The 115,343-nt window shown below is 64.7% G+C and carries 98 protein-coding genes and 2 pseudogenes (2 of these 100 cut by a window edge); 45 read left to right on the top strand and 55 right to left on the bottom strand.

Going from position 1 to position 115,343, the window contains the following annotated elements; translation table 11 throughout:
* Together ACOZ9V_RS02020 and ACOZ9V_RS02015 are read left to right on the top strand one after the other, a co-directional pair.
* Positions 1–859 carry the 3' portion of a LysR family transcriptional regulator gene (locus tag ACOZ9V_RS02020; protein WP_434593169.1) on the top strand. It extends 44 nt beyond the left edge of the window, so the window shows 859 of its 903 coding nt (coding positions 45–903); its start codon lies off the left edge, out of view; it ends in the stop codon at positions 857–859.
* Between the two features lie 399 nt (positions 860–1,258).
* Positions 1,259–2,752: an MFS transporter gene (locus ACOZ9V_RS02015; protein WP_434593166.1), complete on the top strand. Its 1,494-nt coding sequence runs from the start codon at positions 1,259–1,261 to the stop codon at positions 2,750–2,752.
* Here ACOZ9V_RS02015 and ACOZ9V_RS02010 read toward each other — a convergent pair.
* The 3 genes from ACOZ9V_RS02010 to ACOZ9V_RS02000 all read right to left on the bottom strand — a co-directional run bounded on the left by ACOZ9V_RS02010 (position 2,749) and on the right by ACOZ9V_RS02000 (position 5,777).
* On the bottom strand, positions 2,749–3,750 hold the full coding sequence (locus tag ACOZ9V_RS02010; RefSeq protein WP_434590937.1) for an IS481 family transposase: 1,002 nt from the start codon (positions 3,748–3,750) through the stop codon (positions 2,749–2,751). The genes ACOZ9V_RS02015 and ACOZ9V_RS02010 overlap by 4 nt on opposite strands.
* 303 nt (positions 3,751–4,053) lie before the next feature.
* A complete protein-coding gene (locus ACOZ9V_RS02005; protein ID WP_434593163.1) occupies positions 4,054–4,836 on the bottom strand; it encodes a CoA-transferase subunit beta in 783 nt (260 codons plus the stop codon).
* Positions 4,833–5,777 carry a CoA transferase subunit A gene (locus ACOZ9V_RS02000; RefSeq protein WP_181271316.1) on the bottom strand — a complete coding sequence of 315 codons (945 nt, stop codon included), beginning with the start codon at positions 5,775–5,777 and terminating at the stop codon, positions 4,833–4,835. Before ACOZ9V_RS02000 ends, ACOZ9V_RS02005 begins: the two co-directional genes overlap by 4 nt.
* A 110-nt stretch (positions 5,778–5,887) precedes the next feature.
* Here ACOZ9V_RS02000 and ACOZ9V_RS01995 point away from each other — a divergent pair, with 110 nt between their 5' ends.
* From ACOZ9V_RS01995 to ACOZ9V_RS01965, 7 genes are all read left to right on the top strand, one after another.
* Complete coding sequence (locus tag ACOZ9V_RS01995; protein ID WP_434593160.1) at positions 5,888–6,781, top strand: LysR family transcriptional regulator; 894 nt, start codon at positions 5,888–5,890, stop codon at positions 6,779–6,781.
* 275 nt (positions 6,782–7,056) lie between these two features.
* Positions 7,057–8,280 carry an acetyl-CoA C-acetyltransferase gene (locus ACOZ9V_RS01990; protein WP_434593157.1) on the top strand — a complete coding sequence of 408 codons (1,224 nt, stop codon included), beginning with the start codon at positions 7,057–7,059 and terminating at the stop codon, positions 8,278–8,280.
* A gap of 218 nt (positions 8,281–8,498) precedes the next feature.
* Positions 8,499–9,641 (top strand): CaiB/BaiF CoA transferase family protein, encoded by a 1,143-nt coding sequence (locus ACOZ9V_RS01985; RefSeq protein ID WP_434593154.1) that lies wholly within the window; start codon positions 8,499–8,501, stop codon positions 9,639–9,641.
* A gap of 141 nt (positions 9,642–9,782) precedes the next feature.
* Entirely contained in the window at positions 9,783–10,922 is a 1,140-nt protein-coding gene (locus ACOZ9V_RS01980; RefSeq protein ID WP_434593151.1) for an acyl-CoA dehydrogenase family protein, read from the top strand.
* Positions 10,923–11,163: 241 nt separating this feature from the next.
* Positions 11,164–12,594: a purine-cytosine permease family protein gene (locus ACOZ9V_RS01975; protein WP_181271320.1), complete on the top strand. Its 1,431-nt coding sequence runs from the start codon at positions 11,164–11,166 to the stop codon at positions 12,592–12,594.
* A gap of 444 nt (positions 12,595–13,038) precedes the next feature.
* A complete protein-coding gene (locus tag ACOZ9V_RS01970; RefSeq protein ID WP_259358306.1) occupies positions 13,039–14,472 on the top strand; it encodes an Nramp family divalent metal transporter in 1,434 nt (477 codons plus the stop codon).
* Entirely contained in the window at positions 14,472–15,416 is a 945-nt protein-coding gene (locus ACOZ9V_RS01965) for a phosphoglycerate dehydrogenase (RefSeq protein ID WP_434593147.1), read from the top strand. Before ACOZ9V_RS01970 ends, ACOZ9V_RS01965 begins: the two co-directional genes overlap by 1 nt.
* Before the next feature lie 70 nt (positions 15,417–15,486).
* Here ACOZ9V_RS01965 and ACOZ9V_RS01960 read toward each other — a convergent pair whose 3' ends face one another.
* The 3 genes from ACOZ9V_RS01960 to ACOZ9V_RS01950 form a co-directional block, all read right to left on the bottom strand.
* A complete protein-coding gene (locus ACOZ9V_RS01960) occupies positions 15,487–16,710 on the bottom strand; it encodes an ATP-binding protein (protein ID WP_434593144.1) in 1,224 nt (407 codons plus the stop codon).
* Positions 16,711–16,854: 144 nt separating this feature from the next.
* Positions 16,855–17,748, bottom strand: a complete 894-nt coding sequence (locus ACOZ9V_RS01955; RefSeq protein ID WP_139469458.1) for a dihydrodipicolinate synthase family protein — start codon at positions 17,746–17,748, stop codon at positions 16,855–16,857.
* 104 nt (positions 17,749–17,852) lie between these two features.
* Positions 17,853–18,833 (bottom strand): aldo/keto reductase, encoded by a 981-nt coding sequence (locus tag ACOZ9V_RS01950; RefSeq protein WP_219922297.1) that lies wholly within the window; start codon positions 18,831–18,833, stop codon positions 17,853–17,855.
* A gap of 140 nt (positions 18,834–18,973) precedes the next feature.
* Here ACOZ9V_RS01950 and pdxA point away from each other — a divergent pair, with 140 nt between their 5' ends.
* Both pdxA and ACOZ9V_RS01940 read left to right on the top strand, forming a co-directional pair.
* Positions 18,974–21,472: a 4-hydroxythreonine-4-phosphate dehydrogenase PdxA gene (gene pdxA, locus ACOZ9V_RS01945; protein WP_434593140.1), complete on the top strand. Its 2,499-nt coding sequence runs from the start codon at positions 18,974–18,976 to the stop codon at positions 21,470–21,472.
* Between the two features lie 166 nt (positions 21,473–21,638).
* On the top strand, positions 21,639–22,424 hold the full coding sequence (locus ACOZ9V_RS01940; protein ID WP_434593137.1) for a DeoR/GlpR family DNA-binding transcription regulator: 786 nt from the start codon (positions 21,639–21,641) through the stop codon (positions 22,422–22,424).
* 31 nt (positions 22,425–22,455) lie between these two features.
* On the opposite strand, the gene ACOZ9V_RS01935 is transcribed toward ACOZ9V_RS01940, so the two are convergent.
* The gene (locus tag ACOZ9V_RS01935; RefSeq protein WP_434593134.1) at positions 22,456–23,625 is read right to left on the bottom strand and encodes a sialidase family protein; all 1,170 of its coding nucleotides are present in this window, start codon (positions 23,623–23,625) and stop codon (positions 22,456–22,458) included.
* Between the two features lie 128 nt (positions 23,626–23,753).
* The gene (locus ACOZ9V_RS01930) at positions 23,754–25,106 is read right to left on the bottom strand and encodes an Nramp family divalent metal transporter (RefSeq protein ID WP_434593131.1); all 1,353 of its coding nucleotides are present in this window, start codon (positions 25,104–25,106) and stop codon (positions 23,754–23,756) included.
* Positions 25,107–25,418: 312 nt separating this feature from the next.
* On the opposite strand from ACOZ9V_RS01930, the gene ACOZ9V_RS01925 reads away from it, so the two are divergent.
* Positions 25,419–26,147 carry a sulfite exporter TauE/SafE family protein gene (locus ACOZ9V_RS01925; RefSeq protein ID WP_434593128.1) on the top strand — a complete coding sequence of 243 codons (729 nt, stop codon included), beginning with the start codon at positions 25,419–25,421 and terminating at the stop codon, positions 26,145–26,147.
* Positions 26,148–26,431: 284 nt separating this feature from the next.
* Entirely contained in the window at positions 26,432–27,889 is a 1,458-nt protein-coding gene (locus tag ACOZ9V_RS01920; protein ID WP_434593125.1) for a lipase family protein, read from the top strand.
* Positions 27,890–28,009: 120 nt separating this feature from the next.
* Here ACOZ9V_RS01920 and ACOZ9V_RS01915 read toward each other — a convergent pair whose 3' ends face one another.
* The 6 genes from ACOZ9V_RS01915 to ACOZ9V_RS01890 form a co-directional block, all read right to left on the bottom strand.
* Positions 28,010–28,753 carry a DUF1345 domain-containing protein gene (locus ACOZ9V_RS01915; RefSeq protein WP_259358295.1) on the bottom strand — a complete coding sequence of 248 codons (744 nt, stop codon included), beginning with the start codon at positions 28,751–28,753 and terminating at the stop codon, positions 28,010–28,012.
* Between the two features lie 163 nt (positions 28,754–28,916).
* Positions 28,917–30,134: an amidase gene (locus tag ACOZ9V_RS01910; RefSeq protein ID WP_434593122.1), complete on the bottom strand. Its 1,218-nt coding sequence runs from the start codon at positions 30,132–30,134 to the stop codon at positions 28,917–28,919.
* A complete protein-coding gene (locus ACOZ9V_RS01905) occupies positions 30,127–31,689 on the bottom strand; it encodes an amidase (protein WP_434593120.1) in 1,563 nt (520 codons plus the stop codon). Before ACOZ9V_RS01905 ends, ACOZ9V_RS01910 begins: the two co-directional genes overlap by 8 nt.
* On the bottom strand, positions 31,686–32,993 hold the full coding sequence (locus ACOZ9V_RS01900; RefSeq protein ID WP_434593117.1) for a M20 family metallo-hydrolase: 1,308 nt from the start codon (positions 32,991–32,993) through the stop codon (positions 31,686–31,688). Before ACOZ9V_RS01900 ends, ACOZ9V_RS01905 begins: the two co-directional genes overlap by 4 nt.
* A gap of 63 nt (positions 32,994–33,056) precedes the next feature.
* Positions 33,057–34,382: an MFS transporter gene (locus ACOZ9V_RS01895; protein WP_259358291.1), complete on the bottom strand. Its 1,326-nt coding sequence runs from the start codon at positions 34,380–34,382 to the stop codon at positions 33,057–33,059.
* Positions 34,383–34,580: 198 nt separating this feature from the next.
* Complete coding sequence (locus ACOZ9V_RS01890; RefSeq protein WP_434593114.1) at positions 34,581–35,501, bottom strand: LysR substrate-binding domain-containing protein; 921 nt, start codon at positions 35,499–35,501, stop codon at positions 34,581–34,583.
* Positions 35,502–36,013: 512 nt separating this feature from the next.
* Between ACOZ9V_RS01890 and ACOZ9V_RS01885 the strand changes: the two genes are divergently transcribed.
* The 3 genes from ACOZ9V_RS01885 (at position 36,014) to ACOZ9V_RS01875 (ending at position 40,057) form a co-directional block, all read left to right on the top strand.
* Positions 36,014–38,230 (top strand): DUF222 domain-containing protein, encoded by a 2,217-nt coding sequence (locus ACOZ9V_RS01885; protein WP_434593111.1) that lies wholly within the window; start codon positions 36,014–36,016, stop codon positions 38,228–38,230.
* 210 nt (positions 38,231–38,440) lie between these two features.
* Positions 38,441–39,361 (top strand): prolipoprotein diacylglyceryl transferase, encoded by a 921-nt coding sequence (gene lgt / locus ACOZ9V_RS01880; RefSeq protein WP_172172571.1) that lies wholly within the window; start codon positions 38,441–38,443, stop codon positions 39,359–39,361.
* A 153-nt stretch (positions 39,362–39,514) separates the two neighbouring features.
* Positions 39,515–40,057: an acyl-CoA thioesterase gene (locus ACOZ9V_RS01875; protein ID WP_434593108.1), complete on the top strand. Its 543-nt coding sequence runs from the start codon at positions 39,515–39,517 to the stop codon at positions 40,055–40,057.
* Between the two features lie 147 nt (positions 40,058–40,204).
* On the opposite strand, the gene ACOZ9V_RS01870 is transcribed toward ACOZ9V_RS01875, so the two are convergent.
* From ACOZ9V_RS01870 to ACOZ9V_RS01860, 3 genes are all read right to left on the bottom strand, one after another.
* Positions 40,205–41,404 carry a pyridoxal phosphate-dependent aminotransferase gene (locus ACOZ9V_RS01870; protein WP_434593105.1) on the bottom strand — a complete coding sequence of 400 codons (1,200 nt, stop codon included), beginning with the start codon at positions 41,402–41,404 and terminating at the stop codon, positions 40,205–40,207.
* A 169-nt stretch (positions 41,405–41,573) separates the two neighbouring features.
* Positions 41,574–42,131: a hypothetical protein gene (locus ACOZ9V_RS01865; protein WP_434593102.1), complete on the bottom strand. Its 558-nt coding sequence runs from the start codon at positions 42,129–42,131 to the stop codon at positions 41,574–41,576.
* A 137-nt stretch (positions 42,132–42,268) separates the two neighbouring features.
* Positions 42,269–42,748 (bottom strand): cupin domain-containing protein, encoded by a 480-nt coding sequence (locus ACOZ9V_RS01860; RefSeq protein WP_434593100.1) that lies wholly within the window; start codon positions 42,746–42,748, stop codon positions 42,269–42,271.
* A 179-nt stretch (positions 42,749–42,927) separates the two neighbouring features.
* Between ACOZ9V_RS01860 and ACOZ9V_RS01855 the strand changes: the two genes are divergently transcribed.
* Together ACOZ9V_RS01855 and ACOZ9V_RS01850 are read left to right on the top strand one after the other, a co-directional pair.
* Complete coding sequence (locus tag ACOZ9V_RS01855) at positions 42,928–44,382, top strand: NAD(P)/FAD-dependent oxidoreductase (protein WP_434593097.1); 1,455 nt, start codon at positions 42,928–42,930, stop codon at positions 44,380–44,382.
* A 171-nt stretch (positions 44,383–44,553) separates the two neighbouring features.
* Positions 44,554–45,744 carry a pyridoxal phosphate-dependent aminotransferase gene (locus ACOZ9V_RS01850; protein WP_434593094.1) on the top strand — a complete coding sequence of 397 codons (1,191 nt, stop codon included), beginning with the start codon at positions 44,554–44,556 and terminating at the stop codon, positions 45,742–45,744.
* 100 nt (positions 45,745–45,844) lie between these two features.
* Here the strand turns inward: ACOZ9V_RS01850 and ACOZ9V_RS01845 are convergent, their stop codons facing one another.
* The gene (locus tag ACOZ9V_RS01845; RefSeq protein ID WP_434593091.1) at positions 45,845–46,495 is read right to left on the bottom strand and encodes a homing endonuclease associated repeat-containing protein; all 651 of its coding nucleotides are present in this window, start codon (positions 46,493–46,495) and stop codon (positions 45,845–45,847) included.
* 160 nt (positions 46,496–46,655) lie between these two features.
* On the opposite strand from ACOZ9V_RS01845, the gene ACOZ9V_RS01840 reads away from it, so the two are divergent.
* The gene (locus tag ACOZ9V_RS01840) at positions 46,656–46,907 is read left to right on the top strand and encodes a hypothetical protein (protein WP_139469476.1); all 252 of its coding nucleotides are present in this window, start codon (positions 46,656–46,658) and stop codon (positions 46,905–46,907) included.
* On the opposite strand, the gene ACOZ9V_RS01835 is transcribed toward ACOZ9V_RS01840, so the two are convergent.
* From ACOZ9V_RS01835 to ACOZ9V_RS01825, 3 genes are all read right to left on the bottom strand, one after another.
* The gene (locus ACOZ9V_RS01835; protein ID WP_434593088.1) at positions 46,891–47,313 is read right to left on the bottom strand and encodes a hypothetical protein; all 423 of its coding nucleotides are present in this window, start codon (positions 47,311–47,313) and stop codon (positions 46,891–46,893) included. The two genes, ACOZ9V_RS01840 and ACOZ9V_RS01835, sit on opposite strands and share 17 nt — an antisense overlap.
* 87 nt (positions 47,314–47,400) lie before the next feature.
* Complete coding sequence (locus ACOZ9V_RS01830; RefSeq protein ID WP_181271354.1) at positions 47,401–48,063, bottom strand: small multidrug efflux protein; 663 nt, start codon at positions 48,061–48,063, stop codon at positions 47,401–47,403.
* 209 nt (positions 48,064–48,272) lie between these two features.
* Entirely contained in the window at positions 48,273–49,058 is a 786-nt protein-coding gene (locus ACOZ9V_RS01825) for a MerR family transcriptional regulator (protein WP_434593085.1), read from the bottom strand.
* Positions 49,059–49,206: 148 nt separating this feature from the next.
* On the opposite strand from ACOZ9V_RS01825, the gene ACOZ9V_RS01820 reads away from it, so the two are divergent.
* Entirely contained in the window at positions 49,207–49,929 is a 723-nt protein-coding gene (locus ACOZ9V_RS01820) for a haloacid dehalogenase type II (protein WP_218973659.1), read from the top strand.
* Between the two features lie 54 nt (positions 49,930–49,983).
* Here ACOZ9V_RS01820 and ACOZ9V_RS01815 read toward each other — a convergent pair whose 3' ends face one another.
* Positions 49,984–51,264, bottom strand: a complete 1,281-nt coding sequence (locus ACOZ9V_RS01815) for an ArgE/DapE family deacylase (RefSeq protein WP_181271356.1) — start codon at positions 51,262–51,264, stop codon at positions 49,984–49,986.
* A gap of 237 nt (positions 51,265–51,501) precedes the next feature.
* On the opposite strand from ACOZ9V_RS01815, the gene ACOZ9V_RS01810 reads away from it, so the two are divergent.
* Positions 51,502–51,966 (top strand): SRPBCC family protein, encoded by a 465-nt coding sequence (locus ACOZ9V_RS01810; protein WP_139469482.1) that lies wholly within the window; start codon positions 51,502–51,504, stop codon positions 51,964–51,966.
* Positions 51,967–52,033: 67 nt separating this feature from the next.
* On the opposite strand, the gene ACOZ9V_RS01805 is transcribed toward ACOZ9V_RS01810, so the two are convergent.
* From ACOZ9V_RS01805 to ACOZ9V_RS01780, 6 genes are all read right to left on the bottom strand, one after another.
* Positions 52,034–52,333, bottom strand: a complete 300-nt coding sequence (locus tag ACOZ9V_RS01805) for a biopolymer transporter Tol (protein ID WP_139469483.1) — start codon at positions 52,331–52,333, stop codon at positions 52,034–52,036.
* Positions 52,330–52,779: a VOC family protein gene (locus ACOZ9V_RS01800; protein WP_181271357.1), complete on the bottom strand. Its 450-nt coding sequence runs from the start codon at positions 52,777–52,779 to the stop codon at positions 52,330–52,332. The genes ACOZ9V_RS01805 and ACOZ9V_RS01800 overlap by 4 nt, the downstream gene beginning before the upstream one ends.
* Entirely contained in the window at positions 52,776–53,144 is a 369-nt protein-coding gene (locus ACOZ9V_RS01795) for a DUF4440 domain-containing protein (RefSeq protein ID WP_181271358.1), read from the bottom strand. The genes ACOZ9V_RS01800 and ACOZ9V_RS01795 overlap by 4 nt, the downstream gene beginning before the upstream one ends.
* A 127-nt stretch (positions 53,145–53,271) precedes the next feature.
* Entirely contained in the window at positions 53,272–53,469 is a 198-nt protein-coding gene (locus ACOZ9V_RS01790) for a hypothetical protein (protein WP_434593078.1), read from the bottom strand.
* Positions 53,426–53,869: a zinc-binding dehydrogenase gene (locus ACOZ9V_RS01785; RefSeq protein WP_434593075.1), complete on the bottom strand. Its 444-nt coding sequence runs from the start codon at positions 53,867–53,869 to the stop codon at positions 53,426–53,428. The genes ACOZ9V_RS01790 and ACOZ9V_RS01785 overlap by 44 nt, the downstream gene beginning before the upstream one ends.
* 22 nt (positions 53,870–53,891) lie before the next feature.
* The gene (locus tag ACOZ9V_RS01780; protein WP_434595461.1) at positions 53,892–54,344 is read right to left on the bottom strand and encodes an alcohol dehydrogenase catalytic domain-containing protein; all 453 of its coding nucleotides are present in this window, start codon (positions 54,342–54,344) and stop codon (positions 53,892–53,894) included.
* A gap of 208 nt (positions 54,345–54,552) precedes the next feature.
* Here ACOZ9V_RS01780 and ACOZ9V_RS01775 point away from each other — a divergent pair, with 208 nt between their 5' ends.
* Positions 54,553–57,651: a DEAD/DEAH box helicase gene (locus ACOZ9V_RS01775; protein ID WP_434593072.1), complete on the top strand. Its 3,099-nt coding sequence runs from the start codon at positions 54,553–54,555 to the stop codon at positions 57,649–57,651.
* An 80-nt stretch (positions 57,652–57,731) separates the two neighbouring features.
* On the opposite strand, the gene ACOZ9V_RS01770 is transcribed toward ACOZ9V_RS01775, so the two are convergent.
* Entirely contained in the window at positions 57,732–58,829 is a 1,098-nt protein-coding gene (locus ACOZ9V_RS01770; RefSeq protein WP_181271360.1) for a type I restriction endonuclease, read from the bottom strand.
* 272 nt (positions 58,830–59,101) lie between these two features.
* Positions 59,102–60,580 carry an SLC13 family permease gene (locus ACOZ9V_RS01765; protein ID WP_434593068.1) on the bottom strand — a complete coding sequence of 493 codons (1,479 nt, stop codon included), beginning with the start codon at positions 60,578–60,580 and terminating at the stop codon, positions 59,102–59,104.
* Positions 60,581–60,987: 407 nt separating this feature from the next.
* Here ACOZ9V_RS01765 and ACOZ9V_RS01760 point away from each other — a divergent pair, with 407 nt between their 5' ends.
* From ACOZ9V_RS01760 to ACOZ9V_RS01745, 4 genes are read left to right on the top strand one after another with little or no spacing between them, the layout of a single operon-like run.
* Positions 60,988–62,151, top strand: a complete 1,164-nt coding sequence (locus tag ACOZ9V_RS01760) for a pyridoxal-phosphate-dependent aminotransferase family protein (RefSeq protein ID WP_181271362.1) — start codon at positions 60,988–60,990, stop codon at positions 62,149–62,151.
* A gap of 7 nt (positions 62,152–62,158) precedes the next feature.
* On the top strand, positions 62,159–65,113 hold the full coding sequence (locus ACOZ9V_RS01755; RefSeq protein WP_434593065.1) for an FAD-binding and (Fe-S)-binding domain-containing protein: 2,955 nt from the start codon (positions 62,159–62,161) through the stop codon (positions 65,111–65,113).
* Between the two features lie 31 nt (positions 65,114–65,144).
* Positions 65,145–66,374, top strand: coding sequence for a CaiB/BaiF CoA transferase family protein (locus tag ACOZ9V_RS01750; protein WP_434593062.1), 1,230 nt, complete (start codon positions 65,145–65,147; stop codon positions 66,372–66,374).
* On the top strand, positions 66,371–67,135 hold the full coding sequence (locus ACOZ9V_RS01745; protein ID WP_181271365.1) for an enoyl-CoA hydratase: 765 nt from the start codon (positions 66,371–66,373) through the stop codon (positions 67,133–67,135). Before ACOZ9V_RS01750 ends, ACOZ9V_RS01745 begins: the two co-directional genes overlap by 4 nt.
* A 6-nt stretch (positions 67,136–67,141) precedes the next feature.
* Here ACOZ9V_RS01745 and ACOZ9V_RS01740 read toward each other — a convergent pair whose 3' ends face one another.
* From ACOZ9V_RS01740 to ACOZ9V_RS01720, 5 genes are all read right to left on the bottom strand, one after another.
* A complete protein-coding gene (locus ACOZ9V_RS01740; RefSeq protein WP_229664056.1) occupies positions 67,142–67,744 on the bottom strand; it encodes a YdeI/OmpD-associated family protein in 603 nt (200 codons plus the stop codon).
* Positions 67,745–67,761: 17 nt separating this feature from the next.
* Positions 67,762–68,178: a VOC family protein gene (locus ACOZ9V_RS01735; protein ID WP_181271367.1), complete on the bottom strand. Its 417-nt coding sequence runs from the start codon at positions 68,176–68,178 to the stop codon at positions 67,762–67,764.
* A gap of 181 nt (positions 68,179–68,359) precedes the next feature.
* Complete coding sequence (locus ACOZ9V_RS01730) at positions 68,360–69,916, bottom strand: aspartate ammonia-lyase (RefSeq protein WP_434593057.1); 1,557 nt, start codon at positions 69,914–69,916, stop codon at positions 68,360–68,362.
* Positions 69,917–70,004: 88 nt separating this feature from the next.
* Complete coding sequence (locus ACOZ9V_RS01725) at positions 70,005–71,297, bottom strand: flavin-containing monooxygenase (RefSeq protein ID WP_181271369.1); 1,293 nt, start codon at positions 71,295–71,297, stop codon at positions 70,005–70,007.
* Between the two features lie 199 nt (positions 71,298–71,496).
* Complete coding sequence (locus ACOZ9V_RS01720; protein ID WP_181271370.1) at positions 71,497–72,423, bottom strand: LysR substrate-binding domain-containing protein; 927 nt, start codon at positions 72,421–72,423, stop codon at positions 71,497–71,499.
* A 130-nt stretch (positions 72,424–72,553) separates the two neighbouring features.
* Here ACOZ9V_RS01720 and ACOZ9V_RS01715 point away from each other — a divergent pair, with 130 nt between their 5' ends.
* The 5 genes from ACOZ9V_RS01715 to ACOZ9V_RS01695 are packed head-to-tail and all read left to right on the top strand — an operon-like array spanning position 72,554 to position 77,878.
* On the top strand, positions 72,554–73,024 hold the full coding sequence (locus ACOZ9V_RS01715) for a RidA family protein (RefSeq protein WP_172172623.1): 471 nt from the start codon (positions 72,554–72,556) through the stop codon (positions 73,022–73,024).
* Entirely contained in the window at positions 73,021–73,704 is a 684-nt protein-coding gene (locus tag ACOZ9V_RS01710; protein WP_181271371.1) for a DUF1028 domain-containing protein, read from the top strand. Before ACOZ9V_RS01715 ends, ACOZ9V_RS01710 begins: the two co-directional genes overlap by 4 nt.
* The gene (locus ACOZ9V_RS01705) at positions 73,701–74,843 is read left to right on the top strand and encodes a M20 family metallopeptidase (protein ID WP_181271372.1); all 1,143 of its coding nucleotides are present in this window, start codon (positions 73,701–73,703) and stop codon (positions 74,841–74,843) included. The genes ACOZ9V_RS01710 and ACOZ9V_RS01705 overlap by 4 nt, the downstream gene beginning before the upstream one ends.
* 59 nt (positions 74,844–74,902) lie before the next feature.
* Entirely contained in the window at positions 74,903–76,306 is a 1,404-nt protein-coding gene (locus ACOZ9V_RS01700; protein ID WP_181271373.1) for an MFS transporter, read from the top strand.
* A gap of 51 nt (positions 76,307–76,357) precedes the next feature.
* Positions 76,358–77,878, top strand: coding sequence for an aldehyde dehydrogenase family protein (locus ACOZ9V_RS01695; protein ID WP_434593050.1), 1,521 nt, complete (start codon positions 76,358–76,360; stop codon positions 77,876–77,878).
* Between the two features lie 90 nt (positions 77,879–77,968).
* On the opposite strand, the gene ACOZ9V_RS01690 is transcribed toward ACOZ9V_RS01695, so the two are convergent.
* Positions 77,969–78,586, bottom strand: a complete 618-nt coding sequence (locus ACOZ9V_RS01690) for a TetR/AcrR family transcriptional regulator (RefSeq protein ID WP_181271375.1) — start codon at positions 78,584–78,586, stop codon at positions 77,969–77,971.
* 137 nt (positions 78,587–78,723) lie between these two features.
* Here ACOZ9V_RS01690 and ACOZ9V_RS01685 point away from each other — a divergent pair, with 137 nt between their 5' ends.
* The 3 genes from ACOZ9V_RS01685 to ACOZ9V_RS01675 are packed head-to-tail and all read left to right on the top strand — an operon-like array spanning position 78,724 to position 82,904.
* Positions 78,724–80,280: an APC family permease gene (locus ACOZ9V_RS01685; RefSeq protein WP_181271376.1), complete on the top strand. Its 1,557-nt coding sequence runs from the start codon at positions 78,724–78,726 to the stop codon at positions 80,278–80,280.
* Between the two features lie 5 nt (positions 80,281–80,285).
* Positions 80,286–82,247, top strand: a complete 1,962-nt coding sequence (locus tag ACOZ9V_RS01680) for a primary-amine oxidase (protein WP_181271377.1) — start codon at positions 80,286–80,288, stop codon at positions 82,245–82,247.
* Between the two features lie 12 nt (positions 82,248–82,259).
* Positions 82,260–82,904 (top strand): hypothetical protein, encoded by a 645-nt coding sequence (locus ACOZ9V_RS01675; RefSeq protein ID WP_181271378.1) that lies wholly within the window; start codon positions 82,260–82,262, stop codon positions 82,902–82,904.
* 12 nt (positions 82,905–82,916) lie between these two features.
* Here the strand turns inward: ACOZ9V_RS01675 and ACOZ9V_RS01670 are convergent, their stop codons facing one another.
* Positions 82,917–83,240, bottom strand: a complete 324-nt coding sequence (locus ACOZ9V_RS01670) for a CHY zinc finger protein (protein WP_181271379.1) — start codon at positions 83,238–83,240, stop codon at positions 82,917–82,919.
* Between the two features lie 150 nt (positions 83,241–83,390).
* Between ACOZ9V_RS01670 and ACOZ9V_RS01665 the strand changes: the two genes are divergently transcribed.
* The 3 genes from ACOZ9V_RS01665 (at position 83,391) to ACOZ9V_RS01655 (ending at position 85,877) form a co-directional block, all read left to right on the top strand.
* Complete coding sequence (locus ACOZ9V_RS01665) at positions 83,391–84,437, top strand: DUF2891 family protein (RefSeq protein ID WP_434593044.1); 1,047 nt, start codon at positions 83,391–83,393, stop codon at positions 84,435–84,437.
* A gap of 77 nt (positions 84,438–84,514) precedes the next feature.
* Positions 84,515–84,955, top strand: a complete 441-nt coding sequence (locus ACOZ9V_RS01660) for a (deoxy)nucleoside triphosphate pyrophosphohydrolase (RefSeq protein WP_434593041.1) — start codon at positions 84,515–84,517, stop codon at positions 84,953–84,955.
* On the top strand, positions 84,942–85,877 hold the full coding sequence (locus tag ACOZ9V_RS01655; protein WP_181271382.1) for an HNH endonuclease: 936 nt from the start codon (positions 84,942–84,944) through the stop codon (positions 85,875–85,877). Before ACOZ9V_RS01660 ends, ACOZ9V_RS01655 begins: the two co-directional genes overlap by 14 nt.
* 92 nt (positions 85,878–85,969) lie before the next feature.
* Here the strand turns inward: ACOZ9V_RS01655 and ACOZ9V_RS01650 are convergent.
* The 7 genes and pseudogenes from ACOZ9V_RS01650 to ACOZ9V_RS01620 form a co-directional block, all read right to left on the bottom strand.
* Positions 85,970–87,172 (bottom strand): annotated as a pseudogene (locus tag ACOZ9V_RS01650) (IS110 family transposase).
* A 490-nt stretch (positions 87,173–87,662) separates the two neighbouring features.
* A complete protein-coding gene (locus ACOZ9V_RS01645; protein ID WP_434593038.1) occupies positions 87,663–89,363 on the bottom strand; it encodes a PucR family transcriptional regulator in 1,701 nt (566 codons plus the stop codon).
* 111 nt (positions 89,364–89,474) lie between these two features.
* Positions 89,475–89,741 (bottom strand): alpha/beta fold hydrolase, encoded by a 267-nt coding sequence (locus ACOZ9V_RS01640; protein WP_181271384.1) that lies wholly within the window; start codon positions 89,739–89,741, stop codon positions 89,475–89,477.
* A gap of 47 nt (positions 89,742–89,788) precedes the next feature.
* Positions 89,789–90,250 carry an alpha/beta fold hydrolase gene (locus ACOZ9V_RS01635; protein ID WP_181271385.1) on the bottom strand — a complete coding sequence of 154 codons (462 nt, stop codon included), beginning with the start codon at positions 90,248–90,250 and terminating at the stop codon, positions 89,789–89,791.
* Positions 90,251–90,375: 125 nt separating this feature from the next.
* A pseudogene (locus ACOZ9V_RS01630) lies at positions 90,376–91,284 on the bottom strand (amidase family protein).
* Positions 91,179–91,841: an amidase family protein gene (locus tag ACOZ9V_RS01625; protein WP_434593034.1), complete on the bottom strand. Its 663-nt coding sequence runs from the start codon at positions 91,839–91,841 to the stop codon at positions 91,179–91,181. Before ACOZ9V_RS01625 ends, ACOZ9V_RS01630 begins: the two are co-directional and overlap by 106 nt.
* Positions 91,838–92,410 (bottom strand): TetR/AcrR family transcriptional regulator, encoded by a 573-nt coding sequence (locus ACOZ9V_RS01620; protein WP_181271388.1) that lies wholly within the window; start codon positions 92,408–92,410, stop codon positions 91,838–91,840. Before ACOZ9V_RS01620 ends, ACOZ9V_RS01625 begins: the two co-directional genes overlap by 4 nt.
* Before the next feature lie 296 nt (positions 92,411–92,706).
* Between ACOZ9V_RS01620 and ACOZ9V_RS01615 the strand changes: the two genes are divergently transcribed.
* The 3 genes from ACOZ9V_RS01615 to ACOZ9V_RS01605 are packed head-to-tail and all read left to right on the top strand — an operon-like array spanning position 92,707 to position 96,385.
* On the top strand, positions 92,707–93,729 hold the full coding sequence (locus ACOZ9V_RS01615) for an ABC transporter permease (protein ID WP_219922299.1): 1,023 nt from the start codon (positions 92,707–92,709) through the stop codon (positions 93,727–93,729).
* Positions 93,726–95,609 carry a dipeptide/oligopeptide/nickel ABC transporter permease/ATP-binding protein gene (locus tag ACOZ9V_RS01610; protein ID WP_181271390.1) on the top strand — a complete coding sequence of 628 codons (1,884 nt, stop codon included), beginning with the start codon at positions 93,726–93,728 and terminating at the stop codon, positions 95,607–95,609. Before ACOZ9V_RS01615 ends, ACOZ9V_RS01610 begins: the two co-directional genes overlap by 4 nt.
* A complete protein-coding gene (locus ACOZ9V_RS01605; RefSeq protein ID WP_181271391.1) occupies positions 95,606–96,385 on the top strand; it encodes an ABC transporter ATP-binding protein in 780 nt (259 codons plus the stop codon). Before ACOZ9V_RS01610 ends, ACOZ9V_RS01605 begins: the two co-directional genes overlap by 4 nt.
* Before the next feature lie 58 nt (positions 96,386–96,443).
* Here the strand turns inward: ACOZ9V_RS01605 and ACOZ9V_RS01600 are convergent, their stop codons facing one another.
* From ACOZ9V_RS01600 to ACOZ9V_RS01590, 3 genes are read right to left on the bottom strand one after another with little or no spacing between them, the layout of a single operon-like run.
* Positions 96,444–98,381, bottom strand: a complete 1,938-nt coding sequence (locus ACOZ9V_RS01600) for a S9 family peptidase (protein WP_181271392.1) — start codon at positions 98,379–98,381, stop codon at positions 96,444–96,446.
* A complete protein-coding gene (menC, locus tag ACOZ9V_RS01595) occupies positions 98,378–99,505 on the bottom strand; it encodes an o-succinylbenzoate synthase (protein WP_181271393.1) in 1,128 nt (375 codons plus the stop codon). The genes ACOZ9V_RS01600 and menC overlap by 4 nt, the downstream gene beginning before the upstream one ends.
* A gap of 37 nt (positions 99,506–99,542) precedes the next feature.
* On the bottom strand, positions 99,543–100,391 hold the full coding sequence (locus ACOZ9V_RS01590) for a GNAT family N-acetyltransferase (RefSeq protein WP_434593026.1): 849 nt from the start codon (positions 100,389–100,391) through the stop codon (positions 99,543–99,545).
* A gap of 220 nt (positions 100,392–100,611) precedes the next feature.
* Here ACOZ9V_RS01590 and ACOZ9V_RS01585 point away from each other — a divergent pair, with 220 nt between their 5' ends.
* Genes ACOZ9V_RS01585 through ACOZ9V_RS01570 form a run of 4 tightly spaced genes read left to right on the top strand, consistent with a single transcriptional unit; the run spans position 100,612 to position 106,124 of the window.
* The gene (locus tag ACOZ9V_RS01585) at positions 100,612–101,526 is read left to right on the top strand and encodes a serine hydrolase (RefSeq protein ID WP_434593023.1); all 915 of its coding nucleotides are present in this window, start codon (positions 100,612–100,614) and stop codon (positions 101,524–101,526) included.
* A 10-nt stretch (positions 101,527–101,536) separates the two neighbouring features.
* Entirely contained in the window at positions 101,537–103,183 is a 1,647-nt protein-coding gene (locus tag ACOZ9V_RS01580; protein WP_434593020.1) for an ABC transporter substrate-binding protein, read from the top strand.
* Positions 103,180–104,649, top strand: coding sequence for a serine hydrolase domain-containing protein (locus ACOZ9V_RS01575; RefSeq protein WP_181271397.1), 1,470 nt, complete (start codon positions 103,180–103,182; stop codon positions 104,647–104,649). The genes ACOZ9V_RS01580 and ACOZ9V_RS01575 overlap by 4 nt, the downstream gene beginning before the upstream one ends.
* On the top strand, positions 104,646–106,124 hold the full coding sequence (locus ACOZ9V_RS01570; protein WP_181271398.1) for an amidohydrolase family protein: 1,479 nt from the start codon (positions 104,646–104,648) through the stop codon (positions 106,122–106,124). Before ACOZ9V_RS01575 ends, ACOZ9V_RS01570 begins: the two co-directional genes overlap by 4 nt.
* Positions 106,125–106,247: 123 nt before the next feature.
* Here ACOZ9V_RS01570 and ACOZ9V_RS01565 read toward each other — a convergent pair whose 3' ends face one another.
* The 6 genes from ACOZ9V_RS01565 to ACOZ9V_RS01540 form a co-directional block, all read right to left on the bottom strand.
* Positions 106,248–107,408, bottom strand: coding sequence for a CoA transferase (locus ACOZ9V_RS01565; RefSeq protein ID WP_181271399.1), 1,161 nt, complete (start codon positions 107,406–107,408; stop codon positions 106,248–106,250).
* Between the two features lie 11 nt (positions 107,409–107,419).
* Positions 107,420–108,277, bottom strand: coding sequence for an FAS1-like dehydratase domain-containing protein (locus ACOZ9V_RS01560; RefSeq protein ID WP_181271400.1), 858 nt, complete (start codon positions 108,275–108,277; stop codon positions 107,420–107,422).
* A 114-nt stretch (positions 108,278–108,391) separates the two neighbouring features.
* Entirely contained in the window at positions 108,392–109,567 is a 1,176-nt protein-coding gene (locus ACOZ9V_RS01555) for an acyl-CoA dehydrogenase family protein (RefSeq protein ID WP_181271401.1), read from the bottom strand.
* Between the two features lie 42 nt (positions 109,568–109,609).
* A complete protein-coding gene (locus tag ACOZ9V_RS01550) occupies positions 109,610–111,322 on the bottom strand; it encodes an AMP-binding protein (protein WP_181271402.1) in 1,713 nt (570 codons plus the stop codon).
* Positions 111,319–112,251, bottom strand: coding sequence for an alpha/beta fold hydrolase (locus tag ACOZ9V_RS01545; RefSeq protein ID WP_229664057.1), 933 nt, complete (start codon positions 112,249–112,251; stop codon positions 111,319–111,321). Before ACOZ9V_RS01545 ends, ACOZ9V_RS01550 begins: the two co-directional genes overlap by 4 nt.
* Position 112,252: 1 nt before the next feature.
* A complete protein-coding gene (locus ACOZ9V_RS01540) occupies positions 112,253–113,017 on the bottom strand; it encodes a hypothetical protein (RefSeq protein ID WP_181271404.1) in 765 nt (254 codons plus the stop codon).
* Positions 113,018–113,076: 59 nt separating this feature from the next.
* Here ACOZ9V_RS01540 and ACOZ9V_RS01535 point away from each other — a divergent pair, with 59 nt between their 5' ends.
* Entirely contained in the window at positions 113,077–113,715 is a 639-nt protein-coding gene (locus ACOZ9V_RS01535) for a TetR/AcrR family transcriptional regulator (protein ID WP_181271405.1), read from the top strand.
* Positions 113,716–113,717: 2 nt separating this feature from the next.
* Here ACOZ9V_RS01535 and ACOZ9V_RS01530 read toward each other — a convergent pair whose 3' ends face one another.
* Both ACOZ9V_RS01530 and ACOZ9V_RS01525 read right to left on the bottom strand, forming a co-directional pair.
* The gene (locus ACOZ9V_RS01530; RefSeq protein WP_181271406.1) at positions 113,718–114,227 is read right to left on the bottom strand and encodes a nuclear transport factor 2 family protein; all 510 of its coding nucleotides are present in this window, start codon (positions 114,225–114,227) and stop codon (positions 113,718–113,720) included.
* A protein-coding gene (locus ACOZ9V_RS01525) for an MFS transporter (RefSeq protein WP_219922300.1) crosses the window boundary here: on the bottom strand, positions 114,220–115,343 show its 3' portion. The gene runs 340 nt beyond the window's last position; 1,124 of the gene's 1,464 nt are visible here — the last part of the coding sequence; its start codon lies off the right edge, out of view; it ends in the stop codon at positions 114,220–114,222. The genes ACOZ9V_RS01530 and ACOZ9V_RS01525 overlap by 8 nt, the downstream gene beginning before the upstream one ends.

Genomic DNA, 115,343 nt, shown 5'->3' with positions numbered 1-115,343 from the left:
GGCAGAGCACGGCAAGTTCCAGCTCGCCGCCGACGCGGTGAACATCTCACAGCCGGCGCTGAGCGCCGAACTCAAGAGACTCGAGGACTTCGTCGGCAAACCGCTGTTCAACCGCAGTCCCGTGACGAAGCTGACCGCCGCCGGAGAGGCGCTGCTGCCCTATGCGAAGTCCGCCGTCGGAGCCGCCCACCGTTTCGACGAATATGCGGCGGCCGTGAACACGGGGGCGCCGACGTCGATCTCGATCGGCACAGTGGCCACCTTCCTCCATCGCGGCCTGCCGCAGACGATCACGGACTTCTCCGCAGCGCACCCGGACATCCTCGTCACCACCGAGGAGGCCACCTCGGCGGCGCAGTCGGACATGCTGCTCGGCCACGACATCGACATCGCCTGCGGACACATGCCCCTCCAACATCCCGGCGTCGTCTGCACTCCGGCTGCCCGGGAATCGTTCTGGCTGTGCGCTCCAGCGGGCTCACCGATCACCACCATCGCCGAGGCGGTCGATTCCCCGTTCGTCATCTTCCGCAAGAGCGCGTCCCCGATCTATCACGACACCGTCGTCGGCATCTGCCGCACGCACGGCTTCGAACCGCAGATCCACCATCGGACAGCCAGCTGGTCGGCCGCCGTCGAGATGGTCGCCCACGGACTCGGCGTCTCGCTTGTCCCCTCACCGGTGGCCCGCAGCTACCACGGCGATGAGCGACTGATCTTCACTCGGGTCGGCACTCGCCCGAATGCCCCGCAGGCATGGATCACCGTCCGCCGGGAGGATCAGTCGACACTCATCGGCGACCTCGCCCTCGACCTCGTCATCGCCTCGGAATCACTCGCCGACCCGGTCGCCGACTGAGGAACCGAGCCCCGCCGCACGGACACTCCGGCCCGGCTGGAACCGGGCGGCCCCACCCCGCCCGGCACCGCAACGGCGAGCGAGCGCATCCGCTTCGCTTCACGCGTGGGCACAGCCGCCTCGGCGAGGGTATGGCCGCACTCTGATACACATCGCGCAACAATCCGCTACTCGACTACCGGTGCCAGTATCAGCAGAAATTCTCTCCTCGCGTCTTACGGCCCGGTAAGCCGCAGAACATAAGGGAACTCAGCTATAGCATCACTCTAGGTTATGACGACATAACCAAAAAGTGTTTGCGTGGCCCACTAGGGCAACTTACGGTGAACGAGCACCCATGCCACGTCAGAGACCCCTGGCATCGGTCGGCGCAATGACGCTCCACCTGAGAGGAATCGCATGTCTGATTCGGTCAACACCGCGAAACGTGCCCGCAAAGCCGGAATCGCATCATTCATCGGAACCACCATCGAGTGGTACGACTTCTACATCTACGGCACCGCCTCGGCGCTGGTCTTCGGGCATGTCTTCTTCCCCGACACCCTGCCTGCCGGCGTCGGCACTCTGCTCTCCTTCGTCACACTGTGGGCGGGCTTCCTCGCTCGTCCGCTCGGCGGCATCATCTTCGGTCACTTCGGTGACAAGTACGGCCGGAAGAAGACCCTCGTCGTCACGCTCGTGCTGATGGGCGCGGCATCGTTCCTCGTCGGACTGCTGCCCGGATATGCGACCATCGGCATCGCCGCTCCGATCATCCTCACCTGCCTGCGCATCCTGCAGGGCATCGCGGTCGGCGGCGAATGGGGCGGATCCGTGCTCATCGCCAGCGAGAACGCCCCGAAGGGCAAGGGAGTCCTCTACTCGGCCTTCGCCCAGCAGGGATCACCGGCAGGAAATCTCATCTCCTCGGGCATGTTCTTCCTCCTCGCGCTGCTGCCGACTCCGCAGTTCCTCCTCTACGGCTGGAGGATCGCGTTCCTCGCCTCGATCTTCCTCATCGTCATCGGCCTCGTCATCCGCCTCAAGCTCGAAGAGCCGGAGAACATGAAGGTCGTGAAGAAGAAGGACGCCGTCGCCAAGGTTCCCGCCTTCGAGGCGATCAGGAAGCACTGGGTGCTCATCCTCCTCGGCGCCGGTGCGCTGCCGCTCATCCAGGTCACCTACCTCAAGACGACGTTCGCCACGGCCTGGGCCACGGACACCTCTCACTCTTGGGCGTACAGCTCGTCGACGTTCCTCGCCGTCGTCACGCTCGCGCTCGTCGTGCAGTTCATCGTCCAGCCCTTCGGCGCGATCATCCTCGATCGGGTCAAGGACATGCGCAAGGCGATCTTCTGGATCATCCTGCCGGAGTTCGTCCTCATGCCGCTCATGTTCTTCGCGATCGAACTGGGCCATCCCGGCATCGCGCTGGCAGCCATGGCCGCTGCGACCGTTCTGCACTCGCTGTTCTACGCCGGCATCGGCGGCATCATCGCCCGGGCGTTCCCCACGCGGGTCCGGTACACGGGCATCTCGCTGGCCTACCAGCTGTGTTCGATGACCGTCGGAGGCGGCACCGCTGCGGCCGCACAGTGGATGTACACGAGCTCCGGATCCATCGTTCCGGTGGCGATCCTCAGCGCCGGCTATGCCCTCGTCTCCCTCGTCTGCACGCTCATCCTGCTCAACAAGACCGGCTGGACGGCCAGCGAGAACTCGAAGGCCGAGGCCGCCGACGAGGAGGAGTTCGCCGCAGCTCTCGCCGCCGAGAAGGTCGAGCGCGACGCCGACTCGAAGGGCGTGACTGACGCGACCGGTTCCGTGTCAGCGGCCGCCGGTTCCGCACCGGCCGCCGACGCCACAGGCGCGGGCTCAGAACCTGCACCGGCGCGCGCTCCCGTCACCCCCTAGGTGTACTTCCCCGTGAGGTTGTGAACACGAGCTGATGGTGTGAGTCCGCCAATACCGGTATGGGGTCGATGGAAATTATAGTCATGGACCCACGCCTCGTAGGCCGCTGCACGCTCGGCTTCGCTGGCATACACCCTCGTATAAGCCCACTCGGCATCGAGAGTCCGGTTGAATCGCTCGACCTTCCCATTCGTCTGTGGTCGGTAGGGTTTCGTTTTGCGGTGTTTCACACCCTCACCAAGAGCCTCCGCGAAGGCCCGAGAACGGTAGCAGGATCCGTTATCGGTCATCACTGCCGTGACCTGAACACCGATACTCGCGAAGAACTCGTCCGCACGCCGCCAGAACCCGGACGCAGTATCCTTGCGCTCATCATCGAGGATCTCGGAGTACGCGACTCGCGAGTAGTCATCGACAGCGTGGTGAAGGAACCGGTACCCACGCGAGCCCGCAGCTCCGGCCCGGGCGGCACGACCTCGATGGGAGCCGACTTTCCTGTCCTGAGCTGACCCACGCCCATGAGCACGCCACCCGCCCCCGTCGGGGATCCGGCCCTGCTTCTTGATATCGACATGGACCAGGCGCCCGGGAGCCTCGACCTCGTAACGGATCGGGGCCGGCTTACGCACCGGCAGCCCGGTCATCTGGTCGACATGAGCCAACAACGGCATCTGGTACCGGTTCAGGACTCGACCGACAGTCGAGCGTGGGATGTGAAGGTGGTAGCTGATCCGGTGCGGACCCCACCGCCGAGTGATCCGCAACGCGAGGATACGTCGTTCCCGTTTGGTCGACAGTCGTGCAGGGCTGTGGTGTGGTCGGCTCGAGCGGTCGTCGAGACCATCGCCTGCACGGTGTCGACGCACCCATCTGGACACTGTTGCCGATGAGACTTGGAAGCGTTCGGCGACTCGGCGCTGGGACCATCCATCATCGATGACGAGAGCGACAAGGCGGCGTCTGCCCTCGATGGTCAGTGGTGCGTTACGGTGTGTCATGAAGACCTCCGGGACTCGATCATGAGTGTGGTTACCCATATCGGTATCGGAGGTCTTCGTTGTGTTTCAACTACCGTTCACAACGTGTCGGGGAAGTACACCTAGGCCTCGGCTTTTACGACGGTGCGGCCCCGAGTTCCTATTGGACTGGGGCCACATCAAGTTGTGTGGTCGCAGAACTGCGTCCCCGACTTCTTCGGCCAAATAGCGCCAGCAGCCCTGTCTACGACCAATAGCACTAGTTGCAACATGTGCTATCCGTTGTAAACAGGGCCGTTGCGCAGGAGTCAGCCCGCCCCCGCCTCAGCGCAGGTAGAGGCGGACCGTGTCGATCTCGTCGCGGAGCAGGCGCACTTCTTCGGCCGTCGGCGCTTGGGTCTGCGTGACATCCTCGGCGACGGCGAGGTCCCAGCCGGTCGCTTCCTGCACCTGCTCGACGGTCACTCCCGGGTGGACCTCGCTGAGTTCGAGCTCGCCGAGGCGCTCACGCCGCCGCAGGATCCCCAGCGGGGTGATGACGGTGGAGACACCGAATCCGCGCGGTTGGATGAAGTCCGGCTGCGCCGCCGCGCGCACGGGCGAGGCCGAGGTGACGAAGTCGAGTTCGGCGGGGAAGGCGGCCGGGTCATGGCGGCGGAGGACGACGAAGACCTCTCCGGCATTGGCCATGATGTCGGCGGCGCCGCCCGAACCGGGCAGGCGCACTTTCGGAGATTCCCAGTCACCGATGACGGTGGTGTTGAGCGAACCGAACCGGTCCACCTGCGCTGCACCGAGGAATCCCACATCGACGTTCCCTCCTTGGAGGACGTAGCCGAAGAGGGCATGCATGCTGACGACCGCCTCGGCCCCGGAGACGACGACGGAGTCCGCGATGCCTTCGGCCATCGATTCGGGGTGCGCGCCGGCGACCCCGGATTCGTAGATGAGCTGGATGCTCGGATTCACCGTGCGGTGGGCGAGGTCGACGGCCAGCGTGGGCAGCCCGACGCCGGCGAAGACGGTGCGGCTGCGGGCGAGCATCTTCGCAGCCGCGCAGACGATGAGTTCGGTTTCGGTGAAGTCCTTCGCCGAGGCGGTGCTCACTTCAGGCTCCCTTCGCTCGGTTGCATACGGCGTCCGTAATCGACCACGCCCGAGGGGCGCGGATCCACGAGCAGACCGCGGAGACGATCGTGACCGATCGATTCCAGGTATTCGGCATGGTCGCGGGCCCCGCGCACATGGACGTCGAGCCACTCCTGCAACCGGGCGGGGTCCTTCGAGATCGCGGTCCATTCGCGATAGAAGGCATTGTCGCGATCGTAGGAGCCCTGCACATAGGACGGGTGCGCCCCGGTTCGCACTTCGCACACCGCGTCGACGGCGTGAGCCGGGATGAGAGTGCGGTTCGGGTCGGAGCGGACGACCTCGTCGTCGACGATCTCCTCGACGGTGACGATGACATGGTCGGCCGCGTAGACGGCTTCCTGCTGAGTGCCGGTGATGCCCCAGATCTGGACGTTGCCATTACGGTCGGCGCGCTGGGCGTGGATGATCGTGACATCGGGGTTGAGGGGTGGCACGACGTACGTCTTCTTGCCCGAATACGGGTCGACGACGGAGCGGATGTCCGGGTTGATGCCGGGGATGTCGGAGCCGACGAAGGAGCCGATCGGAGCAAACGGCAGGCGAGCGGCTCCGGCGTGATAGCGCAGGGTCATCGCGTGGTGTGAGTACTCTTCGACCGCGAGCGGCCGCGGGTCGGCCGATTCGATGCGGCGCCGCACCTCGTAGAGGCTGCCGGCCGAACCGGAGGCGAAGAAGGAGCAGACAAGGCGATCGACGCAGTCGGCGGCGATCATCATGTCGCTGAGCAGATCGGGGGTGAGCCGGCAGAAGGTGAGTCCGGAGATTCCCTGTCGGATGATCTCGTGTCCGGCGGCGAACGGGATAAGGTGGGAGAACCCCTCGAGCGCCACCGTGGCCCCGTCCTCGACGTAGCGTTCGATGGCCTCAGGCAGACTGACGACTGTGTCACTGTGCATGGTTCGCAGGCTATAGCAATTACCGAAATCCGCAAAATATCTCTGTGATTATTGTCAATTCATGCAATAATTAAGGCATTCGCCCGGACCGCCTGATACAGGAGAACACAGTGGAGCTGCAGCAGATCCGCGCCTTCGTCGCCGTCGCCGAGGAACTCCACTTCGGCCGCGCCGCCGAACGCCTCGGCATGGCCCAGCCCCCGCTGAGCCGCACCATCCGCTCCCTGGAGACCGAACTCGGCGCCTCACTGTTCCAACGCACGACGCGCTCAGTCAGCCTTTCCCCCGCCGGTGAGGCTCTGCTCGAACCGGCCAAACACATGCTCGCCACCCAGCAGGCCGCCATCGAATCCGTCCACCGCTCCTCCAGCGGCGAGGTCGGACGCGTGCGCTTCGGCTACTCGCATCCATCCTCCCGGGACCTCGCCGCCACCCTCGTGGCAGCCTCGCACGAACGCAATCCGGGCATCGCCTTCCACCTCGAGTCGACGGTCTATGCCGACGAAGGCCTCGAGAGGATCATGGACGGCACTCTCGACCTCGCGCTGGTCCGCTGGCGTCGGCGGCCTCCGCTCATCGCGGGTCGCCCAGTGGCGATCGAGCGCCCATGTGTCGCCTTGCCGAGTTCACATCGCCTGGCGAATCGGAAGAAGATCGACGTCGCAGAGCTCGCCGATGAGCCTTTCGTCCTCCTGCCCGCGCGCCCGAATTCGAACCTGCGCGAGACCGCCATGCGCCTGTGCCTCGATGCCGGGTTCAGCCCGCGCACGGTCCAGGAGGCCCCCGATTCGCAGTCGATCTCTGCGCTCGTGGCCGCCGGAATGGGTGTGACGATCACGTTCGACTCCGTCGCCGCCGGCTACGACTCGCGGATCACCGCCGTGCCGCTCGATCTCCCGAACGAAGCTACCCAGCTTCACCTCGCATACCGCCTCGACCAACAGGACGCAGCCCTGAGCACGGTCCTCGATGCCGCCGAGGCGGTCCTGCCGACAGTCCGCTGAGCTCGGCCGGTCTCACCGCCGTTCGGAAAACCTCCACACCCGCCGCCCACGCGACCGACCCCACCATCGTTCACCGCACACGCGTCCGCCGTCGGCACATCCGCCATCGGGGCGTCGGATGCCCATTCATTGAGATGACCTCTTGTCTCTCGCGATCTATTCGGATATGTTCATAAATCAGAATGTATTGATATCAGCATCGGCAGTGATGCCGAAGGGATCGATGCCTCACCGCCGCAGCAGGACGGCTCGATCACAACCCAAAGGGAGACTCTGTGTCCGAAGACATCGTCATCTGCGAACCTCTCCGCTCCCCCGTGGGCGGATTCGGCGGACAGTTCAAGAACGTTCCGCATGAGGAGCTCGGCCGACAGGTCCTCACAGCCCTGCTGGACAAGACCAACCTGCCGGGCGAGGCCATTGAGGACGTCATCCTCGGCAACTGCTATCCGCACATGGAGACTCCGGCGATCGGCCGCGTCGTCGCCCTCAATGCGGGACTGCCGATCACCGTTCCCGGCCGCCAGGTCGACCGTCGCTGCGGCTCCGGCCTGCAGGCGATCGCCGACGCCCACGCGATGATCTCATCCGGTTTCGCCGACCTCGTCGTTGCCGGCGGCGTCGAGTCGATGAGCCGCGCACCGTTCTTCAACGAGGAGATCCGCTGGGGCGTCAAGGGCGGCAACATCGAACTCAAGGACGGTCTCGTCCGCGGCCGCCTCACCGCCGGCGGCAACGATTACCCGGTGCCCGGAGGAATGATCGAAACCGCGGAGAACCTGCGTCGGGAGTACAAGATCTCGCGGGAGGACCAGGACGCCTACGCCGTGGAATCGCACCGTCGGGCCGCCTCGGCGACGGAAGAAGGGAAGTTCGCCGACGAGATCGTGCCGATCACGCTGCCGGCCACCAGGAAGACCCCCGAACAGGTCATCACGACCGACGAGCACATCCGCCCCGGATCGACGGTCGAGAAGCTTGCGAAGCTCAAGCCGATGCTCGGGAAGTCCGACGATGAGGCCACGGTGACCGCCGGCAATGCCTCGGGCCAGAACGATGGTGCCGCCCTGTGCATCGTCACCACCGCATCCAAGGCCGCCGAACTGGACCTGCGGGTCTTCGCCCGCATGCGCAGCTGGGCTGTGGCCGGAGTGCCGCCGAAGACCATGGGCATCGGTCCGGTCCCCGCGACCGCGAAGGCACTGCAGCAGGCGGGTCTCGAACTCGGCGATATCGACCTCATCGAACTCAACGAGGCATTCGCGGCGCAGGTGCTCGCCTGCACGACCGAATGGAAGCTGTCCGAATCCGACTTCGCCGAGCGTCTCAACGTCAACGGCTCGGGCATCTCACTCGGCCACCCGGTCGGCGCCACCGGTGGGCGCATCCTCGCCACCCTGCTGCGCGAGATGGATCGCCGCGAATCGCGCTACGGCCTCGAGACCATGTGCATCGGCGGCGGTCAGGGCATGGCAGCCGTCTTCGAACGCGTGGCCTGACAGGACGGCCTCGCCTGAGGCTGATCGACTCGAGGAGCCAGCAGCTCACCGCAGGCCGGGTGAAGGGCCGTCCGCGTCTGTCGCGGGCGGCCCTTCACGCCGACTCAAGCCACCCCAGGGACGGACCGCCCGTCAGCGCTCGATCCAGTCCGACACCTCGGACGAAATCCGCGGGGACCCCGTTGTCTTCGCCCAGGTCAGCGCCGAGGATGAGGAACATGAACGCAACGAAGCAGCTGCTGACCGGGGTTCGGGTCGCCGATTTCTCCCGAGTCCTCGCCGGTCCCTACGCCACGGCGATGCTCGCCGATCAGGGCGCCGAGGTCATCAAGATCGAGATGCCCGGCTACGGGGACGATTCCCGACATCTCGGACCCTTCACAGATTCCGGGTCGACTTACTTCACCGGCCTCAACCGCGGAAAGCGCTCGATCGAGGCCGATCTCAAGGACCCGGAAGACCACGCTCGACTGCTCGATCTCATCGCGAGCTGCGATGTCGTCGTCGAGAACTTCCGGCCCGGAGTCGCCGCAAAGCTCGGCCTGTCCTATGAGGACCTCAAGGCCGTCAAGCCCGATATCGTCTACGCGTCGATCTCCGGCTTCGGACAGCACGGCGCCCAAGCAAAACGCCCCGCCTACGACACCGTCATTCAAGCCCTGAGCGGGCTCATGGCCTCGACCGGCTTCCCCGACGGCTCCCCCACCCGAGTCGGCGAATCCATCGCCGACGTCTCCGCCGGAGTCTTCGCCGCCTTCGGCATCTCCTCGGCGCTCTTCCACCGCCAGACGACCGGCGAGGGCGCCCATATCGACATTCCGATGCTCGACGTCATGCTCGCCATGCAGCCGACGAACGCTTCCCTCCACTCCGCCGGATCCGCCCCCCCCCGGGTCGGCAACCGCCACCCCGTTTCGGCACCGTTCGACACCTATCGCGCCGCCGACGGACTCCTCGTCATCGCCGTGGCCAACGACCGGCTCTTCGGTACTCTTGCCCAGACCCTCGGCAAGCCGGAGCTGGCCACCGATCCGCGCTTCGCCACCGACGCTCATCGGTCGGACAACGACGACGCGCTGCGCATCGAGATCGAAGAATTCACCACCGGGCGCACCGTGACCGAGCTGTGCGAGATCTTCGATGCCGCCGGAATCCCGAACTCCCCCGTCCTCGATTTCGCCGAGGCGGTCACCGGCCCCATCGGCTCCGATCGCGATCTCACTGCCACCGATCCCCGGTCCGGGCACGCCTTCCTCGGCCACCCGCTCCTCGTTGACGGCACCCGCCCCGCGTCCGCGCTTCCGGCGCCCCGCCTCGGTGAACACAACGCCGACTTCGCCGCACCCACCGACGCACCCTGACCTGACCGGCTGGCGCCGACCTCGCCGAGGCGGCGCACTCCGCACGAATCCCCTGGCCTCTCAGTCAGGATTCCCCGATCCTCCTGGTCGGGACCCCGTCCAATTCCATCGAACCGATCCCCATTGCAAAGGAGCACTCTTATGGCATTCGACATCACCGCCGATGAACAGGAACTCGTCGACGCCGTCGCCACGATCGGCAAGGACGTCCTCGTCCCACAGGCCGCGGCCGCCGACGCGAACGAACGCGTCTCCGACGAAACCCTGAAGACCCTCGCCGAGGTGGGGGTCATGGGGCTCAACCTGCCCGAGGAATTCGGCGGGCCCGGCGTCGGTTCGGTGGCGATGAGCCAGATGGTCGCCGCCATCACCGAGGCGTGCGCATCGACCGCGTCGATCGTCACCGCGCAGTTCCTCGCCACCGACTCGATCCTCCTCGGCGGCACCGATGCCCAACGCGAATCGTGGCTGCCGCGGGCCGCAGCCGGCGAGGTCATCGGAGCTTTCGGGCTCACCGAGCCGGGTGCCGGTTCGAACCCGGCGGAGATGTCGACGAAGGCCACACGGGTCGACGGCGGCTGGCATCTCAAGGGCACGAAGTGCTTCATCACCAACGCCGGCTTCGCGGACTTCATCATCGTCTATGCGAAGACCGACGTCGATGCCGGCCACAAGGGCATCAGCGCATTCATCGTCGACACCGCGGCCGCCTCGGCGGGGCTGGATTTCAATCCCCCGGAGAAGACGATGGGCCTGCGCGGCAGCCCGGTCTTCGAATTCGTCATCGACACGGTCGTCCCCCAGGATGCCCTCCTCGGGAACGCAGGCGAGGGCTTCACCACGGCGATGCGCGTGCTCGACCGTGGTCGCATCGAGGTCGCGGCGATGAGCCTGGGAATCGGCAAGGCCGCCCTCGACGCCGCCGTGGAGTGGGCGGGCGAGCGCAAGATCAACGGCAAGCCGCTCAATCGGCTTCAGGGCATCGCATTCAAGCTCGCGGACATGTACACGAAGTACCGGTCGGCGTGGCTGCTGACGATGGACGCCGCCGAACAGCGCGATTCGGGGGTCGATTTCACCCGGTCTTCGGCCACGGCAAAGCTCGCCGCCTCCGAGGCGGCCGCGTACATCGCCGATGAAGCCCTGCAGATCCACGGCGGCTACGGCTTCACCCGGGACTTTCCGCTCGAACGCTACGTTCGAGATGCCCGAATCTACCGCATCTACGAAGGCTCGTCGGAGATCCAGCGCACGATCATCGCGCGCTCTCTGTCGAAATAGCGGCCGGTGCGGCCGGGAGACCGGGCGCGAAACAGCACCGAAACGTGTCGGAGTCTACGATCGGCACGGTATCTGAGGGCGAGTCGGTCGCTCCTCGGACCCCCGCTCCGATGTCCGGACGTTCCGGGCCGCCTCGGCGAGACTTTCCGACATTTCGGACAGAAAGTGTGATCTGGACCTCGTCGGGTGTTGTGCAGTGGTGCCACACTGAACCAGGTCCATCAGTTCAAAGGAGACAATAATGGCTAGTACGACCAATTCGGGGATCGAGAAGCGGTCCATCGAGATGGTGCCTGACGCCGAGCGTCACGGAACGCCACGTTCCCAGTTCACTCTGTGGTTCGGCGCCAACACTCAGATCACTGCGATCGTCGACGGGGCTCTGGCCGTCGTCTTCGGTGCCGACGCGCTGTGGGCCATCATCGGCCTGCTCATCGGCAACATCATCGGCGGAATCGTCATGGCGCTGCACTCGGCGCAGGGTCCGCAGCTGGGACTGCCGCAGATGATCTCCTCGCGTGCCCAGTTCGGCATCATCGGTGCGATCATCCCGCTCGTGCTCGTCGTGCTCATGTACATCGGCTTCGCCTCGACCGGCGCGGTCCTGTCCGGTCAGGCAGTCAACCTCATCATCGGCGTGCAGACCCCGTGGATCGGCATCGTCATCTTCGGCGCGCTCACCGCCCTGGTGGCCCTGCTGGGATACAAGTACATCCATGTGCTCGGTCGGATCTCCTCGGTGACGGGTCTGCTCGGGTTCCTCTTCATCACCTACTGCGTGCTCACGCAGGTCGACGTTCCCGGACTGATCTCAGGTTCGTCGTTCGCCTTCCCCGCCTTCCTCTCCGCGATCGCTCTGTCCGTGGGCTGGCAGCTGACCTACGGCCCCTACGTCGCCGACTATTCGCGATACCTGCCGCGGTCGACCCCGTCGTCGAAGACCTTCTGGTTCACCTTCGGCGGATCGGTCATCGGTTCGCAGTGGTCGATGACCCTCGGCGCGCTCATCGGGGCCGCCGCCATGACGGAGTCCGGCAATGAGTTCGTCGAGAACCAGGTCGCCTACGTCGGTGACATCGTCGGCGGCGGCGTCTTCGCGCTCCTCATCTTCATCGTCATCCTGCTGGGCAAGCTCACCGTCAACACGCTCAACGCCTACGGTGCGTTCATGTGCACGCTGACGATCCTCACCTCCTTCGGCAACAAGGCGACCATCCGCCGCTGGACCCGCGCGGTCTTCGTCATCGGCATCGTCACCCTCACCGTGCTTGTGGCGCTGCTGGCGTCAGCTGACTTCCTCGCGAACTTCAAGAACTTCGTGCTCGCGCTGCTCATGGTGTTCACGCCCTGGAGCGTCATCAACCTCACCGACTACTACCTCATCTCGAAGGACCGCTTCGACATCCCAGCCTTCTACGACCGTCATGGTCGCTACGGCAACTGGAACTGGCGCGCGCTTCTCGCCTACGGCATCGGCGTCGTCATCCAGATCCCATTCCTCGCTCAGTCCTTCTACACCGGACCGCTGGTCGCCAAACTCGGCGGCGCGGACATCTCGTGGCTCGTGGGCATCGTCGTCACCTTCGTCCTCTACTTCGTGCTCATCCGCAACCACGGAGTCGCCCCGAAGGAGACGATCTACCCCAGCCTCGAGGAACTCGAGCGCAAGTGAGCCCCGCCCTCACCGAGGCGGCACTGCCCATCCCGGGCAGCTGACCTCGGCGGGGTGGTTCCGCTCCTCCAACGGCCGTCGGCCGGCAACGTGCTTCGCTGCCGACCGGCGGCCGTCGCCGTGTCCCCTGTGGGTGGATCCACCTCGAAACCTGCATGAAAATCAGGGTGGATCCACCCGCAGGGGACATCAACGGTGCCCGCAGCGCGGCAGATCAGTCGCCGAAAGCTCTCCCCAATCAGATCGCCACTTCACGCTCACAACGAGCAATCGATCATCGTCAAACCCACCCCTCCTGCGCAGTTCATGCATTATTGTTGCGCAAATCACGCATTCGATGGCACACTTGCATGAGCCGTGCCGACCGGGCCGTCGTCCTTCGATTCGCCCCGAGACACCGGCACGATCACTGGACAGATCCACCTTCGTGCAAGGAAGCCGAGTATGACCGCGCAGAACATCGACCGGGACGACCGCGCAGGCGCCGACGCCGCCGTCGACCCCTACCATCTCGACCCCAAGGACGTGCTCGAACCGCCCACGACCTTTGCGGGCAAGCTCAAGTACCTCGGTCCCGGTCTTGTCATCTCGGCCGCGGTCATCGGCTCCGGCGAACTCATCACCACCACGGCGCTCGGGGCCAAAGCCGGATTCGTCCTCCTCTGGCTCGTCATCATCTCCACCGCGGTCAAGGTCTGGGTCCAGCTCGAGCTCGCGCAGTGGACCATCCTCTCCGGCAAGCCCGCGCTCGAAGGCTACGGCCACGTCGGTCCCCGCCTCATCGGGCGTGCCGGGTGGATCAACCTGCTGTGGATCCTCATGGACTTCGCGAAGGTCCTCCAACGCGGCGGCATCATCGGCGGTGCCGTCGCTGCACTGAGCATCATGCTGCCCGTCTTCGGCGAGCCGCTCTCGACTCCGTCTCTCGTCTTCTGGACGGTCGTCTCGCTTGCGGTCGTCATCGCCCTGCTCGTGACGAACAGGTACAGCATCGTCGAGAAGTTCTCCGTCGGCGCGGTCATCATCTTCACGGTCTCCACCGTCGGACTCGCAGTATCGCTGCCCTTCACCGACTTCGCCTACACCTCGGCGGACGTCATGAGCGGACTGACCTTCGCCATTCCCGCCGGCACCCTGGGCTTCGCGGTCGCGATGTTCGGCATCACCGGCGTCGGCGCCGACGAGATGACGACATACACCTACTGGTGCCTCGAAAAGGGCTACGCCCGCTACACCGGTCCGAACGACGGCACCGCGGAACGCGCCCGCCGCGCCCGCGGCTGGATCTCGGTGATGCGCACGGACGTGCTCGTCTCCTGGATCGTCTCGACCGTGTGCACGATGTCCTTCTACGTCATCGGCGCGGCCATCCTCCACCCGCAGAACCTCGTGCCCGAGGGCAACGACATGATCACCACGCTGTCGTCGATGTACTCCTCGACGATGGGTGAAGCCGGACACTGGATCTTCCTCATCGGCGCCTTCGCCGTCCTCTTCTCGACCTTCATCGCCTCGACCGCGAGCGTGCCCCGGCTGTGGACGAACACGGTGTCCATCCTCGGCGTCTTCGAATGGGAGAACACCCTCACCCGTGGCCGCATCATCCGTGTGCTCACCGTGGTCTTCCCGATCATCTGGGCACTGAGCTACCTCATCATCCAGTCCCCGGTGATCATGGTCCAGATCGGCGGTGTGGCCAGCGGCGTCTTCCTCGTCGCCGTCGTCATCGCCGTCTGGTACCTTCGCTCGCGAGAGGTGCCGGCCGAGTTCAAGTCCAACCACTTCTTCACGGTGATGCTCGTCTTCGCCTCCCTGGCGATCGGCCTGCTGGGCATCTACACCGTGTTCGAGACCTTCGGAATCGAGATCGGAGCCTGATGCGCCTCACCGTCCTCACCCCGTCTTTCGGCAAGCAGTCGAATACTCCTCGCGCTCGCGCAGACGAGCTCGGCCTCGACCTCGACTACCGGACCGAGAATCATCCCAAATCCGGGCAAGACCTCATCGAGACGATCTCCGGCGCCGAGGCGGTCCTCGTCGGTCTCGATCGGATCAACGCCGAGGTGCTCGCCGCCTGTCCCGACCTCAAGGTCGTCGCGAAGCACGGAGCCGGAGTCGACAACATCGACCTGGACGCCGCCGCTGCCGCCGGAGTCAGGGTCGTCAACACTCCCGGAGCGAATGCCGAGTCCGTCGCCGACCTCACGCTCGGGCTCCTCATTATGGGCGCCCGCCGGATTCGCGCCGCCGAGGATTCGCTGCGCACCGGCGAGTGGGGCGTATTCTTCGGTTCGCAGCTGAGCGGCAAACGCCTCGGCATCCTCGGCTTCGGCCGCATCGGGCGGGAGGTCGCGAAGCGTGCCGCAGGATTCGGCCTGAGCATCGCCGCATACGATCCGTACGTCCCCGATGAGGCCATCGCCGAGGCGGGGGCCGAGCCCCAGAACCTCGCCGAGGTGGTCGCAGGGTCCGATTTCCTCACCCTCCACCTGCCCGGTGGCGACGAGCCGCTGCTCGATGCCGAGCTTCTCGCCACGATGCCCAAGGGTGCCGGGCTCATCAACGCGGCCCGTGGCGGGCTCGTCGACGAGGCAGCTCTGGCCACGGCTCTTGAGTCCGGGCGGCTGTCATTCGCCGCCCTGGACGCCTTCGCCACGGAACCGCCGGCGGCGGACGATCCGCTGCTCTCCGCGCCGAATCTCATCGCCACCCCGCACATCGGCGCCTACTCGGATATTGCGAACGCGAACATGGGAACCTGGGCCGTCGAAGACGTCGTCCGGGTGCTGCAGGGTGAAGAGCCCCGCTTCCCCGTCGCCTGATCGATACGTCGATCAGCTCAGTTCCCCTCTGCCGGCTCGGCTGTCGGCTCCGGCGCGTCCAAGCGCTGATTCAGACTTCGTTGGCGAGCAGGAACTCAGGGAGTCTGCGATGTTTGATTCCATTCACGTTTCCTCCGACAAGCGGGTCGAGTGTCAGCAGGTATTTCGGATGGTTGTCCGCAATCTCTTCGAGCGGCCGATGTTCTCGGTGGCGGGTATCCTCAGTCGCGATCGTCGTGGCCACCTGGATGTAGACGACCTCGTCGGCACGCTGAGCCACAAAATCGACTTCGGCTGTTCCGATCCGACCGATGGTGACCTCGTAGCCGCGTCGACGCAGCTCCATCCACACGATGTTCTCCAGCACTCCCGGCAGACGCTGGTCCGAGTAGCCGAACAGGGCATTGACGATGCCATGATCGCCGACGAAGTGCTTCTCATCTGTCGCGAGGATGGCCCTGCCGTGCAGATCGAACCGAGGAACTCGTGCGATCACGAAGGCTTCGGACAGTGCCGTCAGATAGTTGAGCACGGTCTCATGGCCGATCGACCGGCGCTGAGACTTCATGAAGTCGGCGACACGTCGAGCGGAGAACGGATTGCCGACATTGTCGATCGCGAACGCGGCGACGCGTTCGAACATATCAGCGTCACGGATCCGATTCCTCGCGAGCACATCCCGGACGAGCGTGGACCTGTAGATGTCCATGATCATCGAGCGGGCGTCGACCTCGTCGAGTGGCAGCATGTGCACACCGGGGAATCCGCCGAGGCGCAGATAGCGTGTGAACTCGGCATCTGTGCCCCCCATGTCGTCGGCGGCGAACGCCTCTCGGAACGACAGGTATTCGCGGAAGGACAGAGGCCATACTTCGATCGTCACGTACCGCCCGGCGATGTAGGTCGCGAGTTCGCCGGACAGCAGTCGCGAGTTCGACCCAGTGATGTAGAGATCAGTCCTCCCCTCGGCAAGAAGCGAATTGACCAGGCGCTCCCACTCGGTGACTTCTTGGATCTCATCGAGGAGGACGTAGGTGCGGCCCTCGCTCGGGAGCACATCCTTGAGGTGCGCATTGAGCGCTTGAGCCGATGCCAACGACGCATGTTCGAGGGAATCGAAGTTGAGATGCACGATGCGTTCGGGGTCGATGCCACGCGCGATCAGCCGCTCGACGACGAGGTCGAGGAGCCGCGATTTGCCGGACCGGCGCAATCCGGTGAGCACTTTGACGACCGGAGCGTCGATGAACGATTCGAGCTTCTCGAGATACTTCGGCCTGTCGACGATAGACATCGCACTACCCCCTCACTGTGGCGATCACAATCGCCGCACAGGTCGATCTGACCCATGGTGGCGATTATAATCGCCACAATCTGTTGAGTGAAGGATTCTGGCGGTTGTAATCGCCACGGAACGGGCGGATCAGGTCAGCCTGTCTCAGGCCAGGCCGCGCTCCACGTCCGCGGCCACTGTCGCAGCGACCTGCTTCTTCGCTTCGTCCGAGAGCGCGTTGAACGGCGCCCTGGCCGGGCCGAGGCCGAATCCGCGTTCGTTCGCAGCTGCCTTGACGACGGTGTTCGGGTTGCCGAGCGCGAGACAGTTGCGGATCGGGCGGATGCTGTCCTGTGCTGTGCGCGCAGCATCGGTGTCGCCGGCGACGAACAGGTCGTAGATCGAGGCCATCGTCTGCGGGTAGATGTTCGCGATGCCGCTGATCCCTCCGGCACCTCCTGCCAGCAGGGTCCAGAGAATGAGGGAGTCATTGCCGGAGATGACGTCGAAGGTCTCGCGATCGGTGCGCTCGAGGTACTGCAGGATTGTGTCGAAGTTCCCGCTCGAGTCCTTGACTGCGGTGATGTTGTCCACGGCTGCGAGCTTTTCGAGCGTCGCCGGTGCCACGACATTGCCGGTGCGTGCGGGAATGTTGTAGACGATGACCGGAACGTCGACGGAGTCGGCCACGGCCCGGAAGTGATTCTCGATCTCGACCTGCGAGGCGGCCGCGAAGTAGGGAGTGATGATCGACAGCGCGTCGGCACCGGCCGCAGCGGCATCGGCGGCGATCGCGATGGTCTCCCGGGTCGTTGCGGCTCCGGCACCGATGACGACGGGGACGGCGCCGGCCACCTCGTCGATGACGATCCGCGCGGCTTCGGCGCGTTCATCGGCGGACTGGGCGTAGAACTCACCGTTGGTGCCGAGGGCGAAGATGCCGTGGATGCCGGCGTCGAGCTGGCGCCGGACATGGGCACGCAGAGCGGACTCGACGAGGTTCTCATCCCCGTCGAACGGGGTGGCGATAGCGGCGAGGATTCCTGAGATGGATGACATGATTTCCCTTCGAACGGTTGGTGCAGCCGAGCCTGTGCAGGGTTGCGAGATCGGTGGAGACGGGTGCGGGCCGGCAGCTCTGCCGACAGCTCTTGATTCGTGAGTCAGCGGTTGTACTTCGGCTGGGAACCGCGGATTGCGGCGGTGGCGTCATCGACGGCGGTGAGCACATCGGCCGGCAGCGGGCCTTTGGCGATCGCGGCGATATTGCCCTCGAGCTGGGAGACGCGGCTGGCTCCGAGCAGCAGGGCGGAGATTCCGGGTGCCTCGGCGACCCAGCGCAGGGCGAGCTCGGCCTGCGGGATCCCGGAATCGTCGGCGACGGCGGCAAAGGCCTCGACCGAGGCGAGGACGGAGTCGGAGAGGTAGCGCTGCGAGTACATCTCTGCCAGCACGGATCCCGAGAAACGGTCCCCCGTTCCGTCGGTCGACGGGCGGCGAGCGAGCAGGCCCCCGGCCAGCGGGTTGTAGGCCATCGTTGCGATGCCGTGGGACTGTCCGCATTCGAGCCATTCGTCCTCGATCCGGCGGGCCAGGACGCTGTAGACGTTCTGCGCCACGACGGGGCTTGGAGCGCCCGCGCGCTCGGCGGCGGCGATGACGTCGACTGCCTGCCAGGCGGCGAAGTTCGAGATGCCCAGCGCGGTGATCTTGCCTTCGGCGCGCAGGGCGGCGATGGTCTCGAGCGTCTCGTCGAGCGAGGCCGCACGGTCGGGCTGGTGGAGATAGAAGAGGTCGATCGATTCGACGTCGAGGCGTCGCAGCGATCCTTCGACGCTCGCGCGCAGGCCGGCTGCGGACAGCGGCGAATGCTCGCCGGCGTCGGCGTGGGGCATTCCTGCCTTCGTCGCGAGCACGATCCGGTCGCGGTGCTTCTTCACCAGCGGCGAGATCAGGCTCTCGGTCGTCGACTTCGCATATCCGTTGGCGGTGTCGATGCCGGTGATCCCGGCCGCAACGGCTGCCTCGAAGACCTCGTGCGCTGCCGCTTCGGTCACGGTGTCGCCGAAGGTCATCGTGCCGAGCACCAGCCGGGACAGGGGGACGGAGACTCCGTCGAGCGTGATGGTCGAGTCTGTGGTCAAGGGAGTCTCCTCGTTGAGTGGGGCAGATCGTCGATACACCGATCTTCCCATTTGTGCGTGGATCGTGCAACAACTTGCGCATTCCGCGCACACATGTCAGTGTAGAGGGTGTTCAGCCGGACCGGACGCAAAGGAGTGCCATGTCAGCAGGCAAATCCGGTGTCCTGGTCATCGCCGACGATCTCAGCGGCGCCGCCGAGGTCGCCGCCACGCTCGATCCGGGCACCCCGATCGTTCTCACCCCGTCGAGTGCAGAGTCCGCGACCAGCTCAGATGACTCCATCGCCGAGGCGAACGCCGGCGCAGAATCCGATCGGCCCTTCACCGAGGCGGCCCACACCGATCCCCGGGACCTTGTCGTCGATCTCGACTGCCGTTATCTGCCGGCCGAGTCGGCCGGCGCCCGCACTTCGGCTGCGCTTCGTGACTTCGGCTCGTCCCGCGCCACACTCATCAAGGTCGATTCCCTACTGCGCGGCAACATCCGCGCCGCGCTCGCTGCGGCCGTCGGCCACGCGAGCGGCCCCGTGATCTTCGCTCCGGCGCTTCCGCAGCAGAGCCGCACGGTCATCGGCGGAGTGCCGTTCGACAACGGAATTCGGCTGAGCAGCACCCGTGCCTGGAGCCTCGAGGACGGCAGCGCACCGGAGTTGCTTTCGGATCTGTGCCCCGTCCCCGCCCTCCATTTGGAGCTCGACGAACTGCGGTCGCTGCCCAGCACCGATGCTGCCGACGTCTTCGACGACGCTGACAGCCGCGACGCCGCTATCAGTTCGGACGCCGCTGAGAGCCGCGACGCCCCTGCCAGTTCGGAAGCCGGTGTCGACGTCTCGAATGTCGGCGTCGGCGGCGAGCGCCTCATCACCGCCGACGCCGAGACGATGGAGGATCTCACCCGTATCGTCGCTCTTGCCGAGGCGACCTCGGCCATCCTCGTCGGCACTTCCGCGCTCGCGCGCGCCTTGGCCGAGCGTCGACGAGCCGGACTCACTGCGCCAAGCGACGCATCTGCCCTGGCCGATGCGGGTGGCGAGGCAGCTGAACGGCCCGAGCCCTCATCATTTCCGCGCACGCCCGCACGGGTGCTCACTCTCCTCGGCACCGCAGCGGAGAGGATCGAGACGCAGATCGCTCACCTGCGTGACCACTCGGACACTCGAGTGCTCGACTTTCCCGCCACAGAGGTAGCCGCGTGGGCCGACGATCCGCGCCGTCTCGACGATTCCGCCGTACGTTTACGCGCGGCGCTGGCCGAGTCCCACCTCGTCGTCCGACTCACCGATACGGGAGCCTCCGTCGACCCTCGGCCGCTGCCGGGGCTCCTCGCCGAACTCGCCACCCGTGCCCTGTCCGGGTTCGGGCCCGTCGCCTTCGCCGCCGCCGGCGGCGAGACGGCACGAGCCGTGTTCGACCGCCTCGGCGTGCACCGGATCGAAACGATCCGCGAAATCCACCCGGGGGCGGTGCTGTCCACGGTCGGGACCGCCTCGGCGAGCATTGCCGACGATGTCGACCTCGCCGCCGTCGTCACCCGGCCCGGCGGCCAGGGCGGACCCGATTCTCTCACCCTCATCCACGAGGCTCTGAGCACCGGTGAGCCCACCATGACCACCGCGGCCACCGTCGCAAACCACGAAGGAGAGTCAATGAACGCGCTTCCCACAGTCGCAGTGACCATGGGCGACGGGGCCGGCGTCGGCCCCGAGATCTGCATCGCCGCCTGCCTCGATCCCTCGGTGCTCGCGGTCGCCGCGCCCGTCGTCATCGGGGATGCCGCACGGCTCGAGCAGGCCGCGCTGGTGCTCGGCACCGCGGTCGAGATCCGCCGCGTCGACTCCCCCGCCGAGGCCGAACACGTGCCCGGAGTCATCAACGTCATCGACCTGGCCCTCCTTCCGGGCGATCTGCCGTGGGGCGAGCTCTCCCCCGTCGCGGGAGATGCCGCGTTCCGCTACATCGAACGCGCCTCGCAGCTGGCGATGTCCGGGGAGGTGCAGGCGATCTGCACGGCGCCGCTCAACAAGGAGGCCCTCCACTCCGCTGGGCACAAGTACCCGGGGCACACCGAGATGCTCGCCTCGCTCACGGGCACCGAGGAGGTCTCGATGATGCTCTCCTCCCCCAAGCTGCGCGTCATCCACGTGACCACACATATCGGACTCATCGATGCCGTGGCGAAGATCGAGCCCGGCCTCGTCGAACGCACAGTGCGCCGGGGCCACGATGCCCTTGTCCGGGCCGGACTGGAACGACCGCACATCGGCGTCTGCGCGATCAACCCGCACGCCGGTGAGAACGGGCTCTTCGGCTACGGCGAAGAGGAGGAGAAGATCACTCCGGCGATCACGAAGCTGCGGGCCGACGGCATCGACGCCGTCGGGCCCCTGTCTGCCGACACCGCGTTCTTCCTCGCCGGGCGCGGCGACTACGACCTCATCGTCGCGATGTATCACGATCAGGGCCATGGACCGATCAAGGTCCTCGGCATCGATGCCGGCGTCAACATCACCGTCGGCCTGCCGGTCATCCGCACCTCGGTCGATCACGGCACCGCGTTCGACATCGCCGGCACCGGCAAGGTCGACACCGAGTCGATGAGCGAGGCGATGCGTCAGGCTGCGGCTCTCGCCGTCGTCTGAGTTCGGAAGGTCATCGGGCGGAGGCGAGGTGCGGTCCGCACAACGGAACACCGTGCCAGCGCCGAGGCAGTGGTGCGATCCGCGCGTCACCGTTGTCTGAGTTCTGCGCGGTTCGCGCGATAATCCGCGATACAGTGGCGATCAACGGCAATCCGACAGGAGAGACATGAACGCAGGCGAACGTCGCGAGGAGATCCTTCAGCTGGCGCGCACCCAAGGTGAGATGAGTGTCGAGACTCTGTCGGAGATGCTTGGAGTCACCGCGTCGACGATCCGCCGGGACCTGGCGAAGCTCACCGATTCCGGCGAATTGGCCCGTACCTACGGCGGTGTCATCGCTGTGCCCACCGAGGCGGAGACCACGCTGGCTGAACGGTCGCACGAAGCCCCCGAGGTCAAACGCGCGATCGGTTCCTGGTGTGCCAAGCAGGTGCCGGCAGGCTCACATGTGCTCCTCGACGCAGGCACGACAACCGCGCAGGTTGCGCGCGGACTGCGCGAGACGTCCCCGCTGTCGGTCGTGTCGACCGGGTTGACATCGCTGCAGCAGATGGCTGATCTCGAGGGGGTCGAGTTCACCCTCCTCGGCGGCAGATATCGTCCCGTCAGCCAGGGCTTCATCGGCCCCATCACCGAGGCGGGGCTGGAGAAGTTCACGTTCGACTTCGCCTTCCTCGGCGCCGATGCCGTCACCGCCGAGGACGGTGTGTGCGAGGCTCTGCCCGAACAGGTCCGCCTCAAGGAACTGATGAGCCGCCGCGCCACCCACGTCTTCGTCGTCGCGCACGCTGAGAAGCTCGGCCAGCGGCCCTTCCATGCCTGGGCCGACCTCGGCAGCGGATGGACGCTCGTCACCGACGATTCGGCCGATCCGGCGCAGATCACACCGTTCGAAGAGCGCGGAATCGCCGTCGTCCGTGTCGACCAGATGGGCAATGCCGTACAGAACTGACGGCACGCGAGCATATAGAGGCCCCGGGGGCTCAGCCCCAGAGTTTGCAGTCGGTGTGGACCTGGTCCTCGACTCCGGAGATCCACGCTTCGTCGAAGACGACGTGCCGGATCGCCCGTCGGGAGCCGTAGGCGTAGACGACGTGGATGAGCCCGTCGGCGTCGACGATGCCGTGCGGATACTCCTGACGGCGATTGCTGCGTAGGTTGCCGTCACCGGAGAACCCGTCACCGGGTTCGATGACTCGACGCACCGGCCAGGTGCGGCCCTCGTCGTTCGACACTGCGATGACGATCCGCATCCGTTCGTACGGCCAGACCACCTCGCTGGGTTCCGTGGCGACCTGGTGCTCGTTCGAGACGAGCGCGAGCATGCCCGAGGGCAGACGGAAGGCGCTGAGACCGGCATTGTTGTTCGGCACCTCGGTGGCCTCGGGCACCGACCAGGTCTCTCCTCCGTTGTCGGATCGGCTGAGGTAGACCCAGTCGGCGAAGCGTGAGCGGAAGAGGCTGACGAGGCGTCCCGGTTCGAGCTCGACGACGTTCGGGTGGACCCGGCCTGCGGCTTCGGGGAACTCGACCTGTCTCCAGATCGATCCCTGATCCGTGGAGAGCTGGACGACCGGTTGGTCGGAGCCGTTTTTCGAATCGTCGTCGAAGCACAGCCACTGAGTGTGCACCCACGTCCCGTCCTCAAGGACCTGGATGGGCTGTCGGCAGAACGTCCCCTCCCGGTCGAAGAGCGTCTCCGGTTCGCTCCAGCTCACTCCGTCGTCGGTCGAACGGATCACTTTGACCACGGAGGTGTGCTGGAGGTTGAAGGTCTCGGGGACTCCGGACTGGCGCGACAGCTGGGAGGTATAGACGAGCCAGATCGTCCCGTCGGGGGAGGCGAAGAGACCGGGGTTCTGATCAGATCGGATCTCATCGTGGGTCACCGCCGCCGAGGCGGTCCACCGTCCCGTATCGACGTCGAATCGGGAGACGAGGATGTCGATGTCCTTGTTTCCCTCATCGCTGCCGCCGAACCAGGCGGCCAGGAGTCCGCCGCCGGGCAGGGACAGGATCGACGGCGCGTGGTTCGAGCGCCGATCGGTCGGGATCACCGCGGCCGCGGAACCGTCGTCCTCGAAGAAGCGGAGCCGGCCGTCAGCCGACGGTGCGGGAACTCGTTCGAGTGCGGGCTGGGACAGCAGTGTCATGGGTGTCTCCTCCATGTCTTGGCAACGGAATCAGGGTATGCAGGTGTGGGCCGCCTCGGCGGGATCGTTCGCACGGCAGCCTTGGGCCGCCTCGGCGAGGGAATCCCCGAACCGACGGTCCGGACTCATCATCCGAACGCGGTCTGGAACATCGCGGGGATCTGCATGGCGATCTGGACGCCGACGACGATGGCGATGATGCCGAGGAGAAGCAGCAGTCCGGTCTGCCATTTCCGATTGACCGCGTAGGAGTGCATGTGCTTCTTCCGCGAGGTCAGCAGCAGGATGCACACGACGATGATCGGGAGGCTGAGCACGGTGGAGATCGCGGTGCCGACGATGTTGAGCGAGATGAGATCCGGGGCGCCGGGGATCGTCGAGGCCAGAGGCAGGATGATGAAGACGATCGCCTGGATCCACCGGAAGGCGGGGTTCTCCTCATCGCGGCCGAGGAACTTCCGCATCGACGGCACGGTGTGGTTGATGCCATTGATGGCCAGCTGGGAGAAGCCACGCGACTGCGGTGGGAAGCTCGTCATCGCGGCGAAGAAGATGCACATCCACAGCAGATACGGACCGACCGGACCGACGGCGACCGAGAGCATGTGGGAGAGGTCGAATTCGTCGGCGATGGAGAAACCGGGGTGGGCGGCGCTGAATTCGGCGGCGACGATCCAGAACAGCAGGTTGATGATGAGCAGCGGGGCCATGCCGGCCACGAGGTCGAACTGCTGGATCTTCCGGTACTTCGGTCCGACCCAGCCCTTGTCGCGCATGAATCCCGAATAGAGGAGGTTGGGCATGTTGCCGGCGATCGTGCCGATGGTCGCCGAGGCGATCACGATGGGGGCGAATGCCGAGGTGTTCTGCTCCTTCGGGATCTCGAAGGCCATGCCCTGGACGAAGCCGGCGATGTCGAAGGTCCCGATCTTGATGAGCGCGTAGACGAAAGCGATGATCATCGCGACCGAGGCGAAGCGGGCGAAGTATTCGAGGACGACGAACTGCTTGCGCAGCATGACCAGCGACAGGGTGAGAGCGACGATGATGATCGCGCAGAAGAACCGGCCCCAAGAGCCGCCCCACTCACCGCCGGTGAGTTCGTGGAGTCCGACGGCCGCGGCGAGGAGGAAGGTGGCCTGGGTGATGAAGCCGGCGATGAGGACGACCGCGGCCATGATCCCCGGCAGCACCGGCGACAGGCGGGCGAATCCGTCGAGGATCTGCGTGTCTCCGTGCTTGTTCATCAGCGTGTACTTCGCGATGGACGAGATGATGAACGTGCGGGCGACGAGCGAGAGGATGAGCGTCCACAGCAGCGCGTACCCGTAGGAGGCGCCCGAGACCGAGGAGCTGACGAGGTCGCCTGTACCCAGGAATGACATGGCCAGCACGAGACCGGGCCCGACCGAGGTGACGAGACCGAGACCGCGCGGCAGCGGATTCTGCGCGGGCATCGAAGAGACAGAGCTGCGTTTCACGCTATGGACGTCGGCGGCCATGGCTGCACTCCCATGTGTAGATGGACAACTGGGTGATCGCCCGGCGATTGATGCAGCGGTGGAGGCGCGTCATCATCGTGCGCGATCTTCGTAAAGACTAGCCCATTCATGCGTGTTGTGCGCAAGTGTTTTCGCGAAGAAGATGGTGAGTTGTTCGATTTACGCATAGAATAGGTGCTCAGAACGCGCAATCTGCGCCGCGCGGCCCAGTGTCGTGAGCGGCGAGTGCCGTCTGACCGGAGGCCCGCAGATGTCTGACCGCGGCACCCACAGCGGAGGAATGAGGAATCGATGGAGATCGTCCAGTACCTGATCATCGGGATCGTGGTGCTGGGTTCAGCCTGCCTGCAGGGCTCCATAGGATTCGGCCTCGGCATGATCACCGCGCCCGTGCTCGCCCTCCTGCGCCCCGACCTGCTGCCGTCCGCCCTTCTGCTGCTGGCCACCCTCACCTCATTCACGGCATTCGCCCGTGAGCGTCAGGACGTCGATTGGAAGCTCGTCGGCTGGGGCGCTCTCGGACGGCTGCCCGGCATCGCTATCGGCACCGCCGCCGTGGCGCTGCTGCCGGATTCCGGACTGTCTCTGATGCTCGCGATCACAGTCCTCGCCGGCGCCGCATTCAGCCTGGTCGGCTGGTCACCGGCGGCCTCGCATCGCAATATGTTCTTCGCGTCGTCGGTCTCGGGGATCTTCGGCACGGCCACGAGCATCGGCGGACCCCCGATCAGCCTCATCATGCGCTCGCTCGATCCGTCATCGATGCGCTCGACGATGAGCGCCTACTTCACCCTCGGCAGCATCCTGTCTCTGACGGGACTGACCATCGGCGGCGAAGTCGGCACCAGACACCTCATCGCGGCGGCGGTCCTGCTGCCGTTCATGCTCATCGGACTGTGGCTGTCGAACTTCGTCATCCGACGCGCCGACCGCCGACTCCTCTACCGCCTCGCCGTCGGCTCTTCGATCGTCGGCGCGCTCCTCGTCATCGTCGAAGTCGTTCGCTCTCATCTCGCCTGAACAGATCCGACCTGATCCAGCGCCGACCAGCTCCGACCCGAACACACCCGCCCCGACCAGGCAACAGACCGAATCAGTCACTTAACTACCACTCAGTTCTACTATCAAGTAATGTGTGTGGTGCCCGTCACAATCAGGGCGTCCAACGGTGAACACTCTGGCCGACGGCACCCCGTCACCACACTGATCTCACCGTCACGGTGCACTCCACCGCGATCTGCACCGACACTACTGTCCCGCACCTTCTCAATGCCGAGAGACATGGCAGAACAGGACCACCGCCTATGAGCACGCCAACTACAGCACTGCCGACCACCTCCTCACACAGACCCCGTCGTCGCCTCCAGGCCCTGAGCGCCGCAGCCGTCGTCGGCCTCGCACTCACGTTGTGCACGACCACCGCGCCGGCCCACGCCGCCGAACTCGTTCCGCAGACCGATGCCGAGGCCGAACAGTTCCTCGATGACCGTGCGGCAGAGGATCCGAGCACACTCGACCGCGAATCAGTCCCCGAGGGCATCAGCGTCGAACAGGCGAAGAAAGCCGTCGAGAAGACCGACGAGCTCACACCCGCCGACGTCGAATACGCAGCCGCGCAGGAAGACCTGCCGGCATCAGGAGTCCCCGGAGATTTCTATCAGACCCCGGACTCGCTGCCGAGCGAAGACGGAACAGTGCTCAAGCAGGCCGACTCGGAGTTCTACCTCGACCCGGTGAAACTCATCAAGCATGACGCGAAATCGACGGTCTTCATGTACAAGACAACTGATGAGAAGGGCCAGGCCCGAGCCGCGACCGCCACCCTGCTCACTCCGAACGGCGCGAGCGGCCATGCCGACGATGCCGTCGTCATCTCGCCGGGCACTCAGGGCATCGCCGACAAGTGCGCTCCCAGCCGTCAGCTGGGCATGGGAACCGAGTACGAGGGGATCTCAGTCGCCTCGGCCCTGGCCGCGAAGCATCCTGTCGTCGTCGTCGACTACATGGGCCTCGGCACCGAGGGCACTCACCACTTCGTCGATCGCGTCGAAGAGGGTCGGTCGGTCCTCGATGCGGCACGTGCCGTCCAACAGGTCGAGGGCAGCGAGATCGATGAAGACACCAAACTCCAACTGCGCGGCTACTCGCAGGGCGGTCATGCCACGACGGCTGCCCTGGAACTCCAGAAGGAGTGGGCACCCGAGCTCAACATCGCCTCGGCTTCGGCCGGCGCAGTGCCGGTCGATCTGCACAAGACGGTGTCCGGGCTCTCGAGCGTCTACACGGCATTCGCGCTCTACGGTGTCGTCGGGTTCGCCGAGCAGGCCGACATCGATACAAGCGACTTCCTCAACGAGAAGGGGCAGAAGATGGTGGCCGAAACAGCGGACAAGTGCACCGTCGAAGCCCTGCTCTCGACAGCCTTCACGGATGGGAAGTCGCTGACGAAGAACGGCGAGTCATTCACCGATATCATCGACGAGAACTTCACGGACATCGTTGACCGGCAGCGGTTGGGCAAGGCCGAGGTGCCGGATGTTCCGCTGCTGGTCAATCACAGCCGCCTCGACGACGTCATCTCGTTCGATCAGGGCAAGGAACTCGCCTCGACGTGGTGCCGAGCCGGCCACAAGGTGGCGTTTGAGGACAACCTCGGGCCCACGCACGTCGGCGGCTACGTCGCTGCGTTGCCGCGAATCGAAACCTTCACCACCCGCACGTTCGCAGGCAAGGCTCCGCTCGACAGCTGCTGGAGGCTGTGACCTCCCACCTCACCGAGGTGGCCCGCCCGGTTGAGGATTCCGTCCTCACCGAGGCGGTCCACCCTGAACGAGGTGGGCCGCCTCGGCGATATTCACAGGGTCGGGCTGTGCCGGTGACGGTCACATGACGTAGGAGAGGATCATCGAGACGAGGGTCGCGACGACGACGGAGTTGAAGGCGAAGGCGACGATGACGTTCGTGCGCACCAGTCGCCAGGCTTTTCGCGATACCGCTCGGCCGGGGAGCGCGGCCGTCATCGTCGATGACAGCACGGAGAAGGTCAGGTAGTCGCCGAACTCGCGTGGGCCCTCCATGTCGAATTCGAGTTGCCGCTCCCCCGGGCTGCCGCCGCCGCTGAGGTCGAGACGCATGAACTCGAGTGCGAACGAATACACGAGCACCGCCCACGAGGCGATGACATTCGCGATGCCGAGCGCCGCAGAGACGACGATGCTGGCGCTCGAGTCAGAGGTGACGAGGAAGATGTTGAAGATGAATGCGAGATAGGCAGCCATGGTCGCCCAGGACACTGCTCCGCCCATCCCGAACCACCGCGACCACCATCGTCGGCGGTTCGCCACTGACCAGCGGGAATGGACGATGAGTTCGGTCTCGTCGAGGTCTCTCAGTCCCGCGTGGGTCCACAGCAGATAGGTCAGCGCGAAGAGCGGCCAGAAGACGAGGAAGAGGTTGATGACCTCGTGCGGCAGGGCCAGCGATGCAGCCATGCTCGGGCCAGAACCCAGTGGGTCGAAGTCGAATCCGAACACGAGGATGCCGCTGACGATGAGCGCAGGGACTCCCGCGATATTTGCGCGCGAGTCGTCGGAGAGGGTGAGCATCTGACTGTGCGTGGGTCTCATCGGCCCGGCTCCGGTTCGTTCGACGCGGCGGCTGTTCGAGTTCAGCCTAGTCGAGGGTGGGCTCGACTCCGCCGATCTCCGAATCGGACCGGTGGCACCGAGTCAGACCAGGCATCCCGAATCAATCGAACTGATCCCCATGTCAGACCGGCCACGGGTCTAGTCAGACCAGCTGCGAGGCGAAGGCGAGCAGGTCGCGGTCGCCGCCGGGGCGGCCGACCAGCTGCACCGCCTGCGGTCCTTCGCCGCCTCCGGCCCTGGGCAGCGGGATCGTCAAGGCCGGCCAGCCGAGCACGTTGAATGGCATCGAATAGCGCATGAACTTCGCCGCCGTGCCGGAGTCGATCTCATCCCAGCGGACCACGGGTCCCTCGATGGCCGGAGTGAGCAGGAAGTCAGTGCCACCGAAGACCGCGAGCGACCGTTCCCGCAGTTCGGCGAGCGCGTCCAGCTGCTTTCGGTATTCGGCCTCGCAGAGGCCTCGGCCGGATTCGATCTTCTTGGCCACACCCGGCTGGTAGTCCGCGGAGTGCTCGGCGTAGAGGTCTTTGTGGACCTCGAATGCCTCATAGAGGCGGATGTAATCGTAGATCGGTGCGAGGTCCTCGAGGAGTTCGGCCAGGGCCGGCCCATTCGCCGAGGTGATCGTGAGCTCGGGAACCGACCTGAGCAGGTCTCTCGCCCGGTCAACGTCATCGGCGAAGAGACTGACATCGATGGTGTGTGCACTGTTCCCTCGGTCATCACCCGCATCGTCGCCCGCAATCACGTCGAAAGCCGTGGTCAGCAGGCCGAGGTCGGAGGCGAAGAGTCCGACGGTGTCGAAGCTCTGCGAGAGCGGGAAGACTCCGTCGACGGGCACGACGCCGAAGGTCGGTTTGAACCCAAGCACGCCTTGGCAGGCCGCCGGCACGCGCACGGACCCGGCCGTGTCGGTGCCCAGAGCCAACGGCACCACCCCGGCGGCAACGAGTGCGGCCGATCCGGAGCTCGACCCGGCGGTGCACAGTGCCGGATCAACAGGATTGACGACGCGGCCGAAGGCGGATTCGTCGCCGAGGATTCCGTAGGAGTACTCCTGGCAGTTCGTCTTCGCCACAGGGATCGCGCCCGCCGCTTCGAGTCGGTCGACGACCGGCGCCGAGTTAGCAGCCGGGGCATCGCTGCGCACATTCGATCCCATCGTCGTCGGGTACCCGACGAGGTCGATGACGTCTTTGATCGCGAAGGGAATCCCCTCCAATCGCCGAAGCGGCTGACCGGAATCCCGGCGGCCGATCGATTCCGCGGTGAGGGCATTCGCACGGTCGACGGTCATCGCTGTGACGGCGTTGAACTGCGTTCCGGCACGCTCCACCTCGGCGAGGGTGTGCTCATCCATCCGATGAGCCTATCTGAACCGTCGGCGCCAGTCCGGTCCATGGGCACAGCGTTTCGATGGCCGCGGCGACGTCGAAGGCGCGGGTGTCGTCATAGGGGTGGGCGATGACCTGGACGCCGGTGGGGATCCCGCAGTCGGCCATCCCCGAGGGCACATTGACGATCGGCACGCGGTTGCAGATGTTGAACGGCATCGTCATATGCGCCTGCCAGTAGTGGTCGAGGCGCACGCCGTCACCAGCCCCTTCGCGACCGACGCCGTCGGCGCCGATCGTGATCCCGTCGAGGTAGCTGGCCCCGGCTTCCAATCCCGCCACCGCCGAGGTGGGTGCCAGGAGCACATCGAACCCGTCCATTGCTGACGCCAGCTCCGCCTGGATCCGTGCTTCCATGGCGAGTCCGTCGTAGAAGGAGCGGCGGCCGGCGACCGCCTCGGCGTCGGCCATGAACCGCAGCGTGTATTCGGCCAGAGTGTCCTCGTGGCCGCGGGTGGCGGCGCGCATGGCGGGGGCGAGGAGATTCCCGAAGTGGGTGAACGCGGTCTCGAAGATCCGCTCGGCCGTCCACGGCAGTTCGATCTCCTCGACGTGTGCCCCGGCCGATTCCAGCGCCGAGGCGACCGCGCGGGTATTCGCCTCGATGTCCTTCCCGACGGGGAAGTCCCCCAAGCGCACGCACAGCGCAACCCTGCGTCCGCGGAGTCGGTCGGCCGCCTCGGCGGGGTCGAAGTCAGCGAGGAACCCGGGCGAGGAGATGGTCGCATGATCGCTCGGATCGACCCCGACCATGACCTTGGCGAGCAGGGCGGCGTCGGCGACGGTGCGCGCCATCGGCCCGTCCCCGCGGTACCAGTCCGCGGCCAGAGGCTGGGCGCCGGGGGTCCGACCATACGGGGCCTTGTACCCGACGGTGCCGGTGAAGGCTGCGGGCAGCCTCGTGGATCCGGCGATGTCGGAGGCCGTGGCCAGGGGCGCAAACCCGGCTGCCAGCGCAGCACCGGAACCGCCGGAGGACCCGCCCGGTGAGAGGTCCGGGTTCCACGGATTGCGGGTCACGCCCCACATCGGCGAGTGCGTGATGGTCGCGCAGCTGAACTCCGGAGAGGTCGCTCGGGCGTGGACGAATCCGCCGGCAGCGCGGATGCGGGCGATGATCGCGGCATCATGGTCGGCGACAGTGTCGCGTTCGTGCAGCAGCCCTTGAGTGAGGCCGCGGCCGGCGAGCGCGTGCTTCTCCTTGGCGATCACGGGAAGTCCGAGCAGCGGACGGGTGGCGGCCGCCTCGGCGAGGTCATCGCTGGTGGCGTTCGCGTAGAAGTCCTCGGCTTCCCGCGCCGAGGTGACCGCCTCCTCGACGACTTCGGTGACCGCATTTATGCGCTCGTCTTCGGCGGTGATGCGGCCGATGAAGGAGGTCAGGTAGTCGATTGGGGACAGCTCCTTGGACCGGAAGGCGGCGAGCGCCTCGGCGGCGGACAGGGTCCAGGGTTCGGCTGTCGAACTGGTCGGGTCTGCGGCCGAGGCGGCGGCGCTGGGGCGCGGGGTATCGGTGCTCATGCGCGCGCCTCGGCGACGGACGAACCGACCCAGACGGCACCGTCGCGGACATCGGCGAGCTCACCGCGGACGAGTTCACCGGCCACCGAAGTGAGCACGCGGACGCCGCGAAGCATGTCCTCATCGGTGGTGAACTCGCGTTCGCAGTGGGAGACGCCGTCGACGCTGGGAACGAACATCATCACGGCGGGCACGCGGTGATTCATCGCCACGGAATCGTGGCCGGCCATCGTCTCCAACCGACGGATGCTCAGACCTTCGTTGGCCACGGCCTTCTCGGCGAGTTCGACGCCTTCGGTCGGGAAGTGGCGCTTGTCGCGGATGTCGAAGTCGCGGGCGTTGATGGTGATGTCGTGGGCACGGGCGATCTCGGCGATCTGCGTCTTCAGTAAGTCGCGGGCGGCTTGGACGATGGCCGGATCGGAGGAGCGGAGGTCGGCGACCATGTGGACGCGGCGGGGCACGACGATCGGAGAGTTCGGTTCGACGACGTGCTGGCCGACCGAGGAGACGAGGGCTTCTTCCTCGAACTCGTCGACCACCTCGGCGACGGCGAGGACGACCTTGGCCGCGGCGACGAGCGCGTCGTGGCGGTCGGCCATGGCTGTGGCCCCGGTGTGGGACTGTTCGCCGAGTACGTCGATGTCGAGCTTCTGCGTGTACCAGCTGGACTCGACGACGCCGATGTCCGTGGCTTCGCGTTCGAGGATTCGGCCCTGTTCGATGTGGATCTCGGCGTAGGTGATCGCCTCCGGCGGGGTGTCGGTGCCGGCATAGCCGATGGCGCCCAGCGCCTCTGCGACGGTGGTGCCTTCGAGGTCGGCGACGGCGAGCATCTCGTCGAGGTCGAAGAGCCCGGCGTAGACGGAGCTTCCCATGATCGAGGGGGCGAAGCGCCCGCCTTCTTCGTTGAACCAGTTGACGACGGCGAGGTTGAAGGTGGGTTTCGGGCCAGATTCGGCAAGTTCCTCTTTGACGCGCAGGGCCGCGAAGAGGGCGGCGATGACTCCGTAGGCTCCGTCGAAGCGGCCGCCGAGCGGCTGCGAGTCGAGGTGGGAGCCGATGAGGACGTACGGGGCATCGGGAACGAATTCGAGGCACGCGAACATGTTCCCGATCGCATCGACGCGCACGTCGAAGCCTTTGTCCGTCGCCCAGCCGCGCATCCAGTCGCGCGTCTGCTTGTCTTCGGCCGTCAGCGCCTGCCGGTCGACGCCGTTGTTGTCGGTGGCACCGATGGTGGCGACGAAGTGGAAGTCTGCGAGGAAGGCCGCGTCGGAAGATGGGGGTGCCTGATGGTTCATTGCTGATCGCTGCTTTCTGGTGGGTGATGTGGTTTGCGCGGGTCTGTGGTGGGGTTGGCGCACCTACCCCAGCCGTCCGCGAGTCTCGGGGAGGCGCGTGACGAAGATGAGGACGAGGCACACGGCGGCCGCAGCGGCCATGTAATAGCCGGGTGCGGTGTTGACGCCGGTGATGTCGACGAGCCACGTGCCTACGAACGGAGCGGTTCCGCCGAGCGCCGCGTAGGAGATGTTGTAGCTGATGGCCGCCGAGGTGAACCGCGTCTTCGTCGAGAATCGCTCACAGAAGAAGGTGTAGCAGCCGCCGCCGTAGCAGCAGAGCGCGAGGACGAAGATCGTCTGCCCGAGGAATGCCAGCCCCATGTGGCCGCTGGTGACCAGCCCGAATGCCGGCACCGAGGTGACCGCGAGTAGGATCGCACCCGCGATGAGCATGGGCCGACGTCCGAATCGATCACCGAGATGGCCGGCGATGGGCAGGAAGATCGTGTAGCTGGCCATCGCGATCGCGTTTGTCAGCAGCGACTGTTCGCGGCTGAGGTCGCCGGTGGTCTGGATGTAGGTGACGAAGTACGCCGAGAGCATGTAGAAGCCGAGCGCGGTGACGCCGAGGACGAAGAAGACCTGGAGCATTCCGACCCAGTTCTCGCGGAAGCTTTCGCGGATCGGGCTGAACTCTTTGGGCCGTTCGGCGGCGGTCTTCTTGAACAGCTCGGATTCGTCGGTCTTCGACCGGATCCACAGCCCGACGGCCGACAACGGCAGCGCCAGGAGGAAAGGAACGCGCCAGCCCCATGAGTCGAATGAGGCATCGCTCATCACCGTCGACAGCAGGAGGATGAGGCCGCCGGCGAACACCGAAGGCAGAGCCGTCGCGGCCAGGGTGATGTTGATCCACAGTCCGCGCTTGGCAATCGGAGCGTGCTCGTAGACGAAGGACGGTCCGCCGACGGATTCGCCGCCGGCAGAGAAGCCCTGGCCGAGTCGGGCGAGGATGAGCAGGATCGGCGCGAACCACCCGATCGTGTCGAAACCGGGGAGGATGCCGATGAGGGCTGTGCAGGCTCCGACGAGGAAGATCGTGATCGTCAGGGTCTGCCGCCTGCCGACCTTGTCGCCGAGAGCTCCGAAGAACAGTCCGCCGAGGGGGCGCATGACGAACGCGACTCCGAAGGTCGCGAAGATGACCAGCAGACCGGTGATCCGGTCGCCGTCGGGGAAGAAGTACTCGGACAGGATGACGGCGGAGAGTCCGTAGAGCGTGAAGTCGTAGAACTCGACGAACTGGCCGATGCTGCCGCCGAGGAGCACCTTCCGTTGCATCTTCGTCGACCGACCACGGCCGTCGGCTGTGGGCGTGTGCTCCTGGTCGGTGGTGGGAGTGGACATCAAAGCTCCTTTGCTCTGTCCCATGATGGGCCTGTCCCATGACGGGCCTGTCACCTTGATGGGGCGGAAGCATCACCGTCTGCCCGTGTGATGCCTGCCATCTATTGTGATGAGCGAATCGGAATCAGTCCAACAGATACTTTTGAACATTGTCATCAATTGAATCAATGAGAGCAGACGTGGTCGGCGCCCGGACCGTCACTGCTTCACCGCAGCGCCCAGAACCTCTTTGCTGACTTCGCAGAATGCCTTCCCGCGTCGGCTCAAGCGCACGCCGCTGGGCCAGATCACGGCGAGGTCGATGCTCGGGAAGTCGTCGAGCAGGGGAACGTCCACGGTCTGCAGCCCGATATAGGTACCCGATGACACGCTTTGGCTCAGCAGCGAATACCCGTGTCCCATCGCCACGAACGACCGCAGCGTCTCGTAGCCGGAGAACGAATGCCTCGTCTTCGGCACAACCCCTGCGATACGGAACAGTTCGTCGTAGTACTGCCTGGAGAAGGGCAGATCGAGCTGAATGTAGTCTTCGTCGGCGAGTTCACTCAGGCGCACCGGTTTCGGCTGCCCACCCCCGGCAACGCGATGATTGCGGGACACCAGAACGTGAGGCTCGACGACGTCGAGGAGGAACGTGCCGAATCGGCCCGTCGGACCGAGCATGTACGTCAGCGCCAGATCACAATCGCCTGCCGTGACGGCCCTCTGCAGCTCTTCCAGGTCGGCCTCGAGGTACGTCACCTGCACTTTTGGATAGCGCTTCGCGAACTCATCGTGGATCAGCGGCAGTCGGGTCGGCGCGATCGGCGAGAACACGCCGACTGTCAGACTCCCGCTCAAAGACCGGGACAGCCCTTGCGCAGTTTCTCCGAGCGCATCGGAAGCCTCGAGGAAGCTGGTCACTTCGGCCAGGAATCGCTTACCTGCCGGAGAGAGCACGACCGATCGGTTCTTCTGCCTGATGAAGAGGTCGAGGCCGATGGTCCGCTCGAGCTGGGCCATCGCCGTCGAGATCGCCGACTGAGTGACGTTGAGCTGCTTCGCCGCCTCGGTCATGTTCTCCCGCCTGGCGACCTCCTGGAAGTAGCGCAACTGCACCAGGGTGAAATCAAGGGCCATAGCTCCCCATCATCCCACCGACAATGGCGATGCGTGCAGATCCAACCTCGCCGAGGCGGCTCTATCCGAGCACTACCGGTCAACCCTTCCCAGGCGGCCAGGCTCCAACCCTTCCCGGACGGCAAGCATCGCACAGATCACCCACCTCTACCGGGTAGGACCCCGTTCCGAGAATCCTCCCGACATTTCAATCGTCGCCGGTCCCGAGTCAGTGCCGACGAGTAAAGTGCCCTCAAACTGACTCACATCCCAATAGACAACTCAAAAGCCGCCTTCACATTTTTGCGTGCCATTTCTAGTCGAATATTTTTCGAAGATTCTATTGTCTTCTATTCTCTGACTGCCTACAATTGAGTTAAGAGACCTTCAATGACGAACGGAACTCAACAGCGATGACCTTCACTCCCGACCGCAAGCGACGCAAGTCAGGAAAGCGCGACCGCCGCGCTGCCCCTGACTCGCACGGTGGGGCGAGCAGAAGACCGCCAACGAACACCACACCAGCAGGCCTCGTGGGCGCCACTTCTCAGAATGCCCACGCACCCGAGGACACCGCGCAAGCACAATCCGAAGAAACATCGGCCCCCGCAACACTGGCCGAACAGCTCAAGGCGGCCGGGCTCGACCTCAGCGGACACCACTTCGCCGAGGTGTTCGAGGCCCTTGACCCAGTTTCGACCGACGATGACGCAGCGATTGACAATGCGCCGATAGCCGACGACGAACAAATAGGCGAAGACACGTCGGCTGCCGATGCCGGACAACCGAACACAGCCGGCACGGCTGTCGGTTGCGAACAGTCGAGCGAAGGCGTCGAATCAGCGACATCCACTGAGAACGAGCCGAACGGCCCGACAGACACGACCGCAGGTCCAGACCCGACCGCACTGTTTGAGGCAAACGAGCAGGCCCGCTCAACCGCGCAGCCCACATCCGCTGGTCCTGCCAGCTCGGCCACTACGAAGGACCCCGACGCCGCTCGGCCCGAGGCTGGAACTGATTCTCAACGACCAGCCTCGATGCACCCGATCCTCACCGACGCGGCCTGGAACGACCTGGCCGCAAGCGCTCCCGAAATCACCGACTCGATCGCTTCCCTGACCGAACTGGTCGGAGGTCTTCGCGCCTTCGATCGGCCGATGGGGCCGAACGAGGCCCTGCAGGTCATCGATGGAGCAGAGGCTCTGCGTCGACTCAGTGAATCTCTGTCCACCCTGGCACTGGCCGTCTACGAACGTGTCGGCACGCCTAAGGACAGTGGCGCCAAGTCGACCAAGGCGCTCATCCAGGAACGCCTCAACCTCTCGGGGCGAGAAGCTAACCGCCGGGCAAGGCTCGCAGAGAATCTCGGCGGACGAGTTGCGCTCGACGGCCAATCGCTTGAGCCCGAACACCCGCTCGTCGCCGAGCAGCTCCACCTCGGCACTCTGCCCGCGGAGCACCTCACTGTCATCGAAGACTGCCTCAAGGCACTGCCCGCGTGGGTGGATCACGAGACGAAGTCCCGTGTGGAGACCGACCTCGTGAAGTACGCGAAATCGGTGACTGTGAGCGAGCTCCGCGACATCTTCCGTCGGATGCTCGCTCTCATCGACCCCGACGGTGCCGAGCCGCTCGACCCCAGCGATCGTTCCGCCTACTTCATCACTGCCCGGCCCAAGCGCAATGGAGACTGGAGGCTGGAAGGCGTCCTCGACCCCGTGGCGGGATCCGAACTGCACGGACTGCTGACTTCGCGGATCCAATCCGCGAAAGACAACACTTCGACAATCGCAGAACCCACCGGTGACAACCCGTCGAACACTGCAGAATCGGGCGACGACACCACATCGAACAACGTCCGCCCCACCGACACTGAAGCGGCCCGCCCCGCGGCCGACGACGCTCCCGCGCTCTTCCCGAACGTCGGACTCGGTCAGGCTGCCGGCGAAGAGAAGTTCGAACCCATCGACGCAGTGCTCACCGGCGATCGTTATGACGCTCCCCCATGGGCTGTCTTAGACGCCGCCAGCGATTCCAGTGCCGACAGTGAAGCTGCCGGTGACGCCGGTGCGGATACGGCCGATTCCGCTGCCGACCGCCCCGTTCATGCCGGTCAAGGGGTCCGCGCCGATGGTTCGGCCGTCGATCTCATGAGCGAGCAGCCCAATGCGAAAGCCTGGATCTACGAACGTTTCGCCACTCTCATTTCGCGCATCAGCATGAAGGAAGCCGCCAAGGGTTCGCCCTACGCCCTGGTCGTCACAGCCAAAGCGTCCGACATTGCCAACGGCATCGGCGAAGCCACCACAGGCTCCGGCGGCCGCTTCCCGATGGGCGACGTCGCTCGACGCGGCCTCGATGGCACCGTCTTCTTCCACCTGATGGACGAAAAGGCTCGCACGGTGGAAGTCTGCACGGAACAGCGCTTCGCCAACAAGAAGCAGACCGCAATCGTCACCGCCAGGGATCGCGGATGCGTGTTCCCCGGCTGCGACGCACCAGCGGGGTGGTGCGACGTGAACCATGTTGTGCCGCACGCCCTGGGCGGCAAGACCGACATCAACAACATGTGCCTGCTGTGCTCCTTCCACCACCACCTCATGGACCGCTCCGACTGGGAAGTCTTCATGCTCGGCGACGGACGGCCGGCATGGCGACCGCCCGAAAGCATCGACCCCGCCCGCACTCCCATCCTCCACTCACGATTCGTCACCGACGACATCATCAACGGCCTCTTCGGCACGTAGCTGCGCATGGCCATTCAATGGCACCGCTGTGCCTCCATTCTGATGTGAGCGCGAATGGCCTTGTCGCGGCTGCCTTCACCCCACAGGACTCGGGTTTACGCGCTAGTCGGAGCGCAGGCGGCACAGCAATCGGCCCGAAAACGGTCCTCGCCGGTCAGAGAGCAGACGCTGCATAAGAGATTCTCAGACGGGTGCAAATAGACTGGCCCCATGCACCTCGGCCTAGTGACTTCCAGCGCGACCGCGATTCCACACGACATCTCGGCGGCAATCCCCAGCCCGTCCATCTCGAGCTTCCAACTCGGACCGCTGACGATCCATTTCTATGCACTGTGCATCCTCGTGGGCATCATCATCGCCATTGTCCTGACGAACCGCCGCCTGACCAGGCGCGGTGTCGAGGACTGGCAGGTGCTCGACATCGCGACTCTGGCCGTACCGATGGCCATCGTCTTTGCCCGCATCTATCACGTCATCACGCACTACACCGATTACTTCGGTCCCGGCCGCAACCCGTGGAACCCGTTCGAACCCGGCTCGGTATGGGCGATCTGGGAGGGCGGCATCGCGATCTTCGGTTCACTCATCGGCGGCACGCTGGGTGCATGGATCATGTGCCGCCGCCTCGGCCTCAAACTCACCACTCTGCTCGACGCCCTGGCACCGGGCCTCATCCTCGCTCAGGCCTGCGGTCGCTTCGGCAACTGGTTCAACCAGGAGCTCTTCGGCCTGCCCACCACGTTGCCTTGGGGACTCGAGATCGATCCCGGCAATCCGGCAATCCCACTGGGCACTCCCCCCGGCACCCTCTTCCATCCAACGTTCCTCTACGAGGTCATCTGGAACAGCCTCGGCGCTCTCGTCCTGCTCTACCTCGGCCGCAAGGTCTTCTTCCAGTGGGGACGCCTATTCGCTGTCTATCTCATGTGGTACGGCGCCGGTCGCATCGTCTGGGAGTCCATCCGCCTCGATCCGAGCTTCGTCATCCTCGGCCTGCGCACCAACGTGTGGGGCGCGATCGGCGCCGTCGCTCTCGGTGTGGCGATCATGCTCATCCAGTGGAAGCGCCACCCCGAGCCCGAAGAATCACCGTTCATCCCCGGCCGCGAACCCGAAACCGCGAAGGACTGACACCCACCCTCGCCGAGGCGGCTCCCCGGGTCCGTGGATGCGCACCCTTCCGTGGGCGCATTCGCCGTCGGGTCTACGTTCATCAATCAGAGCCCCATTCACCCGGCAGGGTTATGGTCGCCCATCAAACTACTGTCAAGTAACATAGATTGCATGCACTTCTTCCGCATGATCCTGCACCTGCTGAGGTCCCGCCGACGTTCCGCGCGCGACATCTGGGACACCTACTCCCTCCCCATGCGCGTCCACCTGGGCGAGATCGACATATTCATGCATCTCAACAACGGCAAGTACCTCTCCATCATGGATCTGGGGCGACTCGACATGATGGTGCGCAGCGGAGCGTGGCAGGCGATGCGTGAGCGCGGATGGACCGGCGTCGTCAGCGCCGAGACCATCAGCTTCCGCAAATCACTGAAACTCTGGCAGCGCTACAACCTCGAGACCAAGGTCTGCGGAATCGACGAGCGCACCGTGTTCTTCGAACAGCGCATGGTCGTCGACGGCGAGATCTTCGCCCGAGCCTATGTCGCCACTCGCCTGATCTCCGATGACCGGCCGCTCACCAGGGACGACCTCATCGAGGCCTTCGGGATGCCGGAGAACGAACCCGAACTGCCCGACTGGATCCACGATTGGCGCCGTGACAACGCGCTGCCGAGCACCCGCCGGCCCGCCTGGAGCAGCTGGACATAACAGAGCTGTCGTCTGGACCGAGCTGTGGTCGGCACTGCACCGTGGTCCGCGTTGAGTTGCGGTCGGCACGGCACCGTGGTCCGAACAGAGCCGTGGCCGGGACGGCGCCGCAGCCCGGGACCACCGCAAGCAACCCCGCCAAACGGACTACCGCCCCGCTTCAATCCACTCCTTGAGGCGGCCGAGCCCGGTCGTGATCGCAGTTTCGTCGATTCCCGAATAGGCCAGTCGAATGTACGACCGGTCCTCACCGGGCTGCGGTGACCCGAAGTGCTCGCGAGTGCAGAATGAGACACCAGTGGCATGCAGAGCCTCGGTGGTGAAGTCCGCCAGAGTCGCGATTCCCTTCGTCTCCATCGCCTCGGTGACATCGGGGAAGACGTAGAACGTCGAGCCCGGCGTCGCCACAGACATGCCGGGAATCTCGTTGATGAGCCGGCACGCGGCATCCCGACGCTTGCGCAGCACCTCCAACATCTGCCCGACCGGCCCCTGCGGTCCGCGCAACGCAGCGATCCCTCCCCACTGCACGTACTGGTTCGTGCAGGATTCGTCGTTGGTGTTCATCAGCGAGATCGCCTCGGCGACCTCCTTCGGTGCCACCGCACAGCCGAGCCTCGAACCTGTCATCGCGTACTTCTTCGAGAACGTGTAGAGGATCACGGTGCGCTCCCGCATTCCCGGCAGCGCGGCGATCGACTGGGACTTTCCGCGATAGCGCATCTCGAAGTACGCCTCGTCGGAGAGCACCCACAGGTCGAATTCCTGCGCGATCGCGGCAATGGCCTCACGCTCACCCGGAGTCGACTCTGCGGAGATCGGATTCTGCAGGTCGTTGTAGATGATGGCGGTGGTGTTCTCATCGATCGATGCCCGCAGGTGGTCGAGGTCGATGGCGAAACCGTCGGAGGTCGGAACATATCGGTAGGGCAGGGCCGTACCGCCGAGATACTCGATCTGGGATTCGTAGATCGGGAAGCCCGGATTCGGGTAGAGCACGCCTTCACCTGGGTTCATCACGGCTTGGAGGAATTTCGTGATCACGGGCTTGCCTCCGGTGGTCACGACCACCTCGGCGGGGTCGATCTTCATTCCTCGTCGCGAGCCGAGGTCATCGGCAAGCGCCTCCCGCAGCTCGGGGATCCCCGGTCCCGGGCAGTAGCCGGTCTTGCCGTCGCGGATCGCCTGCTCCATCGCCTCGACGATGTGAGGAGCGAGCGGGAAATTGAGATCGCCGAGGTGGAACGGGAAGACTTCGTTGCCCTTCGCCTTCCATTCGGCGGCGGCCTGGGCCACGCGGAAAGCGGTCTCGGTGCCGAGGTTGTCCAAACGGCGAGCAGTCTTCATCGTCGACTCCTTCTTCGGGGTCCATCTCTTCGGGGCAATACTGAGGTGTCCGTGCTGGGGTGTCCATGCGTGCTGCGCAACGCGGGACGAAACCGTCCCCGGACCACGGTGCGCACCGGTTCACTCACGATAGAGCACCTGACCAGGGATTGTCAGCGGTGTCCGAGTTTCATCCAGCGGCGAGCGCGCTGCGTCCGGCGAGCAGACACCACAGACCGATTCCGAAGAACACCGGAGCGCCGAGGATGCCGCACCAGAAACTCGGCGCCGCGGTCTCGCGCGGCAGGATGAACGCGACCACCGCGACAATGGTCAGCAGCAGCCCCGCCACGTGAAGGACGGGCTGGCCGAAGACGACGGCGAGCGCGAAGAAGTGGATTCCGACGATCGCGAGGATGAGCGGAGCGATGTTCTCGGTCTGGCCGGTGCGGATAAGGAAGAAGCTCGCCACCGCGCCAATGATGACCTCGGCCCAGAACACGATGAGGTAGAGCGTGAGTGCGGAGGTCCCGGTGGTGAAGGCGCTGGGTTCCGACCAGTTGCCGATGGCGGTGAGAATGCTCGGCACTGCGAGTGCGAGTCCCGCGAGTCCGAGCCCCGCGAGCACGAGCCGCCAGACCAGCGCTCTGGGCGGCGCTTCCTGCGCCCAGCCTGACCAGATGAATGCGGCGAGTCCGAAGATCGCGCCGATCATGACGAGGTCGCGCGGGTGGGCCAAGTCGATCATCGTCGATCCCTTTCGTCCGAGCGGGCTGCCTTCGACACTACTCAACGAGGAGGATCCGCGCCCATGACGTTTTCCCGACTCCCTCGGCGTCGTAATCCGTTACCCGCTGCCCCCTGCCCACCCGAGCGTGGAGAAACTCACCCTTCGCCGGGCGCGATGAACAGCTTCCGCAGCGGCGTTCCGTCGATATACCAGCGCGTCTTCATCCCATCAACGAGGCGAACCAGCGATCCCGGCACCAGTTCGATGGGGTCACGGCGGGGTTCGTCGAATTCGATGCGTCCGGTCCCGGAGATGACAAGGAAGACCTCGTCGCCTTCGATATCGCGCATCGCTCCGGCGTTCATCTCCCAGAGCCCGAAATCGGCGCCGCCGATGGTGCCGAGTTCGGCGAATCCCGTCGTCACAGACGCCTCCCCCGCCGAGGATGTCGCCCCTTCCAGCTCGACCGAGCTGCTCGTGCCGGAATCCCCCGCCGAGGCAGTCGCCCCTTCCAGCCCCACCGGCCCAACCGCGTCGGGCCCTCCCGCCGAGGCGGCCGGAATGATCTGCCAGTCCTCGATCGGTTCGTGGCTGAGTGGAAATTCGCGGGTATTGATCGGCTCCATTGCGCTCATGCGAACAGTGTAATCAGTACAACCACTCAAGTGCCGCCCTGACGAAGAAATCAGTAGGCTGTCGAGATCGTTTCAGCAATCAATACAAATCGGCGCAACTATTTACTTCACCTTGAGCGTGAGATAGAACTGTTTTCGTAGGCGACCGCATGGTCCGCCTCGAGTTCAGGAGATGATCCGTGTCCTACTTCAATGGTGAAGCCTCGCACTGGTTGGCGGCCTCCCCCGCCGACGACGTCGACCCCGCACCGCTGCCGCGCGAGAAACAAGATCTCGTCATCGTCGGCGGCGGACTGACCGGCCTGTGGTCGGCTTATTACGCCCGGCAGGCCCACCCCGATTGGGCGATCACCATCATCGAGGCCCGCCACATCGGCTACGGCGCCTCCGGCCGCAACGGCGGATGGCTCTCTACCCTGCTGCCGGGCAATCGCACCAAGTTCGCCGAGGCGGTCGACCGTGCCCGGAAGAACGATCCCTCCGGACCGGTCGGCTCGGCAGGGCTCGACGGCGTGGCCAGCGTCAGCGCATTCCAGTCCGCACTCTTCGACTCCATCGACGAGGTCCTCGACGTCTGCAAAGCTGAAAGCATCGATGCCCACCAAATCCGCGGCGGCCATATCGACGTCGCTCAAACGGAGGCCGGCCTGTCCCGGCTGCGCGACCTTGAGGCCGGCAATGAGCAGTTCGGATATGGGCCCGAGGATATGCAGTTCCTCGACGCCGAGGCGACTCGTGCCCGCATCAACGTCGACGGAGCGCTCGGCAGCCTCTACTTCCCCGGTACCGCCGCCATCGATCCTGCACTGCTCACCCGGGGACTCGGCCACGTGCTCAGGGAACAGGGCGTAACCATCTGTGAGGCCACCTCGGCGAGGCATATCCGAAAGAATTCGGTCGCCACGGACCGCGGGCCGGTGCGCGCGGACACGATCTTCGTGTGTCTCGAGGGGTATTCGGACACGGTCGGCGGCGACCTGCCGGGCCTGCAGGGACGGCAGGTCATCCCGGTGTTCTCGTCGATGATCGCAACCGAGCCGCTGTCGGACGAGGCGTGGGCGTCGATCGGCTGGGAGGGGCGCGAATGCCTCGGCGACACGGCACACACGTTCATCTATGCCCAGCGCACGGCCGATGGCCGGATCGCGCTCGGCGGCCGTGGGGCGCCCTATGCTTTCCGGTCGGGCCTGCCCGGTGACGGTGAGGTCCCCGCCGAGGTGGTCGACCTCTTGGCCGGGCGCCTGTCCTCGCTCTTCCCGGACCTCGAGTTCGAGGTTGCGCATGCCTGGCGCGGTGCGCTCGGGGTGACCAGAGACTGGTGCGCCGGCATCTTCTTCGACCCGACACAGCGCATCGGAGTGGCCCGCGGCTATGCCGGACACGGGGTGACGGCTACTCATCTGGCGGCGAAGACCCTGCTCGATCGGGCTGCCGGGGCATCGAGTCCGCTTACAGCGCTGCCGTGGAACGACCACTTCTCCGGGCAGTGGGAGCCCGAACCGATTCGGTGGTTGGGCATCCGGTCGATGTACAAGATCTTCGGCCTCGCCGATGCGTGGGAGTCAGCGACCGGGGCGAAGAAGACAAGCCTGCTCGCCCGATTTGGATCCCGCTTGGCCGGGTTGCACGAGTAGGCGGGGCGAGGGCTGGCATGCACCACCGGCTTGGTGAACCTGCACCAGCTCGGCGCACGGACCAAGCCAGCGCAGATTCACCAAGCTGAAGGCCAGCTGCCGGGGACCGTCCCGGTCTTACGCTGTGGCCCTCCTCTGCCGCAGCCGCAGGATCGGGGGCAGACTGAGGCCATGACGAGTTCGCACAGCCGCATCTCCCCCATGGCCGCTTCTTACCCGGCGTCGAGCATCCGCAAGATGTTCAACCTCGCCCTCGACTTCCCCGATGCTGTGAAGCTCACCGTCGGCGAACCGGACTTCACCACTCCGGAGCACATCAAGGCCGCCGGCATCCGCGCGATCGAGAACGACAACACCCGCTACGTCGCCAATGCAGGCATCCCCGAACTGCGGCAGGCGATCGCCCGGAAGTACTCGACTCGGTGGAATCGCAGCATCACGCCCGAGAACGTCATGGTCTCCTTCGGCGCGATGGAGGCGCTCACCTTCGCCCTCGACGTCACTGTCACCCCAGGGGATGAGGTCATCATCCCCGACCCGAGCTTCCCCAATTACCTGGGTCAGGTGCACCGCCTCGGCGGGAATGCGGTATCCGTTCCTGTCACCGAGGACAATGATTTCAAGCTCCGCGCCGAGGATGTCCGCTCAGTGATCACGGACAGGACCGCGGCCGTGATCATCAACAGTCCGTCGAACCCTTTGGGCTCGGTCATGGATCGGGCCGACCTCGAGCAGATCGCTGCGCTGGCCGATGAGCATGAGTTCACCGTCATCTCCGATGAGGTCTATGACGAGATGGTCTTCGACGATGCCGTCTTCACCTCCGTCGCCGAGGTGAAGCCATCCACCGCCGAGGCGGGGGCTGAATTCGATCGGTTCCTGGCCATCGGCAGCTTCTCGAAGACCTATGCCATGACCGGCTGGCGGTGCGGTTTCGTCATCGGTTCGCAGGATTTCATCGCGCCGATGGCACTGCTGCAGGAGGGCCTGACCTCGAGCCTGCCCGGGTTCGTCCAGGAGGCAGCGGTCGCCGCAATCGAGGGACCGCAGACCGCGGTCGAGGAGATGGTCGCCTCGTATGCCAGGCGGCGTGAGCTCATGGTCGAGCGCATCAACGCCATCGATGGCTTGAGTCTGCTGCGTCCGGCGGCGACGTTCTATGCCTGGGTGAACGTGTCCGAGTGGGGGCTGGACTCCTGGGCGCTGGCGACTCAGCTGCTCGAGCAGCACAATCTCGCCACGATTCCAGGTTCGGCCTTCGGCCCGGCCGGCGAAGGCTACCTGCGCCTGACATTCGCGGTCTCCGACGAGACCATCAACACCGCGTGCGACCGGTTGGAGGCTTTCGCCGCTAACCGGTGATGCCGGGAGTGTTGGGCCACCGAGCGCTCAAGTTACCGCCGAACGCGCATCGCATAGCGTGAGCGGTCGGCGGGAAGATGCACGGTCGCTGATCCGCTCCTCACCCCACTGCGGCGAGCGCTGAATTCCAGCTTCCGTAGAACTTTCGGACAGCCGCTGCCGAGGGCACTTCGCCCTTATGCTCGGCGGCGTATTCGGTGTAAGCCTTGTAGGTCGCGACGGTCCCGCGTGATTCGCAGTCGGCGAGGAATTCGGCAATCGCCTTGTCGTAGGCATCCGCGTCGAAACGCAGCTGCCCCTTGGCCCGGCCGATTTTGTTCGTCGCCAGACCCGCGGCTTTGAGCGCTTCGTTCCAGGATCCGAACCTCTGCACCGCGGTCTGACTGGTCGGCGGCCAGATGGTCGCCCCCTGCGCCGAGGTGGCGCCGAGGCCGTCGAGCACCGACTTGCGCAGCCGGTCGTACCGGCTCGCGGTCAGACTTGGGACCTCTGCCCGGCCGCGGACGTACGCAACCGCCGCAGCCACCTCGGTGAGGGTGGACGTCACGGACGTCCCTGAGTTCTCGAATTGGACGGTGAGGGCGGACTCCACCTCGGCGAGGGTCTCCCGGTCGGTGGGGCTGAGCTTGGCCGGGTCGGCACTTGCGGGGATCCCCGGCGCGCCGGTGGAATCGAGGCTGCGGGCGGTGATGAACAGCAGCGCACCGAGCACGGCCAGCGACGAGGTGTGGGTTCTCCCGGTATCAGACATCCAGTCCATTGTACGTTTCAAGTGGGGAACATCAGGTTTCAACCTCGGTACACGCAATCATCTCCGACTCACGCAACCGCAAATAGTGTCGGTCGTGCGGCCACAGACGGTAGCCGCGCACAGAGCATGCTGACCCTGAGAAGTGGAGAAGACGATGCAGATGAAACGAGTCCTTGGAATCGGAGCAGCCTCTCTGATTCTGGCCACGGCGAGCGTCTTCGGTGGCACCGCCGCTCACGCTGATGTGGTGAAGTTCAGCTACACGTATCACAAGACTCGCGCCGTCTGCGAGAAGATCGTCCTGGCTAAGGCCGCTGCCCATGCCCCCTTTGTCAAGCGGATCGTCACAGCGGAGTGCGAAGCGGTTCGCCCCGGAGAGAAGTACTTGGGCACGGTCAGCTGGGTTGTCTGATTCGTGCTGGTCGTTTCGCCCGAACATCGAGCATCGTATTCAACGCGAAGAACAGACCGCTGATCACGACCGCAGTGATCGCGGCCAATGGGATCGAACCGGTGATCAGCAGGTAGCCTCCGCCGAGCACGAGCACCGACGCACCCGCCGACACAAGACGCCCGGTCATCTTGCCGCCGATGTCGCTTCCGCTGAGGACGACGTCGATCGTCCGCGAGATGACGAACCACGCGACGAGAATGCCCAAGGTCGCGAGCAGCGATTCGGGCAGACTCAATCGCATCTGCAGGTGCATCGTCTCGCCCAGCAGGGTCGCGGCGAACGGGACGATCAGCGGCAGTCCCAGAGCGATGAGGATCGGTCCTGTGAGTGTGAGGACCAGCCGGTGGCGATACAGCGAGCGCATGATTCGTCCTTTCTTCTTGCGGCGTCGAGGTCCGTGGGCGGTGGGCTGGTGAGGGCGGCACCTGCGGGGACCGCGTTTCCTGAGGCTTCAGCCGGCCAGCAGGGCGAGCGATCCGGTGGCGATGAGCGTGGTCAGGGTCGTCCAGGCGATGATCGCGATGCCCTGCCATAGCAGGATCCACGAGGTCTTCACACCAGCGCTGACGAGGATCGTGGAGGTGATCTGGGTGGGAATCGCCAGCGGTCCGAGCAGGCTCGCACCGGGGACGCCGAACCGAGTGAGGAACTTCTTGAACTTGACCCGCCCCTTGGACTCGGGCTTCCCACCTTCACCGAGGTGGCCCTCCGTCACCGTGTCACCGGCATTGCCGTCGGCCGCTGAATCCGGGGAGAGAACGTCGGCGGATCCATTCCGCGTGGCACTTGCCTCGGGCACAGCGCCATCAACCGATCCGGAGCCGACACCTGCGCCGACTCCCACGGCCGCGAGCTCACGCTTTTCGCTCTGACGATTCACGACGGCGCGGCGCGCCCGGGCTCCGAGGAGCACGATGACGGTGACGCAGATGAAGTTGCCGATGGCTCCGGCGACTCCGGCGAGCACGGGGTTCATCCCGGCCCACACGCCGATGATCGAGGAGATCTCACCCTCGATGAAGGGGATCGCCCCGGCCGCGGCGATGATGAACGGCTGAAGCAGGTCGGGAACCTGAGCGGCGAGACCTTGGAAGAATTCGATGATGGGATTCATGGTGTCCTCCTGAACGTAATCGGCAGATCCCGGCCCGAATGAACCGGATCTGATGGTTGATACGTTCAGTACAGACTGTGTTCTCAGAACAGGGTCAAGCCCTCATCGTCGAACCCAGCGAATCCTCAGCTATCTTCCCTAGTCACTGTCTTCAGCTCTCTCCCTCAGCTCCCGACATCACTCCTTTTCCTCCGCCTCAGTCCCCTGCCTCAGCCCTCTTCCTCTGCGGCCACGTGCTTGATGAAAGCGATGAACCGCTCGCGATCTTCGTCCGGAATCTCGAGAGTCGGGAAGAGAGAGATGAAGGCACGCTGGATGACGTCGATCTGTGCGTCGTTGTAGAGCTCTCTGAGCGAGCCGATGATCGCAGCCTGCCCCATCTTCACGTCCCCGGTCATCCGCTCTGTCGGCGCGAGGAGCCAGGGTTTCGCTTCGAGCTGTCGCTTCATGCTCGGAGCGATCTGCTCTGCCAAGCGTTCGCGGGTGGCGTCGTCGGCATCCTCGGCGAGCTCATCGACTTCCTGGTCGTACGGTGTGGTCTCGGACATGATGGACCGCATCTCCGCGAGCGCCGATTCCTCATACAGGGTCGAATAGATGTTCATCAGTGCGCGATCGGAATTCGACATCCGGGCGGCGATGTCGATGAAGCCTGAAGCAGTATCGATCGGCGCTCCGTGTTCGAGGAGTTGGGACACCTCGGTGCGTGCTTTTTCCAGGGCCGCGATCTGCTCACCGAGATCGACCTCAAGCTGTTTGAGGGCGAGTTGCTGCTGTTCGTGATCGTCGTCGACCGAACCGATATCCGACAACGGGATCCCGAGTTCGCGCATCCGCCGGATCTGATGGAGTCGCAGCAGGTGGGAAGCCCCGTACTGTTTGTATCCGTTGCTCATCCGTTCGGGCTCGGTGAGCAGCCCGAGCTTGTGATAATGCCGAATCGTGTTGACCGTGGTGCCGGTCAGCCGCGCCAATTCGCTCGTGCTCCATCCCACGGTCAGGTCCTTCCGCCGATGCCGTGTAGTTCAGTGTCGATGAGGTCCTCGTCGACTCCCAACACCGCTCAGTCTAAGCGGACGGACTGACATGGTGAGCGGGAGAACCGACGTGGACGGTCTGATGTGCGCGGACTACCGTGTAACCATGAGAGCAGGATTCGATTCGGTCAAGGCCCTCGTCTTCGACATGTTCGGCACCGTCGTCGACTGGCGCAGCAGTGTAGCCGCCGAGGTGGCCGTGCACTTGCGCGACCATGTTCCCGATCTCGTTCCGCTTGAGTTCGCCGACGCTTGGCGGGCCGAATATCAGCCGTCGATGGAGCGGGTGCGCAACGGTGACCGAGAGTTCGTTCGTTTGGATGTGCTCCACCGGGAGAATCTCGAGCACGTGCTCAGAGGTCTCGGCGTCGATCCGAACTCGATTCCCGCGCCGGTCCTCGACGAGACCAATCTTGCGTGGCATCGGCTCGATCCGTGGCCGGATGCGGTCGCAGGTTTGACCCGTTTGAAGGAGCAGTTCATCATCGCTCCACTGTCGAATGCGAACATCCGGTTGGCTCTCGACGTCGCCAAACGTGCTGGTCTTGCCTGGGATGCGATCCTCGGCGCCGAGGTGGCGGCAGCCTATAAGCCGGACCCCGACGCGTATCTGCGGACCGCCGACATCCTCGGTCTCGAACCGCAGCAAGTCGCCATGGTCGCTGCGCACAACAGCGATCTCGCCGCGGCGCAGCCCCTCGGGCTCAACACGGCTTTCGTTCGGCGCCCTACCGAGCATGGACCCGATCAGACCATCGATCTCGAACCCACGGGCGACTGGGACGTCATTGCCGAGGATTTCGAGGACCTCGCTGACCAAATCGGCTGACGCATCGTTTCGAACGGGTGCTGGGCCGGCAGTCCCTGCGGAACGCCAAAGTGACTATTTCAGCGGCTTCAGCCCGCACCACTCGGCGATGAAGAGAGCGATGGTCTTCGTGATGTTGCGGACGGACTCGATGTGGACGCGCTCGTCGAAGGCATGGATGTCGAGGGATCGGGGACCATAGGTCAGAGTCGGCATCGATCCATAGTTCGTGTACACCCGGCCGTCGAGGTAGCCCGGCGTGGAGAACGACCGCAGGGGCTGGCCGAACACATCCCGGTGGGCCGAGCCGAGGACGGCCTCGGCTTCTCCGCCTTCGTCGAGTCGATATCCTGCGGCGAAGAAGCCGGTTCGCTCCAGGCGTGGCAGGCGACTGTCCTGACCGCGCCGGGCGATGCTCGCGTGCCGGACGTGCTCCTGGATCTCTTCCCACGCCTGTTCCGGGTCGATCCCCGGATAGATGGCGGCGCGGACGGAGATCTCACACCATGACGGGACGCTGGAGGGCCAGTCTCCACCCGAGATCTCTCCGACGTTGAAGTTGATGGGATGATCGACATCCTCGAAGCCCGGGTACCGGTCCTTCTGGCCATTCCAATCCGCCTCGAGTGTGCGCAGGTCGGCGATCACGTCATTTGTCGCGTCGAAGGCGTTGAAGCCCTTGCTCATCTCCCGGACATGACTCGGTTTCCCCTCGACACGAACGGTGAACCAGATGACTCCGACGTTGGTTCGCACCAGAGAGTTCTCTTCTGGTTCCGGGATGAGCACGGCGTCGCCGGTGTAGCCGCGCAGAAGTGCCGAAAGCGCTCCGTTGCCGGTGCTCTCTTCCTCCACCACGGATTGGAGATGGATCGGGGCTGCAGGAGAGAATCCGGCAGCGGAGATCGCGTCGAAGGCGAAGAGGTTGGCAGCGAGTCCGGCTTTCATGTCCCCGGCGCCACGTCCGTACAGCCAGCCGTCCTCGACTCGAGGCTCGAAGGGCGGAGTAGTCCAATTCTCCAAGGGTCCGGTCGGAACGACATCCACATGACCTTGCAGGATCAGGGATCGGCCTTCCGAGACTGCCGGCCGATAGCTGCCTACGATGTTGAAGTCTTCGTCGTAGGGCACGGTCATCGGTCCGAAGCCCACGTGATCCTCGATGTCCTCTTCGTCGATGCGCCAGCGGTCGGTCTCCAGTCCCCTGTCGGCGAATTCCTGCTCCATGCGGTCCTGGATCGCCGCCTCACTGCCGCGGACAGAAGGACAGCGGATCAGATCACCGGTGAACTCAAGCTGACGATCGAACGCGTTGTCGACGGCGTCGGTGATGGCCTGGGCGACTTCTCGATTCATGCTGTGCTCTTCCCAGTTCTCGTGTTGATGGTTGACGGTCCGAGCCCCGGAGACGCGGATGGCACGTACCTCTGTCGGCTATTCTGCATTCCTCAACGAGTATCCGGAAGAGTGACCGCATTTGCTGTGATTGATTGCGCACCCCCTCCCGTCACTTGGATCGAGCGTATAGCGTGGCCGTCAGGGACGGGTCGACCGACCCGTACTCCCGCCACCATCTGACGAAAGGTGACAAGCATGAATGAGACGAGCATCAGCGCTTCCCGCACGATCGATGCCCCCGTAGAGGACATCTTCCACGTCCTCTCCAATCCAGAGCGTCATGCCGAGATCGACGGCTCGGGAATGGTCCAGTCGGATGACAAGACCGATCGCATCACCGAGGTCGGTCAGAAGTTCTCGATGAATATGCACTGGGACAAGATGGGCGGCGACTACAAGACCGACAACCACGTCATCGGCTATGAGGAGAACAAGCTTCTCGCCTGGAAGACGGCACCAGCCGGTGAGGAGCCACCGGGTTGGGAGTGGGTCTGGGAACTCACGTCCCACAGCCATGACTCGACCGAGGTCTCCGTGACCTATGACTGGAGCGCGGTCACCGACAAGGAGGTGCTCAAGCAGGTCGACTTCCCGGCCGTCAGCGAAGAGGACCTCGAGTCGTCCCTCGGCAACCTGGCAGCAGCGGTGTCCGGAGTCTAACGCCGCGCAGCAGCGCGCAGGCGCGGGTTCCTCACGCCTGACAGCACCCTGACGGCCCTGTTCGAACTCAGCGCAGTTCGTTCAGGGCCGTCTCCGCGCGCCGACGACGGTCTTCGAGCGACATCTCCCACCAATATTCACCGCGTTCGCCGAGGCCGTTCTTCGCGACATCCACCCTCCGTCTCGCCTCCGCGAGATCTTTTCCATCGCCCCGCTTCTTCGCCTGCTTGACGGCGTTCCTCGCGGCGCCGAGGCGGCTCTTGAGTTCCTCGATCACGCTCGGTTCCAGTGCTGGGTCGGTTCGTCGCCACCGGCGTCCTTTGACGATCAGCCAACGCTCGTCATCATTGTCGCTGTTCTCGCTCATGCGACGAATATGCAGAACGGATGGCCGGAGGGATCGGTGAAGACATACAGCGGTTCGTCCTCATCGTCGGTACGATCGACGCGCAGTTCGGCACCCAGGTCTTCGGCACGCTGCAGCTGTCGTTCCAGCATGGTCCGGTTCGGCACCGTGAGGTCGAGGTGCATCTGCATGGGGATGTCCGTTGCCGGCCACGTCGTCGGTTCGAGGCGATCAACCTGCTGAAAAGCGAGCTTCCGGTTCCCACTCGCATCAGTGAGCACCAGCCAGTCGGGGACCTCGGGCTCGGCACTCGTCCCTGAACTGCGACCGTCGGTCGGTTCGTCTCCCGGGCGATAGACGTAGCCGAGCAGCCGTCGATAGAACTCCGCGAGCATCCTCGGCTCGGTCGTATCGATGACGGTGTGGAGCAGCTCAGGAAATCCAGCGTCTTCCGCCTCATCCGTCATCCGAGCTCCAACGGCGTGAGCACCGCGATTTTCCAGCCGTCTTCGATACGCACCAGCTGATACATGTTCCGCTCGTCGGGGGCACCTCCCTGATATTTCCACGTGACGTCGGCCCAGATGCTGTGGTCGGTCGATGCCGCCACCGTGACCTCGGCGTTCACCTCGGTGACGCCCGAGTACTGTCCGAAAGCGCTCGCGAAGAAGCTCTCCGTCTGCGCCGCCTCGGTGACGAGGATCCGCTGCCCCGGGAACTCGATGAGCGCCGGAACCGCGTAATGATCGGCGATTGCTGCGGCGTCCCGATCGATGAGCGCACGGGTATAGGTGTCGAAGAACTGCCTGTGAACCTCTTTGTTCTCATTCATGGGGCGACTGTACCGCTCGCTCCTGACACCGCCGCTGAGACCGAGCCTCGGAGGTACAGCCAAGGGACGCGCACCGTTTCGGTGCGCGTCCCGATGTGACTGTCTCGGCTAATCGAGAGTTTCTGACTCAACTCATCGAGACGAGGATCTTCACCTCGTCGAGGCTCTTCGTCAGGCGCTCGAATCCGTCGCTGACGATATCGTCGGCGAGGATCTTCGAGGTGATGAACGGAGCCAGATCGACCTTGCCCGAACGGACGAGTTCGATCGCCTCGGCGTGGTCATCGGCATAGCCGACGCTGGCACCGAGGGTCCGATCCTGCATCATCAGTTTGCCGGTGAGATCGACCTCGACCGGTTTGCCATGGATGGCGATGACCTGCAGGCGACCGGTGGCCGAGCACGTCGAGCAGCTGTCCGACGACGGGGGCGGCACCAGCGGCGTCGAATGCGACGTCGGCCATAGCATCCGAGGTCTGCTCCGACACGATCGCCTTGAGATCTTCGCTCGTCGGGTCGACGACGACATCGGCGACGCCTGAGCTCTGCGCCTTCTCGCGACGGATCTGCGAGACCTCGCTGATGATCGTCTTCAGTCCCTTGGCCTTGAGTACGGCGGCGACGAGGAGGCCGATCGGTCCCGCTCCGCCGACGACTCCGACCTGTCCCTCGGCGGCCGTCGTCTGCTTGACTCCGTGGAGTGCCACAGCGAGTGGTTCGATCATCGCCGCCTGGTCCAGCGGCATATCACCCACCGGGTGGACCCACCGGGTGGACCCACCGGGATTCGACGACGATGTGCTCGCTCAGACCGCCGCCGAGGCCGGAGATGCCGATGAAGCCCATCTGCTCGCAGAGGTTGTACGCACCGCGCTGGCACGCCGGGCACGTGCCGTCGACCATCAGCGGTTCGACGACCACCGAGTCACCGACCGACAGACCTTCGACTCCTTCGCCCAACTCTTCGACGACACCTGAGAATTCGTGGCCGAGCACCACGGGGAGGGTCTCTCCCGACAGCGGATGGGCATCCTCGGTGGTGGGGGCGGGCGGAATCGGACCATCATGGTACAGATGAAGGTCACTGCCGCAGATTCCGTTGTAAGCGGGGGCGATCTTCACGGTTCCCGGGCGGGTCTGGGGCTCGTCGATCTCCTCGACTCGCAGATCCTCTTTGCCGTAATAACGGACTGCTTTCATCACTGCACACTCCTTCGACTCGAGGTCGGTCGGAGCCGGAATGTTCCGATCGACCGTTCACTTCCGACCGTACCCCCGCCCCGTATCGTCGGCAATGAATTCCCGGCGAAGGTGAGCAACGCGACAACAACGCCCCGACGTTGCCGATGACCCCGCCCCTGACACAGCTCCGTCACCCCATGTCACCCTCCAATGAGAAGATGGCATCGTGCCTGAAACCCGACCGTCCGCCGCCGCGACCGGTGCCGCCATCCCCGCCGATTGGCGTGATGCCTTCGCCCCGCTCGCCGAGGCGGCTCCGCACTCGCACACGCCCGTGGCCTTGGGATTCGAGCTCGTCCAGGTCATCCCCCGCACATGGTTCGAAGCTCAGCACTCCGTACTCCTCAACAAGGACGACGTCACCCCGGGCGCGAATCCGAGCCTCGCGATCCGCCCGCTCATGCTCAGCGAGTCCGGCAACTGGGTGAAGAAGTCCCTGACCTGGCGCACCATCGACCGCATGGCCCGGCAGTTCGACATCGACCCGGCTCACCAGGAGTGGTTCACCCAGCTCGCGGGACTGCGCACCCGCGGGAAGACGGACTTCACGCCCGACGGTGCGCCGTACCACCTCGGCGATTTCCGCACTCCCCTGCTGTGGGATCACTTCACGCAGGGGAAGAAGCTCGGCATCGAATTCGTCGGCATCAATCCGGATATGACCGTCCGCATCGGGCACACCGCCCGCGCCGCCATCGACATCCGCCGCAGTCACAACCGCCTGCAGGTGCAGACGCGGGCGACCATCGACGAACGCGAATATGCTCCCGGTCTGATCAAGCCGATCTGGACGCACGGCTTCTTCGGTGTCGACGTCACCAGCGGTTTCACCGTCACCCTGGCCCCCGCGGAGACCCCGACGAAGGAATCCGCACTGCCCGTGCTCCAGTCCCCGGGGCCGATCACCATTCCCGGGGCCGAAACCGAAGAATTCTTCGAGGAGTACTACCCGCAGCTGCGCTCCAGCGCCGAGGTCATCAGCAGCGACGCCACCGTCGCCTTCCCCCAGTACGGTCGCCCCCGCCTTGTCGTCTTCGCCGCCTTCGGCGCCGGCGACAAACTCTCCTTAAGCTGGTACTGGGAATATCAGGGACCCCGTCGCACCTTCCCCGTCATCGATCGGGCGAAGCTCAGCGCCGCCTCGGCGAGGGAATATGCGGGGCAACGCGAACTCGACTTCGAAGATGCCGTCGTCACCGAGGTCGACAAACTCCTCGCCGACACCCATGAAACCGGGTCCGCCCTGCCGGGCATCAAAGACGTCGAACTCGACGACGCGGACACCGCGGATTTCGTCGTCAACGTCCTGCCCGGGCTCGAGGAGATCGAGCACGTCAAGGTCATCACGCGCGGGAAGAAGCAGCCGTACCGGGAGCTCGGCGGGGAGCCGAACGTGAAGATCACCTCGGTCGAGTCGGAGAAGAACGACTGGTTCGACCTCGGCTTCCAGATCAGCATCGACGGCCGCCCGGTCCCCTTCGTCAAGCTGTACAAGGCGTTGGCCGCCGGGACGAAGAAGATCAAGCTCTCCGACGATTCGTTCCTGTCGCTGAACAAGCCGATCTTCGACAAGCTCAAGGCCCTCCTCGCCGAGGCGGACCTCATCCCCGAATGGGAGCCCGGAGCGCCGAAGATCTCACGGATGCATATGGGTCTGTGGTCGGATTTCGAGGACCTCGCCGACGAGTCCGAACCGGCCGTGACTTGGCGTGATTCCGTGCGCGCATTGGCCGACCTCGAACACCTGCCCGCGACCGAGGTCCCCGACCTGAACGGTGCGAAGCTGCGCCCGTATCAAGTGCAGGGATTCCGGTGGTTGGCACTGCTCTACCGGTGCCGCCTCGGCGGGATCCTCGCCGACGACATGGGCTTGGGCAAGACCCTGCAGACGCTCGCGCTCATCAAGCACGCGAAGGCTGAATTCCTTGCTGGCAGCCAGGAATTCCTCGCCGAGGCGGCCAGACGCTCCCTCGCTGACGACGATGCGACGCTCCCGCCCTTCCTCGTCGTGGCACCGACCTCGGTGGTTCCGAACTGGGTGAAGGAGGCAACCTCCTTCACCCCTGACCTCGATGTTCGTGTCGTGGCCGAATCGACGCGGGCGCGTGGGGTCGACCTCGCCGAGGTGGTTCGAGGTGCCGATGTCGTCGTCATGTCGTATGCGATGCTCCGGTTGGAGGAGACTCCGATCTCGCGGATGGAGTGGGCGGGGCTCATCCTCGACGAGGCGCAGTTCGTGAAGAACTCCACCGCACAGACCCACCTGGCGGCGAAGGAAGTGCGGGCACCGTTCCGCTTGGCGCTGACGGGCACTCCTCTGGAGAACTCGCTCAAGGACGTGTGGTCACTGTTTTCGATCACGGCGCCCGGACTGTTCCCGAGTCCACACCGGTTCGAGGAAGAGTACGTGCGTCCGATCGAGTCGGGTGAGAATCCGGGACGGATGCAGCGTCTGCAGAAGCGGATCCGACCGTTCATGATGCGCCGGACCAAGGATCTCGTGGCCGCAGACCTGCCGGAGAAGCAGGAACAGGTCATCTCGGTCGAGCTCAACGCCGCGCACCGGAGACTCTACGATCGGATTCTACAGAAGGAGCGGAAGAAGATCCTCGGCTTCATCGACAGCGAATACGACAAGCAGCGGTTCATCGTCTTCCGCTCGCTGACGCTGCTGCGGATGCTTGCGCTCGATCCGTCGATCGTCGATGCCGAACATACTGAGGTGCCGTCGTCGAAGTTGGCGGCGCTCCTGGAACGGCTCGACGATGTCATCGCCGAGGGCCACCGGTCGATCGTGTTCAGCCAGTTCACGTCGTTCCTGGCCAATGTCGCCGCGGACCTCGACGCTCGCGGGATCCCCTATGTCGTCCTCGACGGGTCGACGCGCAACCGCGGGGCGGTCGTCGATGCGTTTCGGTCGGGTGAGGCGCCGGTGTTCCTCATCAGCCTCAAAGCCGGCGGGTTCGGGCTCAACCTCACCGAGGCGGACTACGTCTTCCTCATGGATCCGTGGTGGAATCCCGCCTCGGAGAATCAGGCGATCGACCGAGCGCATCGGATCGGGCAGACGAAGAACGTCATGGTCTACCGCTATGTCGCCGAGGGCACGATCGAGGAGAAGGTGCTCGCCCTGCAGAAGCGCAAGGCCGAACTCTTCGACGAGCTCATGTCCGACTCCGGCACCTATCAGGGCCGCGGACCGGACGGCCAGGCGTTCAGCCAGACGGTCACAGCCGCGGATATCAAGGGGCTGTTCGAGGGGTAGAGGGCTCCGGCTAACCTCACAGATCGCACGAGAATATTTACTTTAGGTGGCTTAAAGTAAATATTCCCGCGGATCTCTTCCTAGCTGATGTAACCTTTCACCGTTTCTCTGATCGCGTCTGCGTGCAGATAGATTTCGTCGAGACCGTCGATCGGATGCCGGGACTCGTTCTTGTCTGCGTCGAAGATGCCAATGTATTTCTGCTTCTTACCGTTGAAGTGGAGCCGGGCAATCGGCTTCCGATTGTTGTCGTCCAAGAGCACAGCGAAGTAGGACTTGGCATCACGCTGTGCAACGCGCTCGGGCTTCACCTCACTGCAGCTGATCGCCTTGACGATCTGATAGCCCTCAAGTTCCTCCAGGGTTGTCTCAAGTTCGGTGTCTCGATCCAGGTCCGATTCGGCTACTTCCGCGCTGGTGACAGCCTCTCCGTTCGAAACTTGCACAGGCATTGCGGTCTCAGAGGCTCCTAACGCAGTCTTCAGGCGATCATTCACCCTTTCATTGAGGAATTGCTTCGCTGCTTTGGACACCAGCTGAGTGAACTGCGCCTTGGTGTCCTGAGTGAAGCGCCCTTCGTAGACGCGACTCGTGAATAGTCGCACGAACGCCTCGTCGGGCTCCTTGAACTGCCCCGCAATTTCTCTCTTGATGGCTCCGACGTACTTCAGTTCTTCTGCCGCGCTCACCACCGAGTCGAGGTCGAACACTTCTTTGGTCAACTTCTTGAGCTCCGGAACGATCGTCTCGTCGATCTCGTTGAGGTCGAGCACAAGGAACGGTCTGTCGTCCATTTTGTTCGGCGCATCGAGATCGGTGTAGAAGTTATAGACCTCGCCGTTTGTGAGCACAGCAATCCGCGCATTTGTCACGGAGAAGTACCGGAACAGCTGGGAAGCGTGTTCGATCTTCAGCGGCTCCGTCGATTTCTTGCACTCGATGAGGATCTGCACTTCGCCATCGCGCATGATGGCGTAGTCGACCTTCTCGTTCTTCTTCACTCCGACATCGGCAGAGAACTCGGGCACTACCTCAAGCGGGTTGAAGATGTCGTAGCCCAAGATGGTTGAGATGAAAGGCATGATGAACGCATTCTTCGTTGCCTCTTCGGTCTGAATCGCCTCTCGCTGGTTTCCAACCTTGGCAGCCAGGGCAGACAGTCGTTCTTCGAACTCCATTGTTCCTCCACAAATGCACTTCAGTGATAGTTTCGCAATTTCAGACTGTAGCCCGTGTGGAATGAAACCGGCGGCTCAGTCGTCCTTGGTATCGGCAAAGTTGTCAATCAGTTACCTACGCAGCCACCATCGGCTCACGCACCCGCCCCAATCACTGACGCGATTGCGACGATCGCGACTCTTCCGATCGGACGATGAACCCAACTATTGACAGTTGCCCCGCCGACGAACGACGGGGCAACTGCAGGCGACCAGCGACGAACTTGAGCGGCTCACCCCCAACCCGGAACGACGAAGATCAACCAAGTGACGATTGGTGCGATGACGACCATCGAGAAGCCCCACACCATGAGCTGCTTGAACACCCTGTCCCGCTGATCTTCCGGAGAGTTAGCGACGACGAGCGCCCCCGAGGTGGAGAACGGTGAGGAATCGACCACCGAAGACGAGATCGCCAAAGCGATGATCAGCCCGATCTCGCCCACGCTGCCCGTGAGCAGGAACGGCACAGCCAGAGGAATGAGTGCGCCGAGGATGCCCGTCGTCGACGCGAAGGCAGAGACGACTGCGCCGATGAAACAGATGATCAGGGCCGCGAACAGCGGAGCTCCCATGCCGGCGACCTGCCCGCCGAGCCAATCGATCGTGCCCAAACGTTCCATGAGTTCGACATAGGTGACGATGCCGCAGATGAGAAGGACGGTCGGCCACGCGATCTTGCTCACCGCGCCCTTGCTGATGCGGGGAGAGAAGAACGAAATAATCACGGCGATGCTGATCGCGGTGAAGCCGACGTCCTGATTGAGCGGGGGCACGACCATGACCGCGAGAACGATGAGTCCGACAAGTGTGACGATGCGCTTGAGATCGAGGGTGGTGACTTCGACATCCTCCTCGGTGTCCTTGACCATCGTCGTCTGGACAGACCGTCGAGCTGCCCTCCGCTCGGGGTCGTGATACGGCGCGGGCGAGCCGACCGATCCGCTGCCAGAACCGCCCACCCCGGCACCGCTTGAGCCGGACGTACCCGAGCTGCCGCTGCCACCGGTGCCGCTGCCGGAATCGGTGCCGTCGCCCTCACCGGAGGTTCCGACGTTGACCAGTTCCCCGTCCTTGTCCTCGAGCCCATGTCCGAGGTCGCGCTTGCCCAGCAGCTCCCGCCCGCCGAAGAGGAAGAAGCAGACGAAGCCGAGGACGACGTTGAAGACGAAGGAGGCAAGGAAGAGCAGCAGAGGGCTGCCCGGTAGGTCATTGCGCTCGACGACCTGGTTGGTGATCGTGCCGAAGATGCTCAACGGCGAGAATCCACCCGCAGTCGCACCGTTGATGACCATCAGCCCCATGAGCAACGGCCGAATGCCGTACCGACGAGAGAAACCCATCCCCATCGGCGCGATGATCGCGATGGCTGCCGGCACCACCGAGCCGAAGCCGGAGAGAAGCGCCGTGACGACGAAGAACACCCACGGGATGAGCGCTATTCGGCCGCCGACAGCTTTGACGAGTATATGGACGATCCAGTCGACCGTCCCGTTGTCCTTCGCCAAGGCGAAGAGATAGGTCACGCCGACGAGGATGAGGAACAGATCCGCGGGGAAGCCAGACAGCAGAGTGTCGACGTCCTCTCCCAGGACAAAGGTTCCGAACAGGAAGGTCGCCATGAGCGCGAGCGCACCCATATGGACCGAAACAAAGGTGGCGATGACGAACAAAGCCACCAGGACGAGTATCGAAGCAATTTCCAAAGACACAATTCGCTCCTATGCGATGTGTTAATCAGTCGGAAACGACCCCATTGCCGCAACCGACATTCCACGATGTGGAAATCTTGCTGCTACTTTATGAAAGTCTGCCCCGAGGAATTCCGAACCGTCAAGACCTCGACTTCACTTTCCCGAATAACAGGAGCATGTATACCAACCCGTGGTTTTCAAAGAAATCCTTTCGGCACAGAACAGCACAGAACTCCACGTCAGAAGCTCAGGGAAAATGGAATACCGAAATCCGAACTGGGCAGAAAAGGCTCAACTCGACCGGCGAGCAGAATGCCACAAATCTCCGTTCCGAATCCTGGAAAAGGCATTTTTCTCTCGAAACCATTGTGGTAGCGTCAAATGAAAGTGATGTACCGCATCGTGGAATCAGAGAGGATTCTTCAATGACAATCAGCGGACGGCATTTCCTTCAGATTCCGGGACCCAGCAATGTTCCGGACAGCGTTCTCCACGCCATCTCCATGCCCACGATCGACCATCGCGGACCGGCATTCAAAGAACTCTTCAGCCATGTGCTCACAGGCATGGCCGACGTCTTCGGCACCTCGAACCAGGTCGTCATCTACCCGGCCACGGGAACCGGAGCCTGGGAAGCCGCACTGGTCAACACCCTCAACCCCGGCGATGAGATCCTCTGTTTCGAAACCGGGCATTTCTCTTCACTGTGGAAGACGATGGCCGAGAAATGGGGACTCAAACCCACAGTCATCGCCGGCGACTGGCGCACCGGCGCCGATCCGCAGAAGATCGGTGAGGCCCTCGCCGCCGACACCGATCATCGCTTCAAAGCCGTATGCGTCGTCCACAACGAGACCTCGACCGGCGTCACGAGCCGCATACCCGAGATCCGCGCGGCCATCGACGCCGCAGACCACCCGGCCCTGTTCATGGTCGACACGATCTCCTCGCTCGGTTCGGTCGACTACCGTCACGACGAGTGGGGCGTCGATGTCACCGTCTCCGGTTCGCAGAAGGGCCTCATGCTCCCACCAGGACTGTCCTTCAATGCTGTGAGCGACAAGGCCTTAGAGGCCCACGAAACCTCGACCCTGCCGAAGTCCGTCTGGAACTGGACGGAGATGCTCGCCGCCGGCAGAAACGGGATGACTCCCTACACCCCGAACACGAACATCCTCTACGGCCTCAAGGAATCCCTGCGGCTGCTCAACGAGGAAGGTCTCGACAACGTCTTCGCCCGACACATCCGCTTCGGCGAAGCGACCCGAGCCGCAGTCGAAGCCTGGGGCTTGGAAGTGCTGTGCACGAACGAGAGCGAATACTCCCCCGTCCTCACCGCCGTCGTCATGCCCGAAGGGCACGACGCAGACGAGTTGAGAAAGATCATCCTCGACCGCTTCGACATGTCTCTGGGGGCGGGCCTGTCCAAACTCCAGGGGACGGTCTTCCGAATCGGCCACCTCGGCGATCTCAACGATCTCACCCTCGCCGGAACCCTCGCGGGCGTCCAGATGGGACTGCAGCTGGCGGGAGTGAAGGTCGACCCGGCAGGCCTCGGAGCCGCCCTCGACATCCTCCGCGAGAGCTGAGCTCACCATGAGCGCTGACACGACTGCTGACACGAACACGGACGTCACCGACGTCGTCACCGATCTCACCCGCAGCATCGCAGGCACCGTAGACACCTCGCCCCGCCGGCTGGCCGAATATGCCGTCGACGCGTCGAATTACCGAGTGGTCCCACAGGTCGTCGCCTTCCCGAAGTCCACGGCCGACGTCGTCTCGGTCCTCGATGTGGCCAGGTCGCATCGGGTGCCCATCACCTCCCGCGGCGGCGGCACCTCACAGGCCGGCAACTCGATCGGAACCGGGATCGTCATCGACTTCTCCCGCCACCTCAACCACATCCTCGACATCGACCCGACGGCGAAGACCGCCCGAGTCGAACCGGGTGTGCTCATGAGCGAGCTGCAGAAGGCCGGGAAACCGCACGGGCTGACCTTCGGACCCGATCCCTCGACGAAGAACCGGGCGACGATCGCGGGCATAATCGGCAACAACTCCTGCGGACCGCACGCGATCTCGGCCGGGCGCACCGTCGACAACATCGTCGAGATGACAGCCATCGACGGCACCGGCCGCTCGTTCCTCGCCGGCGCTGGGCTCGATCCCATTCCCGGACTCGCCGAGGTGGCCGGCCGTCACCTCGGAGTCATCCGCACCGAGTTCGGCCGGTTCAGCCGCCAGGCCTCGGCCTATGCGATGGAGCATCTGCTCCCGGAGAACGGCCCGAACCTCGCGAAGTTTCTCGTCGGCAGCGAAGGCACACTGTCGACGATCACCGAGGCGGTCGTCAGCCTCGGCGATCTTCCGAACTCACCCACGGTGCTCGTCCTCGGCTACCCGGACATGTTCGAAGCCGCCGATGCCGTCCCCCGGGTGCTGCCCCACGGCCCGCTCGCCGTCGAAGGCATCGACTCGCGGCTCATGGACATGGTCCGCAACCACAAGGGCAAGGATGCCGTGCCCGAACTGCCGGCGGGCAAGGGCTGGCTGCTCATCGAGGTCGCCGGCGCCACCGCGGACGAAGCCGTCGCGAATGCCCAGGTCATTGCCGCCGATGCCGACACCGATCACTTCCGTATCCTGCCCGCCGGCAAAGAGGCAAGCACCCTGTGGGGCATCCGCGCCGATGCCGGCGGACTGGCCGGACGCACCGAAGACGGCGACCCCGCCTGGACCGGATGGGAGGACGCCGCGGTCCCGCCCGAGGTGCTCGGCGACTACCTGCGGGACCAGGACGAGCTGATGGCCTCCTACGGAATCCGCGGCCTGCCCTACGGGCACTTCGGAGACGGCTGCGTACACATGCGCACGGACTTCCCCTTCGACCGCCCCGACGGCGTCGAGGTCTTCCGCGACTTCGTCATGGAGGCCGGACGTCTCGTCACGAAATACGGCGGATCCGCCTCCGGCGAGCACGGCGATGGGCGAGCCAGGTCCGAACTCCTCAGCCTTCAGCACTCGGATGAAGCGATCGCCGCCCTCGGCGAGGTCAAACGGCTCTTCGACCCGAACAGCCTGCTCAATCCGGGCATCATCGTCGACCCGCTGCCGATCATCTCCGACCTGCGCAGGCCGCAGTCGATCTCGATCGGCACGGCCGGCGGTTTCTCCTTCGCTCACGACAAAGGCAGCTTCACGAACGCCGTCCACCGCTGCGTGGGCGTCGGCAAATGCCGTGCCGACACGTCCGGGTCCGGCGGGTTCATGTGCCCGTCGTATCTGGCGACGAAAGATGAGAAGGACTCCACCCGCGGTCGCGCCCGGGTCCTCCAAGAGGTGACCAACGGAGGCCTGATCAACGCATTCGACAGCGCCGAGGTGGCCGAGTCCCTCGACTTGTGCTTGAGCTGCAAGGCCTGTTCGTCCGACTGTCCGGCCGGAGTCGACATGGCCCAGTACAAATCTGAGGTGCTCCACCGCACCTATCGCGGCAGGCTCCGTCCCCTCGCGCACTATTCGCTCGGCTGGCTGCCCACCTGGGGCCGCCTGCTCACCGCCGTGCCCGGAGTCAGCGCCGTGGCGAACGCGGCGCTGGGGTTCCGTCCCCTGGCCAAGCTCGTCCTGACCGGCGGCGGGATGGACCCCCGCCGGAAGATGGTCCGGTTCAATGATCGCCGGTTCTCCCGCTGGGCGAAGTCCCGCATCTCCCCCGCCGAGGCGCGCGATGCCTCAGCGGCGGATCGCGACGCCCTCATCGCCGACGAATACGTGAGCACCTCCCAGACTGAGAAGAAACAGGTCCTGCTGTGGGCGGATTCGTTCACCGAATACCTCTCTGATGCCGGGGCCAGGACGGCCGTCGACCTGCTGGAATCGACCGGATTCGAAATCCTCCTGCCGGAGCAGCAAGCCTGCTGCGGGCTCACGCTCATCTCCACCGGACAGCTCGACGCGGCGAAGCGGAAGCTCGAATCGACGATGGAGATCCTCGATCCCTACGCCCGGAAGGGCATTCCGATCGTCGGCATCGAACCGAGCTGCACCGCGGTGCTGCGCAGCGACCTCGGCGATCTCTTCCCCGATGACGAACGGGCTCGCCGGATCGCGGTGGCCACCTCGACGCTGGCCGAGGTCCTCGTCGACGCGAAGCTCGACGTTCCCGATCTCACGGGACGCACCGTCGTCGTCCAACCGCACTGCCACCAGCATTCGGTCATGGGCTTCGCCGCGGACCGCGCTCTCCTCGAGCGGACCGGTGCGACCGTGCGCGAACTTGCCGGCTGCTGCGGTCTGGCCGGGAACTTCGGTATGGAGGCCGGCCATTACGAGACTTCGGTGGCGGTGGCCGAGAACGCTCTGCTGCCGGCCCTGCGGGATGCGCCGGCGGATTCGATCTACCTGGCCGACGGGTTCTCCTGCCGCACTCAGGCGGCGGACCTCGCGAACGTGAACGGCATGACGCTTCCGCAGCTGCTCACCGGCGAGGCGTCGAAGCCCGGGCATTCGGCCCGCCCCTCCCGCCTGCCCGAAGCCGCCGAAGCGTGATTGCACAGACCAACCGATCAGAGAGGACGCAATGAGTGACGACTCAGCACCAGGACCGCTGTCGGGGGTGACCGTGCTCGAGCTCGGCGTGTTCATCGCCGGGCCATACGCGACGATGCAGCTGGCCGATATGGGCGCGCGCGTCATCAAGATCGAACCGCCGGGCGGCGATCCGATGCGCGCTTCGGGGCCCTTCGTCGACGGCGAATCGAGCCCGTTCATCCGGCTCAACCGAAACAAGGAATCGATCGTCCTCGACCTCAAATCCGACGCAGGCCGAGCCGGCCTGCACTCCCTGCTCGCCGAGGCGGATGTCCTCGTGGAGAACATGCGACCCGGGGCGCTGACAAAGATGGGCTTCGGATACGAGGATCTGCGCGAGGATCATCCCGATCTCATCTACGCCTCCGCCTCGGGGTGGGGTCAGGACGGTCCGCTGGCTCCCCTGGCCGGCCTCGACATCATGGCGCAGGCCCGATCGGGGCTGATGAGCATCACCGGATTCCCCGATCAGCCGCCGGCGAAGATCGGAGTGCCGATCTCTGACCTCTCGACCGCGCTCTACGTCGCGCTCGGCATCGTCTCCGCCCTCTATGAACGGCGCGATTCCGGGCAGGGGCAGTACCTCGATGTCTCCCTCTTCGAGTCCGCCGTATCCCTGGCGGTGTGGGAGGCCGGCGGGTACTTCGGTGCCGGGACGGTGAGTCGTCCGAACGGTTCGGCTCATCAGGCGCAGGCGCCGTATCAGGCGATCGAGGTCGGCGACGGCTTCGTCACCATCGGTGCGAACACTCCGGCCACGTGGACGCGGTTCTGCTCGGCCTTCGACCTCGCCGATCTCGAGCATCACCCGAAGTACGCCGAGCCAGCACTGCGGTTTGCCAACCGAGAGGCCCTCATCGCCGTCATCGAGGATCGGCTGCGCGCCCGCACCATCGCGGAGGTGGTCGAGGAGATGAATCGCGTGGGTGTCCCGGCCGCACCGATCAACGACTACGAGCAGGTCTTCACCGACGCTCACCTGCAGCAGCGGAACTTCTTCTGGGCCTCCCAGCACCCCCGCCTCGGCGAGGTGACGCAGCTGGGCAATCCGATGCGCTTCTCCCGTTCGCAGCTGACCCACGGTCCGGCCGGACCGTCGCTCGGTGCGGACACCGACCGGGTGCTCGCGGAGTTCGCGGGCAGTACCGGGACGGCCGGGTCCGACTCGGACTCCGCCCCTGCCGGAACCGACACCATCACCGAGGAGGTCCGGTCATGAGCGATCAGGTGATCACCGAGGTCGTCGGACGCACCCTTCGCGTCACGTTCAACCGTCCCGAGGCGCGCAATGCGATGACGTTCGAGATGTACCAGAAGCTCGCCGAGGCGGCCGCCCAGGTCGACGCGAATCCTGATCTGCGTGCCCTCGTCCTCCGTGGAGCCGGGGGCCGAGCCTTCGTGGCCGGCACGGACATCGCGCAGTTCCGGGGGTTCACCGGTGAGGACGGAGTCGCGTACGAGCAGCGCATCGACGAGGTGCTCGGGGCTCTGGCTGCGGTCGACAAACCGGTCATCGCCGTCATCGACGGCCACTGTGTGGGCGGAGGTCTGGGGATCGCGTGCTGCGCGGATGTGCGGATCGGATCGACCGCCTCGGCGTTCTCCGTCCCCATCGCCCGCACCTTGGGCAACACTCTCTCGGCGAACACGTTGCGCCGGTTGGTCCGGGCGTTCGGGGAACCGCGGACCGCGTCGATGCTCATCACCGCTCGGAAGGTCGACGCGCAGGCAGCGCTGGACTCGGGGTTCCTCACCGCGGTCGCCGAGGATCTCGACGCCGAAGCCGAAGCACTCATCGAGCGGGTCGTTTCCGGGGCACCGCTGACGCAGTGGGCGATCAAGGAGAACCTCCGCCGGCTGGGTGCCGGCGGACCCGTCGACGATGCGGATGTCATCGCGAAGGTCTACGGCAGCCAGGATTTCGCGAACGCCGTCGAAGGATTCCTCACCAAGACCCCGGTGGAGTGGACCGGGGAGTAAGTCGGTTCAGTCCTGACTCCCCTCGCCGAGGCGGTCGACGAGTCGGGCGATGATCCTGGCCCTGGTCGTCTCGGTGCGGGCGGTGAGGATCGGCAGCATGGCCGTGAACCTCTCCGCGCGGTTGAGGGTATCGAAGGCGGCCTGCGCGGCGGGCGCCTCGGCGAGGGCGTCACGCAGGTCATCGGGGACGGTGGCCTCCGACTGTCTGGGGTAGGCATTCTCCCAGCGGCCATCGTCCTGGGCCAGGCGCACCTCGGCGCGGCCACGATCCCGCAGACGACCGTCGACCTCGAGACTGCCGATGATCTCGACATTGCGCTTCGACCAGTTCGAGCGCGGACGTCGCGGGGTGAAGCGCTGGACGAACGTCGTCGCATCGAAGCTGCGGCGCTGACCGTCGATCCAGCCTCCGCACAGTGCTTCCTCGAGGGCGTCTTGGTAGCTCAGCGAGGTCGGTGTGGTGACGTTCTTCTTCGCCATGAGCAACCACACACCCTTTGACGAATCTTCGTTGGCGATCAGCCATTCGCGCCAGGCGTCGAGGTCGGCGAGGACCAGTGGTGACGTGGGCGAGTTCTCGACCAGGGGCTGGTCGTCGTTAGTCGTCACGGGGGTGCGCTGCGCCATCAACCGTCAGACAACGCGGCAGTATCGACGATCCACGGCACTCCGTACCGATCGAGGCACATGCCGAACCCTTCGGACCAGAACGTCGGCCCCAGAGGCATCTGAACCTCGCCTCCGTCAGACAGACCGGCGAACACCGTGCCGGCGGTCTCAAGGTCGGAGGCTGTGTAGGACAGAGCGATCCCCTGTCTCGGACCTCCATCGCCCGTGGTGTCATCCGATCCCATCAGCAGGGTGTCCCCGAATTTCAGCGCGGCATGCATGACGGTCTCGTCGGTCGAACCGGGCATTCGCTGATCTTCGGGAACGTCCTTCATCGGCATAATCGTCAGCTCGCCGCCGAAGATCTCCTGGTAGTGATTGAACGCTTCAGCGCATTGTCCGTCGCTGTAGAAGATATAGGCATCAATCGACATCGTGCGTCACCTCTCGGAGCTGTCATCGGTCGGAGAATCAGTGGTTCCACGTGCACAGTGCTCCTGCAAGGTTACGCGCGCGGGCACACGACATGTGCAGTCCGTCGATGCCTTGGGCGGACTGCGACCATCGAGCGTCGAAGCAGCAGCCCGCGCGCTTGGCGGCGGACAACCGAGCCGCCTAGCCCTCCGCATCAGGGATGACAGGAAGCTCCCCCGTCATCTCGTCCCGAGGAACCGCCTCGGCGCTGTCGGCCGAATTGTCCACGCTGTCGTCGGCCGGCATTCCGGTCAGCCGTTCGGGGCTGAGGATCTCACCGAGCTGATCTCGCTCGAGCAGACCGTGTTCGACGACGAGGTCCGAGATCGATTCGTTCCTCGCCAGAGCCTCCTTGGCCAACTTCGCAGCCGAGGCATAGCCGATGACCGGGGCGAGCGCGGTGATGACGGTGACGGAGCGGTCGACGATATCGTTCAGCCGGTCCTCGTTGGCAGTGATTCCGGTGACGCAGTTGACCCGGAATGTCTGGCAGGCCCGCTCGAGCCACGTGATCGACTGGAACAGCGAGTGGGCGACGATCGGCTCGAAGGCGTTGAGCTGCAGCTGTCCAGCCTCGACGGCCATGGACACGGTGACGTCGGCCCCGGCCACGGAGTACGCAACCTGGGAGACCGCCTCGGGGATGACCGGATTGACCTTGCCGGGCATGATCGACGACCCCGCCTGACGGGCGGGCAGGTTGATCTCGCCGAGGCCGGCCTGGGGCCCCGAGGACAGCAGGCGCAGGTCGTTGGCGATCTTCGACAACTTCAGAGCACTGCGCTTGAGCGCACCGGAGAAGGTGATGAAGACTCCGGTGTCGGAGGTGGATTCGACCAGGTCGCCGGCCGTGACGAGGTCGAGACCGGTGATCTTCCGCAGGTGTTCGATGACCGCTTCCTTGTAGCCGACCGGCGCGTTGATCGAGGTTCCGATCGCCGTGGCTCCCATGTTCACCTCGCCGAGGAGGGCGACTGCCTCTTCGAGCCGCTGAACGTCCTCACGCAGAGTCACCGCGAACGCGGTGAACTCCTGTCCGAGGGTCATCGGCACCGCATCCTGCAGCTGGGTGCGCCCGACCTTGACGATGTGGGCGAATTCCCGCCCCTTGGCCGCGAAGGCGTCGGCGAGCAGGGTGAGCTCACCGAGGAGGTTCTGCAGTGAGAACGCCAGTGCGATCTTGATGGCGGTCGGGTAGGTGTCGTTCGTCGACTGACTGTGGTTGGTGTGGTCGTTCGGGTTGAGGAAGGCGTAGTCTCCCTTGGGTCGACCGGCGATCTCGAGGGCGCGGTTGGTGATGACCTCGTTGGCGTTCATATTCGTCGAGGTGCCGGCTCCGCCCTGTACGACGCCGACGGTGAACTGATCGTGGAGCTTGCCGGCCTTGATCTCTTCACACGCGGAGTCGATGAGGTTCGCCCGCTGCTCGTCGAGCGCCCCGATCTCCGCATTCGCCCGGGCCGCGGCCTGTTTGACGCAGGCGAAGGCGCGGACGAAATCGGGGTAGACGTTGATCGGGCGGCGGGTGATCGGGAAGTTCTCGTTCGCCCGGGCAGTGTGCACGCCCCAATAGGCGGTGTCGGGGATCTCCATGCTGCCGATCGAGTCGGTCTCGGTGCGGGTGGGCACGGTCTGCGGGTTCTGCGAGGTCAGGGGAATCGAAGCGGTCTGCGGTGAGGATGAAGTCGACTCAGTCATAGTGTCTTCAGACTCTCACATTTCGCCTGTCGGCCGAAGAGCCGAGAGAACGAGGGCGGAACGAAGTGGTGCCTCGCGATCAGGGTCGTCACGACGCAGCCTCTGCGAAAGCATCGGTGGTCGATGGCGCATAGTCACGGTACATCCGCTGGATGCCGATCTGGTCGGCGAGGTACTTCGCGTCGTGCCAGACTCCCCAGATGAAGCTCGACCCGCGTCGGGACAGCCAAGGCAGCCCGAGGAAGTACATGCCAGGGACAGGGCTGACACCGCGCTTCTGCACTGGGTATCCGCTTTCGTCGAGGACGCCGTCGACGCTCAGCCAGGAGTAGTCGACGCCGAAGCCGGTCGCCCAGATCACGGTGCGGATCCCCGCTGCGGCAAGGTCGAGTTCGTGGATCGGGTCGCTGACGCTGTCTGGGTCCGGTCCGAGGATGTGCGCCTCGGGCTCGGGCGGCAGGTCAAGGCCGTTGCGTTCGATGTACTCATCGGCCTCACGCAGCAGCGACAGGTAGTTCTCGTCGCCGCGGGCGATGTTGCGCTGCAGGTCGTCACCGATGTGCAGGATGCCGTCGGCATAGGAGTTCGCTCGGCCGAGCAGGGTGATGCCCGAATTCGCGAGGTCACGGAAGTCGACGGTGTGCCCGCCCTGCGCTCCGCTGACGGCGATCGTGACATGCTCGGCTCCAGCCGGCGGTGTGGCCATGTCCCATCTGCCCAACACGCCGAGCCACCAGCAGAAATCGCGGCTGCGGTAGGCCCGCGGCGGACGGTCGTGGGGACCGACGGCGAGGTGGACCGGTCGACCCGACCGCTGGATCTCGGCGGCGATCTGCACGCCGGACGACCCGGCGCCGACGACGAGGACACCGCCGTCGGCGAGCTGTTCCGGGTTCTTGTAGTCGTTCGAGTGGATCTGCGTCAGTCCCGCCTCGGCGGGGATGATCTCGGGGATCCGCGGGGTCTGGAACGGGCCTGTGGCGGCGACGACGTAGTCGGCGTCGATGACTCCGGCGTCGGTGGTCACGCGGAATCCGCGGGATCCCGCGTTCTCCGTCACCGAGGTGGCGCTGACCCCGGTGCGCACCGGCAGGTCCTTGGCCTCGACGAGGGTCTGGAAGTATTCGGCGACCTGTCCCTTCGTGGCGAAGCCGTCGGGTTCGGTGTCCGCGAATTCCTGCGTGGGGAAGCGATCGTGCCAGGCGGGCCCGTTGGCGACGAGGGAGTCCCACCGGCGGGAGCGCCAGGCCTCGGCGACCCGGTCGCGTTCGAGGACGACATGGGCCACTCCCCGCTCGCTGAGATGCTCACTCATCGCGATACCGGCCTGGCCGCCGCCGATGACGACGACTTCGGTGGTTTCTGCGGCTGTGTTCGACATGGACACCCTTCCGTCGGTGCCGCGCTGCGGCGGCATGTGCTTCGTTGCTGGCGGGCACAACTTCGATGTTGCCCTGACGCCTTCCAGCAAACCGCAGGTGGAAGCGGCAATGCCAATAGTTCTTCACGGTCCACTGCATCTTATGAATAGATGCAAGACTTAGTCGTCGATCACTTGGGGGTATCTAATGGACACTCTCTCAGCCTGACTCGGGGGCCACCTCGGCGAGGATCTCGCGGACGACGTCGGCCACGGCAGCGGCCTTCGCCGTCTGCCCGGATCGAGCCAGGGTGGACACAGCCACATGCAGGGTGGGGACGGGATCGGAGATCTCGAGGATCGTCGTCCGCTCCCCCGTGTAGGTCTGTCGGATGCGCGGTCGCTGGTTGAGGATGGAGAACCCGAGGCCCATGGCGACCATCGAGCGCACGGTCTCGTAGCTCGAGCTCCGGTAACGCACATGCGGGGTGATGCCGGCCAGGCGCAGCATGTTGAGGAAGTACTCGCGGCTGTCGGGCAGGTCGAGGACGACGAAATCATCCTCGGCGAGCTCGCTCAGAGAGACCTTCTTCCGACGGGCGAGACGATGGTCGGTGCCGACGATGACGTGCGGCCGGGCCTCGCCGACGATCTCGGCGCGGATGCCGTCGGATTCGGTGAGGTCGTAGTTGAGCGCGAGTTCGACCCGACCGCTGCGCAGGGCATCGATGCTCTCCTCGTGGTCTCCCTCGACGACTTCGACGGTCAGGTCGGGGTGACGCTCGCCCAATCGCTGGAGCAGCTGCGGCAGCAGGAACGGTGCGATCGTTTGGAAGCAGGCGATGACGATGGTTCCGCGTACCTCACGCTGACCGGCCTGGATCGAGTCGACGGCGTCGGTGATCCGCCCGAAGATCTCCCGCGTCTCGTGGAGCAGGCTCTCGCCGGCCGAGGTGAGCACGAGGCCCTTCGAGTGCTGACGCACGAACAGCGGAGCCCCGAGGGCCTTCTCCAGCTGGTTGATCGCCGTCGACACAGCCGACTGGGCGATGTGCAGCTCCTGGCTGGCCTCGGTCATATTGAGCGTCTTCGCGCATTCGGCGAAGTAGGACAGCTGGGTGAGCGTGATCGCGAATCTCTGCACCATTGCGGCTCCCTGCGATGAAGAATCTGTTTTGTAGATGCTCTGACTAAATTATAACTATTTCACAGATGAATGGAATGTCTCGAGAATGGGTGGCAGACAACGACCGCTTCACTCAACGAGGAGACGCACCATGGCAGAGCCGACGCACACACGACTGAGGATGTTCAACACCAAGGACACCTATCCGGAGCAGAATCTCGACAACGATCTCTGCCAGGCCGTCGTCGCCGGCGGTGTCGTCTACCTGCGCGGACAGATCGGTCAGGACCTCGAGACCCGGGAATCCGTAGGCATCGGCGATGTCACCGCCCAGGCGGAGAAGGCGATGGCGAACATCGCGATGCTCCTCGAAGAAGCCGGCAGCAGCCTCGCCGACATCGTCAAGGTCACCGTCTACATCATCGATCCCCGTTACCGCGAGGACGTCTACCGGACCATGGGCAAGTGGCTCAAGGGCGTCTACCCAGTCTCGACGGGCATCGTCGTCCAGGCCCTGGCGCGCCCCGAGTGGCTCGTCGAGATCGACGCCACCGCCGTCATCAGCGAGAACTCCGCTGCGAACAACGGTACCGAGGCGGGACGGACCGAGGTGGCCCAGTGACCTTCTCGCTCCTCCTCCACGATCCCGAGACCGGAGAGTTCGGCTCCGCGATCTCCTCATCCTCGCCGGCCGTCGCCGCACGCTGCATCAGTCTGACCGACGGGGTCGGCGGGGTGAACTCCCAGAACATCACCGACCCGCGGCTCGGTCCGGCGATCATCTCTGAGATGGCTTCGGGCAAGAATGCGCAGTCGGCGCTCGACGCCGTCGTCGCCGCTGCCGATCCCACCGGGATCGACTTTCGGCAGCTGCTAGTCATCGACGCCGCCGGGAACACCGCCGCGCACTCGGGCGCGCAGGCGCTCGGCGTCTTCGGTGCCCGCACCGAGAACAACGCCGTGGCCGGAGGAAATATGCTCGCCGACCTGACAGTCCTCGACGCCTTCGTCGAGACCGCGCTGTCTGCAACCGGTCGTCTCGAAGAACGCCTCTTCGCAGCCTTCGAGGCAGCGATGGCCGCCGGCGGCGAAGCCGGACCCGTCCACTCCGCCGGCCTGTCCGTGGTCAACGGCTCCGGCTGGAGGGTCACCGATCTGCGCGTCGATTGGGCCGATGAGGATCCGATCGGGCAGCTCGGCCGCCTCCTCGAGATCTGGATGCCCCAGCGGGACGACTACATCACGCGCGGCCTCGATCCGGCCGCCTCTCCGTCCTACGGCGTGCCCGGTGACGATCGATGAACGACACGACCGTCGCAGTCAAGGACCGCATCGCCGCCAAGATCTCCGAGGTCGCGCCGCGGCTCATCGAACTGTCGAATTCCCTCCACGACGACCCCGAGCTCGGTTGGCAAGAGTTCCGCTCCTCGGCCGCCGTCGCCGGAGTCCTGGCCGAGCACGGGTTCACCGTCGAACGCCCCTACCTCGGACTCGAAACCGCGTTTCGCGCCACGTTCGGATCGGGCGAGTTCACTATCGGCTTCCTCGCCGAGTACGACGCCCTGCCCGGCCTCGGTCACGCCTGCGGCCACAACCTCATCGCCGCGATGAGCGTCGGTGGGGCGATCGGCCTCGCCGAGGCGGCCGGGGAACTCGGCATCACCGTCGAGGTCATCGGCACACCGGCCGAAGAGGGCGGAGGCGGCAAGATCGAACTGCTCGACCGCGGTGCCTTCACCGAACTCGACTTCGCGCTCATGGCCCATCCCGCACCCGTCGATGTCGCCGAGGCCGAACCATTCGCCGTCACCCACTGGCACGTCGAATATACCGGGCGAGCCGCCCATGCGGCCGCATACCCGGAACGCGGCATCAATGCCAACGACGCGTTCCTCATCGCCCAGGTGGCCCTCGGTCTGCTCCGCCAGCAGCTGCCGAAGACCGTACGGGTCCACGGGGTGATGACGAACGGCGGTGAGGCGCCGAACGCCATCCCGTCCAAGACCGAGGGCCGCTGGTACGTGCGCGCCGAGACGACGGAGGAGCTGCTCGCCCTCGAGCAGAAGGTCATCAACTGCTTCGAGGCCGGGGCCCTGGCCACTGGGGCACAACTGACCATCACTCCGGAGAGCCGCCGCTACTCGGAGATGCGCACCGATGAGGTCGCGCTCGAAGCCTACCGGGCCAATGCGCTCGCACTCGGCCGGAACTTCGACGTCGACCCCGTCGCAGCGACGATGAACCGCGCGTCGACGGATATGGGCAACGTCTCCCAGATCGTCGACGCCATCCACCCCTACATCGGGGTCGGCGGCGAGGCGAGCAACCATCAGGCGGCGTTCGCCGAGTCCTGCGTCGGCGAGAAGGCCGAGAGCACACTCATCGACGGCGCAATCGCGTTGGCCTGGACCGCCGCGGATGTGAGCGTCCAGCGCGGCTGACGGAAGGCCGCACCGCCAGCACAGCGCTGGCAACCACGATTCCAAAGGAGGATTCGGACATGTCAGGTGACACACAGGCTGCCGAGGGGCTGGCCTATCAGAAAGGTCTGCGCAAGAGCGTAGTCGCCGGCTCCATCGGCGTCCTCGTCCACTGGTTCGACTGGGCCGTCTATGCCTATATGGCCACGACGATCGCAGCGATCTTCTTCCCCGAGGAGGACAGCACGGCAGGTTTGCTCGCCACCTTCGCGGTCTTCGCGGTCTCCTTCCTCGTCCGGCCGATCGGCGCGGTCATCTTCGGCCGCCTCGGCGATAAACTCGGACGCAAGCACACCCTGTCGCTGGTCATCCTCGCCATGGCACTGTCGACGCTCGCGCTCGGAGTGCTGCCGACCTACGGAACCATCGGCATGCTCGCTCCGATCCTCCTCATCGTCACCCGCATCGTGCAGGGGCTGGCCGCCGGTGGCGAATTCGGCAGCGCGGCGGCCTTCCTCGGCGAGTTCTCACCGCCGAAGCGCCGAGGCTTCGGCTGCAGCTGGCTCGAGGTGGGCTCCTTGGCCGGATTCCTCTTGGCCTCCTTCGTCGTCTTCCTCCTCAACCAGGCGCTGACGCCCGACCAGGTGAGCGCCTGGGGCTGGAGGATCCCGTTCCTCATCACCGTGCCCTTGGGCTTCATCGGCCTCTACATCCGTCGGAAGATCGAGGACACCCCGGAGTTCTCTGCCCTGCAGAAGATGGAGACCGTCGCCGAGGCACCCCTGCGTGAGGTGTTCAAACGCAATCCCAAACAGTTCCTCCAGACCTGTGGGATGGAGACGTTCATGAACGTCACCTTCTACGTCGTCCTCGTCTACCTACTCACCTATCAGGAGACCGCGGTCGGCATCGACCCCGGACGGGCAGCGCTGCTGTCGACCCTGGCCTCGGCACTCGGCCTCGTCATCGTCCCGCTGGCGGGCCTCGCCTCGGACAGGTTCGGACGCAAGCCTGTGCTCATGATCGCGGCGATCGCACTCACGGTGCTCTCGGTTCCGCTGTTCCTCCTCATGGGCGCCGACTACCCGTGGGCGTCGTTCGTCTCGACCTTCGGCCTGGCGTTCATCCTCGCGATCATCCTCGGCACCCACGCCGCCACCGTCGTCGAGCTCTTCCCGACCCGGACGAGGCAGACGGGACTGTCCATCGCCTATGCGCTGACCGCCGCACTCTTCGCCGGCACTGCGCCGTACATCCTCACCTGGCTCATCGACACCACCGGCAGCACGCTCAGCCCCGGCTGGTTCCTCGCCGTGGTCGGCGTCATCGGCATCGTCACCGTCGCCTCGCTGCCGGAGACCCGCGGCATCAACCTGCTGCACTCCGATGACATCGAGGAGGCACCGGCCTCCCCCGTCGCCGAAGCGGCAACGCCCGTCGAGTGCCCCAGCCCCTCGCCCGTCGAACCCTCCAGCGACCGCTGATCGCAGTCACTGCCCACTCGCTTTCCGCACCACTTTCGAAGGAGACCTTCCATGACCGCGACTCTGACCGACACCACGACCCGACCGGCGACCCTGGCCGAATGGCAGGCCGCAGCAGCGGCTCTGACCATCGACGGACGCCCAGTCATCAACGGGCAACGGGTCGATGCACGCTCGGGGCAGACTCATCCGAAGACGAACCCCGCCACCGGTGAGGTGATCTCGCAGCTCCACCTCGGTGACGGATCCGATGTCGATGCGGCGGTGGCGAGCGCCCGCGCCGCGTTCGATGGCGGCGAGTGGTCGCGCGCCTCGGCGACGCATCGACGCGAGGTGCTACTGCGCCTGGCCGAGCTCATCGAAGCGCGGTCGGACGAATTCGCCCTCCTCGACACACTCGACATGGGCAAGCCGATCGGTGAGTCCTCGACGATCGACGCCCCGGGGGCCGCGGCCCTGTTCCGCTTCTACGGTGAGGCCATCGAGAAACTCAGTGACGAGATCCCCGTGACCCCGGCCGGGTCGACGGCGCTCGTCACCCGTGAACCGCTGGGCGTCATCGGGGTCATCGTGCCGTGGAACTATCCGCTGGAGATCGCGACGTGGAAGATCGCTCCGGCACTGGCGGCCGGCAATGCCCTCGTCGTTAAGCCTCCGGTCGAGGCCTCGCATTCGGTCCTGCTGCTGGCCGAGATCGCTGCCGAGGCGGGGCTGCCCGCGGGCATCCTCAACGTCGTGCCCGGTCGCGGGTCTGTCGTCGGAACCGCGCTCGGTCGGCACATGGAGGTCGACATGCTCGGCTTCACCGGGTCCACCGAGGTCGCCAAACAACTCCAGGTCTACGCCGGTGAGTCCAATATGAAGCGTTTGGCGCTCGAGGCCGGAGGCAAGAGCGCCAATGTCATCTTCGCCGATACCGACGACTTGTCAGCTGCGGCCCAAAAGGCTGCGTTCGGCATCTTCTACAACCAGGGCGAGGTCTGCTCGGCCACCTCGCGGATCTTCGTCGAACGCCCCGTCTACGAGGAGTTCGTCCATCTGCTCGAGGACGCAGCCGAGAACTTCCAGCCCGGGGATCCGCTCGACCCCGACTCCGCGATCGGCTGCCTCGTATCCGAGAAGCACGCCGACGAGGTGTGGGAATGCATCGAGCGGGCCCGCGCGGACGGCACCATCGTCCAGGGCGGCAATCGCCCGGCGATCAACGGCCGCCGCACCTTCGTCGAGCCGACGATCGTCACCGACCTGCCGGCCGATCACCGTCTGCACAGCCACGAGATCTTCGGCCCCGTCGCCCTCGTCACCCCTTTCGACACCGAGGAGGAGGCGATCTCGAAAGCCAACGAAACGCCCTACGGTCTGGCAGCAGCACTGTGGACGGGAAGCATGGCCCGAGCCCATCGAGTCTCCGCGCGCCTGGTGGCCGGCACCGTCTCGGTCAACACCGTCGACGCACTGGGCTTCACCACACCCTTCGGCGGCTTCAAACAGTCCGGCTTCGGCCGCGACCTCTCCGTCCACGCCCTGGAGAACTACTCGGACTTCAAGACCACCTGGCTGCAGTGGGGGTGAAGCACCCTCGCTTCCGCAAGCCCCACCGACACTGAAGCCCATTCTCGGCGCGGTGAACCGGCAACCACTCCTGTTCGGATGGACGCCGGTTCACCGCGCCATTGTCGTCTCGACCAGCCTGCACCCGGTCAGCACCTCGGCGTTGGCGGCGATGAGCCGAAAGATGTCGTCGGCGTCGAGCGGGGTTCCGCCCATGAAGTGCAGTCCGTAGGCGTCTTCGAGGGCGACGAGGTTGCTCGCCGCCGTCCCCACGGGCAGTGTCATCGTGAAATCGCCCTCCTCGACGCCCTCGTTGAGGACCGCGGCATAGAGCGAGACCTCGAGTCGGTAGAGCTCGGCCATGAGACCGGCATGGAAAGTATCCCTGTGCGCGTGGGTATGCAGCTCATTGAGCACTTGGAAGTCGACGTCGTCGCGAGAGCGCGGGATGCCGCTGCGGATGATCCTGGCCAGCTTGGCCTCCGGAGTCTCACCTGCGATCCCCTGCTCGCGCCGGTTCCAGTAGAACCGTGACACCGCGTCTTCGTGCACCTCACGCACGAGGTCTCCGAGGTCGGGATAGTAGTACGCCACCGAACCGGCACCCAGCTCTGAGTGCGCGGCAACGTCGATGGTTCGCAGCCCGTTGAGTCCGCGCTGCGCGATCGCCTGCTTCGCCGCCTGCACCAGCTGTGCACGGCGTCCCGCCTGATTCTTCGGTCGTGCCATGGCCCCATTATCTCCTGAAGTGATGCAGGCAAACGCGGATCGGTATGGCCGTACCTCTGTCAATCGGCGACCGCCCGTGCAATTCTTTACGGTGTAACTCAAAGAACTCTATCGGACGCCCACTCACAAGGAGGTGGATGGTGTCTTCCCTTGAACGCACGACCGCATACGCGGACGAACAGAAGCAGCATCTGAAGAAGACGCTCGGCCGATTCGACATCGTGCTCATCGTCATGTCGGCGGTATTGAGCATTGAAGTCCTCGCCGAGACCGCAGGATTCGGCGCGGAGACCTTCACCTGGACACTCGTCCTCGCGATCTTCTTCCTCGTGCCCTACGCGCTCGTCTTCGCCGAGACCGGCAGCACCTTCGTTGGTGAAGGCGGAGCCTATATCTGGGTCCGCCAGGCCTTCGGTCGGCCCGCAGGTGCGATCGCCTCGATACTGAGCTGGGTCACTCAGCCCGTGTGGGTCGGCGGTTCGATGGCGTTCCTCGCCACCGGCACCTGGAACCAGTTCATCAGCCCGCTCGAGGCCGGGTCGATCGGCGACTGGATCTTCAAGATCGTCTTCATCTGGATCACGGTAATCGCGGCGATTCTGTCGTTGGCGAAGGCGAAGTGGCTGCCCACGCTCGGCGGCGTGCTTAAGGTCATCTTCATCGCGTTCTTCCTCTTCACCACGATCATCTACGCCGTCCAACACGGCGTTCAGCCGCTCCACCTCTCGGACTTCAGCCCCAGCCTCGGCGGTTTCCTCGGGCTAGTGCCGCTGCTGCTCTTCTCCTACCTCGGGTTCGAGGCATCGAACAGCGCCTCGGACGAAATGAAGAACCCGAAGAAGGACATCCCCGTCGCGATCGCACGTTCTGGATTCATCTCCGCGCTCTGCTATCTCCTGCCGGTCCTCGCCATGCTGCTCGTGTTGCCGACCGAGACGATCACCGGCATCGGCGGACTCCTCGATGCCGTGCAGACGGTGTTCACCGTCTACGGCCCCGCTGCCGAGGTCATGGTCGTGCTCGCGGCGCTGATGTTCGTCATCATCCTCGCCTCACAAGGCGCGGCCTGGATGATCATGAGCGATCGGATGCAGGCACTGACCGCGGCCGACGGAGCATTCTTCGGAGGCTTCTTCGGCAAGATCTCCCGCACACTGGGCACACCGGTCAACGTCAACCTGCTCTCGGGCACCGTCGCCACGGTCTTCCTCATCGCGGCCATGCAGCTCAGCGGTGATGCCGGTGCACTGTTCGGGGTCGTCCTCTCGATCTCCATCTCGACGTTCCTGCTCAGCTACTTGCTCATCATCCCCGCGGCCATCAAGTTGCGCTGGAAGCACCCCGGCATCGAACGCCCCTTCCGCGTGCCCGTCGGCAATGTCGGGTTCACCATCCTCGGCGGCATCGCCTTCCTCTGGATCCTGCTCGGCTCCTGGGTCGCGATCTTCCCCGGCACACTCGATCGGCTCTTCGGACAGGAATACAACTTCCTCGACGAATGGGGCGTCGCTCAGGGACCGTTCACGGCCCTCACTCTCGGCACCCTCGGCGCCCTCGCCGCGCTGGCCCTGATCGGATACGTCCGCGGGCACCGGGTCCGCGTCTTCCGCCCCACACCCGCCGATCCTCAGGATCTGCTCGACGACCTCGACCCCGCTCTCGACAGCAAACTCGATACACAGAAAGGCATGTGAAGACCATGACTGCACCGACAACGACCACCGTCGGCACTTCGACTGCACATCCCCTCGACCGCCTGACCGGTGAGGAGATCGAGCTCAACCGGGCCATCATCGTCGATGCCGGCCACGTGAGCGAACAGACGCTGTTCGCTCTCGTCAGCCTCGTCGAACCGGATAAGCGCGAGGTCATCGCAGGTGCCACCGACCTCGACCGCCGCGTGCGCTCGCTCATCATCGATCGCGACACCGGGGAGCAGGCGGAGCTCCTCGTCTCGCTGACCGAGCGCAAGGTCCTCTTCGCCCGTGTGCTCGATGTCGCGGCCGAGGGTCAGGCTCCGATCACGATGACCGAGTACGAAGAAGCCGAGCAGATGATCCGCAACGATGCGACGTGGCGGGCGGCTGTCGAGGCTCGCGGCATCACCGATGTCGAGACCGTGCGCATCTGCGCGCTCTCCGCCGGATGCTTCGACATTCCCGGAGAGGCCGGCCGCCGCCTCGTGCGCGGTTCGTCCTTCATTCAGTCAGACCCGCAGGACAACGCGTGGGCGCATCCGCTCGAGGGGCTCGTCGCCTACCTCGATCTCAACACCGGCGAGGTGGTCGAGGTCGTCGATACCGACGTCGTGCCCGTGCCCCAGGAGCGCTTCGACTATCATCTCGATTCTTGGCTGCCCGAGCCGCGGACGACGCAGAAGCCGATCGAGATCACCCAGCCCGAGGGCGCGAGCTTCACCCTGAACGGGGATGTCCTCGATTGGGAGAAGTGGCAGGTGCGACTCGGCTTCGATCCGGTCGAGGGCCTGGTGCTCCATCAGATCAGCTTCGATGACGAGGGCGAGCGCCGCCCCATCGTCTACCGCGCCTCGGTGGCGGAGATGGTCGTGCCCTACGGCGACCCCAGCCCGGTGCGCTTCTGGCAGAACTACTTCGACGCCGGCGAGTACTCGATGGGCAAGAACACGAACTCACTCGAACTGGGCTGCGACTGCCTCGGCGAGATCCACTACTCCGATGCGGTGCTCGCCGATGATCAGGGGCATGCGCACACGATCACGAACGCCATCTGCATCCACGAAGAGGATGCAGGCATTCTGTTCAAGCACACCGATGAGTTCACCGGCGCCGTCGATGTGCGCCGCAACCGCCGCCTCGTCATCTCCTTCTTCATCACCGTCGGCAACTACGACTACGGCTTCTACTGGTACCTCTACCTCGACGGCACGATCGAGCTCGAGTGCAAGGCCACCGGCATCGTCTACACGGCCGCGTACGGCGACGAGGAGCAGCGGCAGCGCTGGTCTTCACCGCTCGGCGATGAGGGACTGGGCATGCCCTTCCATCAGCACATGTTCTGCGCCCGCCTCGACATGCAGGTCGACGGCAGCGCCAACGCCGTCGATGAGCAGGAAGCTGTCCGCGTGCCCTTCGGCGACGACAATCCCTACGGCAACGCTTTCACCCGCAAGCTCACTCGGCTCACCGCCGAGGGTGGTCGGACTGCCAATGGGGAGACCGGCCGTGTCTGGCACATCGTCAATCCGGAGAAGAACAACCGGCATGGGTTCCCCGTGGGCTATGAGCTGCGCGTGCCCGATGAGCCGACGATGATGGCGGCCGAGGGGTCGTCGATCTCGAAGCGGGCCGGTTTCGGGTCGAAGCACATGTGGCTGACGCACTTCGATGCGGATGAACGGTTCCCCTCAGGTACGTATCCGAATCAGAACCCGGGTGCCGGCACCATTACGCAGTGGGTCGAGCAGCAGCGTCCGGTCGATGGTGACGACATCGTCGTGTGGGCCTCGTTTGCGATGACGCACTTCCCCCGTCCCGAGGACTGGCCGATCATGCCCGTCGACAAGCTCGGGTTCACAATGAAGCCCTATGGCTTCTTCGACAGGAATCCCGCACTCGATGTGCCGCGCCCGAAGTCGGGACACTGCGGCACGGAGACCGGGCGCTCCTGCGAGTGCGACTGAGGGGTATCCACGATGAGCAGCATGGCATCGTTCCTCATGGTCGCCTCGGGGATCCTGTGCCTGACCGGCGCTCTCGCGTCGAAGGGACGACCGGCGATCGTCGCCGCGGTCGTGATGGTTCTTGCCATGATCGACTTGGCCTACACCGCCATCGTCCCGACAGTCGTTTGGTCGGGGGCGCTGCTCCTCGCCGGGATCTGCTTGGCAGTGTTCCTGCGATCGTCGTCCAGGGTTCCCTCGCCGAGGCGGTCCCCCGCTCTCGTCACGAGTGGCCCGGGCGGCGCGTCGGTGTCCAGGGACGAGGGTAAGGTTCGGTCGCCGATTGCACCCGACAGGCATAGTTCTCAGGGATCTCACCAGGGACCGACGGCTGCTGTCCTCTCCGCCATCACCTATCCGGTCATGGCATGGCAGGTCCTCAACCATGGGGCGCACATGAGCGGTTCGGCGCATGCCGGCGGCCATGCAGCTGGCGGCCACGGGCATCATGCCGGTGACATTTCGCTCATCAGCACGTTCCTGACGGTGGGCGTCGTCGTCCTCGCTGTGCTCTTGGTGATCTGTGCCGTCCACGACATCGCCCGCAGGCGCCCTCTGGTTTCACTCGACTGTTGGGGAATGGCCGCGATGATCGTGGTGATGCAGTTCCTTCACTGACCGGGTTCTTCACTAGCTGGCGAAGTAGAGATCCGAATGCGCCGCGCAGCGTGGGTTGAACGGAGCGGCGCATTTCGGACATTCATCGACGCTCTTGTACGTCACGATCGTCAGTTCGGTCCAGCACATTCCGCAGAGGATGGCGGGCTGGTTCCACTGTTCGCGCGGCCACTGCTGCGCGGGATGATCCGCGGTCTCGGAGTGGCACAGGTGGCAGGGAAAGTAGCGGTCGCAGCAGGCGAAGCGGATGGCGATGATGTCGAGATCGGTGGCGTAGTGCACGCACCGAATGTGTTCATCGGCGGTCTTGCCGAATACTTCGGGGGTCCGCGTCATTGCTTGCCCATCCTTCCTAGCTGTCGCGACTAGGGCTGGTCCCGGTCAGATCCAGCCTAGCCGCAGAGAATCGCTGCCGGTTGGCCGCAGGCAACCGGTCGCACTCATGTTCGCCCGCGTAGAGTGGAAACCCCGAACCGATGAGGATCTATGCCGCAGACTGCCGATTTCGTCCACCCCTTCGCCGAGGTGGCGATGAGCAACATCACCCGTGAGTATCCGTTCGCCTCCCATCATCTGGCGTGGAGTCTGGCCGATATCGTGCCTGCGGTGGAGAAGCACCCCGCATTCGCGAACTCCTATGACTGGCATTCGAGCGTGCACATGCACTACCTGTTGGCGTCGTTGCTGGAGACTGAGGCAGCGCGGAGTACTGATTGGCGCGAACGCGCGATCGAGATCCTGTCTTCGCATCTGAGCGAGGAAAATATGCTCGCCGAGGCAGCCTTCCTCCGTGAGAATCCTTCCTGGGAGCGGCCATATGGTTGGGCGTGGGCGGTTGAACTCAATCGGGTGCTCAATGCCAGTGGCGTAGCGGAGCTGCGGGCATTGGGAAAGAACACCCAGGTGCTCGGTGAGACCGTCTTCGACCTCGTCACCGCATGGCTGCCGAAGGTCGCCGAGCCGGTCCGTCACGGGGTTCATTCCAATACAGCGTTCGGTTTGCGCAGAATTCTCATCGGTGCGCGAATAGCTGACCTACACGACGCCGTCGATACCATTGCGGGTGCGGCCCGTCGCTTCTTCGCCGAGGATACTGCGTGGAATTTCCGTCAGGAACGCAGCGGTCACGACTTCCTTTCCCCCGGCCTGTGCGAGGCTGACCTCATAGCAGAGGTCTTCACCGAAGACGAGTTAGCGACCTGGTTGCCTGGGTTCCTCTCTGAGCTCTCTCCCGAGTCACCGGCTCTTACACCGGTCAAGGTCCTCGACCCGACCGACGGTCAACAGAGCCATCTTTACGGTTTGGGACTCTCAGTTGCGGCATCGGTGATGCGATTGGCTCCGAAGTTAGAGGCGATCGCTGAGAAGTCGGGAGACGAGGACCTTCACGCCCAGGCGAAAGGCATGCTCACCCGAGTCGATTCGCTGATGGCTCCCGGCCTCGAAGCCGCTATCTCGGACGAGTATGTGTCGTCGCACTGGATCGCGACGTTCGCGTGGGAGGCTCTTCGTCTTAATTTGCCCGTGTCTTGAGTCGCCGAATAGTTAACTTCGATAATGCAATCCTGATCAGGAACGACATTGGTTGATCGTTGACATAATCTAAGAACATGGTGAAAGTCATCCGAGTCGTCGGCGCTGTGATCGAGCACCACGGCAGGATTCTCGCTTGCCGGCGCCGCCCAGACAGGGCCGAAGGTGGCAAGTGGGAGTTTCCTGGCGGAAAAATAGAAACTGGCGAAACTCCTCAGCAAGCGTTGTCTCGAGAAATATCCGAAGAACTCGACCTACACGATGCAAAGGTCCGCGATCTAGTCACGCGAGCCACCACCCAGAGCGGCGACAAACGCATCGATCTGGCGTGCTACTTCGTTGCAGTGACCACACTTCCAAGCTCTAGCACCGATCACGACTCGATGAAGTGGTGCACTCGAGAACAGCTCTCCACTCTCCAATGGGCGAGGGCGGATTTGCCAACTGTGGAAAAACTCGCCACCGGCGCACCAACACCTGAAAACCATTCAGACAGGAGCAAAGATGCCCAACGGTGAACCCGGCGGATTGCGCGCAGCCGCGATCGACTGGTTAGAGATGAGAACTGACAGCGGGCGAGAACCACTCACCCGTGAGGATCTCAGCGATTTCCATTTTGCAAAAAGTGAAACGCGCCTAATCGCACCGATGCAGGGCATTTGGAAGCCCGGCAACTACTCGGCCGCTTTGTCTTTTCGCACGTCGTACACAGCACCGGGTGAATCTCCTCCCTACGAAGACTCCACTGGAATTGACGGTCGATTTAGGTACAAATGGCGAGGCACAGATCCCAACCACCCCGAAAACGTTGGACTACGGGAGGCTCTGAACAACCGCCTCCCACTGATCTGGTTCCGCGGAGTTGCACAAAGCCCTGCCCGTTACCAAGTCATTGCTCCGGTTTTCATCGTTGATGAGGAGCCTGAGCACCAACAATTTGTGTTTGTCGCCGCTGAGGATGCGCAAGCAGCATTTGAGCTCAGCGATTCAGCACACGAAACGGTCGCTCGACGCTATCTCAATAGAATGGCGAAAGCTCGAGTGCACCAGCCCGTTTTCCGGTCCATGGTGCTTTCTGCCTATGAGAACCGGTGCACTGTCTGCATGTTGGCTCACCCCAGTCTTCTGGATGCCGCTCACATCGTGCCCGATAATGATGAACGCGGCATCGCCTCAGTCGTCAATGGACTGGCGATGTGCAAAATTCACCATGCAGCTTTCGACCGGTACTTCCTCGGAATTCGTCCAGACCATGTCGTCGAGATTCGACATGATCTGTTGGAAGAGGTGGATGGCCCGATGCTTAAACACGGTCTTCAAGAACTCCACGGCAATAGCTTGATGACAGTCCCCAAGAGTCGGCGACAGCGCCCGGAAAGAGACCTACTCGAGCACAAATACGAGCAGTTCCGGAACGCGACCATGAACGACGTAGCTTAGTTCTGCCCTCCCGGTTCTTCCGAGCTGGACGTTTCACTGACGTCCCGCTGCGGCGAAATCTACCTTCGCAGACTGACCCGTTACATTCATTGTCAAGCAGCAACCGGGGTCTTTGCCTCGTAGAGGGCCCCGGTCTTGACCATCTCGAACAGAACGTTGAGCCGGCGACGAGCCAGGCACATCACCGCCGCATTATGCCGCTTCCCCTCATCTCGCTTCCGGTCGTAATAGGCCTTCGACAACGGGTCATGACACGACGCAACCCACGCCGAGTGGAACAGGGCGTTCTTCAACCGTTTGTTGCCCGCCTTTGACGGGAACTCACCCCTGATTGATGTCCCCGACCGCCGCGTCACCGGTGCGATCCCGGCATACGCCGCCAAGTGTCAGGCAGTTTTGAACGTATTGAAATCACCGGCTGCCAGGAGGATCTGGGACGCGGTCTTAACGCCGACTCCCGGCATGGACGTTAAGACCTGAAGAAGAGGGAGCGAATCAGCCAACTCCTCAGCTTCAGCCTCGATCTCTTTACGCTCAGCTTTCAACGCCTTGATCCTGGCAGCATGCCGCGGCACCACCGACTCCGACGCCTCGCTCCCGGGCACGGTCACCGTCTGCTCGGCCAGGGCGTCAAAGATCGCATCAATCAGGGCCGACGGGTCTTTACGGGTGTGGTTCTTCGCCCACCGCTTCACCCCCGACTTCCCCGCCGTGCGCAGACCCGCGGGACCGCGGTACCGGATCAGCAGATCCAGCACGATCGTCCTGGTCACGACAGTGCCTTTGAAGACCCGTTCCAGTGCCGGGTGGATCTGCAGCAACAAGGACCGCAACCGGTTGATCACCCTCGTCGTGTCGTGCGCGAGGTCCTCATCCGTGCCGGCCAACACTTTGAGGTTAGCCAGCACAACCGATTCCCTATCTACCGAGCGTAGCGTGTGCGGCATCGTGCGCGCGGTGTCGGCGATGATGAACGCATCCCTAGCATCCGTCTTCGCCTGCCCCGGATACAGATCGGCTGCTTTGCGCATCGCCAACCCCGGAAGATAGGCGATATCGGCACCACAATCCCGGGCGACCGCGACGGGAAGCGCACCGATCGTGTTCGGCTGATCAACAATGACGAGCACACGACCGAACCCGTCCTGCAACCTCGTGATCACGTCCCGAAGCGCGGTCTCATCCTGCGCCAGTTCGTGGTCGAAAACCCGCTCACCTGCCGGATCGAGTCCGCAACCGTGATGGCTGGTCTTGCCGACGTCGAGGCCGAACCAGACGTCGTATTCAGTGTTCATGACAGTCCTCCTCGACCATCCAAACCAGTGGCCGCAGGTTTGTCATGACACCCGATGCTGGCACCCACGTTACGACGAGACCTCAGTTCAACTGGGCCGAGCCCCTATCAGCAGTCAACGCGCGTCCTGGATTCCTGGCGGCAACACCCCCCCGGATCATTAATGACAGGGCAAATCAGCCATACCAGGACCAGCGACCAGACCCCGTGCGGGGCCTACGAATAAATATAGGGGCACCCCCCCCAATGTTCGATTCGGCCAATGCAAAGTGGCGTGGACTCTTGCGTACCTGCATGGCAATTCGGCGCTCTTCTATTCCTACCCCGGCGCCCAGGTGCACCACCTCGGACATGCAGGGAACACCACAATCGCCTCCAACGAATCCGAGCTGAAGAATTTCCTAACGGGCATCGCCCTTTCAGGGCCGCGGACGATCGATGTGGATCAGATCGTTCAGGCACTCAAGTGAGAGACTGGCGGCATTGCGGGCTTAGGCCGTTGGCGGGCGACCTGGCCCAGCTCGCTCAGCTGATCTCTCCGCATGCCCTGCAGTCAGCTGCGGGTCGATGCGCAGCAGTAGCTGCGCGGCGAAACGCACATCCGCATCCTCGAGATCCAGATCAGCGATCTCGGCCAGACGTCGCAGACGATAGCGCAGAGTGTTCGCATGCACATGGAGGAGATTAGCCGCTCGGCTGACGTCGCCCATGCACGCCAGCCAGGTGTCGAGGGTGAGCACGAAGTCGGTGCCGTTGTCGAGATCGTAATCGTGCAGCCTGTGGACCGGCCCGGACAGCTGGTCACGCCGCAGCGACACCTGATCCCGCAGGTCCAGCAGCAGAGAGTCGACATAGACCTGCGATAGTACAGCCACCGAGGTACCACGATCTCTCCGATCAAGACCCACGCGCAGGGCTCGACGTGCACCTTCTCTCGCGCTGAGGAGGTCTCGGGAATCCGTGACGATCGGCCCGATCCCGCCGCAGACCCGCACGCGTGTTCCGGCCCGGACCACGAGGTCGCCGACGAATCTCCGTGCCTGCTCCTCCCCGTCGTCAACCGATTGGATTGGCAGTATCCCGAAGATGGTGTCACCTAGCCTCGCCGCACTGGCCTGTGGACGCACCGCCGCGAGATAGACGTTGATGGCGTCGACGATCCGCTGCGCCTCGATGGCTTCGTCCAGCTGCGAGGTCTCCTCCTGATCCACGCCGAGAGCGAAGACTGCGATATGGGACGATTCGATTCCCAGTCTCCTGATGGCGTACTCGGCGCCGTCGCCGCCGTCGAGGGCGGTGGCCAGCAGATCCGCTCGCAGACGACGATCCAGGCCGTCACTTGCTCGCAGCCTGAGCATGTGCAGTGCAGCGATCTTGGCCATGTCCCGGAGAACTCGTGCCAGCTCCTCATCCATCTCATCGGACAGCGCCGCCCAGATCGAGCCGAGGATCTCGCCTCCGGCACGGACCGCGATCGCCGCCCGATTCTTGACGTCGACTCCGTCGACATCGAGCCTGATCGACACCGGCTCGATCGACGAGTACAGCTTCGTGAAGAACCCGGCCGATTGCAGCCTGCGGGTATATTCGACGGGCACCTGACGGTCGAGGATCGTTTCGATGCGCGGTCCGTCCGCGGTGTCCTGGCCCGAGGAGAAGGCGAGCACCCGCGAATTGCGGTCCTCGATCGTGATCGGGGCATCCAGCAGCGAACCGATGGCATTGGCCACGGCAAAGAGGTCCCCACCGGGCAGGCCGTCAATGGTTTCGGTGTCGTCGACCCCGCGCGGGTCGACGAGCAGAGAATTGATGAGGTTGCTCAGCTGCGTCCAGGATGCTCCGGCCACCAGAGTGAACACGGTCATGCCGTATCCGCGAGCGACGTGCGACATGGTCTCCATCAGGTCACGCGGCCCGCGACCGATGAGCACATTCGCACCCGCTGCGCTCATGCTCCGCAGACATCGCCGGACGTCGATCGCATCGGACAGACCGATACCCAGAACGATCGCTCCGGCCGGGATGACCTGATCATCGTGAGGATCGAAGGCAACCACCCCAGTCACGGCCTGATGCGGGTCATCGATCGCGGTGAGCGGGTTGAGCAGAGTCGAGCCGAGGTCATCGAGGACCCGTTCGAGAGTGAGCTGGGACGAAAGTCGCGGCAGCGGCCCACGCGGGGGCAGAGGCACTGGCGAAGCCTGGGTACGACGCGACTGTGCGGAGAGATCAGGCACCATTGGTCCATCCTAGTGCGTGTGCCGCCGCTGGACAGCCGAGTTCAGTCTCGGTCGTCTTCTGACTCATCGACCGTATATCCGCTCGATAACCTCGTCGATCGATGCGATGACTGCATTCGGCTGTTCATGAGTCATCGCATGGCCAGCACCTGGGACGAGTCTCAGTCGGGCATTCGGCATCGATGCCGCGAATTCCTCTGCTGCGGCGTTCTGGCGGTCTCTCATGCGCGCCTCCCATCTGGCGTGCCGCCGGGTGCCCTGCAGCACGACCGCCGGGACTACTGGACCGCCCTGACGTTCGAGGTGCCGCAGCAGGGGCAGCGACGACACGATCTCCTGAGCTTCGCGTCGTCCCGCTCGCGCGCTTCGAGGCGCGGTTAGGTCCCTCCGTCCATGTCGGCGGCGGCAATCTCCGGGGACTCTCCTTCGGGCAGCAGACCACGCTTGAATGCATGCGTACGCCGCAACCTGAACAGCAGGGAGTTGACCCCGAACGCCGCTACGTTGAGCACCGTCATCGCGCCGGACACCACGGTCGCCGAGGTGGCGTCGATGAGGACGAGACCGGTAGTTCGACTGCAATGCAGGCTGGCGAAGACTCGGACGATCGGGCCTCCCCAGCTGTGGCCGACGAGCAGTACCGGACCGGTCTCGCCGAGAGCATCGAGCACCTGAGTGAGATCATCGACGATGCGCTCCAGCGTTGGTCGCGAGTCAGCAGCATCACTGCCTCCGACGCCGGCTCGGTCATAGGCGATGGTCCGGTATCGCGAACTGAGTTCGCGCTGAATGTGATTCCACTGAGAAGCGGCCGAGCCCATGCCGGCCTCGAAGACCACCAGGGGGCCGTCTCCGGTTCCCGCTCGTACGACGCGTATGCGTCGGCCGCCGTCGATGCTGACGAACTCCTCGTCGAGACCGCTTCCGGGGTCGAGCGAACGGTCGGTCGGTCAATTGCCTCGTATCATTCCGATTTCTCCTTCAGGTGCGCGTCAGGCACTGCGCCACCACCACGCCCCTGTGGTTCGGGCGGGACGTTCTCGTCCCATCTCTGCACGTCTTCAAGCTGCTTCGCCACCGCCACAACCGCGGCGTCCTCCTGATGCCGACCGACAATCTGCACTCCCATCGGCAGCCCGCTGGGCGTGAAGCCCGCCGGCACCGAAACGGCCGGCTGACCCGTAAGATTCGCCCATGGTGTGTGGCAGGACCACTCGAGCATCAGGCCGAGCACTCCGTCGGCGCCGTCGGCAGTGAAATGCCCGATCGGCACCGGGGGTGCCGTCGTCGTCGGCGTCAATGCCGCATCGAACTCGTTCAGAGCGACCAGGAATGAGCTCGCATAGGCCGCCTGCATCGCTTGGGCCAGAGCCAGGTCCGCGGCAGAGAGACGCTTCCCGGAGGCGACGAGGTACCGGGTGAAATCCGTCCGTGTCGCTCGACGCCGCTCCGGCACCGCCTGCTCCACTGCCGCCGACACCGTCGCTGCGAACGTCGCTGTGAAGGACCGGATCAGCTCCTCATCGAATCCCGCCGGGATGGCGATCTCGGCGACGTCGTGGCCGGCCTCGCGCAGGACCGCGGCCGTACGGTGAGCGGCCGCGACGATCTCGGGATCCGTGGACACGGAGGAGACTCCGCTCTCGGTCCACATCGCGATCCTCAGCCGCCGGCTCGCCCTCTGTCTGACCGCCTCGGAGATTGGGGTCGAATGGGGCTAACCGTAGAGATCACCCGGTTGGGAATGCGCCATCGCCTCGAGTCCGATCACCAGATCGTCGACCGTGCGCGCGATCGGCCCCTCTGTGCCTGAGGCGAAGAACGTCGAGCGTGGTGCGGTGCTGATGAGGCCTCTGCTGGGTTTGAGGCCCACGAGGTTGCAGGTGGCGGCGGGGGGGTGCGGATCGACCCGGCACTGTCACTGCCGTGGGCCAGCGGGAGCAGACGAGCCGCAACAGCACCGACGGCACCGCTCGCATAGCGTCCGAGGTCGTACGGTGTCACGCTCGGCCGACCGGTCAGCTCTCCGTCGGTGAAGCACGCGGCACCGAACTCCGGGGCACTCGTCTTCCCGAGAAGCACCACACCCGCGGATCGCAGCCTGGCAACAGTCGAGTCATCGGTCGGCGGAACAGTGTCCGAAAGAGCTCGAGTGCCGAACGTGGTGCGCACTCCGGCCGTGGCGAAGAGATCCTTGATCGCCAACGGCAGTCCCGTTAGGCGATCACCCTCACCCGCCGCCAGCCGCGCGTCTGCCCGAGCCGCCTCGGTCAAAGATACCTCGGGACAGACGGTCGTGAAGGCTCCGAGGCGACCGTCCAGTCGCTCGATGCGCTCAAGGTAGTGCCGCGTCAGCTCATATGAGCTCACCTTCCGGCGCCGCAGCGCGTCCAGTTGGGCACCGGCGCTCAGCTCATGCAGCTCAGTCATCGCGTCGGGCCTCCCTGAGTCGCCACGGCCGTGATGGTGTCCGCGAGCAGATCGAGCTCGCTCGGAGTCATGGCCTGCCTGCCGATGAGCCGTTTGTGTATGAGCGGCCCCTCCGCCAGCCCCTGCAGCAGGGCCAGATCGGGCAGTTCTGTGATTTCGCCTCGTCGCAGGGCCCGGGTCACGGCCTCGGTGAGTGGCTGCGAGCGATGTTTCGCCGTGTTCAGGAATGTGACCTCGGCTTCGGGGTCCTTAGGCAGCTCGGCGAGAAATCCGACGAGGCCTTCCGTCCACGGTGCGCGCCAGCTTCTCGAGAGATCGTCGAGGAAGTGGCGGAGATCCTCGCGCAGATCGCCGGTGTCACGCGACGTCACGGGAGGCAGATGGGCCGCGAGGACCTCGGCGACCAGCTGTGCCTTCGTCGTCCAGCGACGATAGACATCGGACCGGTGGGCACCGGCTCGTGTGGCGACCTCGGACATTGACAGCGCATCGAAGCCGCCTTCTGCGAGGAGGTCCCACCCAGACTCCAACAGTCGCTTCTCCAGGGAAGGGTCTTTCGGACGAGCCAACACGTACCTGCTTTCACTACATCATGTTGCGTCAAAGACTAGACGGCCTCTGACATACAATTCAATAGAAGACAGTGTTTTCCCGACCCTATGCGCAGTCCAAGACTCGGTAGGGCTACACACTGTAGCGGAATCCTCCGCATCGGATCCGCGTGCTCCCACGGTGCCGCCCCCATCCATTGGCCACTCGGACAAACTCAGCGAAGCATCGCTGGGCGATTCGACGAGGTGGTGGCAATGGTCACCTTGGAATACTCATGTCTGGAGGTTCTCACCGACTCAGCGAGGAGGGTGGAGTGACAGGACAATCACCGACGACCATACGAACGGCTCCCGGTCGGGCGCGTCCGACACGCGCTTCGGCTCTCGTCAGCCATCCGCTGACGACGTATCTGCTGCGCAGATTCGGCTACATCCTCATCTCCCTGTTCGTTCTGGTCACGATCTCGTTCCTGCTCGTCCAACTGATTCCCGGCGACCCGGCTCGAGCCTCGGCGGGAGAGTCCGCTCCCCCGGAAGCCGTCGAGGCCAGACGAATCGAACTCGGGCTCGACAAACCGCTCGTCATCCAATACCTGGTGTTCTGGAGAGGTCTCTTCGCCGGGGACCTCGGTGATTCGATCAGTCTGCGCATCCCGGTCATCGACGTCATCACCGGACGAGCACCGGCGACGCTCGAACTCGCCTTCATCGCCGTGGCCATCGCACTCGTCTCGGCCGTGTGCCTCGGGCTCATGTTCGGCGCACTCACCCGCTCGGGCCGCCGGTACGGCACCGAGGTCGGCTTCACCTCCGTCACCGCCGTCGTCGCCGTGATTCCGGAGTTCCTGGCCGGCATCATCCTCGTCTACCTCTTCGCCGTCAGCGTCGAGCTTCTGCCCGTAGCCGGGCGCACGGGTCCCGAGTCCTATGTGCTGCCGGTGATCGCTCTGGCGATCGGGCCGTGCGCGGCCCTGACCAGGATCGTCCGCGCCGAGACCCTGACGGTTCTGCGCCAGGACTACATCCGAACCGCACGCTCGAAGCGGATGTCACCGGTCCGTCTCTATGGCCGACACGTGCTGCCGAATCTCCTCACCTCGACCCTGACGATCTCCGGCCTACTCCTGGGCGGAATGATCGCCGGAACCGTGCTCGTCGAGTCCATCTTCGCGTGGCCGGGTCTGGGCGGGGTCATCGTCGACTCCATCCAGGGCAAGGACTATCCGCTCATCCAGGCGATCGTCATCTTCTACGGACTCGTCGTTCTACTCATCAACCTCGTTGTCGACGTGGCTCTCATCCTCCTCGATCCTCGCACCACATTGGACGCTTCATGACCACTTCCCGCAGGCTTCTGGCCGCTCTGCGCACACCGCTGGGAGCACTCGCCGTCCTCGCGTGCTCGGCGCTGCTCTTCCTCGTCGTCTTCGGTCCTCTCCTCTGGGGCTCTTCGGCCGCAGCCACGGACACAACCGCGATCGCTCAGGGCACGAGTCCGGAGCATCCGTTCGGCACCGACGGCAGCGGTCGCGACATCCTCCTGCGCACCCTCGTCGCCGCTCGCCTGTCCGTGACGATGGCCCTGGCCGCCACCGCTGTCGGCGTCTGCGCGGGAATCATCGTCGGACTGCTCCCACTCATCCTCGGCGGCAGAATCGGGAGGTGGATCGTCGCGGGCATCAACATCGGCGTCGCCTTCCCCGGGCTGCTGCTGGCCATCTCCTTCTCGGTCATTCTCGGACAGAGCGGATTCGCAGCGACTCTGGCGATCGCGCTTGCCATGGTTCCGTCATACGGGCGACTCACCCATAACCTCGCCGCCTCGGTCTGGGGGCGTGACTTCATCTCCGCGGCCCATGTGCTCGGCGTCCCGGTCTGGAAGACGGTGCTCCGGCACGTCCTGCCCAATGTCCGCGACCCGCTCATCGTCAACGCCGCAGTCACCGCGGGCAACGCCCTGGTCTCATTCGCGGGGCTGTCGTTCCTGGGCCTGGGCATCCAAGTGCCCCAGTACGATTGGGGGCGGATGCTCAGCGAAGGCATGAGCCGCATGTTCGTCAATCCCGCAGCTGCCCTGGTTCCGGGCGCGGCGATCATCCTCGCAGGGCTCACCTTCGTCCTCCTCGGCGAAGTCCTGGGGGTCGCCCTCGGCACCGGAAACCACGGCTCGGTCATCGCCAGATTCCACCGTCGCCTGAGGGCGCGCGGAGCAGCCGATCCAACCGCAGCCTCCGCCCCTGTCACCGACACCGCAGGTGTCAGTGCAGACACGCCCGGCGCGAGCACCGTCTCTCCCCGCCACGGCAAGGGGGCAAGTTCCCACCCTGAGACCGCGGTGTGCTCCGTGCGCAATCTGCGGGTGAGCGCGCCCGGGCCCAAGGGTGAGCCGAACGACCTCGTCAGAGGAGTGTCCTTCGATATCGGCCGCGGAGAGATCGTCGGCATCGTCGGCGAGTCCGGTTCCGGCAAGAGCCTGACCCTCATGTCCCTTGCTGGCCTCATCGAATCCCCGCTGCATGTGAGCGCCGATGCCGCCCATTTCGACGGGGAGGACCTCACCCTGCGGGCGGACGGGCACCCGAGACGGCTGGACCGGCATTTCGGTGAGAAGTTGGCCATGGTGTTCCAGGATCCGATGTCCTCGCTCAACCCCGCCCTGCACGTCGGCGCGCAGGTGGCCGAGACCGGCCGGCTGCACCTCGGGCTGAACCGAGCCCAGGCCCGGGATCGCGCCATCGGTCGGTTGGAGGACGTGCGCATTCCCGAGGCTCGCCGTCGCTTCGGGCAGTATCCGCACGAGTTCTCCGGCGGTATGCGTCAGCGCGCGATGATCGCTGCCGGGCTCATGGGCACGCCGTCTCTCATCCTCGCCGATGAGCCGACCACGGCCCTCGACGTCACGGTGCAGGCGGAGATCCTCGCACTCCTGCGCCGGATCAACACGGAGGTGGGGACGTCGATCGTCTTCGTCTCCCACGACATCGCCGTCGTCACCTCGCTGTGCACGCGCGTCCTCGTCATGTACCGGGGGCATCTGGTGGAGAACGTCTCCGCAGAGGATCTGCGCGCCGGCCGTGCCGACCATCCCTACACGCGAGCCCTCCTGGCAACGGTTCCGACCATGTCGACGCCCCGGGATGCGCCTCTCGCGTCGATCCCGGACGGCGCGGATTTCCTCGCCGAGGCATCGGCTCTCGTCGAGAAGGAGGCACCATGACCAGAGCACTTAGCTTCGAGACCGTGAGCATCAGCTACGGTCGCGGAGCGCAGACGTTCACGGCCGTCGATTCGGTCAGCCTGCGCCTGGAGCCCGGAGAGATCCTCGGCCTCGTCGGAGAATCGGGGTCGGGAAAGTCGACGCTGGCCAGAGCCGCCGTCGGACTGGTCGAACCGGCTGCCGGGAGCATCCGCCTCGGCGATACCGTGATCTCCCGTGCGACGGGGACAGACCTGAGGGAACGCAGGAGGATTCAGATGATCTTCCAGGATCCTCAGTCCTGCTTCGACCCCCGTCGGACCATCGGAGAATCCCTCGACGAGGCGCTCGTGTCGGCGTATCGGAGGGAAGGCGAACCCTGTCCCTCCCGGCAGGCGCGTGCCGCCCGGGTCGGTGAGCTCCTTGACTCCGTGTCCCTGCCGGGCGAGCGCGCTGCGAGCCTGCCTGCCGAGCTCTCGGGCGGGCAGAGGCAGCGGGTGGCTGTGGCCCGGGCCATCGCGGCTGAGCCGGAGGTCATCCTGGCCGATGAGATCACCTCGGCGCTCGATGTCTCCGTTCAGGGCACGGTGCTCAACCTGCTGCGGGAGCTGCAGCGCGACCTCGGGTTCTCGGTCCTCTTCATCAGCCACAACCTCGCCGTCGTCCGTGCCGTCTGCGAACGGGTCGCGGTGATGCGGGGAGGGCGCCTGGTAGAGGTGGGCGAGACCCTCAGGGTCATGGAATCACCCGATCAGGAGTACACGCGCGACCTCATCGCCGCCGTGCCCTCCCTCTGAACCGGGGAGCAGCTCACAAGGCAGGCAGCCATGGCAGTCGCCTCACACTGCACGCAGCTCACCCGGCAGGCGTATGGGTCCTCACCCAGTCGATGATCTGCTGGTTGAAGTCTCGCCGGTATGTGACCGGTCCGTTGAGAATGAACACGTGCGAGCCCTGCGGATAGATGACGAGCCTCGTGTCGACGTCGTTGCCACGCAGCCTCGAATACCACAGCTCGGCCTGGTCGAGCGGGCAGCGCTGATCCTCCTGTCCGTGCAGGATGAGGGTCGGCATCGTGACCCGATCCACCCGGTGGATCGGTGAGAGGTGATCGAAGGCCCGGCCTCCGAATTCCACCTCGCACAGGTGCGTGCCCATATCGCTGGTGGCGGCGAACAGGTCCAGATCACAGATGAGCCCTCCGGGAACGGCAGCAGTGAACCGTTCGGGATGCTTCGAACTCAGCCAGCAGGTCATGAATCCGCCATAGCTGTACCCGGTCACGGCGACCCGGTCGGCGTCGACGATGCCCTCGGCAATGAGGGCGTCGAGGGGTTCGAGGAAGTCCTTCTCATCGGCTTCTCCCCAGGCTCCCGCGGCGGCACGTAGGAATCGGGCGCCGTAGCCGTCCGATGACCGGGGGTTGAGGGTGAGGATGTTCCATCCCTCTGCTGCGAGCACCTGATGGTAGAGGTGTGCGGTGTCGGCAACACCCGTCCAGGCGTTATGCGGTCCGCCGTGAATGTCGAGCAGAGTGGGAGCGGGACCCTCGGTCGCTTCGGCGCGCAGCAGCCATCCGTGGACCTCGAGACCGTCGGAGATGGGAAACCTCATGCTCCGGGGCCGGATGAATGTCGCCTCGGGCACCGCCTCGTCCCAGAAGCACGTCAGCGCCTGGACGTCCCCGGTCGCGAGGTCGAGCGCGATGAGCTCACCCGGACGGTCGGCGTCACTGATGCGCATCACTGCAGTCGCACCGACCACATCGAGCCCGCTGATGACCGCGGTGTCGGAGACCGGGTGGCGGAGCATCGCCGCTCCCCCACCACCGTCATTCGTCTCCTCGAGGTCCATCGAGACGAGAACGGTCCGCCCCTCCTCGCGGACACAGAAATGCAGCCGCGCACCCGAACCGAAGACGGGAGCGCCCCCGGGATATCCGGGACCGCCGCCCATCACGCCGAGGTCGAGATCCTCAGTGAGCACCGTCAACGCCGAGGTCGTGAGGTCCAAGCGCACCAGCCGTGGCAGTTCGATGCCCTTCACCGTCTGACCGATCGCGATCACTGAGGCGCTGTCGGGCATCCAGACCAGGGGGCCGGCCAGAGAGTCCGCAGCCCAGGGAAAACGCAGGGTCCCGGCCGCATCGTCGGTGTCGACGATCCCGATCTCCTGGGCAGGCACTCCCGCCGAGGTGCCCGCGCAGGTGCGCACGAATGCGAGCCTGCGTCCGTCCGGTGACCACATCGGATCGGTGCTGTTGCCGACGGTGAGGATGTCCGTGCTGTCTTCTCCATCGACAGCCAGGATCCGGATCCGGCTGCGGGCCGTGCCGATCCACCCCGGGCCGTCAACCTTGTACTCAGGCTCGCCGTCGACCACGAGCGGAGGCCGCGGATACTCCAGGGGTTCATCGACCAGACAGCTCAGCGCAATCGTCGTTCCGTCCGGAGAGAACACAGGGGTTCCGAGCGCCGCCACGCCGGAGGTGTGGACGGTGACGTCGCCGCCGTCGATCGGCATGAGGCAGAGATCAGAGACGCCGGAATTCGCTCTGAGGAACGCGACTGTCATCCCGTCGGGAGACAGCGCAGGCGCCGTGTCGGTGTGCCCGCTCGTGAGTGTCCGTGAGGGCCCGCCGCCGGACAGCGGTGCCACACGCAGCTGAGATTCGCTCGGCCCGTCCAGCCGGTTGCGTGTCGCGACGAAGAGGACGCTCTCGCCTCCGGGAAGGATGAGCGCCGAATGCGGGTCGGTGAGCCGGTGGAGGATGTCGAGAACGGGTGCGGTCACGGCAGCGCCACCTCCTGCAGACGAGTTCGGTACTTCTCCACCTTCGCGCGATCGATGTCGACGCCCATGCCGGAGCCGCGCGGGACCTCGACGATGCCGTCGTGCATCCGGATCGTCGTGGTCGTGATGTCCTCGGCGAAGAACCGGTCCGAACCCGAGATGTCACCGGGCAGGGTGAAGCCGTCGAGGGCGGCGAGCGCAGCGTTCGCAGCGCGTCCCAATCCGGTTTCGAGCATTCCCCCGCACCATACCGCGATGCCGTTGGCCACGGCGAGATCGTGGATCTTCCGCGCGGCGAGGTATCCGCCGACCCGGCCGGGTTTGATGTTGATGATGTCGACGGCTCGCAAGGCGATGGCATCCGCGGCGGCTTCCGGGGAGTCGATGGATTCGTCGAGGCAGATGGGCGTGCGCAGCGATGACCGCAGCTGGGAGTGCTGCCGCAGATCGGCTTCGCCCAGGGGCTGTTCGATGAGGAGGAGACCGTAGTCGTCGAGCTTGGCCAAGGTGGTGGCATCGGCCAGCGTGTACGCAGCATTCGCGTCCACCTGGAAGAGCAGGTCGTCGCCGAACTCTTCGCGCACGGCCGCCACTGGAGCGATGTCGGCGCCGGGTCGGATCTTCAGTTTGATCCGGGCGTAGCCTTCGTCGATGTATCCGCCGATCACCCGGACGGTGTCGGCTGTGGAGTCCTGGATGCCGACGGAGACACCGGACGGCACCGAGGTCCGCACTGCCCCCAGATAGTCGTGGAAAGATCTGCCCTGCGCTCTCAGTGCGGCATCGAGGATCGCCATCTCCAGCGACGCCTTCGCCATGGGCTGACCGATGACATGGGACAGCAGGCCCGAGACGCGTTCCGGGTTGAGGTCTTCGCGGGCGGCGAGCGCCGGGGCCAGCCACCGGGTGACCACCTCGGCGGCACCGTCGAGGTGTTCGGCCGAGTAGAACGGACGGTCCAGTGCCACGTTTTCACCCCAGCCTGTGACGAGTGCTCCGTCCGTGGTTTCCACCTGCGCTTCGATGAGGAAGCAGCGCTTATGGGTCTGGGTCATGAACGAGGTGGTGAATGGCGAAACCAGGGGCAGTTCGAGGTGGTGGATAGATAGGTGCTTCAGTCTCATCACGGTCCTTCCGTCAGGCAGTGTCAGCGGTGAGTGGTCAGGGGCGGCGCAAGACATACTGCCCATGGTGGGGGCTGCGGCGGGAGAACCCGGTGATCCGCCAGCCATTGCCGAGTAGATCGGTGAACGCCTCTCTCGTGGCCAGCCGCCAGGTGTGGGCCCGCACCGGGTCCTCGCGCCGCAGGGCTTCGATGTCCCAGGGCACGGCGACGCCGAGGGATTCGGTTCCGACGACCGGCGGGGCATAGGGCGTCGGTGCCCCGCCCCTGTCCTCGACCGCCGGGGTGGCGTCGTCGCCCGTCTCCCACGATCGGGCGGTGGGATCGCAGGTGAGATCCCAGAGGATGAGCATGCGGTCCGAGAGTTCGCCCGCGTTGATCGAATCGGTCATCTGGCCGTAGAAGTCAGGGAGGTAGTCGATCGGGACCGCTCCGAGCCGTGAGATGTTGAAATGGGCGTTGCGGCACACCAGGGGGTCATAGGTCCAGGTCATCTCCACGATTCCGTTCTCCAGGCACCAAGCCCGCTGCCGCAGTTTGATGGCATGGCCGAACCCGCGTCCCGCGGAGTCCGGGAGGAAGCCGACGATATGGGAGTGGAACGGCGATCCGGCTGGACCGCAGAATCCCACTGCGGCTCCGACCGCCTCGGTGCCGTGGCGAGCCAGGAACACCGGATTGCCGGCATGGGTCATGGCGGTGAGCACCGCATGATCGATGATCGGTGTGCCCGGAGTCCTCCAGATCCGTGAGAGGACCTGGGACACGGTGTGCAGATCCTCAGGGGCATGGACTTCTCGGATGTCGAGTCCGAGGTCTGCGCAGCGCGCATCGGCCATGTGCTCGGCCTCGAGCACGAAAGACCGCGGAGGCGCCAGACGAGCCATACTGTGTCCTTTCACCGGTGGAACCTTTGTCCCAAGCTTGTCCCGTGCACACGGGCGGGCACATCGGAGGATCGGCGCAGGGTTCACCCGCGATGTTGTCGGGACCGACAAACCCACTCCGCCGACGACCTGTCCCGCTGTCGACTCGGACGAAGCGGGTCCCGCAACTTTGTCCTGAACTCCGAAGCCGAGCCCGTGTGTAGTTGAGGAAGATGAGGGTATGATCTTCGACACAGCGATCGAACGGCTCGAAGATGAGCTCGGCATCACCTGTTTCGTCCATGCCCGTGACCTCGACCGACGGCTCCGCGAACCGGACAGCGCCGAGGTTGGAGTCAGGGAAGACGAGCCCGTGGTCACGGCCAGCGTGTTCAAACTGCCGGTGCTCGTCGAAGCCTGCATCCGCATGAGCACGGGCGAGGTCCCCGCCGAGCGCCGAATCGCGCTGGGCCCGGAGGACTTTCCCGTGGAGGGCTCGACCGGACTCGCTGTCTTCAGCGATGCCGTCTCCGTGTCCTTCCGGGATCTGTGCCTGTCGATGATGACCGTCTCGGACAATCGAGCCACCGATGTGGTGATGGACATCCTCGGCCGCGCCCGCGTGAATGCGAGGCTGCGGGAGCTCGGTCTGACTTCCACCGTGATCGAAGGCGACTGCCGGCACCTCTTCGACACAGCGGCCGCTGACCTGGCAGCTCTGGACCCGCCGGTGGCTTACGCCTCCGCGGACGCCGGAGCGCACTGGCTGAAGACGAGGACGCTGAACCCGGGGCGGACGAACCGTTCGACTCCGGCCGAGACGACGACGCTGCTCGCGGCTCTGTGGAGAGACGAAGGGCTGCCCGCTTCGGCGTGCGCGGAGGCGAGGCGGATCCTCGGTCTGCAGGTATGGTCGCACCGCCTGCGCCGAGGCTTCTCCGACGAGGTGACCGTAAGCGGAAAGACGGGCACCCTACCCTACATCCGCAACGAGGCCGGAGTCGTCGAGTTCCCTGACGGCGGCAGATATGCCGTCGCCGTATTCCTGCGGACCCCGTCACCCCGCTCGATCGGCCCCCGGTTCGACGATGCCATCGCCGACCTCGCAGCTGCGGCGGTGGCCGACCTGCGCTCAGTTCGCCCACTCACTCAATGAAGAGGACACCATGAAGAAACGAATACTGGCCGCCGTCGCCGGGCTCTCCGCACTCACCCTCAGCGCCTGTGGCGGAGGCGGCGGAGCGGGAACCTCGAGCGGGGACGGCGAGCCTGTCATCGACGGCACCCTCAAGGTCGCCATCAACGAAGACCCGGGCAACCTGTTCCGGCACGTCAACACCTCTGCGACTCTCAGCTATGTCTACCCGTGGGCGTATGAGTCGCCGGTCTACTTCGATGACAGCGGCGAACCGCAGGGATGGCTGGCGGAGAAATGGGAGGCGACCCCGACCTCGCTGAGCTTCACCATTCGGGAGGGCATCACGTGCGAGGACGGGTCCGAGCTGACGGCGGAAACCGTGGCGAACAACTACCGGTGGATCCTCGATCCAGAGAACGCGTCGAGCTTCAAAGGTCTCGTCGTCCCGGCCGATGCCACCATCGACGACGATGCTGCGGCGAGGACCGTGACCGTAACGACGAAGTCCCCCAATTCGTTCCTGCTGCCTCAGATGGGGATCCAGCCAATCTACTGTCAGGGCGCCCTGGACGATCCCACGAGCGTCGAGTCCGCCACGAACGGCACCGGCATGTACTCGCTCAAAAAGGCGGTGCCGGGAGATCACTACACCTTCGAGCGTCGAGACGACTACAGTTGGGGACCGGAGGGCGCACCGACCGGGGAGACGCCCGGCGTGCCCAAGGAGGTCGACGTCAGCATCGTCGACAATCCGAGCACGCGCGCCAATCAGCTCCTGTCCGGGGAACTCAACATCGCAGCCGTGCAGGGACCCGACGAGGAACGTGTCGCCTCCACCCTCGAGCCGTTCTATCAGGACGACCTCATCACCGGCGGATTCGCCTACAGCCAGGCCGAGGATGCGCCGACGGCCGATGAGGATGTGCGCATCGCCCTCACCGAGGCACTCGATCTCGATGCGCTCATGCAAGTCCAGACGGCGGGCCAGGGAAAGCGCGCCGAGAGGCTCGCGGTGCTCAATCCGACGATCTGCACCTACGATGCGGCCACGCCGAACCTGCCGTCGAACGACCTCGCCGATGCCGAGTCCCGGCTCGACGCGGCCGGTTGGAAGAAGGGTTCGGACGGCAAGCGCAGCAAGGACGGACAGCCGTTGACCTTGGACTTCGGGTGGTACACGCGCTGGCCCGAGACCTCCTCGACAGCTGAGCTCATGGCCGAACAATGGTCGAAGATCGGTGTCGGCGTCAAGCATCACGGTACGGACGCCGGGGCGTTCCTCGAGAAGATCAATTCCCCCGGAGCCGCCGAGGACTTCGACGTCATCTGGTTGGCGTCGAACTACTCGGTGCCCAATGTGCTCGCCACCTTCGTCTCCGGGCCCGTGCCCCCGAAGGGCTCGAACTACGCCGGCATCAGCAACCCGGACTTCGATGCCCGCGCCGAGGAGGCGTCGCAGGTCACCGGCAAGGAGGCCTGTGGCAGCTGGGAGAAGGCAGAGGCCGCCATGTACCAGTCAGCGGACTATGTTCCCTTCGCCGTGCGCCCTGACATCACCTTCGGCCAAGGCGTCAAGAACTCCCTCGGTCAAGGATGGACGAACGTCAACGGCATCACCCTTGTCGAACGAGACCCCGACAGCAGACTGAGAACAACGCAAAGGAGCAGCACATGACAGCCCGAACCGACCCACAGCTCTTCGACCCCACACGATGGGAGGGCCTTCTGGCCGATGTCGCCCGCCGGCACGAGGTGCCGGGCATCGTGGCCGGCGTTCTGCACGTCGATCCCGTCTCCGATGCGGAGCAACGGTTCGTTGCCGCCACCGGAATCTCAAACCTGCGCACCGAGGTCGGCACCGACCGGACCACGCTGTGCCAGATCGGGTCGATCACCAAACTCCTCACCTCGACGATGATCATGCAGCTCGTCGACGAAGGGAAGCTGAGTCTGGACACTCCGGTCTCGGAGATCCTTCCCGACCTGAGTTTCGCTGAGCTCGATCCTGCCGAACTCACCGTGGAGCATCTGCTCACCCACACTTCGGGCCTCGACGGTGACCTCTTCACCGACACCGGCCGCGGAGACGACTGCGTCGAGAAGTACGTGGCCACATTGTCCGAGGCGAAGTCACTATTCAGCCCGGGCACCGGATTCTCCTACTGCAACTCCGGCTTCGTCATCGCCGGACGCATCATCGAGGTCCTCGACGAGGTGAGCTGGGATCGGGCCCTGAACATCCGGATCTGTCAGCGCCTGGGCAACGAGCACATGTTCACCCTGGCCGAGGACATCATGTCCCACCGTCACCAGCACGGTCACGTCGCGGTTCCCGGCACCGACACCTGGATGCCTGCACCGGTCTCCCAGATTACTCGCTCCATGGGACCCGCAGGACTGGTGACCTGCAGCACGGACGATCTGCTCGGCTTCGGTGCCGCCGTCCTACGTTCGGGACGGACGAGCACGGGGGTGCCGATCCTCAGCCAAGACTCCCTTCGGCTCATGTCCGAACCGCGGCACACCCTCATCGATCAGGCAGCATCCACCGCGCCTCAGTGGGGGCTGGGCTGGATGATCGATGAGTGGGAGGGCCAGAAGCTGCAGTGGCACGGGGGCACCACGATCGGCAACAACGCCTGGTTCCAGGTCCTGCCGGCGTCCGGCCTGGCCTTCGTCGTCTTCTGCAACGGGGGTGTCGCAGCGCATGCGGCCGCTGAGATCTACGGTGCCTTCGCTCGCACCTTCGCCGGAATCGACGCCCCTCCGGCGACCCGGCCCCGGTCGGATCGACCGGCGGCCGCGATACCCGAGAGCCGCCTCGGCGATTATGCCGATGCGAGCACTGCACTCACGGTGCTGCGGACCGACGACGGCACCTATAGGGCTCGCATCCGCAGCTCCCTGGGCGAAGGTGACGAGGCACCGGTGCAGACGATGGATCTGCATCCGTCCGGTAACGAGGCCTTCGTCCTCGGCCGGCCCGATGCCCGCAGCGCGTGGATGCCGATGGCATTCGCCGAGGTGGACGGCAGGGACGTCGCGTACGTAGGCATCCGCTGCCTGCCGCGGGCCGAGGCCGGACCGGACTCGACGGACACGGAGTCGGCCGACGCGCCCGTATCGGGGGACGACGCATGAAACCGACGATTCTCTTCACCGGAGGACGGTACGTCGACCCGGCCAGCGGGGTCGATGAGATCAGCGATGTCCTCATCAGGGACGGTCGGATCGCCGAGGTGGGGCCGGCCCTGGCACACGATGACGCCGAAATCGTCGATGCGTCCGGTCTCATCATCGGGCCCGGTTTCATCGATCTGCACTCGCATGTCAATTCCATCGCCGGGCAGAGGCTGCAGGCCATGGACGGTGTGACCACCGCGCTCGAGCTCGAAGCGGGACTGCTCCCGGTCGACCGTGCGTACACGCGGGCGGCGGAGGAAGGACGTCCGCTGCACTACGGGTTCTCAGCATCGTGGGGCATGGCGCGTGCGGCGGTGCTGTCCGGGCTGCACTTCGATGCGGACCTGGTCAGCGGTCTGTCCATGCTCGCCGATCCGCACTGGCAGGCAGATTCCAGTCCCGTTCAGCTCTCCCAGTGGCTCGGGTTGCTGGAGACGGAGTTGGAGGCCGGAGCGCTGGGTGTCGGCATTCTTCAGGGGTACGCACCGCGCACGGATCCGCGGGAGTACCTGGCGGTGAATGAACTCGCGGCCAGGGCCGGGGTGCCGACGTTCACCCATGTGCGTGAGATCGTCGAGTCCGATCCGACGACTCCGTTCGACGGCACCGAGGAGGCGGCGCGGGCCGCGATGGAATTCGGCGGTCAGGTCCACCACTGCCATGTCAACAGCACCTCGCGTCGGCACATCGATCGGGTGCTGTCGACGATCGATCGGGCGCAGGAGGGCGGAGCGAAGCTCAGCGTCGAGGCCTATCCCTATGGGGCGGGCAGCACGGGGATCGGTGCTGCGTTCCTCGCACCTGAGCGGCTGCCGGCCTGGGAACTGACCCCGAGCAACATCGTTCTGGTCGCCACCGGTGAGCGCATCCGCGATGAGGCCCATCTGCGTCATATCCGCGATGCGGATCCGGGGGCTTCATGCATCGTCGAATTCCTCGACGACGACGATACCGGGGATCGGGAGCTGCTGGCGAGTTCTCTGGCCTTCCCCGACAGCATAGTCGCCTCCGACGCAATGCATGTGACCTGGCCCGACGGTTCCACAGATACCCGTGCGTGGCCGCTGCCTCCGGGAGGCAGGACCCACCCGCGCACAGCGGGCACCTACGCTCGATCGCTGCGCATGATGGTCATCGATCATGGGGTGTGGACGTGGTCGGAGGCCTTCCGCCGCTGCAGTCTGCTGCCTGCCCAGGTGTTGGAGAGTTCGGTGCCGGCGCTGCGCAGGAAGGGCCGCATCGGAATCGGAGACGATGCCGACATCGTCGTCATCGATCCCGCCGAACTGCGGGACCGGGCCACCTATCTCGACAGCACCCGCACCTCAGAGGGTGTGACTCATCTGCTGGTCGACGGTGAGTTCCTCGTCCGGAACTCCGAGCTGGTGCGCGATTCCTATGCGGGGCGAGGCCTGCGCGCCGAGGCGGGGTGAGAGCTGTCAAGCGATCGGCGGAGTCCAACCAGAGCAATTCTGTATCGGCTGTACCGTCCGTATCGTTTGTCGGCAGCATCCGTGCCTGTCCTGATGACGGCGTGGGTCCGCGGGAAAGCGACCTCAGATCCGGTCCAAGGCATCGCTCAACACACTCTCCGTGTCTCCGCCCAGTTGCGGCGCGGCCACGGCGTCCGCCACGGTAGACCCACCGAACTGCAGCGGCACTCGCGGGGCCAGCACTCTGCCCACTCCGGGCTGATCGATCTCGGTCAGCAGCGGATTCTGCACCGAACAGCGCGGGTCGTCGTTGACAAGTTCTTCGAAGGTCTGGAAGCCACCGACCAACACACCGGACGCTTCGAGCGCCTCCTCGGCCTCAGCCAGGGTGTGCTCCGCGAACCACGGGCGCACCACAGCATCAATAGCCTCCCGCGCCTCGAACCGACCGCCCTCGGTGTTCAAATCCACGTCCAGCAGGGGCCCGATCATCTCGAGCTTCTCGCTCAACCCCGTCGCCTTGCCCAGGCCTCGCCAGTGCTTGTTCGAGATGACCACGACCATTACTTGTCGACCATCCGCACACTCGAACGACTGACCATACGCCCCATACAACCCATTACCTAAAGCACCACGCGTCTTCCCCGTCGCCTGCACCTCGGCGATATAGCCGAGATTGCCGATGGTGGCGAGCATGACATCCGATAAAGCCAGGGTGATCTCCTGCCCCTTGCCCGAGGAACGACGATCGAGTTCGGCGGCCATGATCCCGTTGGAAATATAGAGCCCCGCAGCAACATCCCATGCCGGCACAGCATTGTTCACAGGCCGCTCGTCATCACCGGTGATGATCGGGAAACCACTGGCCGCATTCACCGTGTAATCAACTGCCGGGGAACCGTCATGCCACCCGCCCAGGCGGAGCATCACTAGGTCCTCGCGATGCTGCTTGAGATTCTCATAGCTCAACCACCCACGAGCTGGCAGGTTCGTGATGAGTGTGCCCGCCTCGGCGATAAGGTCGGTAGCGATCCTCTGGCCCTCCTCTGACTTGAGGTCGAGCGTGACCGAGCGCTTCCCTTTGTTCAGGGATGCCCAGTAGATGCTCGTGCCGTCATCGCTGATCGGCCACCGATTCGCATCGATGTTCCCGCCGATCGGGTCGATGCGGATGACATCGGCGCCGAGCTGCGCGAGCGTCATCGACCCCAGCGGGGCTGCGACGAATGCAGAGATCTCGACGATTTTGAGGCCGGTCAGGGGTGCGGGGCGGGTATCGGACATAGTGGTGCTCCTCAGTTCTTCGTCGTCACCGTGGCGGCGATCGCGGTCTTCCCGCCTGGGGCGATGGCCTGCAGTTCGTGGGTGCCAGATTCGGTCTCTCTGCCGACGAGGTGGATCTGTTCGTTCGCGAACAAGGGGGACTTCGCGGTGAACCGGTACCCGGTCACAGCCGCCTCGGGGTGGGTGGACATGAACGCATCAAGCAGCAGCGTCGCGGTCAACGGTCCGTGCGTGACGAGGCCGGGGTAGCTTTCGACCTCGGTGACGTACGGGTGGTCGTAGTGGATGCGGTGGGAGTTGAACGTCAGCGCTGAATACCTGAACAACATGACCTCATTCGGCCGGACCGAGCGCGACCAGTCCCACCCAGCGGGGGCGGGCGAATCTGTTCGTGGCGGCTTCGCTGCTGACCCGTCCGGCACTGAGGTGGCCTCGCGGTAGACGATCGTGTGCCGATCCGTCGTGGCAGGCCTTCCGTCCGCGGTGAGCTCCTGGCGGAGCACGACGAAGCACAGGCGCCCGGTGCTGCCGGTCTTCTCCGTGATCGATTCGATCGTCGTCGTCCGCTCGATCGTCTGCCCGGGCAGGATCGGGGCGTGGAAGGTCAGGTCGCTGCCGGCCCACATCCTCCGTGGCAGTGGCACCGGGGGCATGAACCCGCCGAGTGCGGCATGCCCGTCGGCTCCGAGTTCGCTCATCGGCACATCGTCTTCGGAGAAGTGCAGCCAGTGCCCGAGCGGGAACAGCGGCGCAGCCGGGTCCCCGTCATGGCCGAGCAGGGTCGCCAGGCGTGCGGCTCGTTCCCCGTCGGCGGTTTCGGTGGCGGTGGCGCTGCGGCCGGCCCAGTCCTGGAGGTTCGTCTCACTCATCGCAGTCAAATTCCAATCGGTAGTTCGTGAAAAGCACCCACAACCTGCTAATTACTACGTGACGGCGGCGCAGATACCTGGCGCCAGGTTGCTAGGCCGCCGTCAGGTAGTAATTCAGCGGCCTAAGAGTTCGTCGGAGATGATGCGCATCTGGATCTCCGACGAGCCCTCGAAGATCTTCGTCAGCCGGGCATCTCTCCAGTGGCGTTCGACGGCGAAGTCCTTCGTGTACCCGGCACCACCGTGGATCTGCAGCGCCTCCGAGGTGACCTTCTCGCTCATCTCTCCGGCCAGGTACTTCACCATCGCCGCTTCCTTGTCGCAGCGACGACCCGAATCGATCTCCGTGCACACGTGGTACATCAGTTGCCGGCACGCCTCGATCTGAGCGGCCATGTCCGCGACCTTGAACCGCAGATGCTGGAAATCAGCCAACGGATGGCCGAACTGCTCGCGTTCTTTCAGGTATTTGATCGAGTCCTCAAGTGCCGCCTGCGCCAACCCGATCGACCTAGCCGCCGTATGGGCGCGGCCCACTTCGAGACCGGACACCGCCTGGTAGAAACCGCGTCCTTCCTCACCGAGGAGGGCATCGGCAGGCAGGACGAAGTTGTCGAACGACAGCTCCCACGTCTTCCACCCGTGATACCCGATCTTCTTCGCCGGCGCCCCGGAGATCCCCTCGGGGAAGGTGCCGCGTTCCTTCTCGACGAGGAACACCGAGATCCCCCGATGCCGCTTCTCCTCTGTGGAGGTGCGGGCGAAGAGGATGATGTAGTCGGCCTGATCGGCATACGTGCACCACATCTTCGTACCGTTGATGACCCAATCACCATCGGCATTACGTTCGGCCTTGCACCGCAGGTTCGCCACATCCGACCCAGCCTCAGCCTCAGACAGGGCGAAGGCACCGAGGTACTCACCACTGGCAACCTTCGGCAACAGACGGGCCTCCTGCTCAGGAGAGAACCCACCACCCATGCCGTTGCCGCGAGCCAACAGCCCGGCCACGGACATCCAGGCGCGGGAGAGCTCCTCAGCAACAAGGCAGTACTCGAACACACCAAGCCCCAGTCCCCCGTACTCTTCGGGGATGAGGATGCCGAAGAACCCCATCTCCGCCATCTGCTTGACCATCGACTCGGGGAACTGCCCTTCAACAGGGTCGAGTTCGTTGGCGATGGGCAGGACGACATCACGGGCGAACTCGCGGGCGAGCGCCTGGATCTCGAGGCGCTCCTCGGTCATCATGTGCGGAGTGTCCGGACGCGGACGCGGCTTATGAGTCATCTTCTGCCCTTTCTGGGGTCTTCGTGTCTTCTTCGATTCGTATCACTGTCCGACCACCGCCGGCTGAGCCGCCCATTCTCGGAGGACGGCGGTTTTGATCTTCGAGCCGTTCGTTCCCGCGGTGACGGGCATGGTTTCAACCAGACGGACTTCGGTCGGGACCTTGAAGCTGGCGAGCTGCTGTCGGCAGTACTGCCGGATGTCCTCAGGTTCGGGAGTAGTTCCGGGCACTGGCTGGACGAAAGCGACTACTTCGGGCTCGCCGACGTCGCTGCTGCGCCCGACGACCTTGACCAACTCGATGTCCGGATGGGTGATGAGGTGCAGCTCGATCTCTGCGGGATCGACGAGGAACCCCCGCAGACGGATGACGTCACCCATTCGGCAGACGTATTCGAAGGCTTCGGGCCCATGAGCGCGCCCGAGGTCCCCCGTCTGGAACCATCCGTCGGAGGTGAAGTTCTTCCTTCCTTCTCCCTGATCACCGAGGTAGTGGTCGACGACGTTGGGACCCCGGAGTTGGACTTCACCTTCCGAGCCTTCGGACACAGGCTGGTCCGTGACCGGATCGGCGATGCGGTATTCGTAGCGAGGGTCGACGAGGCGACCGCCTCCCGAATACCGCAGCTCTTCCGGGGTGTCGTTCGGCCAGAACGAAGTGAGTGCGAAGACTTCGGAGGATCCGTAGACGCCGACGGTGCGGGTGCCGAACTGTTCGGCCGCCCATTCGGCGATGTCGGCGGACATTCCTTGGAAATCGGCCACGCCTGCCCACCGCCACGATTCGAGTTTCGTGCCCGTGTCTTCGCAGACCTTGCGCACTCGGGAGAGCATGTCGTCGGCTCCGACGAAGTGTGAGCCGGAGAAGGTGCTCCAGGCCCGGACGAGTTCTTGTTCGTCGAAGACCGGGTGAAGGAGGACTGCCGCTCCGCCGAAGAGCGCCCCCATTCCCGCCGAGTATCCGAAGACGCCCGAGTACGGGAGGGGTTCGACGAGGACGTCACCGGTGGTGAAGCCGATTCGAGAGGCGACCTGCTGGGAATGAGTGATGACGGCGGACTCCCGGTGAGCCGCGAGCTTCGGCATCCCCGTGGAGCCGGAAGTCGTGAAGGCAACCGACAGCCGGGATTCTTCGGGTGCGGCCGCGGCGAATGAAGTCGCTGCCTGATCGATGGTTGACGACTCCGCGGGGACGAGCACCGCCCCAGCGCCGAGGTCGTAGTCCGCGATCGTGGGTTCGCTCGCGGCTCCCGGCACCGCCCAGACGAATGCCTTCGGCGGGGTGAACGGCTCCCCCGGTGAACGGTCCTGCTGTGCGGCAGTTTCCTGGTCCACCTCGGCGATGGCCTTCCGTGCGGTAGCGAGGAAGTCGAGGTTGCGGAATCCGTGGGCCACGACGAGCACCTGCGGGCGGGCCTTGGTGAGGACGTGCCCCACCTCGGCGACGTTGTAGCGGGTGTTCACCCCGATCACGTGGGCACCGAGCGCGGAAGCCGCGAACTGCCACGCATAGGTGTCGGACCAGCTTGGCAGCCAGACCGCGATGCAGTCGTTCGGGCCGACACCGTGCTCGGCGAGCAGATCGGCGAACTCGTTGGTGCGGGCGAGCAGATCCGAGACACTGATGCGCACGTGCCCGGACTCGGTACCTTCGCTGGCGGCATCGGTCGGCAGCGGATCGATGAGAGCCGTCCGCTGTGGGTCGGTTTCGGCCCAGGATTTCAGATGACCGAAGAGAGTGGTGGGCGAATTCATGAGCGGGCGGCCTCCAATTCTTCGGTCTTGCGGTCAACGCTGCCGGAATCGGCCCCGCCGGAATCGGGAAGATCGGTATCGGCACCGCGAGTGCCGGCACTGCGCACCCAGGAGTCGACCGCCTCGGCGAAGTCCGGCATCTCCTCCATCGGATAGTGCCCGATTCCCGGCAGGAGAACGAAGGTGCCTCGAGGGATGGACTCGGCGTCACGGCGGATCGCTGCGGTGTCGATCCACAGGTCGTCCTCACCGGCGACGAGGACCGTCGGGCAGGTGACACCGGGCAGGCCCGCGCTGACGTCGTGGCGGCCCCAACCGATGAGATCAGAGTTCGACACGATCGGGTCCTCCCTGCAGTGCATGCGGGCGATGAGCTCTCGCCGCTCTTCGTCGATTGCCGAGCCGACGACGGCTCGCGTCCCCCAGTAGGTTCGATCGCCGCGAGACGGCGTCGAGATGTCGACGAGCTCACGTGTCAGGCCTCGCAGCGAGACATGACCGGGACGGGATCCGGCGGCCATGGCGATGGCCGCGATGATGCGTTCACCGGCGCGCCCGGCCAGGTCGATCGTGATCTTGCCGCCGATCGAGCAGCCGACGGCGACGAACCGATCGATCCCGAGCTGGTCGAGCACGTCAAGACCGAATCGTGCGTATTCGCCGAGGTCGGTCACCGGGCCATTCTTCGCCGGCTCCGTGCGGCCGTGCCCGGGCAGGTCGGGAACGATGACCCGGTAGCCGACGGCAGCGAGGTCCGCCGCCACGTGGCGGTACTGGACTCCGGACTGTCCTGCGGTGTGAACAGCGAGCAGCGGCGTCGCGTCGATGTCGCCCCAGTCCTCGACGAAGGCGATGCGGTCGTCGATGATCAGCTGGTGAGCGCGGAGGGTCGTCGCTGCCGGAGCGTTCGTGTAGTTCAGTGTCGTCATCTCAAGCCACCTGCAGATTCGTGTCGAGGACGCGTTCGGAGCCGACATAGCCGGCTGTGACGGCCATGGCTCGAGCGTGGTCGATGATGCGGATCAGTGCGCTGGTCATGCGCAGGTACTCGTACCCGGATCCGGAGGAGCGCATCCTCCCGCTCATCGCGGTCTCCATGAAGCGGTTGCGCTCGGCGGTCACGAGATCAACGAAGACGTCGCCGGGGATGGAGAGCACGAAGTCAGCGCCGAGGATGGAGCGGGCGACGACCTCGAGCACGTGACCGCGGTAGCAGCGAAAGTGCACTGGGCGACCGCCGATGGCGATGCCGATCGTCCCGTCGTAGGCCTCGATGAGTGTGGAGAACTCGGAGTCCTCACGCAGGCGATCGCGCAATGCGCTGTTCCAGCCGGCGCTGCCGGGGCAGAGCAGTTCGGACACGTCGTCGCTGTTGTCGATGGCTTCAGCGAAGGCGAAACGCACCGAGGCGGAATAGGCGGCGTCCCCTTCGAGGTGAACTGTCACCTCGGTCCGCAGCTCCTGTCCCTTTTGAGGCAGGACGGCCGTCACCACTGCAGACGGGGAGACGAGTTCGCTGTCGTCGGTCTGGGCCTCGCCGTTCGTCTCCAGCTCAGCCGAGACCAGTCGGACCGACTGCCCCAGCTCCTGACCGATCGCCTCGGCAACGGAGTCGGCCAGCGACAGCGGACTTGACGCAGCCAGTGCGTCAGCATCGGCGAGCAGTCTTCGGCCGGGTTTGAGCGGGGTGGTCATGAAAGTTCCTTCCGGGTGTGCTTATGAGTGCAGGTGAACTTATGAGTAGATTGGTGCCCATGGAGGACACCCCAGCCAATGCGAACCGGCGGCGAGCAGCGCCGAGATTCATCGACCGTGACACGGTTGTCCACGCTTCTCTCGAGGTGTTCTCCGCCCAGGGGTTCCACGGTGCGTCGACGCGGCAGATCGCGAAGGCGGCGGGCACTTCCTTGTCGAATCTGTACAACTACTTCGGGTCGAAAAGTGAGATCCTCGAGTTCGTGCTCGAAGAGACGGCGCGAACCCTGGCCGATTCGCTCGAGGAAGCGGTCGGCGCAGCGGGAACGAACCCGTTGTCGAGGCTCGAGGCCGCGGTGCGTGCCTACGTCGATTTCATCGTGGCCCAGCCCCGCGCCTCGGTGGTGGGCATCACCGAATTCCGCTACCTCGAGGGGGAGAACCGCGCCGAGGTGGTCACCGAAAGAGACAGGACGGAAGCGGTGTTCCGGGCTGCGATCGGTGACGCTGCTGCCGCCGGAGAGTGCGAGGTGCGCAATCTCGGCTCGGCGGTGCGCGGCGTCGTCACCCTCTGCAACTCGATGTCCACGTGGTACCGGCCCGACGGTGAACTCTCGCCCACCGAACTCGCCGATCTGCAGGTCGACCTCGTCTTCGGTCTGGTCCGTGCCGCCAAGCGGCCTGCCTCTTCCGACTGACATCATCCGAGCCGTTCGACCGTTCGGGCATCGGCCGCGTCGACGGCGGGCGGGAACGAGAATCGCGCCGCGTCCCATCCGGATTCGAGCGACGACCAGAAGAAGAACGAGACTCGACGCTCTTGGAATCGCCACCCGTGTGCCGTCCTGACCATCGTGTCTTCGTACCGACCCGCCGCGATCTGGGATTCGCCGTCGACGACGCAGGGCTGGAGCAGCCAGGTCGTCCCCGCCGCAGTGTCTCCGTCGAGCTCCACGGTTTCGTTGGAGCTGAAGTGCCACCACGATGTCACGGTCGAGGAGTTGAGCTGTGGGAAGAACTCGAGCATCTCCGCACGGCCGCGTGCAGTGGACAGACCGACGAACGCGCCGTCCTCGGTGAACGTGTCGGCGAGGTCTTCCCAGCGACCGTCATCGAGTGCCTGACAGTACCGGGCGCGGAGCTGCCCGATCTCGTGGATGTCTTCGAGGCGAGTGATCCTCTCTTCGAGGGTCAGAGTCGTCTCAAGCATGTTCGGCCTCCTCCGCAGTTGTCGGTTTCGCAGCCACATCGAGCTTGCCTGCTTCCCGAAGTTCGCGTTCTTCGATGTCTGCGGCCGTCTCATGCAGGTTCGTCTGGAAGCGTTCCCTGATGGAGTACACGGCGACGAAGGTGATGACGGCCATCGCGATGATGTAGAGGGAGACACTCGCCGAGGTGCCGGTCGCTTCGATGAGCGAGACCATGATCATCGGTGCGAGACCACCGGCGAAGACACTCGCCAGCTGGAATCCGAGGGAGGCGCCGAAGTACCGGACGTCTGCGGGGAACATCTCGGCGAACAGTGCCGCCTGGGGCCCAAACATCATGGCATGCAGGGTGAGGCCGACGATGATGGCTGCCGCAACGAGGAACGGATTGCCGGTGTCGACGAGCCAGAAGAACGGGAAGGCCCACACGGCCATGAGAACGGTGCCGAGCAGGAAGATCTTGCGGCGGCCGTGTCGGTCGGACCAGGCCCCGAAGTAGGGGATGGTGAAGATCTGAGTGGCGACGGCGAGGCAGACGATCATGATCATCGTCGTCTGAGAGAGCCCGACATTCGCGGTGCCGTAGGACAGCATTCCGGAGATCATGATGTAGAAGGTGCCGTTGACGACGAAGAATGCGCCGGCAGCCTGCAGAATCTGCTTCCAGTACAGCCGCAGGGCGCGCAGGAAGGACACACGCGGCATCTTCGTACCGGCGGTTGCGGCCTCCGCCTTGGCCTGCATCGACTTGAAGACCGGGGTCTCTTCGATCTTCATCTGCACGAAGATTCCGACGGCGACGAGGAGGATGCCCGACAGGAACGGCACGCGCCAGCCCCACTCGATGAAGGCGCCTTCATCGACGAAGAGCAGGATGCAGAGGAAGAAGGCATTGCCGATGATGATGCCGGCGACGGTGCCCAGCTGGACGAGGGAGCCGTAGAAACCACGACGCTTCAGCGGCGAATGCTCGGTCAACAGCAGCGTGGCGCCGCCCCATTGTGCGCCGACGCCGAGTCCTTGGACCAAGCGTGCGGTCACCAGGAGGATCGGCGCCCAGATTCCGATTGTCTCGTGGCTGGGCAGCAGTCCGATCGACGTTGTCGCGAGCCCCATGA

Source organism: Brevibacterium sp. 1718, assembly GCF_051131255.1.
GTDB classification, from domain to species: Bacteria; Actinomycetota; Actinomycetes; order Actinomycetales; family Brevibacteriaceae; genus Brevibacterium; species Brevibacterium sediminis.
Note: the sequence above shows the minus strand (reverse complement) of the source record. Positions and strands in the feature narration are given on the sequence as shown.

Coding starts and splice junctions, on each gene's coding strand:
- ACOZ9V_RS02015 (WP_434593166.1), top strand. CDS start 1,259: ATGTCTGATTCGGTCAACACCGCGAAACGTGCCCGCAAAGCCGGAATC.
- ACOZ9V_RS02010 (WP_434590937.1), bottom strand. CDS start 3,750: ATGACACACCGTAACGCACCACTGACCATCGAGGGCAGACGCCGCCTT.
- ACOZ9V_RS02000 (WP_181271316.1), bottom strand. CDS start 5,777: ATGCACAGTGACACAGTCGTCAGTCTGCCTGAGGCCATCGAACGCTAC.
- ACOZ9V_RS01985 (WP_434593154.1), top strand. CDS start 8,499: ATGAACGCAACGAAGCAGCTGCTGACCGGGGTTCGGGTCGCCGATTTC.
- ACOZ9V_RS01980 (WP_434593151.1), top strand. CDS start 9,783: ATGGCATTCGACATCACCGCCGATGAACAGGAACTCGTCGACGCCGTC.
- ACOZ9V_RS01975 (WP_181271320.1), top strand. CDS start 11,164: ATGGCTAGTACGACCAATTCGGGGATCGAGAAGCGGTCCATCGAGATG.
- ACOZ9V_RS01970 (WP_259358306.1), top strand. CDS start 13,039: ATGACCGCGCAGAACATCGACCGGGACGACCGCGCAGGCGCCGACGCC.
- ACOZ9V_RS01965 (WP_434593147.1), top strand. CDS start 14,472: ATGCGCCTCACCGTCCTCACCCCGTCTTTCGGCAAGCAGTCGAATACT.
- ACOZ9V_RS01960 (WP_434593144.1), bottom strand. CDS start 16,710: ATGTCTATCGTCGACAGGCCGAAGTATCTCGAGAAGCTCGAATCGTTC.
- ACOZ9V_RS01955 (WP_139469458.1), bottom strand. CDS start 17,748: ATGTCATCCATCTCAGGAATCCTCGCCGCTATCGCCACCCCGTTCGAC.
- pdxA (WP_434593140.1), top strand. CDS start 18,974: ATGTCAGCAGGCAAATCCGGTGTCCTGGTCATCGCCGACGATCTCAGC.
- ACOZ9V_RS01940 (WP_434593137.1), top strand. CDS start 21,639: ATGAACGCAGGCGAACGTCGCGAGGAGATCCTTCAGCTGGCGCGCACC.
- ACOZ9V_RS01935 (WP_434593134.1), bottom strand. CDS start 23,625: ATGACACTGCTGTCCCAGCCCGCACTCGAACGAGTTCCCGCACCGTCG.
- ACOZ9V_RS01925 (WP_434593128.1), top strand. CDS start 25,419: ATGGAGATCGTCCAGTACCTGATCATCGGGATCGTGGTGCTGGGTTCA.
- ACOZ9V_RS01920 (WP_434593125.1), top strand. CDS start 26,432: ATGAGCACGCCAACTACAGCACTGCCGACCACCTCCTCACACAGACCC.
- ACOZ9V_RS01915 (WP_259358295.1), bottom strand. CDS start 28,753: ATGAGACCCACGCACAGTCAGATGCTCACCCTCTCCGACGACTCGCGC.
- ACOZ9V_RS01910 (WP_434593122.1), bottom strand. CDS start 30,134: ATGGATGAGCACACCCTCGCCGAGGTGGAGCGTGCCGGAACGCAGTTC.
- ACOZ9V_RS01905 (WP_434593120.1), bottom strand. CDS start 31,689: ATGAGCACCGATACCCCGCGCCCCAGCGCCGCCGCCTCGGCCGCAGAC.
- ACOZ9V_RS01900 (WP_434593117.1), bottom strand. CDS start 32,993: ATGAACCATCAGGCACCCCCATCTTCCGACGCGGCCTTCCTCGCAGAC.
- ACOZ9V_RS01895 (WP_259358291.1), bottom strand. CDS start 34,382: ATGTCCACTCCCACCACCGACCAGGAGCACACGCCCACAGCCGACGGC.
- ACOZ9V_RS01890 (WP_434593114.1), bottom strand. CDS start 35,501: ATGGCCCTTGATTTCACCCTGGTGCAGTTGCGCTACTTCCAGGAGGTC.
- lgt (WP_172172571.1), top strand. CDS start 38,441: ATGCACCTCGGCCTAGTGACTTCCAGCGCGACCGCGATTCCACACGAC.
- ACOZ9V_RS01875 (WP_434593108.1), top strand. CDS start 39,515: ATGCACTTCTTCCGCATGATCCTGCACCTGCTGAGGTCCCGCCGACGT.
- ACOZ9V_RS01870 (WP_434593105.1), bottom strand. CDS start 41,404: ATGAAGACTGCTCGCCGTTTGGACAACCTCGGCACCGAGACCGCTTTC.
- ACOZ9V_RS01865 (WP_434593102.1), bottom strand. CDS start 42,131: ATGATCGACTTGGCCCACCCGCGCGACCTCGTCATGATCGGCGCGATC.
- ACOZ9V_RS01860 (WP_434593100.1), bottom strand. CDS start 42,748: ATGAGCGCAATGGAGCCGATCAATACCCGCGAATTTCCACTCAGCCAC.
- ACOZ9V_RS01850 (WP_434593094.1), top strand. CDS start 44,554: ATGACGAGTTCGCACAGCCGCATCTCCCCCATGGCCGCTTCTTACCCG.
- ACOZ9V_RS01845 (WP_434593091.1), bottom strand. CDS start 46,495: ATGTCTGATACCGGGAGAACCCACACCTCGTCGCTGGCCGTGCTCGGT.
- ACOZ9V_RS01840 (WP_139469476.1), top strand. CDS start 46,656: ATGAAACGAGTCCTTGGAATCGGAGCAGCCTCTCTGATTCTGGCCACG.
- ACOZ9V_RS01835 (WP_434593088.1), bottom strand. CDS start 47,313: ATGCGCTCGCTGTATCGCCACCGGCTGGTCCTCACACTCACAGGACCG.
- ACOZ9V_RS01830 (WP_181271354.1), bottom strand. CDS start 48,063: ATGAATCCCATCATCGAATTCTTCCAAGGTCTCGCCGCTCAGGTTCCC.
- ACOZ9V_RS01820 (WP_218973659.1), top strand. CDS start 49,207: ATGAGAGCAGGATTCGATTCGGTCAAGGCCCTCGTCTTCGACATGTTC.
- ACOZ9V_RS01815 (WP_181271356.1), bottom strand. CDS start 51,264: ATGAATCGAGAAGTCGCCCAGGCCATCACCGACGCCGTCGACAACGCG.
- ACOZ9V_RS01810 (WP_139469482.1), top strand. CDS start 51,502: ATGAATGAGACGAGCATCAGCGCTTCCCGCACGATCGATGCCCCCGTA.
- ACOZ9V_RS01805 (WP_139469483.1), bottom strand. CDS start 52,333: ATGAGCGAGAACAGCGACAATGATGACGAGCGTTGGCTGATCGTCAAA.
- ACOZ9V_RS01800 (WP_181271357.1), bottom strand. CDS start 52,779: ATGACGGATGAGGCGGAAGACGCTGGATTTCCTGAGCTGCTCCACACC.
- ACOZ9V_RS01795 (WP_181271358.1), bottom strand. CDS start 53,144: ATGAATGAGAACAAAGAGGTTCACAGGCAGTTCTTCGACACCTATACC.
- ACOZ9V_RS01790 (WP_434593078.1), bottom strand. CDS start 53,469: ATGCAGGATCGGACCCTCGGTGCCAGCGTCGGCTATGCCGATGACCAC.
- ACOZ9V_RS01785 (WP_434593075.1), bottom strand. CDS start 53,869: ATGATCGAACCACTCGCTGTGGCACTCCACGGAGTCAAGCAGACGACG.
- ACOZ9V_RS01780 (WP_434595461.1), bottom strand. CDS start 54,344: ATGAAAGCAGTCCGTTATTACGGCAAAGAGGATCTGCGAGTCGAGGAG.
- ACOZ9V_RS01770 (WP_181271360.1), bottom strand. CDS start 58,829: ATGGAGTTCGAAGAACGACTGTCTGCCCTGGCTGCCAAGGTTGGAAAC.
- ACOZ9V_RS01760 (WP_181271362.1), top strand. CDS start 60,988: ATGACAATCAGCGGACGGCATTTCCTTCAGATTCCGGGACCCAGCAAT.
- ACOZ9V_RS01755 (WP_434593065.1), top strand. CDS start 62,159: ATGAGCGCTGACACGACTGCTGACACGAACACGGACGTCACCGACGTC.
- ACOZ9V_RS01750 (WP_434593062.1), top strand. CDS start 65,145: ATGAGTGACGACTCAGCACCAGGACCGCTGTCGGGGGTGACCGTGCTC.
- ACOZ9V_RS01745 (WP_181271365.1), top strand. CDS start 66,371: ATGAGCGATCAGGTGATCACCGAGGTCGTCGGACGCACCCTTCGCGTC.
- ACOZ9V_RS01735 (WP_181271367.1), bottom strand. CDS start 68,178: ATGTCGATTGATGCCTATATCTTCTACAGCGACGGACAATGCGCTGAA.
- ACOZ9V_RS01730 (WP_434593057.1), bottom strand. CDS start 69,916: ATGACTGAGTCGACTTCATCCTCACCGCAGACCGCTTCGATTCCCCTG.
- ACOZ9V_RS01725 (WP_181271369.1), bottom strand. CDS start 71,297: ATGTCGAACACAGCCGCAGAAACCACCGAAGTCGTCGTCATCGGCGGC.
- ACOZ9V_RS01720 (WP_181271370.1), bottom strand. CDS start 72,423: ATGGTGCAGAGATTCGCGATCACGCTCACCCAGCTGTCCTACTTCGCC.
- ACOZ9V_RS01715 (WP_172172623.1), top strand. CDS start 72,554: ATGGCAGAGCCGACGCACACACGACTGAGGATGTTCAACACCAAGGAC.
- ACOZ9V_RS01705 (WP_181271372.1), top strand. CDS start 73,701: ATGAACGACACGACCGTCGCAGTCAAGGACCGCATCGCCGCCAAGATC.
- ACOZ9V_RS01700 (WP_181271373.1), top strand. CDS start 74,903: ATGTCAGGTGACACACAGGCTGCCGAGGGGCTGGCCTATCAGAAAGGT.
- ACOZ9V_RS01695 (WP_434593050.1), top strand. CDS start 76,358: ATGACCGCGACTCTGACCGACACCACGACCCGACCGGCGACCCTGGCC.
- ACOZ9V_RS01690 (WP_181271375.1), bottom strand. CDS start 78,586: ATGGCACGACCGAAGAATCAGGCGGGACGCCGTGCACAGCTGGTGCAG.
- ACOZ9V_RS01685 (WP_181271376.1), top strand. CDS start 78,724: ATGGTGTCTTCCCTTGAACGCACGACCGCATACGCGGACGAACAGAAG.
- ACOZ9V_RS01680 (WP_181271377.1), top strand. CDS start 80,286: ATGACTGCACCGACAACGACCACCGTCGGCACTTCGACTGCACATCCC.
- ACOZ9V_RS01675 (WP_181271378.1), top strand. CDS start 82,260: ATGAGCAGCATGGCATCGTTCCTCATGGTCGCCTCGGGGATCCTGTGC.
- ACOZ9V_RS01670 (WP_181271379.1), bottom strand. CDS start 83,240: ATGACGCGGACCCCCGAAGTATTCGGCAAGACCGCCGATGAACACATT.
- ACOZ9V_RS01665 (WP_434593044.1), top strand. CDS start 83,391: ATGCCGCAGACTGCCGATTTCGTCCACCCCTTCGCCGAGGTGGCGATG.
- ACOZ9V_RS01660 (WP_434593041.1), top strand. CDS start 84,515: ATGGTGAAAGTCATCCGAGTCGTCGGCGCTGTGATCGAGCACCACGGC.
- ACOZ9V_RS01655 (WP_181271382.1), top strand. CDS start 84,942: ATGCCCAACGGTGAACCCGGCGGATTGCGCGCAGCCGCGATCGACTGG.
- ACOZ9V_RS01625 (WP_434593034.1), bottom strand. CDS start 91,841: ATGACTGAGCTGCATGAGCTGAGCGCCGGTGCCCAACTGGACGCGCTG.
- ACOZ9V_RS01610 (WP_181271390.1), top strand. CDS start 93,726: ATGACCACTTCCCGCAGGCTTCTGGCCGCTCTGCGCACACCGCTGGGA.
- ACOZ9V_RS01605 (WP_181271391.1), top strand. CDS start 95,606: ATGACCAGAGCACTTAGCTTCGAGACCGTGAGCATCAGCTACGGTCGC.
- menC (WP_181271393.1), bottom strand. CDS start 99,505: ATGAGACTGAAGCACCTATCTATCCACCACCTCGAACTGCCCCTGGTT.
- ACOZ9V_RS01590 (WP_434593026.1), bottom strand. CDS start 100,391: ATGGCTCGTCTGGCGCCTCCGCGGTCTTTCGTGCTCGAGGCCGAGCAC.
- ACOZ9V_RS01585 (WP_434593023.1), top strand. CDS start 100,612: ATGATCTTCGACACAGCGATCGAACGGCTCGAAGATGAGCTCGGCATC.
- ACOZ9V_RS01580 (WP_434593020.1), top strand. CDS start 101,537: ATGAAGAAACGAATACTGGCCGCCGTCGCCGGGCTCTCCGCACTCACC.
- ACOZ9V_RS01575 (WP_181271397.1), top strand. CDS start 103,180: ATGACAGCCCGAACCGACCCACAGCTCTTCGACCCCACACGATGGGAG.
- ACOZ9V_RS01570 (WP_181271398.1), top strand. CDS start 104,646: ATGAAACCGACGATTCTCTTCACCGGAGGACGGTACGTCGACCCGGCC.
- ACOZ9V_RS01565 (WP_181271399.1), bottom strand. CDS start 107,408: ATGTCCGATACCCGCCCCGCACCCCTGACCGGCCTCAAAATCGTCGAG.
- ACOZ9V_RS01560 (WP_181271400.1), bottom strand. CDS start 108,277: ATGAGTGAGACGAACCTCCAGGACTGGGCCGGCCGCAGCGCCACCGCC.
- ACOZ9V_RS01555 (WP_181271401.1), bottom strand. CDS start 109,567: ATGACTCATAAGCCGCGTCCGCGTCCGGACACTCCGCACATGATGACC.
- ACOZ9V_RS01550 (WP_181271402.1), bottom strand. CDS start 111,322: ATGAATTCGCCCACCACTCTCTTCGGTCATCTGAAATCCTGGGCCGAA.
- ACOZ9V_RS01545 (WP_229664057.1), bottom strand. CDS start 112,251: ATGACGACACTGAACTACACGAACGCTCCGGCAGCGACGACCCTCCGC.
- ACOZ9V_RS01540 (WP_181271404.1), bottom strand. CDS start 113,017: ATGACCACCCCGCTCAAACCCGGCCGAAGACTGCTCGCCGATGCTGAC.
- ACOZ9V_RS01535 (WP_181271405.1), top strand. CDS start 113,077: ATGGAGGACACCCCAGCCAATGCGAACCGGCGGCGAGCAGCGCCGAGA.
- ACOZ9V_RS01530 (WP_181271406.1), bottom strand. CDS start 114,227: ATGCTTGAGACGACTCTGACCCTCGAAGAGAGGATCACTCGCCTCGAA.